The organism is Cognatiyoonia sp. IB215182, assembly GCF_033963905.1.
In the GTDB taxonomy this organism is placed as follows: Bacteria; Pseudomonadota; Alphaproteobacteria; order Rhodobacterales; family Rhodobacteraceae; genus Yoonia.
The window spans coordinates 336556-450899 of the sequence record NZ_JAXBMB010000002.1; the positions used below are offsets into that span (position 1 = coordinate 336556).

Annotated in this window: 113 protein-coding genes, 1 tRNA gene, 1 pseudogene and 1 riboswitch (2 of these 116 only partly in view); of the genes and pseudogenes, 47 read left to right on the plus strand and 68 right to left on the minus strand. The window is 58.9% G+C overall.

What is annotated here, in order from left to right; genetic code table 11:
- From SLH47_RS05380 to SLH47_RS05395, 4 genes are all read left to right on the plus strand, one after another.
- A protein-coding gene (locus SLH47_RS05380; RefSeq protein WP_320238352.1) for a hypothetical protein crosses the window boundary here: on the plus strand, positions 1-565 show its 3' portion. Its footprint begins 11 nt before the window's first position; 565 of the gene's 576 nt are visible here — the last part of the coding sequence; the start codon falls outside the window, past its left edge; the stop codon is at positions 563-565.
- Positions 562-951: an MAPEG family protein gene (locus SLH47_RS05385; protein ID WP_320238353.1), complete on the plus strand. Its 390-nt coding sequence runs from the start codon at positions 562-564 to the stop codon at positions 949-951. The genes SLH47_RS05380 and SLH47_RS05385 overlap by 4 nt, the downstream gene beginning before the upstream one ends.
- Before the next feature lie 63 nt (positions 952-1014).
- Positions 1015-2403 (plus strand): dihydrolipoyl dehydrogenase, encoded by a 1389-nt coding sequence (lpdA, locus tag SLH47_RS05390; protein WP_320238354.1) that lies wholly within the window; start codon positions 1015-1017, stop codon positions 2401-2403.
- A 278-nt stretch (positions 2404-2681) separates the two neighbouring features.
- Positions 2682-3533 carry a TerB family tellurite resistance protein gene (locus SLH47_RS05395; protein ID WP_320238355.1) on the plus strand — a complete coding sequence of 284 codons (852 nt, stop codon included), beginning with the start codon at positions 2682-2684 and terminating at the stop codon, positions 3531-3533.
- Here SLH47_RS05395 and SLH47_RS05400 read toward each other — a convergent pair.
- Both SLH47_RS05400 and SLH47_RS05405 read right to left on the minus strand, forming a co-directional pair.
- The gene (locus tag SLH47_RS05400; RefSeq protein ID WP_320238356.1) at positions 3514-4164 is read right to left on the minus strand and encodes a GntR family transcriptional regulator; all 651 of its coding nucleotides are present in this window, start codon (positions 4162-4164) and stop codon (positions 3514-3516) included. The two genes, SLH47_RS05395 and SLH47_RS05400, sit on opposite strands and share 20 nt — an antisense overlap.
- Before the next feature lie 31 nt (positions 4165-4195).
- A complete protein-coding gene (locus SLH47_RS05405; protein WP_320238357.1) occupies positions 4196-4885 on the minus strand; it encodes a SprT family zinc-dependent metalloprotease in 690 nt (229 codons plus the stop codon).
- A 111-nt stretch (positions 4886-4996) separates the two neighbouring features.
- Between SLH47_RS05405 and SLH47_RS05410 the strand changes: the two genes are divergently transcribed.
- From SLH47_RS05410 to SLH47_RS05425, 4 genes are all read left to right on the plus strand, one after another.
- Positions 4997-5323 carry a TIGR02300 family protein gene (locus tag SLH47_RS05410; RefSeq protein WP_320238358.1) on the plus strand — a complete coding sequence of 109 codons (327 nt, stop codon included), beginning with the start codon at positions 4997-4999 and terminating at the stop codon, positions 5321-5323.
- Between the two features lie 83 nt (positions 5324-5406).
- A tRNA-Ala gene (locus SLH47_RS05415) sits at positions 5407-5482 on the plus strand.
- A 1103-nt stretch (positions 5483-6585) separates the two neighbouring features.
- On the plus strand, positions 6586-7362 hold the full coding sequence (locus SLH47_RS05420; protein ID WP_320238359.1) for a FecR domain-containing protein: 777 nt from the start codon (positions 6586-6588) through the stop codon (positions 7360-7362).
- 8 nt (positions 7363-7370) lie between these two features.
- Positions 7371-10109 carry an EAL domain-containing protein gene (locus tag SLH47_RS05425; protein WP_320238360.1) on the plus strand — a complete coding sequence of 913 codons (2739 nt, stop codon included), beginning with the start codon at positions 7371-7373 and terminating at the stop codon, positions 10107-10109.
- 102 nt (positions 10110-10211) lie between these two features.
- Here the strand turns inward: SLH47_RS05425 and SLH47_RS05430 are convergent, their stop codons facing one another.
- Positions 10212-12305 carry a tetratricopeptide repeat-containing sulfotransferase family protein gene (locus SLH47_RS05430; RefSeq protein WP_320238361.1) on the minus strand — a complete coding sequence of 698 codons (2094 nt, stop codon included), beginning with the start codon at positions 12303-12305 and terminating at the stop codon, positions 10212-10214.
- 205 nt (positions 12306-12510) lie between these two features.
- Positions 12511-12777 (minus strand): hypothetical protein, encoded by a 267-nt coding sequence (locus SLH47_RS05435; protein ID WP_320238362.1) that lies wholly within the window; start codon positions 12775-12777, stop codon positions 12511-12513.
- On the opposite strand from SLH47_RS05435, the gene SLH47_RS05440 reads away from it, so the two are divergent.
- Entirely contained in the window at positions 12776-16516 is a 3741-nt protein-coding gene (locus SLH47_RS05440; RefSeq protein WP_320238363.1) for a hypothetical protein, read from the plus strand. The two genes, SLH47_RS05435 and SLH47_RS05440, sit on opposite strands and share 2 nt — an antisense overlap.
- A 953-nt stretch (positions 16517-17469) precedes the next feature.
- Here the strand turns inward: SLH47_RS05440 and SLH47_RS05445 are convergent.
- From SLH47_RS05445 to SLH47_RS05520, 16 genes are all read right to left on the minus strand, one after another.
- A complete protein-coding gene (locus SLH47_RS05445) occupies positions 17470-19272 on the minus strand; it encodes an ABC transporter ATP-binding protein (RefSeq protein WP_320238364.1) in 1803 nt (600 codons plus the stop codon).
- Positions 19269-20087 (minus strand): ABC transporter permease, encoded by an 819-nt coding sequence (locus SLH47_RS05450; protein ID WP_320238365.1) that lies wholly within the window; start codon positions 20085-20087, stop codon positions 19269-19271. Before SLH47_RS05450 ends, SLH47_RS05445 begins: the two co-directional genes overlap by 4 nt.
- Positions 20087-21028, minus strand: coding sequence for an ABC transporter permease (locus SLH47_RS05455; RefSeq protein WP_320238366.1), 942 nt, complete (start codon positions 21026-21028; stop codon positions 20087-20089). Before SLH47_RS05455 ends, SLH47_RS05450 begins: the two co-directional genes overlap by 1 nt.
- Before the next feature lie 58 nt (positions 21029-21086).
- Entirely contained in the window at positions 21087-22631 is a 1545-nt protein-coding gene (locus SLH47_RS05460) for an ABC transporter substrate-binding protein (protein ID WP_320238367.1), read from the minus strand.
- Between the two features lie 83 nt (positions 22632-22714).
- Positions 22715-24364, minus strand: coding sequence for an amidase (locus tag SLH47_RS05465; RefSeq protein WP_320238368.1), 1650 nt, complete (start codon positions 24362-24364; stop codon positions 22715-22717).
- Between the two features lie 85 nt (positions 24365-24449).
- Positions 24450-25238: a DUF1028 domain-containing protein gene (locus tag SLH47_RS05470; RefSeq protein WP_320238369.1), complete on the minus strand. Its 789-nt coding sequence runs from the start codon at positions 25236-25238 to the stop codon at positions 24450-24452.
- Between the two features lies 1 nt (position 25239).
- On the minus strand, positions 25240-27039 hold the full coding sequence (locus tag SLH47_RS05475; protein WP_320238370.1) for a gamma-glutamyltransferase family protein: 1800 nt from the start codon (positions 27037-27039) through the stop codon (positions 25240-25242).
- Between the two features lie 9 nt (positions 27040-27048).
- Entirely contained in the window at positions 27049-27924 is an 876-nt protein-coding gene (locus tag SLH47_RS05480) for an ABC transporter permease (protein WP_320238371.1), read from the minus strand.
- On the minus strand, positions 27921-28865 hold the full coding sequence (locus SLH47_RS05485) for an ABC transporter permease (protein WP_320238372.1): 945 nt from the start codon (positions 28863-28865) through the stop codon (positions 27921-27923). The genes SLH47_RS05480 and SLH47_RS05485 overlap by 4 nt, the downstream gene beginning before the upstream one ends.
- Before the next feature lie 60 nt (positions 28866-28925).
- Positions 28926-30434: an ABC transporter substrate-binding protein gene (locus SLH47_RS05490; protein ID WP_320238373.1), complete on the minus strand. Its 1509-nt coding sequence runs from the start codon at positions 30432-30434 to the stop codon at positions 28926-28928.
- A gap of 22 nt (positions 30435-30456) precedes the next feature.
- Entirely contained in the window at positions 30457-31557 is a 1101-nt protein-coding gene (locus SLH47_RS05495; RefSeq protein ID WP_320238374.1) for an oligopeptide/dipeptide ABC transporter ATP-binding protein, read from the minus strand.
- On the minus strand, positions 31554-32546 hold the full coding sequence (locus tag SLH47_RS05500; RefSeq protein ID WP_320238375.1) for an ABC transporter ATP-binding protein: 993 nt from the start codon (positions 32544-32546) through the stop codon (positions 31554-31556). Before SLH47_RS05500 ends, SLH47_RS05495 begins: the two co-directional genes overlap by 4 nt.
- Positions 32543-33244, minus strand: a complete 702-nt coding sequence (locus SLH47_RS05505) for a FadR/GntR family transcriptional regulator (protein WP_320238376.1) — start codon at positions 33242-33244, stop codon at positions 32543-32545. Before SLH47_RS05505 ends, SLH47_RS05500 begins: the two co-directional genes overlap by 4 nt.
- Before the next feature lie 152 nt (positions 33245-33396).
- Positions 33397-34716, minus strand: coding sequence for a TRAP transporter large permease subunit (locus tag SLH47_RS05510; RefSeq protein WP_320238377.1), 1320 nt, complete (start codon positions 34714-34716; stop codon positions 33397-33399).
- Positions 34717-34720: 4 nt separating this feature from the next.
- Entirely contained in the window at positions 34721-35230 is a 510-nt protein-coding gene (locus SLH47_RS05515; protein ID WP_320238378.1) for a TRAP transporter small permease subunit, read from the minus strand.
- Between the two features lie 74 nt (positions 35231-35304).
- Positions 35305-36387: a TRAP transporter substrate-binding protein DctP gene (locus SLH47_RS05520; protein ID WP_320238379.1), complete on the minus strand. Its 1083-nt coding sequence runs from the start codon at positions 36385-36387 to the stop codon at positions 35305-35307.
- Positions 36388-36610: 223 nt separating this feature from the next.
- On the opposite strand from SLH47_RS05520, the gene SLH47_RS05525 reads away from it, so the two are divergent.
- From SLH47_RS05525 to SLH47_RS05535, 3 genes and pseudogenes are all read left to right on the plus strand, one after another.
- Positions 36611-37495 carry a polysaccharide deacetylase family protein gene (locus tag SLH47_RS05525; protein WP_320238380.1) on the plus strand — a complete coding sequence of 295 codons (885 nt, stop codon included), beginning with the start codon at positions 36611-36613 and terminating at the stop codon, positions 37493-37495.
- 99 nt (positions 37496-37594) lie between these two features.
- Positions 37595-38104, plus strand: a pseudogene (locus SLH47_RS05530) (IS5/IS1182 family transposase); the annotation flags it as partial.
- Positions 38105-38504: 400 nt separating this feature from the next.
- Positions 38505-38786, plus strand: a complete 282-nt coding sequence (locus tag SLH47_RS05535) for a hypothetical protein (protein ID WP_320238381.1) — start codon at positions 38505-38507, stop codon at positions 38784-38786.
- A gap of 421 nt (positions 38787-39207) precedes the next feature.
- Here SLH47_RS05535 and SLH47_RS05540 read toward each other — a convergent pair whose 3' ends face one another.
- Complete coding sequence (locus SLH47_RS05540; protein ID WP_320238382.1) at positions 39208-40113, minus strand: LysR family transcriptional regulator; 906 nt, start codon at positions 40111-40113, stop codon at positions 39208-39210.
- Between the two features lie 399 nt (positions 40114-40512).
- On the opposite strand from SLH47_RS05540, the gene SLH47_RS05545 reads away from it, so the two are divergent.
- From SLH47_RS05545 to SLH47_RS05590, 10 genes are all read left to right on the plus strand, one after another.
- The gene (locus SLH47_RS05545) at positions 40513-40884 is read left to right on the plus strand and encodes a YciI family protein (RefSeq protein ID WP_320238383.1); all 372 of its coding nucleotides are present in this window, start codon (positions 40513-40515) and stop codon (positions 40882-40884) included.
- Positions 40885-40887: 3 nt separating this feature from the next.
- Positions 40888-42123, plus strand: coding sequence for an RNA polymerase sigma factor (locus tag SLH47_RS05550; RefSeq protein WP_320238384.1), 1236 nt, complete (start codon positions 40888-40890; stop codon positions 42121-42123).
- Positions 42124-42192: 69 nt separating this feature from the next.
- Positions 42193-42579, plus strand: coding sequence for a VOC family protein (locus SLH47_RS05555; RefSeq protein ID WP_320238386.1), 387 nt, complete (start codon positions 42193-42195; stop codon positions 42577-42579).
- Positions 42580-42606: 27 nt separating this feature from the next.
- Positions 42607-43005 (plus strand): MAPEG family protein, encoded by a 399-nt coding sequence (locus tag SLH47_RS05560; protein WP_320238388.1) that lies wholly within the window; start codon positions 42607-42609, stop codon positions 43003-43005.
- The gene (locus SLH47_RS05565) at positions 43005-43349 is read left to right on the plus strand and encodes a TfoX/Sxy family protein (RefSeq protein WP_320238389.1); all 345 of its coding nucleotides are present in this window, start codon (positions 43005-43007) and stop codon (positions 43347-43349) included. Before SLH47_RS05560 ends, SLH47_RS05565 begins: the two co-directional genes overlap by 1 nt.
- Positions 43350-43360: 11 nt before the next feature.
- Positions 43361-44038, plus strand: a complete 678-nt coding sequence (locus SLH47_RS05570; RefSeq protein ID WP_320238390.1) for a TIGR02453 family protein — start codon at positions 43361-43363, stop codon at positions 44036-44038.
- 42 nt (positions 44039-44080) lie between these two features.
- A riboswitch (TPP riboswitch) is annotated at positions 44081-44169 on the plus strand.
- 35 nt (positions 44170-44204) lie between these two features.
- On the plus strand, positions 44205-44990 hold the full coding sequence (gene thiM / locus SLH47_RS05575; RefSeq protein WP_320238392.1) for a hydroxyethylthiazole kinase: 786 nt from the start codon (positions 44205-44207) through the stop codon (positions 44988-44990).
- Positions 44981-45619 (plus strand): thiamine phosphate synthase, encoded by a 639-nt coding sequence (thiE, locus tag SLH47_RS05580; protein WP_320238393.1) that lies wholly within the window; start codon positions 44981-44983, stop codon positions 45617-45619. The genes thiM and thiE overlap by 10 nt, the downstream gene beginning before the upstream one ends.
- The gene (gene thiD / locus SLH47_RS05585; RefSeq protein WP_320238395.1) at positions 45616-46431 is read left to right on the plus strand and encodes a bifunctional hydroxymethylpyrimidine kinase/phosphomethylpyrimidine kinase; all 816 of its coding nucleotides are present in this window, start codon (positions 45616-45618) and stop codon (positions 46429-46431) included. Before thiE ends, thiD begins: the two co-directional genes overlap by 4 nt.
- A complete protein-coding gene (locus SLH47_RS05590; RefSeq protein ID WP_320238397.1) occupies positions 46424-47188 on the plus strand; it encodes a 3-oxoacyl-ACP reductase in 765 nt (254 codons plus the stop codon). Before thiD ends, SLH47_RS05590 begins: the two co-directional genes overlap by 8 nt.
- 6 nt (positions 47189-47194) lie before the next feature.
- On the opposite strand, the gene SLH47_RS05595 is transcribed toward SLH47_RS05590, so the two are convergent.
- The 3 genes from SLH47_RS05595 to SLH47_RS05605 form a co-directional block, all read right to left on the minus strand.
- Positions 47195-47578 carry a PAS domain-containing protein gene (locus SLH47_RS05595; protein WP_320238399.1) on the minus strand — a complete coding sequence of 128 codons (384 nt, stop codon included), beginning with the start codon at positions 47576-47578 and terminating at the stop codon, positions 47195-47197.
- A 15-nt stretch (positions 47579-47593) separates the two neighbouring features.
- Positions 47594-48007 carry a helix-turn-helix transcriptional regulator gene (locus SLH47_RS05600; protein ID WP_320238401.1) on the minus strand — a complete coding sequence of 138 codons (414 nt, stop codon included), beginning with the start codon at positions 48005-48007 and terminating at the stop codon, positions 47594-47596.
- A 270-nt stretch (positions 48008-48277) separates the two neighbouring features.
- The gene (locus SLH47_RS05605) at positions 48278-48460 is read right to left on the minus strand and encodes a hypothetical protein (RefSeq protein WP_320238402.1); all 183 of its coding nucleotides are present in this window, start codon (positions 48458-48460) and stop codon (positions 48278-48280) included.
- A 15-nt stretch (positions 48461-48475) separates the two neighbouring features.
- On the opposite strand from SLH47_RS05605, the gene SLH47_RS05610 reads away from it, so the two are divergent.
- The 3 genes from SLH47_RS05610 to SLH47_RS05620 all read left to right on the plus strand — a co-directional run bounded on the left by SLH47_RS05610 (position 48476) and on the right by SLH47_RS05620 (position 52043).
- Positions 48476-49999, plus strand: coding sequence for a serine/threonine-protein kinase (locus SLH47_RS05610; RefSeq protein WP_320238403.1), 1524 nt, complete (start codon positions 48476-48478; stop codon positions 49997-49999).
- A gap of 204 nt (positions 50000-50203) precedes the next feature.
- Entirely contained in the window at positions 50204-50617 is a 414-nt protein-coding gene (locus tag SLH47_RS05615; protein ID WP_320238404.1) for a BLUF domain-containing protein, read from the plus strand.
- Positions 50618-50693: 76 nt separating this feature from the next.
- On the plus strand, positions 50694-52043 hold the full coding sequence (locus tag SLH47_RS05620) for an AarF/ABC1/UbiB kinase family protein (protein WP_320238405.1): 1350 nt from the start codon (positions 50694-50696) through the stop codon (positions 52041-52043).
- Here SLH47_RS05620 and SLH47_RS05625 read toward each other — a convergent pair.
- The 4 genes from SLH47_RS05625 to SLH47_RS05640 form a co-directional block, all read right to left on the minus strand.
- Complete coding sequence (locus SLH47_RS05625) at positions 52040-52825, minus strand: carnitinyl-CoA dehydratase (protein ID WP_320238406.1); 786 nt, start codon at positions 52823-52825, stop codon at positions 52040-52042. The genes SLH47_RS05620 and SLH47_RS05625 overlap by 4 nt on opposite strands.
- The gene (locus tag SLH47_RS05630) at positions 52818-54857 is read right to left on the minus strand and encodes an acetate--CoA ligase family protein (RefSeq protein ID WP_320238407.1); all 2040 of its coding nucleotides are present in this window, start codon (positions 54855-54857) and stop codon (positions 52818-52820) included. Before SLH47_RS05630 ends, SLH47_RS05625 begins: the two co-directional genes overlap by 8 nt.
- Complete coding sequence (locus SLH47_RS05635) at positions 54858-56018, minus strand: acyl-CoA dehydrogenase family protein (RefSeq protein ID WP_320238408.1); 1161 nt, start codon at positions 56016-56018, stop codon at positions 54858-54860.
- Between the two features lie 62 nt (positions 56019-56080).
- Complete coding sequence (locus SLH47_RS05640) at positions 56081-57226, minus strand: alpha-D-ribose 1-methylphosphonate 5-triphosphate diphosphatase (protein WP_320238409.1); 1146 nt, start codon at positions 57224-57226, stop codon at positions 56081-56083.
- A 34-nt stretch (positions 57227-57260) separates the two neighbouring features.
- Between SLH47_RS05640 and SLH47_RS05645 the strand changes: the two genes are divergently transcribed.
- On the plus strand, positions 57261-57938 hold the full coding sequence (locus SLH47_RS05645; protein WP_320238410.1) for a DUF1045 domain-containing protein: 678 nt from the start codon (positions 57261-57263) through the stop codon (positions 57936-57938).
- On the opposite strand, the gene phnN is transcribed toward SLH47_RS05645, so the two are convergent.
- From phnN to SLH47_RS05670, 5 genes are read right to left on the minus strand one after another with little or no spacing between them, the layout of a single operon-like run.
- A complete protein-coding gene (gene phnN, locus SLH47_RS05650) occupies positions 57920-58462 on the minus strand; it encodes a phosphonate metabolism protein/1,5-bisphosphokinase (PRPP-forming) PhnN (RefSeq protein WP_320238412.1) in 543 nt (180 codons plus the stop codon). The genes SLH47_RS05645 and phnN overlap by 19 nt on opposite strands.
- Positions 58459-59142 carry a phosphonate C-P lyase system protein PhnL gene (gene phnL / locus SLH47_RS05655; protein ID WP_320238414.1) on the minus strand — a complete coding sequence of 228 codons (684 nt, stop codon included), beginning with the start codon at positions 59140-59142 and terminating at the stop codon, positions 58459-58461. The genes phnN and phnL overlap by 4 nt, the downstream gene beginning before the upstream one ends.
- Before the next feature lie 4 nt (positions 59143-59146).
- A complete protein-coding gene (gene phnK, locus SLH47_RS05660; protein ID WP_320238416.1) occupies positions 59147-59917 on the minus strand; it encodes a phosphonate C-P lyase system protein PhnK in 771 nt (256 codons plus the stop codon).
- Positions 59914-60252 carry an NIPSNAP family protein gene (locus tag SLH47_RS05665; RefSeq protein ID WP_320238418.1) on the minus strand — a complete coding sequence of 113 codons (339 nt, stop codon included), beginning with the start codon at positions 60250-60252 and terminating at the stop codon, positions 59914-59916. Before SLH47_RS05665 ends, phnK begins: the two co-directional genes overlap by 4 nt.
- Entirely contained in the window at positions 60249-61118 is an 870-nt protein-coding gene (locus SLH47_RS05670) for an alpha-D-ribose 1-methylphosphonate 5-phosphate C-P-lyase PhnJ (RefSeq protein ID WP_320238420.1), read from the minus strand. The genes SLH47_RS05665 and SLH47_RS05670 overlap by 4 nt, the downstream gene beginning before the upstream one ends.
- A 50-nt stretch (positions 61119-61168) precedes the next feature.
- Here SLH47_RS05670 and SLH47_RS05675 point away from each other — a divergent pair, with 50 nt between their 5' ends.
- Entirely contained in the window at positions 61169-61504 is a 336-nt protein-coding gene (locus SLH47_RS05675) for a hypothetical protein (protein WP_320238422.1), read from the plus strand.
- 8 nt (positions 61505-61512) lie between these two features.
- Here the strand turns inward: SLH47_RS05675 and SLH47_RS05680 are convergent, their stop codons facing one another.
- The 3 genes from SLH47_RS05680 to phnG are packed head-to-tail and all read right to left on the minus strand — an operon-like array spanning position 61513 to position 63607.
- Positions 61513-62595: a carbon-phosphorus lyase complex subunit PhnI gene (locus SLH47_RS05680; protein WP_320238560.1), complete on the minus strand. Its 1083-nt coding sequence runs from the start codon at positions 62593-62595 to the stop codon at positions 61513-61515.
- Positions 62595-63155: a phosphonate C-P lyase system protein PhnH gene (gene phnH, locus SLH47_RS05685; RefSeq protein WP_320238424.1), complete on the minus strand. Its 561-nt coding sequence runs from the start codon at positions 63153-63155 to the stop codon at positions 62595-62597. The genes SLH47_RS05680 and phnH overlap by 1 nt, the downstream gene beginning before the upstream one ends.
- On the minus strand, positions 63155-63607 hold the full coding sequence (gene phnG / locus SLH47_RS05690; protein WP_320238425.1) for a phosphonate C-P lyase system protein PhnG: 453 nt from the start codon (positions 63605-63607) through the stop codon (positions 63155-63157). Before phnG ends, phnH begins: the two co-directional genes overlap by 1 nt.
- 105 nt (positions 63608-63712) lie before the next feature.
- Here phnG and phnF point away from each other — a divergent pair, with 105 nt between their 5' ends.
- The gene (gene phnF, locus SLH47_RS05695; RefSeq protein WP_320238427.1) at positions 63713-64423 is read left to right on the plus strand and encodes a phosphonate metabolism transcriptional regulator PhnF; all 711 of its coding nucleotides are present in this window, start codon (positions 63713-63715) and stop codon (positions 64421-64423) included.
- Between the two features lie 74 nt (positions 64424-64497).
- Entirely contained in the window at positions 64498-65685 is a 1188-nt protein-coding gene (locus tag SLH47_RS05700; protein WP_320238428.1) for an alpha-D-ribose 1-methylphosphonate 5-triphosphate diphosphatase, read from the plus strand.
- Here the strand turns inward: SLH47_RS05700 and SLH47_RS05705 are convergent, their stop codons facing one another.
- From SLH47_RS05705 to phnC, 5 genes are all read right to left on the minus strand, one after another.
- Complete coding sequence (locus SLH47_RS05705; RefSeq protein WP_320238429.1) at positions 65686-66300, minus strand: chloramphenicol acetyltransferase; 615 nt, start codon at positions 66298-66300, stop codon at positions 65686-65688.
- Complete coding sequence (phnE, locus tag SLH47_RS05710) at positions 66301-67611, minus strand: phosphonate ABC transporter, permease protein PhnE (RefSeq protein ID WP_413785623.1); 1311 nt, start codon at positions 67609-67611, stop codon at positions 66301-66303.
- A 2-nt stretch (positions 67612-67613) separates the two neighbouring features.
- Positions 67614-68486: a phosphonate ABC transporter, permease protein PhnE gene (gene phnE, locus SLH47_RS05715; protein ID WP_320238430.1), complete on the minus strand. Its 873-nt coding sequence runs from the start codon at positions 68484-68486 to the stop codon at positions 67614-67616.
- 73 nt (positions 68487-68559) lie between these two features.
- Positions 68560-69465 carry a phosphonate ABC transporter substrate-binding protein gene (gene phnD, locus SLH47_RS05720; RefSeq protein WP_320238432.1) on the minus strand — a complete coding sequence of 302 codons (906 nt, stop codon included), beginning with the start codon at positions 69463-69465 and terminating at the stop codon, positions 68560-68562.
- Positions 69466-69525: 60 nt separating this feature from the next.
- Positions 69526-70347, minus strand: coding sequence for a phosphonate ABC transporter ATP-binding protein (phnC, locus tag SLH47_RS05725; RefSeq protein WP_320238434.1), 822 nt, complete (start codon positions 70345-70347; stop codon positions 69526-69528).
- 170 nt (positions 70348-70517) lie between these two features.
- Here phnC and SLH47_RS05730 point away from each other — a divergent pair, with 170 nt between their 5' ends.
- A complete protein-coding gene (locus tag SLH47_RS05730; RefSeq protein WP_320238436.1) occupies positions 70518-70730 on the plus strand; it encodes a hypothetical protein in 213 nt (70 codons plus the stop codon).
- A gap of 21 nt (positions 70731-70751) precedes the next feature.
- On the opposite strand, the gene bhcR is transcribed toward SLH47_RS05730, so the two are convergent.
- Positions 70752-71570, minus strand: coding sequence for an HTH-type transcriptional regulator BhcR (bhcR, locus tag SLH47_RS05735; protein ID WP_320238438.1), 819 nt, complete (start codon positions 71568-71570; stop codon positions 70752-70754).
- A 165-nt stretch (positions 71571-71735) separates the two neighbouring features.
- On the opposite strand from bhcR, the gene bhcA reads away from it, so the two are divergent.
- From bhcA to bhcD, 4 genes are all read left to right on the plus strand, one after another.
- Positions 71736-72926, plus strand: a complete 1191-nt coding sequence (gene bhcA / locus SLH47_RS05740) for an L-aspartate--glyoxylate aminotransferase BhcA (RefSeq protein WP_320238440.1) — start codon at positions 71736-71738, stop codon at positions 72924-72926.
- Positions 72926-73897 (plus strand): beta-hydroxyaspartate dehydratase BhcB, encoded by a 972-nt coding sequence (gene bhcB / locus SLH47_RS05745; protein ID WP_320238441.1) that lies wholly within the window; start codon positions 72926-72928, stop codon positions 73895-73897. The genes bhcA and bhcB overlap by 1 nt, the downstream gene beginning before the upstream one ends.
- Before the next feature lie 12 nt (positions 73898-73909).
- Positions 73910-75073 (plus strand): 3-hydroxy-D-aspartate aldolase BhcC, encoded by a 1164-nt coding sequence (gene bhcC / locus SLH47_RS05750; protein WP_320238442.1) that lies wholly within the window; start codon positions 73910-73912, stop codon positions 75071-75073.
- Positions 75074-75175: 102 nt separating this feature from the next.
- The gene (gene bhcD, locus SLH47_RS05755; RefSeq protein ID WP_320238443.1) at positions 75176-76141 is read left to right on the plus strand and encodes an iminosuccinate reductase BhcD; all 966 of its coding nucleotides are present in this window, start codon (positions 75176-75178) and stop codon (positions 76139-76141) included.
- Positions 76142-76176: 35 nt separating this feature from the next.
- On the opposite strand, the gene SLH47_RS05760 is transcribed toward bhcD, so the two are convergent.
- The 3 genes from SLH47_RS05760 to puuE are packed head-to-tail and all read right to left on the minus strand — an operon-like array spanning position 76177 to position 79402.
- Complete coding sequence (locus tag SLH47_RS05760) at positions 76177-77508, minus strand: nucleobase:cation symporter-2 family protein (RefSeq protein ID WP_320238444.1); 1332 nt, start codon at positions 77506-77508, stop codon at positions 76177-76179.
- Between the two features lie 26 nt (positions 77509-77534).
- A complete protein-coding gene (locus tag SLH47_RS05765) occupies positions 77535-78005 on the minus strand; it encodes an ureidoglycolate lyase (protein WP_320238445.1) in 471 nt (156 codons plus the stop codon).
- Complete coding sequence (puuE, locus tag SLH47_RS05770) at positions 78002-79402, minus strand: allantoinase PuuE (RefSeq protein ID WP_413785626.1); 1401 nt, start codon at positions 79400-79402, stop codon at positions 78002-78004. The genes SLH47_RS05765 and puuE overlap by 4 nt, the downstream gene beginning before the upstream one ends.
- A gap of 94 nt (positions 79403-79496) precedes the next feature.
- On the opposite strand from puuE, the gene SLH47_RS05775 reads away from it, so the two are divergent.
- Positions 79497-80717, plus strand: a complete 1221-nt coding sequence (locus SLH47_RS05775; protein ID WP_320238446.1) for a urate hydroxylase PuuD — start codon at positions 79497-79499, stop codon at positions 80715-80717.
- Between the two features lie 18 nt (positions 80718-80735).
- Here SLH47_RS05775 and SLH47_RS05780 read toward each other — a convergent pair whose 3' ends face one another.
- From SLH47_RS05780 to SLH47_RS05790, 3 genes are read right to left on the minus strand one after another with little or no spacing between them, the layout of a single operon-like run.
- Entirely contained in the window at positions 80736-81716 is a 981-nt protein-coding gene (locus SLH47_RS05780) for a hypothetical protein (protein ID WP_320238447.1), read from the minus strand.
- Positions 81717-81760: 44 nt separating this feature from the next.
- Positions 81761-82813 (minus strand): sn-glycerol-3-phosphate ABC transporter ATP-binding protein UgpC, encoded by a 1053-nt coding sequence (locus SLH47_RS05785; RefSeq protein WP_320238449.1) that lies wholly within the window; start codon positions 82811-82813, stop codon positions 81761-81763.
- On the minus strand, positions 82810-83859 hold the full coding sequence (locus SLH47_RS05790; RefSeq protein ID WP_320238450.1) for a substrate-binding domain-containing protein: 1050 nt from the start codon (positions 83857-83859) through the stop codon (positions 82810-82812). Before SLH47_RS05790 ends, SLH47_RS05785 begins: the two co-directional genes overlap by 4 nt.
- A 142-nt stretch (positions 83860-84001) precedes the next feature.
- Between SLH47_RS05790 and SLH47_RS05795 the strand changes: the two genes are divergently transcribed.
- The 4 genes from SLH47_RS05795 to malG all read left to right on the plus strand — a co-directional run bounded on the left by SLH47_RS05795 (position 84002) and on the right by malG (position 89387).
- Positions 84002-85621 carry an alpha-glucosidase gene (locus SLH47_RS05795; protein ID WP_320238452.1) on the plus strand — a complete coding sequence of 540 codons (1620 nt, stop codon included), beginning with the start codon at positions 84002-84004 and terminating at the stop codon, positions 85619-85621.
- Between the two features lie 25 nt (positions 85622-85646).
- A complete protein-coding gene (gene malE, locus SLH47_RS05800; RefSeq protein WP_320238453.1) occupies positions 85647-86804 on the plus strand; it encodes a maltose/maltodextrin ABC transporter substrate-binding protein MalE in 1158 nt (385 codons plus the stop codon).
- 106 nt (positions 86805-86910) lie between these two features.
- Positions 86911-88434: a maltose ABC transporter permease MalF gene (malF, locus tag SLH47_RS05805; protein WP_320238454.1), complete on the plus strand. Its 1524-nt coding sequence runs from the start codon at positions 86911-86913 to the stop codon at positions 88432-88434.
- A gap of 62 nt (positions 88435-88496) precedes the next feature.
- A complete protein-coding gene (gene malG / locus SLH47_RS05810) occupies positions 88497-89387 on the plus strand; it encodes a maltose ABC transporter permease MalG (RefSeq protein WP_320238455.1) in 891 nt (296 codons plus the stop codon).
- A gap of 10 nt (positions 89388-89397) precedes the next feature.
- Here malG and SLH47_RS05815 read toward each other — a convergent pair whose 3' ends face one another.
- The 4 genes from SLH47_RS05815 to rpe form a co-directional block, all read right to left on the minus strand.
- Complete coding sequence (locus SLH47_RS05815) at positions 89398-90327, minus strand: ATP-binding protein (protein ID WP_320238456.1); 930 nt, start codon at positions 90325-90327, stop codon at positions 89398-89400.
- Complete coding sequence (locus SLH47_RS05820; protein WP_320238457.1) at positions 90312-91001, minus strand: response regulator transcription factor; 690 nt, start codon at positions 90999-91001, stop codon at positions 90312-90314. The genes SLH47_RS05815 and SLH47_RS05820 overlap by 16 nt, the downstream gene beginning before the upstream one ends.
- Complete coding sequence (locus SLH47_RS05825) at positions 90998-92410, minus strand: DUF4173 domain-containing protein (RefSeq protein ID WP_320238458.1); 1413 nt, start codon at positions 92408-92410, stop codon at positions 90998-91000. The genes SLH47_RS05820 and SLH47_RS05825 overlap by 4 nt, the downstream gene beginning before the upstream one ends.
- Positions 92411-92501: 91 nt before the next feature.
- A complete protein-coding gene (gene rpe / locus SLH47_RS05830) occupies positions 92502-93182 on the minus strand; it encodes a ribulose-phosphate 3-epimerase (protein ID WP_320238459.1) in 681 nt (226 codons plus the stop codon).
- A gap of 154 nt (positions 93183-93336) precedes the next feature.
- On the opposite strand from rpe, the gene SLH47_RS05835 reads away from it, so the two are divergent.
- From SLH47_RS05835 to SLH47_RS05845, 3 genes are all read left to right on the plus strand, one after another.
- Positions 93337-94170: an AraC family transcriptional regulator gene (locus SLH47_RS05835; RefSeq protein WP_320238460.1), complete on the plus strand. Its 834-nt coding sequence runs from the start codon at positions 93337-93339 to the stop codon at positions 94168-94170.
- 75 nt (positions 94171-94245) lie between these two features.
- The gene (deoC, locus tag SLH47_RS05840) at positions 94246-95241 is read left to right on the plus strand and encodes a deoxyribose-phosphate aldolase (protein ID WP_320238462.1); all 996 of its coding nucleotides are present in this window, start codon (positions 94246-94248) and stop codon (positions 95239-95241) included.
- A gap of 124 nt (positions 95242-95365) precedes the next feature.
- Positions 95366-97681 (plus strand): aldehyde dehydrogenase family protein, encoded by a 2316-nt coding sequence (locus SLH47_RS05845; RefSeq protein ID WP_320238463.1) that lies wholly within the window; start codon positions 95366-95368, stop codon positions 97679-97681.
- Positions 97682-97781: 100 nt separating this feature from the next.
- Here SLH47_RS05845 and SLH47_RS05850 read toward each other — a convergent pair whose 3' ends face one another.
- From SLH47_RS05850 to SLH47_RS05900, 11 genes are all read right to left on the minus strand, one after another.
- A complete protein-coding gene (locus tag SLH47_RS05850; protein WP_320238464.1) occupies positions 97782-98453 on the minus strand; it encodes a DUF1523 family protein in 672 nt (223 codons plus the stop codon).
- Positions 98454-98464: 11 nt separating this feature from the next.
- Positions 98465-98740 carry a hypothetical protein gene (locus SLH47_RS05855; RefSeq protein ID WP_320238465.1) on the minus strand — a complete coding sequence of 92 codons (276 nt, stop codon included), beginning with the start codon at positions 98738-98740 and terminating at the stop codon, positions 98465-98467.
- On the minus strand, positions 98741-100093 hold the full coding sequence (locus SLH47_RS05860) for a DUF6638 family protein (RefSeq protein WP_320238466.1): 1353 nt from the start codon (positions 100091-100093) through the stop codon (positions 98741-98743).
- A 9-nt stretch (positions 100094-100102) separates the two neighbouring features.
- Entirely contained in the window at positions 100103-100969 is an 867-nt protein-coding gene (locus SLH47_RS05865) for a hypothetical protein (RefSeq protein WP_320238467.1), read from the minus strand.
- Entirely contained in the window at positions 100963-101304 is a 342-nt protein-coding gene (locus SLH47_RS05870; protein WP_320238470.1) for a hypothetical protein, read from the minus strand. The genes SLH47_RS05865 and SLH47_RS05870 overlap by 7 nt, the downstream gene beginning before the upstream one ends.
- A 25-nt stretch (positions 101305-101329) precedes the next feature.
- Complete coding sequence (locus SLH47_RS05875) at positions 101330-103270, minus strand: ATP-binding protein (RefSeq protein WP_320238471.1); 1941 nt, start codon at positions 103268-103270, stop codon at positions 101330-101332.
- Positions 103271-103339: 69 nt separating this feature from the next.
- Complete coding sequence (locus tag SLH47_RS05880) at positions 103340-104458, minus strand: hypothetical protein (RefSeq protein ID WP_320238473.1); 1119 nt, start codon at positions 104456-104458, stop codon at positions 103340-103342.
- Positions 104455-104838: a hypothetical protein gene (locus tag SLH47_RS05885; RefSeq protein WP_320238475.1), complete on the minus strand. Its 384-nt coding sequence runs from the start codon at positions 104836-104838 to the stop codon at positions 104455-104457. The genes SLH47_RS05880 and SLH47_RS05885 overlap by 4 nt, the downstream gene beginning before the upstream one ends.
- Positions 104839-104938: 100 nt before the next feature.
- Positions 104939-105145 carry a hypothetical protein gene (locus SLH47_RS05890; protein ID WP_320238477.1) on the minus strand — a complete coding sequence of 69 codons (207 nt, stop codon included), beginning with the start codon at positions 105143-105145 and terminating at the stop codon, positions 104939-104941.
- On the minus strand, positions 105142-106221 hold the full coding sequence (locus SLH47_RS05895; RefSeq protein ID WP_320238478.1) for a hypothetical protein: 1080 nt from the start codon (positions 106219-106221) through the stop codon (positions 105142-105144). Before SLH47_RS05895 ends, SLH47_RS05890 begins: the two co-directional genes overlap by 4 nt.
- A 130-nt stretch (positions 106222-106351) precedes the next feature.
- Positions 106352-107140 carry a L,D-transpeptidase gene (locus SLH47_RS05900; protein ID WP_320238480.1) on the minus strand — a complete coding sequence of 263 codons (789 nt, stop codon included), beginning with the start codon at positions 107138-107140 and terminating at the stop codon, positions 106352-106354.
- Between the two features lie 252 nt (positions 107141-107392).
- Here SLH47_RS05900 and SLH47_RS05905 point away from each other — a divergent pair, with 252 nt between their 5' ends.
- Complete coding sequence (locus tag SLH47_RS05905; RefSeq protein ID WP_320238481.1) at positions 107393-108232, plus strand: hypothetical protein; 840 nt, start codon at positions 107393-107395, stop codon at positions 108230-108232.
- A gap of 150 nt (positions 108233-108382) precedes the next feature.
- Here the strand turns inward: SLH47_RS05905 and SLH47_RS05910 are convergent, their stop codons facing one another.
- The 5 genes from SLH47_RS05910 to def (SLH47_RS05930) form a co-directional block, all read right to left on the minus strand.
- Positions 108383-109588 carry an aminopeptidase P family protein gene (locus tag SLH47_RS05910; RefSeq protein ID WP_320238482.1) on the minus strand — a complete coding sequence of 402 codons (1206 nt, stop codon included), beginning with the start codon at positions 109586-109588 and terminating at the stop codon, positions 108383-108385.
- A gap of 126 nt (positions 109589-109714) precedes the next feature.
- Complete coding sequence (fmt, locus tag SLH47_RS05915) at positions 109715-110614, minus strand: methionyl-tRNA formyltransferase (RefSeq protein WP_320238483.1); 900 nt, start codon at positions 110612-110614, stop codon at positions 109715-109717.
- 88 nt (positions 110615-110702) lie between these two features.
- Positions 110703-111203: a peptide deformylase gene (gene def, locus SLH47_RS05920; RefSeq protein ID WP_320238484.1), complete on the minus strand. Its 501-nt coding sequence runs from the start codon at positions 111201-111203 to the stop codon at positions 110703-110705.
- Positions 111200-111661, minus strand: a complete 462-nt coding sequence (gene def, locus SLH47_RS05925) for a peptide deformylase (protein WP_320238486.1) — start codon at positions 111659-111661, stop codon at positions 111200-111202. Before def (SLH47_RS05925) ends, def (SLH47_RS05920) begins: the two co-directional genes overlap by 4 nt.
- On the minus strand, positions 111661-112182 hold the full coding sequence (def, locus tag SLH47_RS05930) for a peptide deformylase (RefSeq protein ID WP_320238487.1): 522 nt from the start codon (positions 112180-112182) through the stop codon (positions 111661-111663). The genes def (SLH47_RS05925) and def (SLH47_RS05930) overlap by 1 nt, the downstream gene beginning before the upstream one ends.
- Before the next feature lie 113 nt (positions 112183-112295).
- Here def (SLH47_RS05930) and SLH47_RS05935 point away from each other — a divergent pair, with 113 nt between their 5' ends.
- From SLH47_RS05935 to SLH47_RS05950, 4 genes are all read left to right on the plus strand, one after another.
- Positions 112296-112703 (plus strand): hypothetical protein, encoded by a 408-nt coding sequence (locus tag SLH47_RS05935; RefSeq protein ID WP_320238488.1) that lies wholly within the window; start codon positions 112296-112298, stop codon positions 112701-112703.
- Complete coding sequence (locus SLH47_RS05940) at positions 112700-112915, plus strand: helix-turn-helix transcriptional regulator (protein ID WP_320238489.1); 216 nt, start codon at positions 112700-112702, stop codon at positions 112913-112915. Before SLH47_RS05935 ends, SLH47_RS05940 begins: the two co-directional genes overlap by 4 nt.
- Positions 112902-113744, plus strand: coding sequence for a GNAT family N-acetyltransferase (locus SLH47_RS05945; protein WP_320238490.1), 843 nt, complete (start codon positions 112902-112904; stop codon positions 113742-113744). The genes SLH47_RS05940 and SLH47_RS05945 overlap by 14 nt, the downstream gene beginning before the upstream one ends.
- 75 nt (positions 113745-113819) lie before the next feature.
- A protein-coding gene (locus SLH47_RS05950) for a MalY/PatB family protein (RefSeq protein ID WP_320238492.1) crosses the window boundary here: on the plus strand, positions 113820-114344 show its beginning. It continues 645 nt past the right edge of the window; 525 of the gene's 1170 nt are visible here — the first part of the coding sequence; its start codon is at positions 113820-113822; its stop codon lies off the right edge, out of view.

Here is a 114344-nt window from a genome sequence, read left to right on the forward strand (position 1 = left end):
CGAGTTCACCGAGCAAGACGTAGCTGCCTTGGAGCACAACAACAGATTGTTTTGGGACAAGTTGAATAATGAGTCTGACTTGGGAATGGTGCTGTCAGCTGGTGCTTATTTTGAGAACCTTCTTTCGCGATGCACTAAGCGGTACTTCCTTGCAGGCGACGTTTCAAAAGGGGTAATGGGAGCGGGAGGACCTCTTGGCAGCTTCTCCGCTCTATTAGACTGCAACTACTTGCTTAGAATAATTGATGCGGATCAACGAACTGCACTGAAAAAACTTGCCAAGATACGCAATGTCTTTGCTCATGAGCTTCAGTCAAGTTTCGACGAAACATCAATGGCTGATCGTGTAGATGACTATGCGGCAAGCTACGTCGCCCCCGAGATAATCAAGGATATGGGTGAAAGTAAGAAAAGTGCTGGGGAGAAGTTCAGCTTTACCAGTTTCGTCATCAGCATGGACCTTAGTCACCGAGAGATCGATGTATGGATGCATACCTTGGGTTATAGCGACCTAATTCCACCTCATCTGGATGACGAGATTCGCAGATCGGAAAGTTCGTCATGACCCCAGAGCTGACCGTCCTCGCCCTTGCCGCAATCCTGCAGGCTGTCCAATTCACGCTCTATTCCATCGCGGCCAACCTGCAGGTCGGACCCAAAAAGGCGATGAGCCCGCGGGATCAGAAAATAGACCTGACCGGTGGCGCAGGTCGCCTCCAGCGCGCGATGAACAACCATTTCGAAGGGCTGATCCTCCTCACCATCGCCGTCGTTGTGATCACGCTCGGCGACAAGGGGACCGGGTTCAGCGCCGCGTGTGCGTGGACCTATCTTGGTGCCCGCATCCTTTATGTCCCCGCCTACTATTTCGGCCTCTCCCCCTGGCGGACGCTGATTTGGATGGTGGGGTTTCTCTCAACCTTGCTGATGATACTCTCAGCCCTGATATGACACTTTGTACGTACAGCATCCCAACAGGTTCTGTACGCGTTCTGCATGACTAAAGGAGACCCCATGTCCAGCTATGATGTCATCGTAATCGGTGCCGGCCCCGGCGGCTATGTCTGCGCCATTCGTTGCGCCCAATTGGGGATGAAAGTCGCCTGTGTCGAGGGCCGCGCAACGCTGGGCGGGACCTGTCTGAACGTGGGTTGCATCCCGTCGAAAGCGATGCTGCATGCGACGCATCTCTTGCACGAGGCCGAGCATAATTTCGCGACCATGGGCCTAAAGGGCAAAGCGCCTTCGGTCGATTGGAAACAGATGCTCGCCTATAAGGAACAGACCATCGGCCAGAATACCGGCGGCATCGAATTTCTATTTAAAAAGAACAAGATCGACTGGATCAAGGGCTGGGCCTCGATCCCCGCGGCGGGCAAGGTGCAGGTGGGCGACGACGTGCATGAAGCCAAGCATATCGTGATCGCGTCGGGGTCAGAGGCATCGTCTTTGCCTGGCGTCGAGGTCGATGAAAAGACGGTTGTCACGTCAACTGGTGCTTTGGAGCTGACCAAGATCCCAAAGAAGTTGGTGGTGATCGGCGCAGGTGTGATTGGGCTGGAACTGGGCTCGGTCTATGCTCGTTTGGGGGCAGAGGTCCAAGTTATTGAATTTCTTGACCATATCACGCCTGGCATGGATGCCGAAATCGCCCGTCAGTTTCAGAAGATGCTCACCAAGCAGGGTCTGAAGTTCACCTTGGGCGCTGCCGTGCAAGGCGTGTCTGTCAAAGGTGGCAAGGCGACGGTCGACTACAAGCTGCGCAAGGATGACAGCGATCACCAGATGACGGCAGATACCGTGCTCGTCGCGACAGGGCGCAAGCCTTATACCGATGGGCTGGGTCTCGACGCGCTGGGGGTGGAGATGTCGGACCGCGGACAGATCAAGACGGATGAACGATTTGCCACGAATATCCATGGTATCTACGCCATCGGCGACGCGATTGCGGGACCGATGCTGGCCCATAAGGCCGAGGATGAAGGCATGGCCGTTGCCGAAGGCATCGCCGGGCAGCACCCCCATGTGAATTACGGCGTGATCCCCGGTGTCATCTACACCCATCCCGAGGTCGCCAATGTGGGTGAGACCGAAGAAAGCCTGAAAGAACAAGGGCGTGCCTACAAGGTCGGCAAGTTCCCGTTCCTTGGCAATGCACGTGCAAAGGCCAACTTCTCCGGCGATGGCTTTGTCAAAATCCTCGCCGATGCGACCACTGACCGGGTGCTGGGTGCGCATATTATCGGCCCTATGGCCGGTGACCTGATCCACGAGATCTGCGTGGCCATGGAGTTTGGCGCTGCAGCCGAGGACCTCGCCCGGACGTGTCATGCGCATCCCACCTATTCCGAGGCCGTGCGCGAAGCTGCTTTGGCTTGCGGCGATGGGGCCATTCACGTCTGACCCAAAAGGACGATCTAATGATCATCGGAGGGCCCGCATATTGATGGCCCTCCGGGCAAATAGCTCCGCATTCTATCGATTTGGAGCCATCGCCACGTCTTCAAAGATTAACGCGTTAACAAATACTTAAGATTTTCAGCCAAGAAACTGTTGCCAAATTGCTACCAATTCACTGTCCACGCGGAAATTGCCGCAGACAAGGTCCCAGTCAAACACAAGTGCGCCACAATTCTAGGGTTGTTTCGGCGCGATACCGAGTACTCCGATCCGAGAAGCCCATGAGAGCGCGCATTCTATTAACGTTGTTTCTGGCCCTGATCTCCTACCCAGCGCATGCGTTCACGAATGATACCGGGTATTTTGACGGCCTAGAGTTCGTGGCCGACACAACGATTCCCGGCCCGGACATCAACGCGATGTCGCTTTGTTATGTAACGCGCGACCTCAAGATACTTGGCCTGACGCTGACCAGCGACATCACGGGCTATGCTTTGGCAGACGATGGGTGTGTGTCCGAACCTTTGCGCCCTTTCAGCGAAGAACAGATGATTACGGCACAATCGCTTGAGCTGATTCCGGCCGATATTCCAGCGCAAGCGCGCAACGATCTGACACGCAATCTGAAGAATTATGGACTGTGGGCTGCAATTGGCCTCGCACTGATCGCGGTGATCATTCGCCGCATCAAGTCGCTTCTGGGTTATGATCTGCGTGGGCCGCTGCGCGCCAAGGCATCAAGCCGGATTCTGACGACCATGTGTTACGCAGGCAGTGCTGCAGGCGTGATGGCGTCAAATGATATCGCGATTGTGGCGCAGGCCGCACGCCGTCTGACCCGCCGCAATTATCAGCCCCAAGACATCATCCGCATCGCCGATCATCTTGATCCGGGACTTGATGCTCAGGATTACATCGATTTTGGTCGTGGACTGCGGGACCGCGAAAAGGACATCATGATGCAGGGTGTGCTTTATGTTGCGATGGCCAACGGGCGGATGCTGCCCGGGCAATACGCCTTCTCAACCGAGTTGGCCCATGGTTTGGGCATGCCAGCCGAAGACTTTCGCCGCGTCATGAAGAACGCAATGATCGACCTCGACAGGTTCCCGCCTACCCCTTCAACATCCTGAGGCCTTGCGTCGCATCAGTGCGCACCGCAAGACGCAGGCCCGGCTCGTCGCCTGCTTTCAGCGCGCTGATGATCAGCTTGTGGTGATAAGGCGGCTCCGTCCGATTTAACCGACCGTAGAGCGCGCGCATGGTGGGACCCAATTGCAACCAGACCGTCTCGGCAATGGCAAGCATAGCCGGTGCCTGGGCTCGCAGATAGAGCGTGCGGTGGAATTCGAGATTCATCCGGATATAGCCCGTGGCGTCATGGCGCGCGATCATCTGGCTGACGCCCTGATTGGTCGCTTCAAGTCGCTCGATCAGGGCAAAGTGCGCCCGTGGCAAGGCGCGTGAGGCGAGCTCCGGTTCGAGCAGGGCGCGCAAACTGGCCAATTCCTCAATCCTGTCGTTTGACAAGGTCGGCGCCGAGACGCGACCGGACGATGAAAGAAACAGCGCCCCTTCCGCCACAAGCCGCCGCACGGCTTCACGCGCAGGCGTCATTGACACATCGTAAGTCTCGCCAATCCCGCGGAGCGTAAGTGCCTCACCCGGTGCAATCTCGCCATGCAGGATACGCGTTCGCAAGGCGCGATAGACCCGCTCATGCGCAGCTGTGGTCGGGTCTATCGGACGTGGCTGGATCATCATGTGGCAATTGTGATCACAAATCGGAGGGTGGTCAATTATCGAAGCGGAAGCGATGCAATTGGTCGCCATTGTTGCGCAGCCACTGACGCGCACGTTGGTAGTCGGGATAAAGCGCCCCGACGACATCCCAATATGCCGGCGAGTGGTTCATCTCAACGAGATGCGCGACCTCGTGGGCCGCCACGTAGTCAAGCACATCCGGTGGTGCCATAATCAGGCGCCAGGAATACATCAACGTGCCGTTGCTGGAACACGAGCCCCAACGCGACCTCGTATCGCGCAGTGTCAACCGCGTGTAATGACGACCGACCTTGGCCGCATACCGGTCCGAAGCCGTCGCCAACGCGTCACGCGCTAAATGGCGTAGCTGCGCCTTGATGCGCACTGCAGCCGTCGCCTGATCCGGCACACAGATCTCGGACGTCGTAATCTGAACGCGCTTTGTAGTGCCCACCACAATCGGCAGCATCTGTCCCCGCACCATCAGCTCTGCGCCGACTGCGACGGGTGCCGGCTGCGCAACATCATCCAGATGCGCGCGCAACCACGCCTCTTTCGCTTTCAGAAAGGCGATCCCCTCGCGTTCGGCAGTAAAGCGCGGCAAGGTCAGCGTCACCCGCCCATCGAGCCGCGAAATACGTAACGACAAGCGCCGTGCGCGGGTCGATTTCCGCAGATTCACCTCAATCGGGGGGTTGCCTTCAAGCGTGTGACGGCCCATATCCAGCTACTCATATTTCCATGTGCCAAAGGCTTTGACACAGCCCCCTGCTTATGGCAGTTGGCACCGATCACCCGCAAGGGTCCGTGCAAGATTTCGAAGGGACAGCCCATGCCAAAGGAAGAATGGGGTACAAAACGTCTTTGCCCTGAAACCGGCAAGCGCTTTTACGACCTGAACGCCACCCCGATCATCAGCCCCTATACCGGCAACGAGGTCACAATCGACACCTCAAAAACCCGTACCATGGTGGCGGATGCCGAGGACGCGCAAAGCAAGAAAATGAAAGAGGTCGCCGAAGAGGACGATCTGGTTCTCGATGACGATGATGACGGCGACGATGTCGATCTGGGCGATGATGTGCTCGAAGATGATGATGACGACGATACCGTCTCGCTTGACGAGTTGGCCGATGTGGCCACAGGTGACGACGAGTAATTGAAAGGTTCGGGCGCGATTTACTCTTGATCTCGCCCGGCCCGCTGCATAGACAGCACCTCGCAACGGATGTTGCACCGGATGGGGCCTTAGCTCAGTTGGGAGAGCGCTTGCATGGCATGCAAGAGGTCAGGGGTTCGACTCCCCTAGGCTCCACCATATCTTTTAAAATCAATGACTTAGGTATGCAGAAGTCTGGTGTGTCAAAAATGGTGGAACACAACGGATGAAGATTGCATTCTCCGTAAACCCTTCACGACATGGGATTTTCTACTTTCGGTATTCCTTAGCCGAACGGGCGGCGCTCAGCTGCGACAGCTTTGATTGCCTTACGCGCATCAGCATCTTCCGGCCGCACGCCTTGATACCGCACGCTGGATCGATCGGCACCCAGAACTGAACACACCTGCCGCTGGCTCATTTGATGCGCTTCGCACAGAAGCGCCGCTGCTCGCCGCCCGAACACCAGTTTTGACAGCACGACGGCCTAATTTGCCGGATGATGTTTTTCGCAAACCGAGCCAGCTATGGCGCAAAGAACCGCGCAGCAGACCGAGCGGTGCGCGAAGACGGGACCACACTATCGCGGGCTCTCAACCATCGCCCCCAGCAAACGAGAACCGCTATTTAGCGGTCGACGCCTTCGTGCGCCATGCCCGTGGCGGAACGGTCAAAAGCACCGTTGAGCGGCCAAAGATGACCATGGTTCAGAAAGACGCAGGGTCGACGTTGCCCTTCTCATACTGTGCTCGGACTACACTGTCCGCGATCATCGTCGCTCGATAACGTACGACTGGATCATGAAGCGCGCGTCAGGCGATTTAGTCGTTCACGCAGGATACGTCTGCAGCCCCACGTTAGCTTTGTCGACTATCACAACCTCCTTACCTGATCGGCAGCAGAGTACGCATAGCGAGGTGAATGTCGGCCGCTCCGCGCCAACAGATGTTTGACAGGTCGGTGTGTGGCGCACGTGCGCGTTCTAGGGTGGTCAAGACGGTTCAAAAAATGAAAGCAACATATGTCGCAATGCAACGATTGACTATGCGTAGCCGCCATTCACCAAGAGTGAAAGGTGGTGCAGCAATCACGCGTAGCTCATGGATATGACCAGCATTCGTGGCCTTGTGCGAATGACAACCCTGGAACCGACCAGCCAGAACAAGTCGGGTGCGATCGCCCTATGTTTCGTCAATCCTGTTGAAAAAATCTTAAGGACTGTGCCGCAGTTTACGCCCGTCAGGAGTAAGGGGTATAAAATGATGTTGAGAGCTTTATTTTCGGTGGTTTTTGTCATCGCCAGCGCTGTAGCCGCGCTGGCGCAAGACTGGACGCTTGAGCGGGCGTCGGGTGATGTTTTGGTCTCAATAGACGGGCAGACATGGAACCCGGCCAGCGCTGGCGCGGTGCTTCAAAGCGGAAGTTGGATCAGGACCGGACAGCGGAGCAGGGTCATCCTGGCACGCGGAACAGACCGGATTATCTACCGCGCCAACACTTTGGCTGCGGTTTCCACGTCAATGCCAACTGGTCAGAAGACCCGTGTTACACAGCAGCGTGGCTCTATCTTTGTGTCGGTCGAAACGCGGCAACAGGCGCATACGAGCGTCGTGACCCCGCATCTGGCAGCTGTGGTGAAAGGCACGGTCTTTGAGGTGACGACTGATCGTGACGCTTCGACAGTCCGTGTCGATCAGGGAAGGGTTGAAGTACGCGACGATAGCGGCAGAGCAGATGTTTCTCGCGGGCGGCAGGCAACGTCTTCAGGTGAATCTCTGGCCGTTTCCGAGGCGCAGGTGACCAGCCAAATCCCTGGAATGCCAAATACCTTCGGGCTTGAGCTACGGCCAGTCAATGCGACACGGAACGGGAATGCCCCCCCATCCGCGCCAGGTCAATCAAATGGCAACGGAATTGGAAATGGCCGAGGAAACAGCAATGGCAATGGCGGCGGCAATGGGAACGGCAACGGCAATGGCAATGGCAATGGTGGCGGCAATGGCAATGGTGGCGGCAACGGCAATGGGAACAGGGGTTAACCTCTCAAATGCCCTTTCTCCGCAGCGTCTGCATCGCCATCCTGATCGTGGCGACGACGTTCGCGGCCGAGCGGAACGGATTCTTATCTCATCTCAACGCGAGTCTTGAAGACGTCCGTTCCGCCAATGCAGTGCGCGATGCCAGCGGGCAGTTTGTCTTTGTCGCAATTGATGCAAAAAGCCTGCAAAGCGTCGGCGCATGGCCTTGGTCGCGGCAGGTGTATGCCGACATTCTTGATCAGCTGACCGACTCAGGGGCGCTTGATGTCTTTTTTGATATCGATTTTGCGTTTCCGGCAGATGCCGCCGGAGATCGCGCTTTCGCCGAGGCGCTCGAAAAATCCGGCAATGCCTATCTCGCCGTCTTCCAGCAACCAGAGAGTGTGGACGGTGCGGGGTTGCAGACAAACAGGCCGCAGCCACTCTTCGCCACGCAGGGCTGGCCGGTTTTGGCCAATGTCTTCAGTGATCAAAGGGGCCTGGTGCGCTTCTACCCCTTCGGTCGACAGATAGAGGGCCAGTTCCTGCCGTCAGCGGCTGCCTTGTTGTCTGGCCGTTTCTCACAAAGCGAGGAAACCTTCCGTATCAATTTCGCGATCCGGCCAGATACCGTGCCGACATACTCTGCAAGCGATGTGGCTGCAGGGCTGGTTCCGGGCGCGGTGTTCGAGGGGCGCTCCGTCATCATCGGTGCCTCGGCCATCGAGCTTGGCGACCTTTTCGCAGTTCCCGTACACGGCATCGTCCCGGGTGCGCTGGTTCACACTCTGGCAGCTGAAACCATTGCGGGCGGCATCATACCTGTTGAGTTGCGCGCAACATGGGTATTTGTCTCGCTCTTCGGCGTGCTCCTGCTGCTACAGACCAGCCCGCTTCAAAATCCGCGGCGGACGCTGACCGCAGCAGGCGGCACTCTGATTGCAACCGAGGCTGGCGCCTTTGCCATGTTCCTGCACGGATCCATTGTCGTGCCAACGGCCGCCTTCTATCCGGCGCTGGCGGTCCATGCGGGCTGGTACGTCATACGGCAATTGACCCGTGATTACTGGATCATCCGGCGCCAGCGGCGGGAGGTTGAGAGCACGACGGGACTCCTGCAGCAAGTTTTTGCGGACAGTTCAGATGCCATTGTTGTGCTGGAGGCCTCGGGCGCGACGCGCATATGCAGTCAGTCTGCGGTGCGGCTCTTTGGCCTTGATCCAGAGGGCAATATCACCCTTCCCGATGAGTTATGGCGCGAAATCAATGCGGTGCGTGACGGCGAATGGCAGCGATCATTACAGTCGCGCTTCGTAAACTGCGCTGGCCACCGGCGCCATCTGGAATACACACTGACCCCTTCGCAAACGGTTGAAATCGACGGCGGCGAGGAACGATCTACACAGATCATCACGCTGTCCGCGCGCGACGTCACCACAATCAAGGAACAGGAACGGCGTATCGCCCAATTGTCCAACTTCGATGAATTGACCGGCGCGATGCGGCGAAATCGCTTTCTTGGATCGGTCGAACGGCGCCTGAAGACAAGAGACGCTCTCGCAATCTTTGTCTTCAACCTCAGCCAGTTCAAAGCGATCAATGTCGTCCTCGGTCGGGATGTCGGGGATGAAGTGCTGCGCCACGTCGTCAAGCGTATCGATGAAGCGGAGCTGGATGTGACTGACGTCGCACGCCTCGGCGGCGACACCTTTGCCTGCTGCGCAATCGGGCCGATGGATCATGCACAGACATTAGAACGAGCCAGAAAAATCGTCGCAACAATCTCAACCACCTATGATTTGGAAACGGCCAAGGCCCAAGTCGGCGCACGGATCGGCTTTGTGACGATCCGACCTGAAGAGGCACTCTCACCCGCCGACGCATTGTCCCGCGCTGAAGAGGCGCTTGACCAGTCCAGAAGTTTGAAAGACGGAAAACCGCAGCACTATGATCCCGTCCAGTCCAAACGGCAGTTCCGGTTCCGCCAGATCGAGCGGTCGTTGAGTGGAGCCTTGGATCGGGGCGAATTCCAGGTCTGGTACCAACCGCAACATCGGATCAGCGACGGGCAATTAATCGGCTCGGAAGCGCTGGTGCGCTGGAACACGACGTCCATGGGCCGCGTCTCACCCGACGAGTTTATTCAGATTGCGGAATCCACGGGTTTCATACGCGATGTCGGTCGTTTCGTCCTGGAACAAGCGGTCGAGGATGCATTGGCCATGCCGCAAGAGTTGAGCGTCGCCGTAAACGTCTCGGGCGCACAGCTGATGGGCGGCGACGTCTGCGATGACGTAAGACGCGTCCTGCGAGAAAAGCGGTTCCCGGCATCCAGATTGTGCCTCGAACTCACCGAGTCGGTCTTGCTTGATGGCTCCCCCGACCTGGAAGAAACGATGCGCGACATCCAATTTCTTGGGGTCGGCTGGGCGCTTGACGATTTCGGGACGGGCTATTCGTCGATGGCCTACCTCACGCAATTGCCCTTGGAGAAGATCAAGCTCGACAAGTCGTTTGTGATGTCTCTTGGCCAAAGTCGCGCCGCAGAGCCCATCGTTTCCGCGGTGCACGATCTGTGCAAGAGGCTGGGCATGAAGTTGCTCTGCGAGGGTGTCGAAACCGAAGCACAGCTTGCCTTTTTGCAGGCAAATGGATGCGACGAAGTGCAGGGATACCTTTTCGGCAAGCCCATGTGCCTGACTGATTTCCAACGCTATGTGTTGGCGCATACAAAGGAAAAGGAAGCTGCGCGGGTGGTGGGCCAGTAGTCGAGGTCCATGGTGCAGATTGATCGCGGCTACTCGATCGAGGTAGCGCTTAGGCTGCTACAGCCTACGCCACGGGGCAATGTGTTAAATGCAAGGCCGTTCTCAGAGTACGCCGCCGAGTTCCAAGGTTCTCTTAAGAGGTTGAAGTTGGTTTTCGTATCTACGCCACTTTTCCAGTGAAGAGGAATAAAGAGGCTGCCGGACCTGCGTGATGCTCGCCGTTTTCACGCGGCGTTTGGATTTGTAGAACTCAAGGCAGGCAGGCTCGAACGCTAGACCAACGTAGTCCAATAGTCTTCGTGTATTGGCCTCAAAATCATGGACCAGGTCTTCATATTGGACCGTGAGAAAAGCGTCGCCCGGCAGTGTGGACGACCAATGAACCATCAAACGGCGGTAATCAACGTAGTATCGACCCAGTTCGACAAGGTCGTAACTGTTTAACTGGCTGCGTTCAAAAAGCCTTGTGTAGCATGACAGGCAGGTATCCATGGGATTGCGCGCGACATGGACGATCTTGGCGTTTGGCATAAGTGCGTGAATAATGCCCAGCATTTTGAAGTTTGCGGGCATTTTGTCAGTGACGCGAGGCGCTTCACTGCCCAATTCGTCCAAACGGTTGACATATTTGGAGATCAGGGTCTGAAAGTCGCGCGGGGTGAGCGCCTGCAGGTTTTTGGGGAACGGCGTACGATCGCGCGCATTAACATCGAACAGCGTCTGGAGATCATTGAGTTCACCTGCGCCGAAAACTTGCGAGTGGCTCGCAAGTATCGTCTCTGTCAAAGTGGTGCCGGACCGCGGCATACCCAACACAAAGATCGGCTTCGCTGATGAATTGGCGCTGCGTCGCAGGTGCTGAACGAAATCAGGATCGAAGGTCTCAATGATATCCCGGGTGACCTCTTCATGCTGATCAGCGTCGTATGAGATGAGGGTGCGTTTCTTCTGCGCACCGATATCATAGGCCTGAAACGCGGCCTCGTAGTCACCAACCGCATCATAGCAATCGCCCAACGCAAAATAATAGCTGGCCGCCTTTTGTGCCGAGAATGCAGGTGCGTCCTTCTCCAGCGCGCGCAGCGCCGCGAAATGTGGGTCATCGGGTGACTTGGGTTTCTTCAGAGACGTAAGCGCTATCCGCGGGGACAGATCGTCTTGCCCCTTTGCAAGTGCTTGTGCGAACCAGTCTTCGGCAGTTTTCAGTTCGCCCGCCTCCATCGCGGCATGACCTTTGGCCAACAACGCCGGACCAAAGGCCTGATCCAATGCGAGTGCGGCATCGAAAAACTCGGCAGCTTTCTCGACCTCTCCCAGATTTGTAAGTGTGGCGCCAACCTGCTGGGCCACCAGTTTCTCATTGGCGTTGAGGCGGTATGCGTCTTCGGCGACCCGCAATGCGAGATCATGCCGGTTCTTCTCCGTCATGACTTGGCTCAGACCGACCATTGCCAAAACATGCGCCGGATCACCCTTTAACACAGTTCGGAACCGAAGCTCGGCCTGGTCGAGTTCATTTTGCATCAGGTGAAGGCGTGCTTGAGATCGATTGGCTTCAGGATTGTCGGGAGCCACGGCGAGCAATGCGTTCAACTCGTCTTGCGCACGGACGAAATCATCTTTCTCCAGCAAGACGGTGATCAGATTGTTCCGTGCTTCAAAGTGTCTGGGCCGAAGCGTCAAGACATGATCATAGTATCCAACAGCCTTTTCCAGATCCCCCTCGTCTCGGGCAATCGTGCCAAGGTTGTTCAGAGATGCCAGGTGATTGGGGGCAGTCGCCAAGGCTGACTCATGCAGCCGCTTCGCGTCATCGATCTTGCCAAGATCGTACTTTGCCAAAGCCAGGTTCGCCACAAGCACCGCGCTTACCGGTGGTGCTTGCACCGCCCTGTCGCCAACCGCCTCTGCCTTGGTGGGTAGGCCGGAACTCCGATAGACCTCAACAGTATTTGCCGCAAACAACTGGTTATGAGGAGCGTGGCGGAGCGAGGCCTCAAGGCAAGCATATGCGTCATCGACGGCACCCAGTTTGTGCAGGCCAAGCCCCTTCAAATGAAGCGCTGCAGCGTTGTCCGACTTCGCTTCCAAGACGCGGTCGCAAAGATAGAGACTGGCTTTCACCTCTCCGGCTTCAAAGTGCTTTGCGGCCATGTCCAACGCACGTTCAATAGACAAAGTCTGTTCATTTGACATTGTTTGAAGCCTGTCATGCATATGCGCGCCGGAGCAGTCTTGTAGATCGTGAACGGCTTCAGGTCCAGATGAGGCCAACGCCCCCTTCGCAAGACACTTGACGTTTGGTCATCCTTCGATCGCGCATTGGTTTGGTGGCTGATATTGCATTTTGATCGATCCACGTTCGATCTATGCATTGACTAAACAATTGTTTTTTATGGCATTAACCTCTTGCCCCAAAGAGCACGAAAGCACCCAAGCGATACATGCAAACTTTCTTTGCAAGGCACGACTTTTTCCTTTTTTTGCCTAAATTAGCCACTACCCGTCGCCTCCGCCGGTGTGCGTTGCCACCGAGCGCCACAGCAAAAAAGATAAGAAATAGGTCGGTAATGTCTCCTGATTTGCGCGTCGGCGGACGCATGACGAAGTATAAAGGGCAGGTTGCGAGCATCGCGCCGTCGATGCTGTTTGCGGCAATGTCGGTCATGGCTTTGTCTCCAGCTGTTGCAACGGCAGAGACGATCAGCACAGCACGAACAACGGAGTTCGTGACCGCGGATGACGTTGATCACACGATCACATCCACCGGATCTGTCGCTGTCGACCCAACCGCCGAAACCGGTGTCGTGAAGATCGACATCGCAGACTACACTGCGGCGCTCACGAACGATGGCGTGATCAGCGGGGTCAATGGCAATGGCACGCGCCAAGCGGGCATCGAAGCGACCGGCAACCTCAGCGGTACCATAGACAATGCGGGCCAGATTGATTTATCCGCAAACCCGGTCGCCGGCGATACGACGCGGGTCGAGGGTATCTCCGTCGATGGCGAAGTCAGCGGAACCGTAGATCACTCAGGCGTCTTGAACGTCACTGCCAATGGATCGAATGGTGGTGATCCAACGGGGAACCGTTTATTCGTGAACGGCATCCAGACTGGCGATGTTTCAGGCACCCTGAACAGTTCCGGAACAATCACTCTGACATCAACGTCGACATCGAACGTTGGCGGGACCGGGATCGAGACCGAGGTGCTTTCGGGGACCTTCACTTCAACCGGCGACATCACAATTGTAACGACATCCACGGGCACCGGGAGTTCCGCAGGCGCAGACGGCAATGGGATTCAGATCAACAATGGGCTGAGCGGCGTATTCGAGAACCACGGGAATATCTCGATTACCTCAATCGCGGTTGGCGGGGACGTAAATGCTCAAGATGGTATCGAACAAACCGGCGACGTCACCGGATCGCTGCTGAACACCGGCAATATCTCCATGTTGGCCAGAAACAACGGCACCTCCGTAGGGAGTGCCGATGGCGTCGAACTCGGTGATATTCATGGGTCGGTCCGAAATGATGGTATGATAGACGTGGAGGTCGAAGCCAGCCGGGCGACCGTTGATCTCTTTGACGTTGGGACGATCGAAACAGACGGTGCGTTTGTGAACAACGGTGCGCTGATCGGTTTGGCAACCGCGATTGGGACGGCTGGAACCACCGCCGGACAGGCGTCAATCGACGGAATTGAAACCAGGGATGTACTTGGAAGCTTTGCGAACACCGGGGATATCAGTGTTGAGGCCGTTGGAATATCTGCGGCAACTGCTGACGGCCTTGATCTTGACACCGTTGCCGGCACTGCAACAAACACGGGCGCGATCAGTGCAATCGCCAGCAGCTCGGACCGTGCTGCCGAAGCGTCTGGCATGAATATCGAAGAAGTTGGCGCAACTGGAACCGTTCAAAACGATGGAACAATCACAGTTGAAGCCTCTGCCGTAAGTCGCTCAGCAACGGCGACGGGTATCGTGGTGAACACCCTAGACGGTCGGCTGACAAATAACGGGACGATCACCGCCACCGGCATCGATACGTTCGGTACACGCACTGACGGTTACGCCAGAGCCTTTGGCTTCGACATCAATACGCTCGCAGCAGGCAGCCAATTGACGAGCAACGGCAGCCTCGTTCTGACAACCATCTCAGACAGCGCCACAAGCGACCGGGTTCGCGGGTATAACATTTCAAACCTTGAAGACGGCGCGAGCCTTCAAAACTCTGGTTCGATTTCCCTGAACGGCATTGGCAACGAGATCGATGCGAGTGGCTTCTACATCAATACCGTGTCTGGAACGCTCAACAATGATGCGGCGATTTCCGCAGTCCTGGATGCAGACGACGGTTTGGAGTTCAATGGTTTCGACATAGTCAGGCTTGGCACAACCGGAGTGCTGATCAACAGCGGGTCGATCTCTGCAGAACTCAGTGCTGACGGATCAACCAGTATTCGAGGCAGCGGATTTTCGATCAACACGATGCAGGGCACTGTTCAGAACAGTGGAGACATTAACTTAGCAGTCGCAGCGGCGTCATCTGCGTCAACTGGCTACTTGGCAGGCTTCAGACTCTCTAGGTTTGGTGCGGACTCAAGTCTGACAAATGCGGGCGACATTACTCTGACGGCGAATGCAAGCGGCTTCAGCTACGCGACTGCAACGGGCATCGACCTTCAAATTGAACTTGCGGGAACTCTGAACAACAGCGGGACCATCACCGTTGTCGCTGACTCAAGCGATGGCGCCGTTGCAAGAGCGTTGAGCGCTTTCGATATCACTGCAATCTCGTCTGATATCACCAATACAGGTAACCTTTTGGCCACGGCGAGCGGCGGGTCTTCCGCAGCAGCGATTGGGGTCGAGATGTTCAGCATTACGTCTGCCTACACCGGCACTTTTGAGAATACGGGCAACATTCAGGCACGCGTTTCCGGCGATAGCTCAGGTCAAGCGACCGGTATGTACATGTCTGCCTTAGATGGAATTGTGTCCAATTCTGGTGACATTACCGCCATTGCCGACTCCAATTTCGAGTTTGCAGAAGCGTCAGGCGTTAGAATTGGACGTACTGGCGCTGCTTCCGAGTTGACCATATCCGGCGATATCATCGCGGTTGCTAATGGGTCTACATCAGCCGAAGCAACCGGCATATACATTGGCACACATGAAGGCACATTGTCGGTGAGCGGGGACATTTCTGCGACAGGCAACGGCACCAACTACGCCATCAATCTGGATGGCGGATCAGGAACGCTCAACATCGTGTCCTCTTCGGCAATCGACGGGATCATCCGTGTGGGCGATCATGATGTGAACCTCAGCCACACGGGGGAAAGCGCGGTTTATGTGTTCGAAGATGAGGATGCGGCAACCGGCGCTTTTGATACGACTGCTGCATCGCCCGAATTTGTCTGGGCTATCGATGGTGCTGGCACGAATGCGCCCGTCTACGCGGCAGTCAACGGGTCAGATTTTGTTTCAAGTGGCACGAGTACAGCGGTTTATGGCGCGTACATGTCCGAGCTGATGGGTGGTATTGATACGACAATCGATGCGGCGACCCGCAATCGTTCAGCGTTTGACACCGGCTTCGACAAAGTCGCAGGGTCCGCCTTTGTGCGTGCTGACGTCACCGAGGAGTCCGATCGCTCAAGCGACGACAGCGCCAAGCTGGCCGGGCTCACTGGAGGATATGCCGGACGTACAAATTCAGGTCACAGCTTCTCCATTGGGGCCAGCCTGCTGGATCTCGACGGGCAGAGCGGCAACACCGACCTTGAAGCGTCAGGCATCCTTATCAGCGGGACATATGGCCTTGCATTCAACAACGCTTCTCTGACTTTCGGTCTGGGCATAGGCCGAATGGACCACTCCGACACCAGAAGCATCGCGGGCAGTCAGGACGCATTGGCTGAGTATACCAGCACCGTCGCAGTCGCGGCGCTGGACTTTGAGACAGATCTGGCGGCCGTTACAGCGGTAGATGTCAACCTCATTGGCGGGCTGCTAGCCGGCATACAAGACAGCGAAGGCTACACTGAGACAGGATCGCTTGCGAATGCGACCGTTCCCGACCGCACCAATGAATTTGCAGAAGCATCCATCGGACTCAAGCTGACGGAGACCATTTGGGGTGGGTTAGGTTGGGCGTCTTTAGAGGCCGTGCACTCAGAGGTGTTTGACACGGACGGTTTTGATGTATCCGTTTTTGGCACATCCGTCTCAACTGGTCAGGCTGACGGCACCTCTTCGACCAATGCCAAACTGGCGGTTGGCTTCGAAAGGTCATTCGGCGCACGTGGGACATTCACCTTCCAAGCATCTGCAAGCTCTGGGCAAGAGGCCACACGCCGGACTTTGGCAGGCGCCTACAAGTTCGCGTTCTAGGTTCGAGGATTGGTGAGAGTTGTGGCGTTTATCTCTGCACGGGAAAACCAACTGAAGCCGATGCAGTCAGGCCAAAATGCTACTCGTCTAACCCAAAAGCCACCGTCAAGATCGAAATGACTACACGGTTATCCGCGTTTGGTTTCTCGGGCGTGGCGGCATCGAAGGCACGGTTCGGTATCGAGCGAAATTGCTGCCGACGAAGGGCCGCTTTGGCGACGATAACCGTATCGCAGCAGAGCCTGTGTTGCGCCGCATCAGACGAGAGCTGCTCAACGGCACATTTGGGCTGGAGGTGACGAGGCTTGAACCCGCAATGAGTTAAATGCTGTGCCAGATCTGCGGTCTGTCATCATCGAAATCTAGCTTGCTTTGATCGAGTATTATGGCACGGATATGCATTCTCAGAGGCCTGCAAACTAGGCAGGCAATGCCAGTAATATGCCTGTGTTTGGAGAAACGGCCAATTCCTGATCGGCAAAATGACAAGGCCACATAGAGCAGGCACAAAATGTGTCAGGCCAACCTGTCCGCTTGGCTCGGAAGCATTCAAGCCATCATGAAAACTCCTTCCGGAGGCACGAGCTGGATGGATGCCGCAAGAATCGTCTATTTGTGTGGAGACGCAAATAAGGACAAAGGATCAATGAGAATACGACCAACAAACCACGATGACATCGCCGATGTTGAGAGCAAGAATCTGATTTTACGGAACTTTTCTCCAGGGACATACGTCCTGACATAACGAGCCTTGAAGATTGGGCGACAGAATTTCCAGTTTGCCGAGGTCACAAATGGAATCTTTGACGGCAGCACCCTCACTGTCCGCACAAACAACTCATTGACCACGGATATGCCATGGTCGAACTTGCCGTCCTGCACTAGCGGTCGCCATCTTCCCATGGATCTGCAGCAAGAATTCCACCCTCTTACTCTGACCAATGGGCCATGTTTCAATTCCGAAGAACCAGATGACCTGCCTCAAAAGTTTCGTATACAGAGGGCGTCGGTGCATGGTCGCGTAGGTGCATCGGTGATGGGATCGGTTTAAAGCGCAATTCACTTTCAAGCTGCGGCGTTGCCGGGTCTGCGATCGGAACGGCCCGCAAAAGTGACTTGGTATAATCATGCTGCGGGTTTTCAAAGATCGCTGCGCGCGGGCCGATTTCCACGATCCGGCCAAGATACATCACGGCCACCTGATGGCTGACCCGTTCGACCACGGCCATATCGTGGCTGATAAACAGGAATGACAGACCCAGATCGGCCTGCAGCTCCATCATCAGGTTGAGCACCTGTGCCTGAACCGAAACATCGAGGGCCGAGACGGCTTCATCCGCGACGATCAATTGGGGTGAGACTGACAAAGCGCGCGCGATGGCGATACGCTGGCGTTGGCCGCCTGACAATTCATGCGGAAACCGCTGCATGAAATCGCGCGGCAGGCCGACCCGGTCAAAAAGGCCTGCCACACGGTCTTCTACGTCGGATCCGGTGGCAATTCCGAAATTCTTCAAGGGTTCGGCGACCTGAGCGGCCAGCCGCATATAGGGGTTGAGCGACGCAAACGGGTCCTGAAAGATCATTTGCATGTTACGCCGCATCCGTCGAAGATCACGCGGCCCGGCAGCCAGCACATCCGTGCGGTCAAGCAGGACCGATCCTGATGTGGGTTCAACCAGCCGCAGGATCGACCGTCCGCAGGTCGACTTGCCACAACCCGATTCCCCGACCAAGGAAAGCGTTTGTCCCTTGTTAAGTGTGAATGACACGTCCTCGACCGCGTGGATATTGGCCACGTGACGAAGAAAGACGCCGCTACGGACCGGGAAATAGGTCGTAAGTCTTTGTACCTCCAGCAGTGGTTCGATTTTTTGCTCAGGCGCTTGCGGCGTTTGTTCGGCGACCTCGCCAAAGGCTCGCAACGGCTCTGGCGCGGACTTACCCCGCATTTCGCCCAGACGCGGCACGGCGGCCAGAAGCGCCCTGGTATAGTCTGCCTGCGGGTCTGCAAAAATCTCGGCTACAGGACCCTGTTCGACCACATTGCCTCGGTACATCACCACAACCCGATCAGCGATCTGCGCAACAACCGCCATATCGTGGGTGATGAACAGAACGGCCATACCCCGTTCGCGCTTCAGCCGATTGATCAGGGCCAGAATTTCCGCCTGAATGGTGACGTCCAGTGCCGTCGTCGGTTCATCGGCGATCAGCAGGCGGGGTTCGCAGGCCATCGCGATGGCGATAGCCACGCGCTGCCGCATGCCACCCGAAAGCTCATGTGGATATTGTCGCAGCCGCCGCTCTGGTTCGGGGATCCGCACGTCCTTTAGAAGTTCCAGCGCTTTGGCGCGGGCGGCTGAGGTGCTCAAATTGCGATGAGCTTTCAACCCATCGGTCAGTTGCCGTTCAATGGTAAAGACGGGGCTGAGCGATGTCATCGGCTCCTGGAAGATCATGCCGATTTCATCGCCCCGAATGTCACGCATCTTGTCCGGTGATACTTGGGCGAGGTCCACAGGGCCATCTGCGCGCTGCAGCATGAGGCGCCCGCCCGCAATCGTTCCACCACCGAATTCGACCAGCCGCATCAGCGATAGCGATGTGACCGATTTGCCGGACCCACTTTCACCAACAACGCAGACGGTTTCGCCGGGATTGACCGTCAAGCTCACATCCTGCACCGCGGTCACCGCGTCGGGGCCTTCGCCGAACGTCACCCGCAGGTTCTGGATTTCGACAAGGGCATTCATGCGCGGGTCCTTGGGTCAAGCACATCGCGCAGCGTATCGCCGAACATGTTCAGGCCCAGCACGGTGATCGCCACCGCCACACCCGGCACAAGCGCTGTCCATGGGGCCACATCCAGATAGTCGCGGCTGGCCTGGATCATCAGGCCCCAGCTTGCATTGGGCGGCTGTGTCCCAAGACCAAGAAACGACAAGCCTGCCTCCGCCAGGATTGCAAAGGCTAGACTGATCGTGCCTTGCACGATGATCGCTGGCATGATGTTCGGCAGGATATGGCGCAGGATGATCCAGAAATCGGTCGTACCTGCCGCCCGCGCACCTTCGACATATGGCATCTGGGCCACGCGCAGCGCCTCGCCCCGGATGATCCGGGCGAGGTAAGGCGTAAAGGCCACGCCAATGGCGATGATCGTATTGGTGATATTCGGCCCCAGCACCGCGCTGATGGTCAACGCCAAAAGGAGCGCGGGAAAGCTAAGGAGCGTATCGACAAGCCGCATCAACACATTGTCGAGCGTCCCGCCGTAATAGCCTGAAATGATCCCCAATGGCAGACCGATCACGATGCTCATCAGCACGGCAGCCCCTGCGATCATCACGGAGGTCTGCGCCCCCAGCACGACACGGAAAAACAGATCACGGCCCAACTGATCGGTGCCGAAAGGATGTGTCCAGGTCGGCCCCGAAAGACGAGCGCGGATATCCATGCGGGTCGCCATCTCCTCGGCGACGAAAACAGGCGCAAGCAGGGCGATCAGCAGCATCGTGACGACGATACCCCCCCCGATCACCCCCTTGGTGGACAGAAAGCGCCGCATCAGGTGGCCCGCAGCCGCGGGTCGATCACCATGTAGATCAGATCGACAATCAAGTTGGTCAGCATCACGACCGCTGCGATGACGAAGACGGTGCTTTGGATCAGGGGGATGTCGCGGTTCAGCAGCGCCTGGTAGGTCAGCCAGCCCATGCCGGTGAAATTAAAAAGGCTCTCAATCACGATGATGGAACCAAAAAGATACCCCACCTGCAGCCCGGCCACGGTAACCACTGGCCCAATCGCGTTGCGTAGCCCATAGCCCCAGATCACCGAGCGCTCGGGCAGTCCCTTTGCGCGGGCCACGCGGATGAAGTCCTGCTGGAGGATGCTCACCATCGTCGCCCGTGTCATCCGGGTGAGATGCGCCATCAGGCCAAGACCAAGGGCCAGAGACGGCAGGAAAGCGTGCCGCAAGGCCCCAAAGAAATCCTCCGCCGGATGCACGAAACCGCTCGACGGCAGCCAGCCCAAAACGCTCGCAAAAAGCAGGATCAGCATGATCCCCCAGAAGAAGTCAGGCAGGCTGACCCCCACAAGAGCCGAGGCGCTGGCCGCATTGTCCTGCCAGCGGTCGCGGTGGATCGCAGCCCAGACCCCAAGCGGGATCGCCGCCGACAGCGCGATGGCCATCGACATGACCACGATCAGCGCACTTGCCACGACTTTATCAGCGATCAGCGGGCCGATCGGTTCCTTGAAGACAAGTGACGTCCCCCAATCCCCCGTCAGTAATCCGCCGATCCAGCGCGCGTATTGCACGAAGAGCGGATCATTCAGGCCGAGACTTTCCCGCAACCCGGCCAGAGCTTCGGGGTTTGACTGGGTGCCCATGATCATCATCGCCACATCGCCGGGCAGGATGTTCGTGACCGCGAATGTGATGATCGAGATCAGGAGCAGCGTCAGAAAGACCGACAATAGGCGATTGACGAGGAAAAGCATGGTTGATCCAGTGCAGCGCAAGGGCGGCCCGGCCAATCTGGCCGGACCCGTTAAGAGATCAGGTCGACAGCCAGACCTTGTGGAAGTCCAGGTTTGACCCGTTAGGATGTACGACTGTATCCAGCCCGCCGACATTCTGCTGCGCGCCGATGGTGCCGTTGCGGAACCACAGGATGATGTCATGGGTCTCATTATAGACGCGCTGCTGCACGGCCTTGTAAATCTCTGCCCGTTCTGCCGGATCAACGGTCACCCGGGCCTCTTCGGTCAGCCGGTCAATCTCCGGGTCCGAGATATTGCGATAGTTGAAGGCACCGGTCGTATTCCAGAGCGAGTAGTAGAGAAAATCAGGCTCCCACAATGTGAAGAAATTCATCATTGTCATCTGATAATCGCGATCGACCCAACATTGTGACAGCCAGTCCGCCCAGGTCAGCTGTTCGATGCTGAGGTTGACCCCCGCCATGCGGAACCATTCGACAAGAATCTGTGCGCTTTCGATGTGATAGGGGTAGTTCGTCGTGGCTTTGAACACGATATCAAGGCTGCCCTCTGGATACCCGGCCTCGGCGAGCAGCGCCTTTGCCGCCTCGATATCCTGGCCTCGTTGGACGAGGTCCGCATTATAGCTCGCTGATGTCGGATAGCTGGGCGACGCCGTGGTCGCACCCTGACCCCAAAGCGCACCTTCCAGCAGGATTTCCTTGTCGATGATCAAGTCAAAGGCCTGCCGCACCCGTGCGTCCTGAAACGGTTCGAAATCGTGGTTCAGGTTCACGAAGTCCCAATTGAGCGGGAACCATTTGACCACCTGAATATCGCCCACCTCCTCAATCTCCGTCATCCGGTCGGCAGGGATGTCGTTGATCATGTGCAATTCGCCTGTGCGCAACCCGGTCAAACGCACAGTCGGTTCGGGGATTTCGCGTGCGATGATCCGGTCAAGGTAAGCGGGGCCGTCCCAGTAATCATCAAACCGCTCAAGCTCGACCTCGTTCCCGAATTCACGGCGGACAAACCGAAAAGGACCTGCGCCAATCGGCGTCTCGCCCTGCACATCGCCTGACCCTTCGGGCATGACAACTCCTGCGCCGTTCTCTGCGAGACGCGACAGGAAGGGTGCATTGACCTGATTGAGCGTGATCACAACCGTCAGCGGATCGGGGGTTTCGATGCTTTCAACGGCATTGAACACCTCGAAATTCACCGCACCGGTTTCAGGGTTAGCGCATCGCTCAAACGAATACTTCACGTCGGCCGAAGTCATCTCTGCCCCGTTATGGAACATCACACCGGGCCGCAGGCGGAACGTGTAAACCAACCCGTCATCGCTTTGCTCAAAGCTTTCCGCCAGCATTGGAATGACATTCAGGTTTTCATCCACCGTAACGATGGAATTATGCACATTCTGCAATACGCGCCCCGTCGAAGCTGTGCCGGTCTGGTGCATATCCAGGTTCTGCGTCGTCTCGGAATGCCCCCAGATCAGGGTGCCCCCGGTCACGGGTTCGGTTTGGGCCGTGGCCATCATCGGGGCGGCACCTGTGAACAATGTCGTACCGAACAGGGCAGTCGAATGGCCAAGGAAACTTCTGCGTTTCATCTTCTCTTCTCTCCATGTTGTGGACGCGTGACGCGCCTCGGTTCTTGTCATTGGCCCGCTTTCTCGCGGGTCTTTTGCGAATTTCAGGACGGGAAAGTGGGCCGTCTGTCCGCGACCCCCATTTCCCGTTCAAGGGCCTGCCCAAGGTTCAACAGCGGCCCTTCATCAAAAAGCTGCCCCCAAAGCGAAATGCCGTGCGGGACGGTGAATGTCTTTTCGCCTTCCGTCTCTCCGGTGGTCAGCTTGCCCGTGCCGAGCGAGGCCATGGTGCGGCTCGCAAGATCCTCAAACCCCGCGCGCAGATGCAGGCAGGGATGGCCGGTGAAATTGGAGGCGACGAGCATTGGCCCGGTCGAGAACGGACCGATCAGCGCATCGACCCCCGACATCAGGTCACTCATCGCTTGCAGGACGCGTGTGCGCAAGCGGTCAGCCTGTACAAGATCAACGGCTGAGATGAACCGCGCCTTTCGGAATGTGTTCGGCCAGGCGCCGTCATCCTGCCAGCGCAGCGTGTCGTCGATATCCTCTAGGGTCAGGTGTTCAAAGGCGGCTGCCGCCTCGGCATAGACGACCGTCATCAGGGACCCGTAAGGTAGGTCCTCGATGGCGACCTCCTTCACCGTGATCCCCAGTGCCTTTGCGGCCTTCAGCGCATCGTGATCGACTTGCGTCGCGCCTTCCTCAAACGCTTCGGGCAGATAGCCCAGCGTCATGCCGTCGATCCCGGCACTGGCGTGGTAGTGAAACGGTGCCTCAATGGCGCCGGGATCGGCCACATCACCGCCCTTCATCGCCGCGAGGACAAGTGCCGTATCTTCCACATAGCGGCAGATCGGTCCAACCTTATCGAGAGACCAGCAGAGTGCCATGGCGCCCGCGCGGCTAACCCTGCCAAAGGTCGGGCGCAGGCCCGTCGTTCCACAACGATGCGATGGGGAGGTGATTGATCCCAGCGTCTCGGTCCCGATGGAAAAGCCGCATAAACCCGCGGCCGTGGCCGAGGCTGAGCCGGCAGAGGAACCGCTCGACCCCTCGTTCAGGTTCCACGGGTTCCGTGTCCAGCCATCATACCACAGGTCATTATAGGCCAGTGCGCCGACGCTGGTTTTCCCGATCAATACGGCACCTGCAGCGCGCAAGGCCCGTGTCACAGCGGCGTCCTGATCCGGCACCCGGTCGCGATAAGGTTCGGCGCCCCACCCAGTGACGATATTCTTCGTATCAAACAGGTCTTTGAGGCCGTAAGGGATGCCATGTAACGGGCCTAGCCAGACACCCGCCGCCAACAAGCTGTCCATCGCGGTTGCCTCGGCGCGGGCGAGGTCGGCGGTGACGGTCGCGAAGCACTCCAGCTTGGGATTAAGCACTGCGATCCGGTCAAGATAGAGTTCCGTCAGTGCGATGGACGTGATCTGTCCGGTCCGCACCCAATGGGACAATTGGGTCAGCGGGGCGAATGCGATATCCTCCGCATCGCCTGGCAGTACCTCCGTGACCTCGGACAAAACCAGCGCATCGCGACCATGCGGCATGGTAAAGCCCGGCAGACGCGGGTCAAACCTGCAGGCCATCGGTGTCGTATTGTCAAAGGTCAGCGCACGTCTGGCGGCCGCAAGATCCCGCTGGCCATCAAGATTGTCCAGCATCTGCGACCGCTCTTTCACCGTGTAGGCGACGCCAAGCAGCCTTTCAGCGCCCGCAATGTCCGCTTCGGTAATTCTGTTTGTCATTGTTACCCCACAGGTATTGAAGGGCCACTTTTGCCCAATGTCACGTCTTGGACCGCCGTCACCCCTAAGACGGTCGATCGAATGGTCACTTTTTCAGCGCTACCGATGGGTTTTGTCCCTGCTCGCCCAGTTCTGTGGCAAAGGATCGGCTCACACGGCCTTCGGCCTTGCGCCGGGCCTCTTCCGCGGCGATGGCGGCGTCGATACTTGTTCTGTCGGTCAGGCCTGAAAAATCCGCTTTTGTCGGCATGATCTCGGCCACGTGCAAAAACCGCTCCCCGGCGACGTCCAGAAGCCTGCGCAACTCTGCCAGCGGATCGGGATGGTCGTCAGCGCGCAGGTCGATCCATGGGTAATCTTCGGTCCTGTGGATACGGAGTGCTGCGGACTGCGTGCCGCGTTTGTCGCCACCTGCGGCCGCCCCGGCCTCCATGGCGGTCAGCAACCGCTCGGGCAGGGGTTCGTCCATGGCGGCCTGATAGGCGGCAAGGGTTTGTTCGACGACCTGTGGTCCGGCCAGCATATTGCCCGCGACGGACACCCCCTGAGCGGCAGTATGACCCGCCCAGTCGACGCACTCGGCACCCGTATGAGCCGCTATCTGACCATTTGCATCGATCATATGCACCTGGCGCTGCAAACGCCCGCCGTCGCGGGTGATCATGTCGGTAAGGACTTGCTCTGGCGCCTCACCCTTCGCCAGCCGATCAGCACCTTCAACACCCAGCATCGGGTTGATGAATGCCTGCGTTGCCACCGCTCCTTTGCCTCCTCGAATATGCGGAACCAGCGCGCCGACAGCGAAAAAACGACTGGCGACTGCGATGCCCAGATGGTCTGTCTCAGGATCACGTGCGACGATGGAATAGGTCATCCTATCGCCCCACCGCGTAAGCTTGCATCAGCCTTGGCGTGGCGGCGGCCCGCATTAGTCCAGAGGGGTCCCGCGCTGCGGCGGTCAGGCGGCCGACGGTCCATGGTTCTGCCACCTCCACGCCATGCCCGCGGGCGCGCAGATCGGTGATGACCGCGTCGCCAAAGGCAGGCTCGACCATCAGATGCCCGGGCTGTGCTGCGCGGGGGTAGAACGAGCTTTGGAAATGCGCGGTGTGGAAGAGCGGTGCATCAATCCCGGCCTGCAGGTTCATCCCACCATGCACCAACCGCAGGAACAGGATCAGTTGCCATTGATCCTGCTGATCCCCACCCGGCGTGCCAAAGGTCAACGCTTGCCCGTCCGGACCGCGTGCCATGGATGGTGACAGCGTGGTACGCGGGCGCCGACCGGGCGCGAGCGATGTCGGCAAGCCTTCGGTCAGCCAGAACATCTGTGCGCGGGAGTTCAGCGGCATCCCAAGCCCCGGCACAACGGGCGAGGATTGTAGCCAACCACCCGAAGGCGTGGCCGAGATCATGTTTCCCCACCGGTCGATCACGTCGATATGGACGGTATCGCCGCGCTTTTCGGTCAGATGCGCCATTGTCGGCTCTCCAGCACCCGCACCGGGCGTATCGACTATGTCCTGTGAGGCGCGCGCGACAGCCGCACTGGCCCAATCCTCAAAACCCGCAATCCATCCGGGCTGCTGTTCCAAGGATGCGGTGTCGCCAATCAGCTTTTGCCGCGTGGCCGCGTAATCCCGGCTGAGCAGGGTATCAAGCGGGATATCCGTATGGTCGGGATCGCCGTAGTAGGCCTCGCGGTCCGCGAAGGCGAGCTTCATCGCCTCGGTCACCTGATGGACGAAGTCTTCACCCGTCAGGTCTGCCTGACCAATCCCGGTATTCTCAAGCAACCGAAGCGTCTGCAGCATCACCGGGCCTTGCGTCCAGACACCGGCCTTCCACACTGTCCATCCGTCATAGTCGACAGAAACGGGTGCTTCATAACTCGGCTGCCAATCGGCCATGTCCTGCCCGGTCATCACGCCCTCGCGACGCCCGCCTGCGGCGTCCATCACACAGGCCTCGCGCAGCCATCCGTCAATGGCTTCGGCCAAGAAACCTTCGTAGAAGGCGCGCCGTGCCGCCTCGATCTGGGCTTCGCGACCTGATGCGGCCTCAGCCTCTGTCAGGATACGGTCATAGCTGTCGGCAAGTGCTGGGTTCTTAAACAGGCTTTCAGGCTCTGGCGCGGCACCACCCGGTAGCCATGTCGCATAAGATGTCGGCCATTCGTCGCTAAAGAAGTCGGCGAGACTTTTGATGGTTGCCGACACACGCGGCAGCGTCGGATGTCCGTGCCGCGCATAATGGATCGCCGGTTCGAGGATATCGCGCAGGGGCAACCGCCCGTGGTCGCGCAGCATCAGCATCCAGGCACCAAAGGCGCCGGGGATCACAGTGGCAAGCAGCCCTGACCCCGGCACCAGATCGAGCCCTTCATCCTTGTAATGCGCAATCGTCGCACCCGCTGGTGCGGTCCCCTGACCGCAAACGACATGCGGTGTATCCTCGCCCGCCAGATGGATCAGCGCGGGCATGTCGCCCAATGGGCCGCAAAGATGCGGCTCCACCACTTGCAGGACAAAGCCCATCGCCGCCCCTGCATCAATCGCGGTGCCGCCCTTTTCAAGGATCGCCATACCCACGGCTGACGCAATCCAGTGGGTCGAAGTGGCAACGCCAAACGTGCCAAGGATTTCGGGCCGTGTGGTGAACTGGGATGTCTGCATTGGTCGCCCTTACGTGTCACGGGGGTCGAGCGCGTCGCGCAGCCCGTCACCCAAAAGATTGAAGCCCAGCACCACGAGGAAAATCGCGATGCCGGGCCAGAACGCCATCCATGGCGCCTGTTCCATAAACGCCTTGGCCGTGTTCAGCATTGCCCCCCAGGATGGCGCCGGGGGCTGCTGGCCAAGGCCAAGGAAAGACAGGGAGGCTTCAGCAATGATCGCCGCCGCCACTGTCAGCGTCGCCTGCACCAAAAGCGGCGGTGTGATGTTGGGCAGGACGTAGCGCCAGATGATGGCCCCATGCCCCAGACCCACCGCGCGGGCGCTTTCGATGTAATCCTCGGTCAGCACGTTCAGCGTCTGTCCACGCGCGATGCGGATAAAGATGGGCACCGCCGACAGGCCAATGGCAATCATTGCGTTGGTCAGCGATGGCCCCAAAAACGCCGCCAGTGCGATGGCGAGGATGAGGAAAGGCGCGGCGAGCAGGGCCTCGGTCACGCGACCGATGATCGCGTCAGACCAGCCCTTGGCATAGCCCGCCAACACGCCAAGGGGAATACCGATAGCCATCGCAATGGCGACCGAGACGACACCGGCCAAAAGCGAGGCCCGCGCGCCCCAGATCATCCGGCTAAGGATATCACGCCCAATTTCGTCGGTCCCCAGCCAATGTGCGGTCGAGGGTGGTTTTCGGACAGCACCCCAATCGGTCTCCGCCGGGCCGGAGATCGGCAGAACCGGCGCAAGCAGCGCCACCATGACAAAGAACCCCACAATCACCACGCCCGCCATCGCGGCTACATTACGCCGCAGCTTTGCCCAGACACGGTTGCGGCGGGGCGGCAGCGCCTCAGCGGGCGTGGCGAGATCAATCGTGGTCATGGCGCCCCGATCCGCGGGTTCAGGACGCGGTAAAGCGCGTCTGCCAGGATATTCATCAGGATGAACGTAATCGCCGTGCAAAGGACGATCCCCTGAACAACCGCGTAATCCCGGTTGAAGACGGCATCGACAACCAGCTTGCCAAAGCCGGGGATGGTGAAAATCTGCTCGGTCAGCACTGCGCCAGCCAGCAATTCACCAAACAGCAGTGTGATAACCGTCACCACCGGCACTAGCGCATTTTTCAGCGCATGGCGCAGCACCACGACCTTTTCGCGGAGGCCCTTGGCGCGGGCGGTGCGGACATAATCCGATTGCAGCACGCTCAGCATTGCCGAGCGCGTATGCCGCATCAGCGTCGCGGCGATGGCCGTTCCCAGCACAAAGGCGGGCATCAGCATGGTGCGGATGGATTGCAGCGGATCATCGCTAAAGGGCCGATAGCCGGATGCGGGCAACCAGCCAAGGTTCACCGACACAAGCAGGATCATCATGATCCCCAGCCAGAAATTCGGCACTGACAGCCCTGACAGGGCGATGACATTCGCCACCCAATCGATCCAGGTGCCTTTGTAATAGGCCGAGATCACGCCCGCCGGGATGCCGATGACCATCGCAAAGACCAGCGCCATCACAGCCAATTGCAAGGTCACCGGCAGCTTTTCCCCGATCAGTTCCAGAACCGGCTGCTGCGTGCGCAGCGAAATCCCCAAATCGCCCCGCAGCGCGTTACCGATCCATTGGAAATACTGGACATAAAGCGGATCGTTCAGCCGGTATTTCTCGCGCAGATATTCCAGGATCTCGGGGTTCCGGTCCTCCCCTGCCAGCGCGAGAACCGGATCGCCCGGCAACAGCTTTTGCAGGAAAAACACGAAGATCGAGATCAGGATGACCGTCGGGATCGCGACCAAAAGACGGCGTCCGATGAAAAGCAGCATGGGGGCCTCTTAGGGATGAAAGGGCTGGCCCGGCGGTGTGACCCGCCGGGGACAAGGTGCTCACTCGGTCTTGGACACACCGACCAGACGGATCATGCCATCGGGATAGGGGACGTAGCCCGCAACGGCGTCGTCAATCGCCCAGATCCAGGTCTGGTGGTAGAGATAGATGATCGGCATCTCTTCCTGCAGGATGGCGAGGGCCGCGTCATAGCTTTCCTTGCGGGTCGCCACATCGGTCGATGTTCGGGCGGCGTTCAGCAGCGTATCAATTTCGGGATTGCAATAGCCACTGTCATTGATACCGCCTTCACAGGTCATGAACTGGTGGATATTGCCATCCGGATCGACCCGGCCCGACCACCCGATCTGGCTGATCTCGTAGGCGCCTGCTGTCTGTTCAGACAAGAGTGTGGCGAATTCCTTGGCCACGATGCTGATATTGATGCCGGCCTCTGAGGCCATCGCCTGAACGACCTGCACGACCTGCTGCGCCACCGGGTTGGTTGAGACCTGAACCTCAACACTGATCCCTTCTGCACCTGCGTCCGCCAGCAGTGCCTTTGCCGCCTCAACATCGCGGGCGGGCACGGGGAAGTCGCTGTTATACCAGGGCGAGGTCGGTGGATAGGGCTGGTTGCCGGGTGCAAAGACACCTTCGAACACCACCTGGTTCAGCACCTCGCGGTCAATGGCGAGCGACAATGCGCGGCGCACTGTGGCATCCTGACCCATCGGCGTTTCGGATCGGTCTGTGTTTGCGACGTTCACCGTCAGGCCCTGATAGCCCAGTGAAACAGCCTGTTCGAGTAACAGGCCATCATCCGCCTGAACCGAGGCAACATCCGTCGCTGCCAGCCGTTCGATCATGTCCACGTCGCCCGCCCGCAGATTGGCCAGGCGTACAGTATCGTCCGTGATCGGCAGATAGGTCACCGTGTCGAAATTGATCTCGTCCGCGCGCCAGTAATCTTCGAACTTGGTCAGCACGATCCGGTCCTGCTGAACCCGCTCGGTAAAGCTGAAGGGCCCTGCGCAAACCGGAGCGTTCCCGAACCCGATCCCCATTTCCTCTGCCGCTTTCGGCGACAGCATCATACCAGAACGGTCCGCGAATTGCGCCAGGAGCGTCGCATCGGGGTTCGCCAGCATGATCTCGATCGTATATTCATCCACCACATTGGTGCCACTGATCGATGCCACTTCGGACTTGCGGCGGCTTTCATCCAGGGTTTTTGACCGATTGATGTTGTAGGCGACGGCTTCGGCATTGAAGGGCTCGCCATCATGAAAAGTCACGCCCTCGCGCAGGGTCATCGTCAGGGTCATGCCGTCGCTGGACCATTCCCATCCGGTTGCCAGCATCGGGATGATTTCAAGGTCGGGCGTGATATCCACGAGTTTGTCACACATCGCCGCATAGACGATCCGGCCCACGAATGTGCGGGACTGATCGGGGTCAAGGATATCGGGATCTTCGGCCAGGCCGATCCTGAAATCCTGCGCCAAGGCCAGCGAGGTGGTGAACATCAGCGCAGCTGTGGTTGAAAGAAGGTATTTGGTTTGCATCTGTCTTACTCCCGTGTTGGTCTTATTGTGGTGTCGTTGCAGCGGTTGGTCCGCCATCGGCCCGCGCCCTTGCGGCGCGGCAAAGTTCCATGCGGGCGGCGGCTTTGGCGCTGCGGCCCGTTTCAGCGTCTTCAAGCCCCTTGAGGTGCAGTGTGTCGGCGTGGTGGCACGCGACCGCTCCGCCACCTGACCGCGGAGACAGTACCGGACGTGTCGCCCGACAAATTTCAGTCGCGTGCGGACAGCGCGGGTGAAACCTGCAACCAGAGGGCAGATCAATCGGGTTGGGTGGATCGCCTAGCAACGCGGTATGTGCCCGCCGCGCACCCACTTTCGGAATGAGGATCGCCGCGATCAAAGCGGCTGTGTAGGGGTGCTGTGGCGCGCTGAACAGTGTCTCGACAAGGGCGGTTTCGACAATCTCGCCCAGATACATCACCGCCACCCGGTCCGACATGTGGCGCACAACGGCGAGGTCGTGGGCGATGACGATCAGGGTCAGCCCGAATTCGGCCTTGAGGTCTTCAAGGATATTGAGCACCTGCGCTTGGATCGACACATCCAGCGCGCTGACCGGCTCATCCCCGATTAGCACCTTGGGTCCACTGGCCAAGGCACGTGCAATACCGATCCTTTGACGCTGGCCGCCGGAAAATTCATGTGGGTAACGATCCGCACTATCGCTGGGCAGGCCCACGCGGGCCAGCAGCTGCGTCACCTGCGCCTTGCGCTCTGTGCCGGATCCTAGCCCATGCACCTGCATCGGCTCTTCCAGCAATGCGCCGACGGTCATGCGCGGGTTGAGCGACGAAAACGGGTCTTGAAATATGAATTGCAAGTCGCGGCGCAGGCGTCGCATCTCGGCCTCTGGGATGTCGGCGATGTTACGCCCCGCGTACCGGACGGCGCCCTCCGTCGGTTCGATCAGCCGGACAAGCAGCCGGGCAAGCGTGGATTTCCCGCAACCGGACTCGCCTACGATCGAGAAGGTCTCGCCACGTTGGATTTTCAGATCGACCCCATCCACCGCACGCACGACCGTTGGCGCGCCGAAGAGCGGGCGTCTGGTCACGAATTCCCGCCGAAGTGCAGAGGCCTCGAGGATGATCTCTGGCGCGGTCATGCCGAAATGCGCTCTGCGGGCAACGCCTCAAGCGGGGCGTGCCAGCACCCGACACTATGGCCGGCGGCGACGGTCGTATCCGGCGGCATGTCGGCGCAAACATCGGTCGCAAAAGGGCATCTGGGCGCAAACCGGCATCCGGCTGGCATCCGGGCGGCTTGCGGCACGACGCCGGGGATGGTGACAAGCTGGTCGGTCCGCGCACCATAGGCGGGCATCGAGCTTATCAGGGCAATCGTGTAAGGGTGCTGGGGATCATCAAAGATCGCCGCCGCCGGGCCAATCTCAACAATCCGCCCAGCATACATCACCGCAACTTTGTCGGCCATTTCAGCCACGACACCCAGATCGTGGGTGATCAGGATCATCGCGCTGGCACTTTCGGCCTGAAGTGTCTTCATCAGGTCAAGCACCTGCGCCTGGATCGTGACATCAAGCGCTGTCGTCGGCTCATCTGCCAGGATCAGTGCGGGATCATTGGCCAGCGCCATCGCGATCATCACCCGCTGGCGCATCCCGCCCGACAGATTGTGCGGATAGGCCGCCATCCGCTGCTCTGGTGCGGGGATGCCGACGCGGCGCAGCATGTCGAGCGCACGTTGCCGGGCCTCAGTCGTACTCACGCCCTTGTGCCGTTCGACGGCCTCCGCAATCTGGTCGCCAATCCGCATTGTGGGGTTGAGCGACGACATCGGTTCCTGAAAGATCATCCCGATCCTGTCGCCACGCAAATCCTGCAAAGCGGTGCGTGGAAGCCGCATCAGATCGGCCCCCTGAAAAGCTGTCGTCCCGCCGGTGATCCGAAGGGGCGGGGTGGACAACAAACCCATCAATGCGAGCGCCGTCAGGCTTTTCCCGCAGCCGGACTCTCCGACGATGCAGAGGGTCTCACCCGCGTTCAGCGTGAACGATACATCCTCGACCAGATCCCGCTCTGCGCCGTCAATGCGGATCGACAGGCCGCGCACATCAAGAAGCGGCGCATTCATGGCAGCACCTCAAGAGATTTCTTGAGGTTCGCGATCAGCGTCTCAAGATGCTCGGTCATCGCCGCCCGCGCGGCATGACTATCGCGGGCATCGATGGCGGCGATGATCCTGTCGTGTTGGGCGGTGTATATTTCGCGCGTTTCAGGCGTGCGGGCGCGTTGGCGGCTATGTTGAAAATCCTCGCGGGCGCGAATGGCTTCAAGCACGTCAAAGGCGGTGGACAGGATCGGATTGTCGGCAATCCGCGCGATCATCCGGTGCATCGCACCGTCCCAAAGCTCTGATGCGTCTGAGTCAGCAGCCTCAGAAAGCCGCACCGCAAGGTGGCGCAAACGCTCAACATCCTCAACCGTAGCACGGCGGGCGCAAAGGGCGGCCAGTTGCGGCTCAATCCCCAGGCGCGCCTCCATCACCGCCAGCGCATCCACTTCATCCACAATGTTCGCCGCGATCTGAGACGCGGGCTCTGGCGGTTTTCCGGCAAAGGTGCCCTTGCCCTGTTTGCGCCAGATCAGCCCTTCGGCCTCAAGCACCTCCAGCGCGCGGCGCACGGCACGCCTGCTGATCCCAAATTCTTGCGATAACTCCCGTTCCGTTGGCAGGCGCCCATCAGATGGCAAGCTACCGGAGTCGATCAGCTGCCTGATCTGGCGCAGGGTCTGCGTCGTGTTCTCGGTAAAGCTGGTTTCGATATTCATCGCACCCCCGGTTTCGAACCATTTATAAATTGGTTCGCACCAATTATGATTTGGTTCGATTTACGTTAGGTCAAGTAAGATAACGTCAATCACGAGGCAGAGGGGCACCTCGCGCCTACAATTTGATCAAACGCTCTGATGCGGGCGACACATCACCAACCTATGGCTTCCGGCAGCCATGTCGCAATCGCCGGGAAGTTGAACAGCATCACGAGTGCTACCACCTGAATCGCGATGAAAGGCACAACACCCCGATAAATCATGGCCGTCGTGACCTGTGGCGGTGCGGCCCCTTTCAAAAAGAATAGCGCCCAGCCAAAGGGGGGCGTCAGGAACGACGTTTGCAGGTTCAACGCGATCAAGGCAGCCAGCCACACCATGTCAGTTCCAGAGGCTACAAAGAACGGCAGCAGAAGCGGCAGCGCGATATAGCTGATCTCGATCCATTCGAGGAAAAAGCCCAGTACGAACAGAAGCAGCATCAGAAAGATCAGCGCACCGGTTTCGCCGCCGGGCAGCAGGGCCAGTGTGTCCTGCACAATATCCTCACCATTCAACCCCCGGAACGCGACAGAGAAGACCTGTGCCGCGATCAGGATGAAAAAGATCATGGCCGAGATGCGCAGCGCGGATTGCGCGGCACTCCAGATCATCGTGAAGGTCAAACGGCCATAGATCACTGCAATGACGATAGAAAGCACTGCGCCGACCCCCGCGGCCTCGGTCGGCGCCGCGATGCCACCGATGATCGTGCCCAGCACACCTGCAACCAGCAGAAGGGGTGGGGCCAGCGAATAGACCGCCTTGCGCGCCAATGCCCAGCCACGGATTTCAGCACGTTCCGCCTCGGGGATGGGGGGCATCAGATCGGGCCGCAGACGGCCCAGGATCAGGATGAAGCCGATATAAAGCCCCGCCAGCATCAGCCCCGGCATCATCGCAGCGGCAAAAAGTGTGCCGACGCTTTCGCCCATGATATCGGCCAGCAGGATCAGCACCAACGATGGCGGGATGATCTGGCCCAGCGTACCACTTGCGCAAATGGCACCTGCAGCCAAGCCACCATCATAGTTGCGTTTGAGAAGAATGGGCATTGTGAGCATGGTCAACGTCACAACGGTCGCCCCCACAATCCCGGTCGATGCACCCATCAGCACACCAACCACGATCAACGCAACCGCCATCCCTCCATTCATGCGACCGGAAAGGCGCCCGATCACCTCCAGCATGTCCTCGGCCACGCGGGATTTCTCCAGCATCACCCCCATATAGACGAATAGCGGGATGGCGATGAATTCGTATTTCGTGACCACGCCATAGATGCGTGATGGGACGAGGTTGAACAGAAAATCCCCAAAGCCCATCCAGCCAAAGGTGAACCCCGCCACCGCGATGCCGATGCCCACCGGCATGCCGATCAGAAGCGCGCACATGAAGCCAAGGATCATGTAAATGGCAAGCATATCGTCCATCGCGCTACCCTCCGACGCGGCGCAGGGCGGCGGCATGCCGGATCGCATTGGCCACGCATTGCAGCGCAAAAAGACCAAAGGCGACCGGGATCATCGCCTTGACAACGTAACGCGCAGGCAGCCCACCAGGATCGGGCGATCCTTCACGGATCGACCAGGCGCTATCCACAAAGCCCGCCGAATATTTGATGAAGAGGACCGCAATGATGGCGCCGCACAGCATGGAAAACAAATCGAGCGCGTGCTGGGCGCGTTCAGGCAAGCGCTCAAACACCATATCCACACGCACATGTCCCTTTTCCAGCATCAGCACAGTGATCCCAAGAAGCGCGATCGGTGCCATCAGATGCCATTCCAACTCTTGCGCCCAAACCGGGCTGGCCCCGACCACGTAGCGCCCAAAGACGTTGAAAAAGACAAGGGCGATCATGAGGAGCAGAAGGGCAGACGCGAGCGCAGAGGCCGCGCGCGTCATCCGATCGACCGCATCGGCAAAAGCAAGTGCTTTATTCATGGGATTGGTATTCCGGTATTCATACATTTGGGCGACCCGGCCTCGGATCGCCCATGAGTCCTAAGAAGGATCAATCAGGCGTCGCGCAGTTGCGAATGCCAAACCTGTTCCGATGCGGATGCCCAGATGTCATGCTGTTCTTTGAAGGCAAAGTAATTGTCCATCACCTTCTTGAACTGCGGGTCTTCGGCGGCGAGTTCATCGTAAACTGGACCCATCTCGACCTTCAGCGCTGCAATCACGTCATCCGGCAACACGCGCACTTCTGTTCCGCCCGCGCGGAACTCTTCCAGCGCTGCGGCATTATTCGCCTCTGCCCAGCTATGCGAAATCACGTTACATGCCGCCGCCGCGTTCGAGACGATGGCCTGCAACTCATCCCCCAGCGTGTCCCACGCCGCTTTGTTGATCGCAAGCTCTGTCACTGTCGTGGGTTCGTGCCAACCGGTGGTGTAGTAGTATTTGGCCGCCGTGTTCAGCCCCAGGATCTTGTCCTGCGCGGGGCCAACCCATTCGGCGGCATCAATCACGCCACGCTCAAGCGCCGGGAAAATCTCACCACCCGGCAAAAGCTGCACATCAACACCAACGCGCGCATAGCCGCGACCAGCGAGGCCCGGAATGCGCATTTTCAGGCCCTGCATATCCTCGATCGAGTTGATTTCCTTGTTGAACCAGCCGGTCATCTGCACACCGGTCGCCCCAACAGGCATCGCGACGAGGCCCAGCGGTTCATAGGTTTCATTCCACAGGTCGATCCCGTCCCCTATATAGAACCAGGCATTCTGACCTTGGGTCGACATCCCGAACGGGACCGCGCCAAAGAACTGCGCGGCGGGCACTTTACCAGCACCGAAATAGCTGACCCAGCCGTTCATTTCGACGATACCTTGCCGCACCGCATCGAACCCTTCGAAGGCCGGGACCAGCTCCCCCCCGTGATAGACGGTAATATCCAACGCGCCGCCCGACATTGCGCGGACACGATCTGCAAAGTCGGTCAGCGAACCGGGACCGGTTGAATAAAATGGCTGCCCCGGCGGGAAGGCCGTGGTCATTTTCCAACTGATTGTCTGCGCCCGAGCGATAGTTGGCGCGGCCAGCGCGGTGGCACTCGTGCCCACTGCGGCGGTTGTCAGGAACTTGCGACGATCCATACTTTTCTCCTGTTGTCACATTGTCTTTCGTTACCTCAGTGACGTGCTAGGGTCCGTTTGCCGCCGGGCGAGGAATCCGCCTATTTCGACTACCAAAACCGTCTGAAAACCCGCGAATGCCTGCGTGATGAGCGTCTTTTTTGCACGAACGGCGTTTTTTTGCGCGAGACAATCGCGTCATTGATCGCGAAGAAGAACGCGACAAACAAGAGGAGCGACAGCGGTGCCCAACCTGCCCCAGCATGGACGATATGCTTATTCAGCCATCACTGACCGACCCGATTTCGACTGGCCGGATGGGCGTAGATTGGCGGTCTATTTGGGCATGAATTTGGAGTGCTTCGCTTTTGGTGAGGGGCTCGGGGCGGAACTCGCGCCGGGTGGACCACAACCGGATGTGCTGAACTATGGCTGGCGCGATTACGGCAACCGGGTTGGCGCGTGGCGGATGCTGGAGCTGTTCGACCGTCTGTCCGTGCCAGCGACTGTACTCGTGAATTCCGACCTTTATGACCACGCCCCCGGCCTTGTCGAGGCTTTCCGAAACCGGGGTGATGAGATTGCCGGGCATGGGCGCACCAATGCGGAACGGCAGGGCGTCCTGGATGAAGACGCAGAGCGCGCATTGATCGAAGAGGCAACGAAAACTGTCGAACAGCATGAGGGCAAACAACCCAGGGGCTGGCTTGGCCCCTGGATCAGCCAGAGCGCCGTCACACCCGATCTGCTGGAAGAGGCGGGCTATGAATACCTGCTTGACTGGTGTCACGACGATCAGCCGATCTGGATGAATACAAGAGGCGGGCGCATTCTGTCAGTACCCTATCCACAGGAACTCAACGACATTCCCCAGATCGTCGGACGCAAGCGTGAAGGGGCAGAGTTCGGGGACATGATCTGTGACGCTTTTGAAGTCATGCTCGAAGAAAGTGCGCGCCGCCCGCTTGTGATGGGGATCGCGCTACACGGCTATCTTATGGGACACCCACATCGGCTCAAACACTTGGAGCGCGCGCTACGCCATATTCGCGACAATGGCGGTGATCAGATCTGGTGGACGACCGCAGGTGCAATCAATGATCACTACACGCATGTGGTACCCGACTGATCACTCGGCGGCAGAACCCTGATCGAAATGCTCTAGGGTCGGGACCCATTGATCTATGTGTGTTGTCGTGATTCACAAACCCCAAAATGAGCGGTCGATATGTCTGAACTCTTCTCGTTGACGGATGCTCAAATGGCGCGCCTTGAGCCGTTCCTTCCAAAGTCCCATGGTAAGCCTTGATTGGATCACCAACGTGTTCTGAGCGGGATTATCTTCATCAATTGCGATGGTTTACGATAACGCGATACCCATTGACGCATGAATCTCATATGACGCTGTGCAATCGTTGGGAGTGGTAGAGCGAAAAGGGCGTTTTCGCTCGGATGATGGCAGGTTTTGCCGCAGATCACTGCGAAGAGAAGACGGCCATGGTTGACGCTACGTATCTGAAGGCCCACCGGACAGCCGCCAGCACGGGGGCTGGAAAAGAGGGCCTGGACGTGTGATTGGCCGAACGAAAGACGGTACGAAAAGCGTCCCTGCAATCGGCGCAACCGAATCGAGATCATATTCGGCAGATCGAAGGATTAGAGACGCGTGGCGGCACGATGCGATAGGTGCCCAAAGGTCTTCCTCTCGGCTTTCGCGCTCGCCGCCCACGTCATTTACAGGCCATGCGTTCTGAACTTAGTAGAACTGGCTTTAGCAAGAAGCACTCTGGTCTGTTCCCTTTTTGAAACGGCGAGTTTCACAAGGCGCTCTTCTTTGAACCACTCGGACGCATCATCTCTTTCTTATCAAAGGAGGTGATTAACGCAGGTCTACGGTGACACCATCGCGATCGGCTTTTTGGAATGCAGACTGGGCAATGCGATTGAAACAATCTTCACCCGTATTCAAGTTTCCATGAGTTCGTGGCTGCAATTCTTGTTTCGATGAGTAGAACGAATACTTCCTGCTCCATCGGAGGCTCGCAATAACTCCTCTGATATCTGCAGCGCCAAACGCTGTACATTCAACCAAAAGTGGTTCTTTGCACCACATCAAAAAGAAACGAAAGGAAAATACCATGTCCATTAAATCATCCGCTATCGTCGCTGCCGCCGTCGCCATTGCCGCTTCGTTGCCAATCGTGGCATCCGCTCAGCAAGGCGAATTCCAAGGCCCCAGAACCGGTCTGAGCGGCCTTGAACTCAGCGTTGACCGTATCCTTGACGACTACGGGTTTGTCGACGTGGATCCCACCACACTTGATCTTAGCACGCTCGTCGAGATCATTGACGTCGAGAAGAATGATGAAGAACGCGCAGGGTCGACCCGCGGCGGCATCCAGGCAGCTCTCAACCGGTGATTTCAACAGAGCCAATAGCAAAGATGCCCATCGCCCTATTTTGGGCGATGGGCGTATTGTATTATTGAAGGCCACGTGAGCTCCCTCAACTCTCATGTTCCCTGGGTTAGTGACGACCTTATGCACTTCATACAATCAAAGCGTGCGATACAATTGGTCTCATGGCACTTCAGTACGTATCTGCGAAATGCATCTGTTAGTCGGCGCAGCTAACTAATGCATGAAAGACGCCGAACCAAATGAACAGGCTCAGAAACACCGAGTTATTAGTCATTCCTATTTTGGAATTCCTCAAAGCTCAGCTTTCCAGAATAAACCTATTCTAATTAATTGCTGTGAGGCATACTCATGGCTTTATGGACGGTATCGAGCAACGGTCGCCGAAACGGTGGTAAGCGGCATAGCTATTTTTTGGTTGGCCCTACATTTGCTGCGCATGCTCAACCAAGTAGTCAATCAACAGTCGTACCGACGGGATGCTTGAACGTCTGGGCGGAAATACAGCAAAGATTTCAATATTCCCCATACTAAACTCTGGCAGAATCGAGACGACGCCGCCGCCACGCACTTGTTCGTCTCCAAAACGAGCCGGGAGCATCGCAATGCCAGCGCCGGAGGCGATCATGCCGAGCGCGACGGTTGGATCACCCACCGAAATCTGCGGTGGTGTATCAAAAACAAGCTTCGTCGAGTCGCTGTCATCGGACAGAACCCAGTCTCGTGGCACCCCAGGCACATCGATACAGACCCGCGGAAGGTGGACGATTTCCGACAAGTCATCGACCGGATTTGAGCGCGCGAATTCGGTACCGCAGTAAAGGCGCATCGGGGTGGAGACAATCCGCTTCGCGATCAGGTAGGGCTCTTCTGGCCGGCCGAGGCGAAGGACCACGTCGAGGTCTTCGGTCAGTGGATCAGGGCCGGACCCAGCGACCTCAATATGTGCCTTCACTTTTGGAAACTCGGCCGTCAAACGTGCCACAACTGGGCCAAGCAGGTATTGCCCGCTCAAAGCGCTGGCAGCGACGCGAAGTGTACCGCGCGGCTGTTCCGTAACGGCCCTCAGCAATTCATCTGCTTGACTGCCTGCTTGCGTGGCCCTGCGTGCGACGTCGAGAAGTGTTTCGCCAGCAGCGGTCAGACGTAGACCCGTGCTGACCCGATCAAACAGATGTCCACGCGCTCGTTCTTCCAGTCTACTGAGAGCCCGTGAAAGCGTTGCTTTTGAGATGCCAAATTGGCGTTGTGCCGCACTGACGCCACCGGCTTCAGCGATGAGATAAAAATTCCGAAGATCATCGAGACCAATTGCTGACCTCATTGGCATGGTTGTTATCCTCCGGGCTTACGGCGGCACTGAACTGGTGCGTATCGGCGAATGAATGGGCCGTTGGTGAAGACCAAACGACGTAGCGCGACACGGCTTTCCGTTCCCAAAATGAAACACTAGAATCCTGAAGCGCGTTACTTCTGAAACAACCGAAACGCGTCTCCTCTCTCACTCTACGCTGATTTAGTGGCTGAGATGGGCGCAAAAAAGGGGACGCCAGCCAAAAATGGCGAGGAGTTCTATGCTCCTAGCAGAGGACTATGCCAAGTTGATCGGGTCTCAGCATATGAGACCTTGGGCTCAAGCGCAGTACTGATCAAAGCCAAAGCGAAACCATGTCGGATTTGCAACTGCCCGTGCGTCCTTGCAGCATGTAACTGCAGTGCGGAGGATAAGATGATCTATGCAATCACGATTTATGGCGAACCGGGCGTGTTTGAGGCACTGCCTAAGGAACGACAGGACGATGTCATGTCAGGGCACGGCGCATTGCAAGACGCACTCAAGAACCGGGGGGCGTTTGTGTCGATGAAGCTGATGCCGCCCACATCTGCGGTGATGGTAGAACCGGCTAGGAACGACAGTGCTGCACCGCTGATCGTGGACGGACCGTTTGCCGAGACCAAGGAAAACTTTCTGGGCTTCTATGCTGCCGATTTCAAAGACCTTGATGAGGCGCTGGAATACGCGAAAATGATCTCGTCGCCCATCGCGCGGCTTGAGGTGCGGCCTGTTGCCTGGGCGGGGGGTGCATTGTCATCGGACTAGGTCATGTCAGACTGGCTTGACGCCACATTCGCCGAACAACGGCCCCGCGCCATCGCGGCGCTTACGCGGGTGTTTCGCGATATCGATCTGGCCGAAGAGGCCTTTGCCGAGGCTTGCGTAAAAGCCCTGATCGTTTGGGGCACAGATGGCGCGCCACGTGACCCGCTCGCCTGGCTACTGACCACGGCCCGCAATGCAGGCCTTGACCATCTACGCAAATCGCAGCGCCGCGCCGCGATCCTTTCGCGCCATAGTGAAGAGTTTCAGCCCTTGCCTGCAGAAACACCTGACCCGGACGAATTGCGCGACGACGTTCTGCGACTGCTTTTCATCTGCTGCCACCCCGAGCTTGACCGGCAGGATCAGATCGCGGTTGCTTTGCGGGTGATCCTGGGGCTCAGCGTCGCTGAAATCGCGAGCGGCTTTCTCGTCAAGCCCAAGACAATGGAACAGCGCATCACGCGTGCCAAAAGAAAGATCGCGGAAAACCCGGTCGCCTTCGAAACGCCCACCCCGCAAGAGCGTGGCGTGCGGCTCAGCGAAGTCTCTTTGATGATCTATCTGATGTTCAACGAGGGGTGGTCAACTTCGTCCGGGCCGGTTCAGATGAAACTGACATTGTGTGAAGAGGCGATCAGGCTCGCCCGCCTCCTGGTGAGGCTGTTTCCAGCGATGGGCGAACAATCTGCGCTTCTGGCGCTATTGCTGCTGCAGCATGCGCGCCGCCATGCGCGGATTGACGGGGATGGAAAGCTGGTCACGCTCGATGATCAGGACCGCAGCCTTTGGGACCGTTCGAACATCGCCGAGGCGATGGCGCTTCTGCAAAAGGCACAGCGCATCAACCATCGGGGCATCTACATTATCCAGGCCACAATCGCTGCCGCGCATGCAAGTGCGGCAACATCCGAAAAAACCGACTGGGCACTCATCGAGTCTCATTACGCCGCACTTTACGCGTTGCAGCCGACCCCGGTCGTGCGTCTCAACCAGATTGCGGCGCAGGCCAAGCTGCACGGGCCACGTTTTGCAATCAATGCTTTGGAAACGTTGACGGAGGATCTGTCCACTTATCGGTGGTTTCATGCAATGCGGGGCGGTCTGCTACAGGAGATCGGCGATCACCGTGCCGCGATTGCCGCGTTTGAAACGGTCCTAACGCTCACCCCTACCGCGCCTGAACGCGCCGCCGTCACAGACAAAATCGCGATCAGCCAAAACGAACTGGGCCACCTGTAGGGAAGCCGGCTGTACGCGCGTCCTTGGATCAGACCCGCATGTGGCGGGCGCAACCAAGGGAGAGAACCCATGAGTATTCTTGAGATGACAACGCTCGGCAATTCCGGCTGGATCGGCCATTCCGGCCCGGATCAAAAGGAAGCCAAAGCGTTTTATCAGGACGTATTGGGATGGAAGATCAATGACATGCCAATGCAGGACGGGTCGAGCTATTCGGCCGCCGTGATTGGTGAAACCGCGATTGGGGGCTTCTCCCCAATGCCCGAAGAAAAGGGTGCCTGGACGATCTATTTCACTGTCGCAGATGTTGATGCCAGCACTGCCAAGGCAAAGGCCAAAGGGGCAACCATCATCCAGCCGGCAATGGATATGCCCGGTGTCGGGCGCATGGCGACACTGACCGATCCGCATGGCGCGCGGTTTGCGCTGATCACTTACGAAAGCATGGCGTCGTAAGGCACTTCACCGGAAAGGAGAGATCAGATGGAAAACCTGCCCCATATCACGCTTGCCGTCGTCGCCGTCCTTGTGTTGATGAGCATCCCGATGGCTATTGCGGTTGGCCTGCGCCGGGCCAAGACCGGGATCCTTCTGTTGCATGGTGAGGATGACCATCTGTTGCGACTGATGCGCGCGCATGGGAACTTTGTGGAATATGTCCCCCTTGCGCTCGTGGCTCTTGCGGCGGCTGAGATTGCGGGCGTCGCCCCTTGGCTGGTGCTGGGCTGTGGCGGTGCGTTGATCCTGGCGCGCCTTGTCCATTATTTCGGTCTGCGCAAAGCAGCCGACAGCATGGGCCGTCTGATCGGGGCAGGTTTGACCAACATCACTTTGCTCGTCTTGGGGCTGGCAATCCTGTGGCAGCTTGGCGTGGCATTCTGATGCCGGTTGACGAAGGTCTCAACACTCGTTTGCGCAACGCATTGGCCGCCCATGTCGGGATTTCCGAAAAACAGATGATGGGCGGGCAGTGCTTCTTTTTGAACGGCAACATGCTGTGCGGGGCGCGGCGGCACATTGACGGCGTCGGGCGTTTCATGTTCCGCGTAGGCAAGGCAAATGAAGCATCGGCGCTTCTTGATCCAAGCGCGAACGAGGTCATCCATGGAAGCCGCAAGTTGGGCGGTTTTGTACGTGTGGACGCTGCAGATTGCGATGACACAGCCTTGCAGCGCTGGTTGCAGCTTTGCCTCGCCCACGCGGCCGCCCTTCCCGCAAAAGACTGATCGAGGATGCGATGACGCAATTTGACTGTTTCTCGCCGGACGCTCTGCATTTTTTGAAAGAGTTGAAGGCCAACAATACCAAAGACTGGTTTGCTGCGAACAAGGCACGCTATGAGGCGCAGCTCAAGGCGCCGGGTCTGCAGTTCGCTGATGCGATAGTTGGGGCACTGGCCGAGATGACAGGTCAGGACCACACCAGCAAAGTCTTTCGGATCCACCGCGATGTGCGCTTTTCCAAGGACAAGACACCCTACAATGCCCATTTGCACATGGCATTCACACCCGCTCAACAAACTAGCCAACCGCCGATGTGGTTCTTTGGCCTGTCGCCAGAGAGGCTGACACTTGGATGCGGTGTCTTTCAGTATGACAAGGAGAGTCTGCCGGCATTTCGCGCCGCAATGGGGGGCGGGACGGGTACCAAGCTGATCGCGCTAACCGACGATCTGTGCAAGCAAGGCTTCAGGATCGGCGAACCTGATTTGAAACGCGTGCCTGCGGGCTTTGATAAAGATCACCCAAATGCCGAAGCCCTCCGGCGTAAGGGGTTTGCCACCTGGATCGACAATAGCACGCCCGCCTCGGTTACCGAACGAGGCCTTGTCGGTCGAACAATCGCAGATCTGCGCCAACTGATGCCTGTATTTCACCTAATGTCCGAGATCGCGGCCGCAATGCAGCCAGACTGATCGCACCGCTCTGTTGACACTGCGGGGGCGCCCACTAGTCTCATTCACAGCCAGGGGCGCCGCGAGGCTGAGACGTACCCTTTGAACCTGAACCAGATAATGCTGGCGGAGGGAGGCAGGGTCAGCAGCCATGGCGGCCCCCGTCTTTCCGCTTGAGAGGAAAGACATGACAACACCCAACGCAGCACTCCAATCATTGCGCACGCAAGCACCGCTCGTGCATTGCATCACCAACTACGTCGCAATGAATGTCGCGGCCAATGTCGTCTTGGCAGCGGGCGCGTCGCCCGCAATGTTGCATGCAACCGAAGAAATCGCGGATTTTGTGCCTGTTGCGGGTGCCTTGACGATCAATATCGGGACGTTGTCCGCCCCTTGGGTTGAGGCGATGACAAAGGCGGCGGAAGCGGCGAATGCTTCGGCCAAACCTTGGGTCTTTGACCCCGTCGCCCATTTTGCCACGCCCTATCGTGCACGGGTGGCGCAAGACCTTTTGGACCTGCAGCCCACGATCATTCGCGGCAATGCTTCCGAAATCCTCGCCCTCGCCGGGGAAGGTGCTGCCGGAAAGGGGGCCGATAGCGGTGACAGCGTTCCTGCTGCGAAAGGTGCTGCCATTCATCTTGCGAAAGAACACGGCGCCGTCGTTGCCGTCACTGGCGAAACTGATTTTGTCACTGACGGCACGCGGCACGCGGAGATCAGCGGCGGTGATGCGATGATGCCCAAAGTCACGGCCTTGGGATGCTCACTGACCGCGCTCATCGGTGCCTATGCCGCAATCTGCACCCCGATGGACGCAACCATCGCCGCCCTTACCCACTTTTCCGAGGCGGGTGCGCGCGCAGGGCCGGGCACCAACGGGCCCGGTAGCTTTGCGGTGGCGTTTCTCGATCAACTTGCCGCCATTGCGCCCGGTGATCTGGATGAGGTCCGCGTGACATGGCACTGAACCCCAACGATCTTCGGCTTTATCTGGTGACGGACCCGATCCTTTGCGCCGAACATGGCGTCATTGGAACGGTCGCGGCGGCCGTTGCTGGCGGCGTCACTTTCGTGCAGTTGCGCGACAAGACAGCCAGCACCGCAGATCGGGTTGCGCTGGCCGGGGCGCTCAAAGATGCGCTCGCCGGCACGGGTGTTCCCTTTGTGATCAACGATGACGTCACCGCTGCCAAGGCGGCTGACGTGGACGGCGTCCATGTTGGCCAGGATGATATGGCCGCAGCAGAGGCGCGCGCCATCTTGGGGCCCGGCAAGATCGTCGGGCTGTCCTGCGAAAGCGCCGCCGCTGTCAGCGCCGTTGATCCGCGTATCGTCGATTATCTTGGCATTGGCACGGTCTTTGCGACGGCCACAAAAGCAGATCACAAACCGACAATCGGGATGGACGGCCTTGCCGCGCTGTGTGCGTTGGCGCCTGTTCCAACAGTGGCAATCGGCGGTCTGAAAGCCACACATGCACGCGACGCCCAGATGTCAGGGGCGGATGGGATGGCGGTTGTCTCCGCCATATGTGGCCAGCCCGATCCGGAGAAGGCAGCCAAAGAAATCAACCAAGCCATGGGAGATCTCAGATGATCCGCAACGTCTTGTCCATCGCAGGCTCTGACCCATCAGGCGGGGCGGGCATTCAGGCCGACATCAAGGCAATTTCCGCCAATGGCGCCTATGCAATGACCGCAATCACTGCGCTGACGGCTCAAAACACGCAAGGCGTTTCATGGATTGAATTGGTGCCGCCGGATTTTGTTGCGGCACAGATTGCAGCAGTCTTTGCTGATGTTCGCGTTGATGCGGTCAAGATCGGTATGATCGCAACGTCGGATATCGCCGCGACGGTGGCTGACGCATTGACGAAACATGCGGACAATGTGCCGGTCGTGCTTGACCCGGTCATGATTGCCAAGGGCGGCGCACCTCTTCTGGCCGACGATGCGGTGAAGACGCTGCGGGATCGCTTGTTGCCCTTGGCCACGCTTGTCACCCCGAACCTACCCGAAGCGGCGCATCTGCTGGATGAACCTGTCACAATGACAAGGGACGCGATGGCCCACCACGCCCAAGCGCTCGCTGAGCTTGGGCCGCAAGCGGTGCTGATCAAAGGCGGGCATCTGCCGGGCGATGACAGCCCCGATGTGTTGTACGCGGCGGGTGAAACGCATTGGTTCGAAAGCAAACGCACTGCGACGCAAAATACTCACGGAACCGGATGCAGCCTGTCATCGGCGCTGGCCGCAGAACTGGCAAAGGGTGCCGCGCTGCCTCAGGCTGTCGGCGCCGCGAAGGCCTACATCACCGCGGCGATTGTGGCAGCGGATGATCTGAATGTCGGACAGGGCCACGGCCCCATTCATCACTTCACCAATCTTTGGAACCACGCACATGACTAAATTGCTCGCTTCACAAACTGTTCTCGTCACCGGCGCCGGGCGCGGGCTGGGTGCCGCTATCGCGCGGGCCTTTGTCCGAGAGGGTGCGAAAGTCGTGATCAACTACCGGCACAGCCAGGCGGCTGCCGAAAGCCTGGCAGAGGAGCTGGGTCCGCAAACCGTCGCGATCCAGGCAGATGTAACGAAACCGGATGCAGTCGCGGCGATGATGGATTTGGTCGCGGAGCGGTTCGGACCGGTCACCACACTGGTTCACAATGCGCTCGCAGATTACAGCTTTAATGGCGATGCTCGCGACACGATTGCCACCTTAACGCCAGAGGCCATCCGCGCGCAGCATGACACCGCCGTCCTTGGGGCGCTCAACACTATGCAGGCGGTGCAGCCGATGATGGAAAGCGCAGGCTTTGGCCGGATCATTCATATCGGGACAAATCTGATCCAGAACCCGGTGGTTCCGTATCACGATTATACATCCGCCAAGGCCGGCTTGCTGGCATTGACCCGCACCGCCGCGGCAGAGCTGGGGCCAAAGGGCATCACCGTCAACATGGTCTCTGGCGGATTGCTGCGAACAACTGATGCAAGTGCCGCCACACCAGATGCCGTCTTTGACATGATCGCCGCCAACACACCGTTGCGATCCGTGACAACGCCCGAGGAAGCCGCCGATGCGGTGCTTTTCTTTGCCAGCCCGTGGGCGCGCGCCGTGACGGGGCAGAACCTGATCGTCGATGGGGGATTGGTTTTTGGGTGATATGACCTAGTCGGCCACAGGTGTCTGGATGGCAATGAAGTGGCTGACATTGCCCTGGGAGTCCTTAATCGGGCGCAACGCACATTCGTGCACAAAAGGCGTCTTATCCTTGCGGTAGTTGGTGATGCGCACCGTGCCAGGCACCTGGTTCTCAATCAGAAAGCGAAAGTCTTCGACCGCCTGCGCTTCGGTCATTGGACCCTGCAGGATTGAGAGCGATTTCCCGATCACTTCGCTTGGCTTGTAACCCGTATGCGCCTCAAAAACGTCAGAGACATAGATGACCGGCACCCCTGGTGTTGCCAGACATATCACCGCAGAATGGCCCGCCGCTGCCGCGCGGGTCATATCATCGGCATTCTCCTCCAGGAACCGATCGTAACTCTCCAACACACACCCCGGTACTTACTCACCACCCCTCCCATGGGCCAAGCCTACTGCCTCAATCAGCTGAACGAAACGTAATTTTTCTTCCGCGTCGTCCAGCCCCACAAAAGCCGTGACCAATCGCGCAAGCAGGTCCGCCTCGCTCGCGATTTCAGTCTGAGGCAATGGAGCAATGCTGTTGTCTGGGCAATCTGGCAGAAACGCACTGACATTCACACCGTAATGACCTGCCAGTGCGATCAGATAGTTGAGGCTGCATTTTGAATGCGCGTCTTCATATTTTTGATATTGCTGCGGGCTCACATTGATCACACGCGCGGCCTGGGCCTGGGTCAGCCCCCGTTCAAGCCGAAGCTTGCGCAGTGCCCGCCCCACATACTCATAGGCGTCTTCATCCGCATGCGGTGTCAGATCGCTGACAGCTTCGTTCATGAAATTCGCGTCCTCATTTTCAGCCAATCTCAGCATAACTCTGCGTGAGATGCTACCCGCCCGCATTTTATAGGCGCTTCTCAGCCTGCCCTCAACCTACAGAGGAGACCCTCTTTTAATGATATAATTTCGGCACGGCATCTTATTTTTAAATAACAACATCGCTATTAGCTGCCATAATTCGCACATTATCTTAATTTATAAGAAACTGGTGTTTGTATGAGTATGTCGACGGTCAGTGGTACACCCATGAATAATGATCCTGATTTTTCACAGGCGCTGCCGGTCGGCACCACCCTTCTGTCTGGGCAATAAACCATAGACAGTTACCTTAATCACGGTGGGTTCGGCATCACCTATCTTGCTACCGACAGCCTTGATCGACAGGTCGTCATCAAGGAATGCTTTCCAAGCGCTTTGTGTCGCTGTAGCCACCTGTCCGTTCAGTTCCACTCAAGCACTCATGCGATGGATTTCCAGTCTGTCGTGCATCTCTTTCTGAAAGAGGCGCGCTCGCTTGCCAAACTCGACCATCCCAACATCGTCGGCGTGCACCAGATTTTTGAGGAGCACGGCACTGCCTATATGGCGCTGGATTACGTGCATGGGTCTGATCTCCTCGGCTATATTACCGAACCCGAAAAACATCTTTCGCCGACACAAATCAGGACGTTGCTGGGAAAAGTGTTGGATGCCGTGCGATTCGTTCATGATGCGGGCCTGCTGCATCGCGACATCTCCCCGGACAACATCATTGTGACCAAAACGCTTGAGCCAATCCTGATCGATTTTGGCGCAGCGCGTGAACAGGCGACGCAAGCAAAGCAGGCTTTATCCGCTTTGCCGGTCGTCAAGGACGGATATTCCCCGCAAGAGTTCTATCTGGCAGGTAGTACGCAGGGCTCGTCGAGCGATCTCTATTCTTTGGCCGCCACGTTCTACCACCTGATCGCGGGAGAGACCCCGCCAGACAGCCAGATGCGCGTTACACTGCATGTGACTGAGCAGATTGACCCCTATGTACCACTGGGTCAAAGAACCAAGGATTTTGACGAAACGTTCTGCGCTGCGATTGACCGTGCCCTCGCCATTCTGCCACAGGACCGTTTGCAAAGCGCTGCCGAATGGCAGCGGCTTCTGCAGATCAAACCGTCAAAAAACAAGACCGGTCGTGAACCGGAAGAAGGTGCGGGTCCGTTGCACCAAACGAAATGGGGGCACCCGATCAGATCACAAACGGTTGCGATCAATCGACCGCGACGCGCTTCACATCGGAACAAGGGCCTTCGTCGCCATATTACCGCTTTGTTGACAGGCAGCACCGCAGTTCTTGTGCTGGTCGGTGGCTCCTGTCTGACGCCCGGCGACAACAATGCAGCGACTGCGGGGCCCATGCCGACCACTCGGGTCGCAATTGAGGCGCGGAGTATTGATGCCGCAACGCCAGTGCAACAGGTCGCCAATGCTGAGATTTTCTCCATCCCAGCCGAGATAACGGCGGAAATTACCTCACCACAGCCCAGTGCGCCGACCCTTTCGAAAAGCTGGGCCGAAGGCTTGATTGCACTGAATTGGCGTACAGATTGGTCATTCACAATTGGCCCAGATCCCATTGTGAAGACGGGTACGCCGAGCGTGCCGACCGGTGCGCGGATCATGGCGATCGATGGTGAATCAGTTCAAACGCGGGCCCAGGTCGAAGCTGGTATCGCCGAAACGGCCGGTCGGCCCTACGGGACAATTGCACCCGTCAACGTAACCTCGATCGGCCTCAATGGCGGCGACAAGATGATGACCGAACTTCCCTTCAAGATCATCTACCACACCGCTTTCGACAACGGGCTCGCGTTTGAAACCCGTTTTGTTGACGATGCATGGCTCACCAAGGTGGTCGGTGCGCCGCCCGCCGCAATTGTGCGTTGTGGATCGCTGATCTCGAAGTCGCGGGTGAATACGAACCGGCCCGACGAATATCCATACACATGCGGCTGACAGCATGCCGCCTGAAGAACAGCCTCCGGTGACGACCGATGGCGCACAGGCCGCCAAACTCATCATGCAGCGACAGAAGGTCTGACCTTGGAAAACCTTCCTCGCATCGATAACTTTTGAATCACGACCAAACATGTGGCGTGAGGCGAAAGCGTTCCCCTGCACTCCCCATTTGAACTCGCGGACAGAACTGGAGCACATATCATGAACCTGACCCGCTTGGTCTATTACAGTCAGCGCAACCCGTCGATGAACGTGAATGTGGACGAGTTGTTGGCGGTTTGTCGGCGCAACAACGCGGCCATGAACGTCACCGGCATGTTGCATTACAACGGCACCAACTTCCTGCAAGTGCTCGAAGGCGGGCGCGCCGAAGTTAGCGCCATTTATCACCGCATTGCAGCCGATCCACGTCATGTGAACATCATTCTGATGGCCTGTAATGACGTGCGCGAACGTATCTTCCCCAGCTGGTCGATGGGCCTGCATGAGGGGATGAGCGACGAGACCAAACAGATCTTCCTGCGCTACTTCCCCAGCAACAAAGTGAACCCCGAGGCGATCAGTGTCGACAGTTTGCTGGATTTCCTGCAGGACGTCTCGACCGAGCTCACATAGGCCCGCACCTTTCCGTATTGGGTAGGCGCTGTGAAGTGGGATTGTCGGGTCAGGCAATCCCCCTACCTGCTGCTCTATGGATAGAAACGATCTGTCAGGAAGGGCCGGCGCGACCGCATCGTCGGCGCGCGCCATCTCGGTCCCCGCCAGCCGTGCGGCCAGGCTGACGCAGTTGGGCTCAATGACCGCAAGCGTTGCGGGGTCAATGGCGCTGAACGGTGTGGCGCAGCTAGGTAAGGGTCAGCGGCCCGCGCTGCGTGACCTTTTGCTGACCCCGCGCAATCTGCACAAGATCACCGATCAACTGGCCAAGATGCGCGGCGCGGCCATGAAGGTCGGGCAACTGATCTCGATGGACACAGGCGAGATGCTCCCGCCCGAACTGGCCGAGATCATGGCGCGCCTGCGGGCAGACGCGCATTTCATGCCACCTGCGCAGTTGAAACAGGTCTTGAATGCCGCATGGCCCAAGGGTTGGCTTGGCCAGTTTGCGAAATTCGATGTGCGCCCCATCGCAGCGGCCTCGATCGGGCAGGTGCATCGCGCCCGGCTGAAAGATGGGCGCGACGTCGCCATCAAGGTACAATATCCCGGCATCGCGCAGAGCATCGACAGCGATGTGGCCAATGTGGGTACATTGATCCGCATGTCGGGCCTGTTGCCCAAAGGATTTGACCTTGCGCCCTACATGGCTGAGGCGCGCCAACAACTGCATGAAGAGACTGATTATGAGTTGGAGGGGTCGCATCTGACCCGCTTCGACGCGCTTTTGCGCGATGACCCGCGGTTTCGCCTGCCCGCACTGATCGCAGAATGGACGACGCCGCAGGTCATGGTGATGGGTTTCATCAACAGTGTGCCAATCGAGGATGCGGTGGATCTGCCCCAAGGCCACCGCGACCGCATCGCCCGTGATCTGATTGATCTGATGCTGCAGGAGTTGTTTATCTTTGGCTGGATGCAGACCGACCCGAACTTCGCCAATTACCGCTACGATCCCGCGACGGACAAGATCGTGCTGCTGGATTTCGGGGCAACCCGGCAGATTTCTCCAGCAATTGCAAAGCAATACCGTCGGCTGATCGCAGCCGGGATTGCGGACGACGCTGATGCGCTACTCGCCACCGCGATGGAGATCGGGTTTTTCACCGCTGAGACTGACCCCACCCACAGCGCCCAGATTGTACATATGATGCGGCATGTTTTTCGCGCGTTGCTGGAAAACCCGCTCTACGATTTTGCCGACACAACGCTGTCGCAGCAAATGCAGGCGGAAGGCATGGCGCTCGCCGATGCCGGGTTCATCCCGCCACCCTTGCCCATCGATATCCTGTTTCTGCAGCGCAAGTTCGGGGGCATGTTCCTCCTGGCCAACCGGTTGCGGGCAAAGGTGCCGGTGGCCGAGATGCTACGCAATCTACCTTAGCGGCCCTTCCAGACCGGATCGCGCTTTTCGGCAAAGGCGCGCGCGCCTTCTTGCTGATCCTCTGAGCGGTAGAGAGTCTCAACCGTTTCAAACTGGCTTTTTGTGATGCGGTTGAGCGCATCCTGAAACTTCATATCCTCCGCCTCGCGCACGATTTCCTTGATGGCCGCGTTCACAAGCGGCGGGCCAGAGGCGATGAGCGCGGCCATTTCATGCGCCGTGCTCATCAGGTCGGCGGCGGGCACAACACGGTTGATAAGCCCCCAGCGCGCCGCCTCGTCCGCATCGACCCAGCGCCCGGTCAAGAGCATCTCCATCGCGATGTGGTACGGGATGCGTTTGGGCAATTTGATCGAGGCGGCATCAGCGACTGTGCCAGAGCGGATTTCGGGCAAAGCGAATGTCGCGTGCTCGGCGGCAAGGATAATGTCCGCTGACAATGCCAGTTCCAGCCCGCCGCCACAGCAGATGCCGTTCACCGCGGCGATGACCGGCTTGTTCATGTGTGGCAATTCCTGCAGACCGCCAAAGCCGCCCCGGCCGTAGTCCCCATCGACCGCATCGCCGTCAGCGGCGGCTTTCAGGTCCCAACCGGGGCAAAAGAACTTCTCACCCGCGCCGGTTAGGACCGCCACCCGCAGGTCCGGATTGTCCCGGAAATCAGCGAAGACATCGCCCATGATCCGGCTGGTGGCAAGGTCGATGGCATTCGCCTTGGGCCGGTCCAGCATGACCTCCAACACCTGTCCCAGAACCCGTGTCTTGATTGGGCCGTCAGTCATCACAAACTCCTTTCACAATCAGTGCATCCGCCGCAATCGCGCCGTCCTCTCGACAGATCAGCGGGTTTACCTCAACCTCTTGAGGGCGATGGGCGGTGACATAGGCTTGCACGGCCATCACCGCGTCAATGATCGCCGCGATATCCGCGCCCGGTTTCCCGCGATAGCCCTGCAGGACCGGGAATACCCGCAACTTACCCAGAGCGGATCGTACCATCGGCAGGTCGACCGGCAACAAAAGCGAGACGCGATCGTCCATCAACTCGGTCATAACGCCCCCGGCTGCGAGCGTCAGCACGTAGCCATGCGCCGGGTCGGAAACGACCCCGATCAAGAGTTCCGCCACCGCGCCTGCCACCATTTCCTCGACGAGAAAGCTCGTTACGGGCATGGCGGAGGCAGCTGCCATCACCGCCTCTGGCGTTGCGAGGTCAAGCGCCAACGCGGCGGCTTCGGTTTTATGCGCGAAGCCTTCGCCCTTTAGCACGACAGGATAGCCGACCCGCGCCGCAGCGTCGGTCACTGCGTCCATACTCTCTGCCTTACAAGATCGGGGCACGGTCAGTCCGTAAGTGGCAAGCGCATCCTTCGCCTCAGCCTCGCCCAAGGTCAGGACCTCGGCGGGTGTCTTCGCGGGGAGCAACAGGTCGCCGATTGGTGGCACGGCTTGCCCAATGGCGGCAGCCAAGCTGATGGCTTCAATCGCTTCGGATATCCCGCAAAACGGCAAGATACGACGTGCCACGAGGTCTTGCGCCACATCTTCGGGCATGTTCTCGACGAGGGAACTGAGCAGGGCGATGGGCTTACCCGAGGTTTCCTGCGCCTCTGCCACGGCTGCAATCACGGGCTTCCAGGCTGCTATGGAACAGCGATCCCCGCGTGGGAAATCCAGAACGACAAGACCCAGCGCCATGCGCGCGTCCATCATGGCGCCAAAAGTGGCGGCCATCGCAGACACGTCGCCCCAAATGTAGGTGTAGTAATCCAACGGATTGGCGAGGGCGACCATCGGACCGAGTACGGCCCGCAATGCGGTTGTTTGCGCATCAGACAGCGGAGGATAGGTGACGGGGCTGTCATGGGCGGCGTCAGCCATCAGGCTCGCCTCGCCACCCGAACAGGACATAGAGGCAACATTTGTTGATGGTAGCGGCCCCACGACATGCAACAGTTTCAGCGTCTCAAGAAACCCTGACAGCGTCTCGACCTGCCCAACGCCCAGCCGGGCAAAGAGCGCCTGCGCACCCGCATCACTGCCTGCCAGCGCCGCCGTGTGCGAGACTGTCGCGGCACGGGCTTGCGCAGATCGCCCGACCTTGAGCGCGACAATTGGCTTGCCCATTTCGTGCGCCTGTCTTGCGAGGCTCTCAAACGCGCGCAGATCGCCGATCCCTTCGATATGCAGACCCAGTGCAGTGACGCGCGGGTCGTCCAGAAGGGCCAGACCGACCTCGGCAAATGTCGTCTGCGCCTGATTGCCAACTGTGATGACATAGGAAATCGGCAGCCCACGCCGCTGCATCGTCAGGTTGATCGCGATGTTCGAGGATTGCGTGATGAGAGCGACGCCACTCTCCACCATCACTCCGCCATGCTGGTCCGGCCACATGGCAACCCCATCAAGGTAGTTGAGGAAACCATAGCAATTGGGGCCGACGATCGGCATATCCCCAGCGGCCTCCAGCAAAGCTGCCTGCAGGTCAGCTGCCGCCGCATCCTCTTGCAACGCTTCCTGAAAACCCGACGCAAAGCAGACCGCACCGCCCGCGCCCATCGCGCGCAGGTCGCGGACAACGTCAATAGTCGCATGCCGGTTCACGCCGACATAGACCGCATCCGGCGCGCGCGGCAGATCGGTCAGCTTACGATAGGGTTTCAGACCGGCAATCTCGTCTTTGGTTGGATGCAGGACCCACAGATCGCCCTGAAAACCGATCTTCTGGCATTGGCGCAACACCTCCGCGCCCCAGGTCCCGCCCCCGACCACAAGGATCGAACGCGGGCGCAGCAGCCAGTCAAACCGCCCCATTCAGGCCCCCAAGGGGCGCAGCAATTCGCGGCTGATGATGTGACGCTGGATTTCGGATGTGCCGTCCCAAATGCGTTCCACCCGCGCATCGCGCCAGAACCGCTCAATCGGGAAATCAGCCATTAGCCCCATGCCGCCATAGATCTGCAAGGTGGCATCCGTGACACGCGCCAGCATCTCGGTCGCGTACAGCTTGGCCGAGGCGATTTCGCGGTTTGCAGGAAGCCCCTGATCCAGCCGGTAAGCCGCGGCGAGCGTCAGGAAATCAGCTGCGTCAATCTCGGTGATCATGTCGGCGATCTGAAAACCGACACCCTGGAATTTGCCGATGGGCTGGCCGAATTGCTCGCGCTCGGCGGCATAGCTCAACGCATAGTCAAAGCATCGCCGGGCACGACCCACCGACATCGCGGCGACCGTGATCCGCGTCGCATACAACCATTCGTTCATCACCGCGAAGCCGCCGTCGACCTCACCCAAAACCTGCGCATCTGGCAGACGGCAATCATCGAAAGTCAGAATGCAGTTCTTGTAGCCCTTGTGACTGACAGATGCGTAGCCATCGCGCACTTCAAAACCCGGCGTGCCACGATCTACAAGGAACGTGGTGATCCGCTTCTTGGGACCGCGGGGCGTGTCATCTACACCGGTCGCCACAAAGACGATGAAGAAATCCGCATGTTCTGCCCCGGAAATAAAATGCTTGGAGCCGTTGATCACCCAATCGCCGCCATCCCGCACCGCGCTGCATTTCATGCCGCGCACATCCGAGCCCGCATCAGGCTCGGTCATTGCCAGCGCATCCATCCGCTCCCCCCGGACAGCGGGTACCAAGTACCGCTCTTTCTGCTCACCCTCGCAAGCCATCAGGATGTTCTGCGGGCGGCCGAAGAAATGCGTCAGCGCCATAGAGCCGCGGCCCAATTCACGCTCGACCAGCGCGAAATCCAGATGGCTCAGGCCCGCCCCACCGACGCTCTCGGGAAAGTTGCAGGCGTAGAAGCCTAGTTCGATTGTCTTGCGTTTGATCTCGTCGGCAATTTCGTGCGGGACTTCTCCCGTCCGTTCGACAAGGTCTTCATGCGGGTAAACCTCGTTTTCAACAAATGACCTGACTGTTGTCACGATCATCTCTTGCTCATCGGTCAGGGCGAACTGCATGGGCGCTCATCTTCAGGTCTGCCCGCCGACCCTAAAGCTGATTTTGCAGATTGCAATCCGCGTCAGGCGACCTGCCGACCTGCCGCCCAGACCTGACGAACCGCCGGTACATCATGCAGCATAGAAAAGCGCAGAAGATCCGCGCGTTTGCCGAGTGCGATCACGCCGCGATCTTCAAGATGGACGTAGCGGGCGGCGTTCGCGGTCACCGTAGCCATGCCTTTGGGCCAATTTCCCCACAGCTGCGCAAGATGCGCCGCACCCATCAAAAGCGCCGCCGGCACGTAATCCGATGACAGAATGTCCAGACGATCAATCTGCGCCAAATCCTTGGCCGCGACATTGCCGGAATGGGAGCCGCCGCGCACGAGATTGGGCGCCCCCATGATCGTGGCTATTCCTGCTGCGTGACAGGCCTCTGCCGCTTCGACCGTCGTCGGAAACTCCGCGATTGTCACGCCATGTGCCGCGCTGGTCGCTACATGTTCGGCGGTCGTGTCATCATGGCTCGCCAAAGTCGCGCCGTAGCGCTTGGCCGCTGCTACGGCGCCTGCTTCGTGGGCGGCACCGAGGCGTTCCTGCAACCCGTAAAGGAAGGCGATGTATTCGGCAAAACCGGCCCGGTCGAGATTGTGCTTGCCGCACACATAATCCTCAAACTTCTGGATATCGCGAAACTGGCGCTGGCCGGGTGTGTGATCCATGAGAGAGACGATGCCAACACGGTCTTTGTCACCAAATTCGCCCATTTCGTCCAAAAGCGTCTCGGAACAAATCTCTGCCCGCAGATGGATGTGATGCGAGATTTTCAGCGCGCCCGCATCACGCATCTGCAAAATCTCATCGGCCATCTGGCGGGCATATTTGCCATAGCGCTTGTTGCCATCCGAAATGATAGAGCCAACGCGGATCGCATCGAAAACTGTGGTGATCCCGGTGGCGGCCAGTTCCCGGTCATGGGCCATGATCGCCGCGCGATGGGGCCAGTCGACCTTGGGGCGCGGGGTGATATGACGTTCCAGATTATCGGTGTGCAATTCGATCAGGCCCGGGCAGACATAGTCACCTTTGCAATCCATGGCCGTCTTGGGCACGGAGGTGCCTTGAAAAATCTCGGCAATCTGGCCGTCGCGCAGGACCAGACCGCCCTGAACGACCTCGTCAGGCAGAATAATTTGCGCGTTGGCGATAATGATGTCTTGTGTCATGGATTTGTCATGCAGCCTTGGCAAAAGTCTTTGAATGTTCAAACGTTACGCGATTTTCTACACACCAACTGTCGGCCCTTTCGCCGACTTCTGTGCAAGTTGGCTGGGCTGGGATAGCCGCACTGGCGAGGCTGTGGCGCATCCCACAATCAGCGGTTTCGATGTGGGCACACTGACCGATGTTCCGCGCAAATACGGGTTTCACGGCACGCTGAAAGCACCCTTTCGCCTGGCCAATGGCCAGCGGGTCGAAGATTTGCAGACCGCGCTCGCGGCCTTCGCGGATGCGAACGCGCCTGTCACCGTGCCCGGTATGACCTTGCAGCACCATCATGGCTTTCTGGCTCTGCGTCCTGCGGGTGAGGCGGTCGCGCTGAACGCGCTGGTCGCGCGCATCGTCAGCGATCTGGACCATTTTCGCGCACCAGCCGGGGCGGATGAGCTGGCCCGTCGCCGCAAGGCCGGGCTGACCGAACGGCAGGAACATAACCTGATGACCTGGGGCTATCCTTACGTGATGGCCGACTTTCACTTTCATCTGACATTGTCGGGCCGGTTGGATGACGGCACCGGGGCCGCAGTGTTGGCTCAGTTGGAACCGATGCTGGCGCCTCTGGTCCCGACGCCTTTCGTGATGGATCACATCACCCTTTTGGGACAGGCGGAAGACGACATGTTTCATGAAATCCAACGCTACGCCCTGGCCGGTTGAACTGCGCGCAGGGCCGCGGTGACCGTGTCGTCCAGCGCGCCGCTATTGTCGATCTGATGCACTGGCAGATCGTCGGGCAGCGTGTAGGCGGCCTGCGCCAGACGCCGCGCGATCTCGGCCTCATCCTCGCGCCCTCTGGCGCGCAATCGCGCAGCAAGCACGTCAGGTGACGCTGAAAGAAGGATGATGGTGAAATGCGGGAACCGGGCAGCGGCCTCCTGCAGCACTTTGCGTGAGAGGTTGGCCAGCACATCGCGGCTGGCGTCAAGATCCCGCAAAACGGCCCTTGGGATGCCGTAGCGCAGACCATGGGCGGGCCAGGACAGGACAAAGGCTTCTTCGCGCAGCATCTGGTCAAAGACCGCATCTGTCACGCCGTCGAAATCCTCACCCCCCGCATCCGAAGGGCGGGTGATCACGCGGCGCGCCAGCACCATGTTCGGCATTGTGTCGACCATGGCGCGCATCACGCTGTCCTTGCCCACGCCGGAGGGGCCGACAACAGCGATCAAGCGTCCGGTCATGCGGCCTCTCTCGGCGCAAAACCGGCCACGTCAATCTCCCGATCGCAGACCTGCGCGCGCGCGGCATCATCGTGGAAGATACCAACGATCGCGGCACCCTGCGCCTTGGCCGCGTGGATCATGTCGAGCACGATGGCCCGGTTTGTCGCATCAAGGCTCGCTGTCGGCTCGTCGAGCAAGAGCGCAGGATAGTCATAGGCAAAGCCGCGCGCGATATTGACGCGCTGCTGTTCACCGCCGGAGAAAGTTGTCGGGCTGAGTGACCACAGCCGTTCAGGGATGTTGAGCCGCGCTAGCAACTCCCGCGCCCGGTCAAATGCTACGTCCTGCGCAACGCCGGTCACCAGTAACGGCTCAGCCACAACCTCAAGCGTCGGCACGCGAGGGACCACGCGCAAGAACTGGCTGACATAGCCCAAGACATGGCGGCGCAAATCCAGAATCTCGCGCGGTGCGGCGCTGGCGACGTCCACATCACCGATCAGGATACGACCCGAAGCGGCAAGGTAGTTGCCATAAAGCATCCGCATCAGCGTGGATTTCCCCGCACCCGACGCGCCGACCAGGGCCACGCATTCACCAGGTGCCACCTGCAGCGACGCCCCTTCCATCACCGGAATGACCGCCGCGGCCTGATTGTGCAGCGTGAAGGTTTTTGAGACATTTTCGACGGTAATCATGTCGTTACACCTGCAGAACGGAAGAGACCAAAAGTTGCGTATAGGCATGCTGCGGATCATCAAGCACCTGATCGGTCAGACCCGTTTCCACCACATACCCGTCTTTCATCACCATCAGCCGGTCGGCCAACAGCCGGACCACGGCCAGATCGTGGGTCACGATAATGGCGCTCAGGTTCATCTCGCGCACCAACCCGCGTAGAAGGTCAAGCAGCCGCGCCTGCACGCTGACATCGAGGCCCCCGGTGGGTTCGTCCATAAACACAAGTCGCGGACCGGTCACGAGGTTCCGGGCAATCTGCAAACGCTGCTGCATGCCACCGGAAAACGCGGTCGGGCGATCATCCACGCGGTCCGCACTAATCTCAACCCGGCCCAGCCAATCAACGGCGGCCTCGCGGATATCACCGTAATGGCGCGCACCCACGGCCATCAGCCGCTCACCTACATTGCCACCGGCGCTGACATTCATCCGCAGCCCGTCGCGCGCATGCTGATGGACAAAGGCCCAATCGGTGCGTGAGAGCATGCGCCGCTCAGGCTCGCTCATCGTAACTGTGTCACGTAGCCCGTCGACGCGGGTGTCAAAACAGACAGCGCCACGATCCGGCGTCACATGCCCCGCAAGGCAGTTGAGTAAGGTCGACTTGCCTGACCCGCTCTCGCCAACGATGCCCATGACCTCGCCACCGTAAAGATCAAAGCTGACATCTGCGCAGCCGATGCGCTGCCCATAGAACTTGGCGACGTCCCTGACTTGCAAAAGCGGTGTCATGCGCTGTCTCCAATCCCGTTTGAAAAGTCCGTGGGGGTCAGCACCATCTCCTCGATTCCCAGCACGAAATCACCATGCTCTGCGGACGTGGCCACCTTGATGTCCTTCCATTCCTGATCGGCCATGAAGGCGGCCCAGGCGTCTTTCATTTGTGTTTCGCTGTCCCAAGCCAGCAGATAGACGAACTTGAGCGCCTCATCTGTCTCGCTGGTCCACATCGCCTGAATGCGAAAGCCGTAAGTGCCCATGATCCGCGCTGCGTGATCGCGGAACCGGTCGAGAAATGGGCCGCGGTTATGTGGCGGGACGGTGTAGATGCGAAGCTGATTGATCATGCGGCGCTCTCTTCCTCGACGACGCCGCGCGCGCCCAGGAACCCGGCAGCGCGGCGTTTGGCGCAGTAATCTGTGTCGGAACACATGAACATCCGCCCACCTGCATCGTCGATGATCAGCTCGTCCAGATAGCTGTCGGTCGCCCCACACAGATCGCAGGCCGCATCGGCCTTCGTTGCCTCAAATGGGTAATCATCAAAATCGAGGCTGACGACCTGTGTATAGGGCGGGATCGCATAGATACGCTGCTCGCGCCCTGCGCCGAAAAGCTGGATCGCGGCCATTTCCAGTTTCGGATTGTCGAATTTCGGGATTGGGGACGGGTCCATGACATAGCGCCCCTCGACCTTGACCGGATAGGCGTAAGAGGTCGCGATGGCCCCGTGCTGGCTGATATCTTCGTAAAGCTTCACATGCATCAGTCCGTATTCCTCAAGGCTGTGCATCTTGCGGGTCTCGACCTCAGACGGCTCAAGAAACCGCAAAGGCTCAGGGATCGGCACCTGATAGACAAGGATCTGATCCTCGCGCAGCGCCTCTTCGGGGATGCGGTGACGGGTCTGGATGACGCTGGCCTCCGCCGTCGCCTCGGTCACGGCCACATTGGCGGTCTTTTCAAAGAAACGCCGGATCGAAACGGCGTTGGTCGTGTCATCCGCGCCTTGATCAATCACCTTGAATGTGTCGTCCGGCGTGAGCACGGCGGCGGAGACCTGCACTCCGCCGGTCCCCCAACCATAGGGCATCGGCATCTCTCGGCTCGCAAAGGGTACTTGATAGCCGGGGATGGCGAGGCCTTTCAGGATCGCGCGGCGGATCATCCGCTTGGTCTGTTCATCGAGATACGCGAAATTATAGTCTGTCATAGCATTGCCGCTTTCTTGGCGCAGGTTGGGCGCAGAAGAGGGGGAAGACCGTGTTTGAACCATGTTTGGGAACCGTTAGCATTCTCTACGCCATCGCCTTTGGCGCGGGCGATGCCTGTATCGAAATCGGCACCATGTCGATCCTGACCGCATTCGGGGCGTTCATGGTGCTCGTAGTGATCGCGCAGTATGTCGCGCGCAGGCTTTGGCGCAGTATCACCGGTGGTAGAAACGACCGCCCATCGCGCCGGGTTGGCACGATCTATGATGACGTGGGCGAGATCAATGAGCCGGTCGAAAACAGCCCAAGAAGCACCGTTACGCAACAAAGCGCCAATGACAGCGACAAGTTCAAAGACAGCGCGGTGTGGTCGGCGAAGCGGTAGGACAGCACTCATTCCGCCGCCTCCTGCACACCTTTCGCCTCGCGCCGGAGTTTACGGATCAGTTCTAGCTCGGCCTGGAAATCCACGTAATGCGGCAGTTTGATATGTTCGAGGAACCCGGTCGCCTGGATATTGTCCGCGTGATAGAGGACAAATTCTTCGTCCTGTGCAGGCGCGCCGACATTGTCTTCGCCCAGTTCCTTCCACCGCAAGGCGCGGTCGACCAAAGCCATGGAAATCGCCTTGCGCTCGGTCATGCCGAAGACCAGTCCGTAACCGCGCGTGAATTGCGGGGGTTCGGTTTTTGAGCCTTTGAACTGGTTGACCGTCTCACATTCGGTGAGCGTGATTTCCCCGATCTCGATAGCAAAGCCGAGTTCAGGGATGTCCATTTCGACCGCAACCGTTCCGATGCGCAGCTCCGCCACAAAGGCGTGGTTGCGGGCGTAACCGCGCTGCGTGGAATAGGCCATGCCGAGGATGAACCCCTCATCTCCCCGCGTGAGCGATTGCAGCCGCAGCGAGCGATCGGCGGGCAGTTCCAGCGGCGTGCGGGTTAGATCGGGTGGGGTTTCGTCGCCAACCGGCTCTGATTGGACCAGATCCTCGCGATCCAGAAAGTCCATGATATGCGGCGTATCCTGATCGCGTGCGTCAGCTTGCGGCACGTCGTCGATATCGCCATCCGCCGCGAGTTTGAAGTCCAGCAGGCGGTGCGTGTAGTCAAAGGTCGGCCCCAGAACCTGCCCTCCCGGTGCATCCTTGAACGTGGCCGATATACGGCGGTCGCAGGCCATCTTGTCGGTTTCAACCGGCAGCGAGCCACCAAATCGCGGCAGCGTCGTCCGGTAGGCGCGGATCAGAAAGATCGCCTCGATCAGATCGCCCCGCGCCTGTTTGATAGCCAGAGCGGCCAGATCAGGATCATAAAGCGACCCTTCGGCCATCACCCGGTTGACGGCCAGCGCCAGTTGTTCGCGGATCTGATCCAGCGACAGCTCCGCAATATCCAGATCGCCGCGCCGCTCTTCGGCAAGCCAGGCATGCGCATTGTCAATCGCGGTCTCGCCGCCTTTTACCGCCACATACATCAGGACACCTTTGTCGTGCGGGGCAAGGCCGCGAGGCGGTCCCCGCATGTGAAAATGAAATCAAGACCCACGGGGAAGAGCGTCGCGTTGCGCTGAAAGGCCTGCTGTTCCGGCAGTGACAATTGGGCCTGGTCTTTTATGCCCGGCCCCTCCAGCGTCGCGCCTATTGTGGTCAATGCGTCGGTCTCGACAATGCACGTGACAGAGCGGTCAGGATATTCCGGCGTGCCGATGGCAAACGCGTCGAGGGGCAGCTCATCCCACGCACCCAGCGCAAACATCGCATCCTTTGCGGAGGCAATCGGCGCGCCGGTATGGAACGTGATCCAACCGCGCGCCTCCGGCGTATCCCGGCTGGGCGCGAGATAAAGCGGCGTGTCGGGGTCGCACAGCGTCAAGATCACAACACCTGCGGCGGTCGAGAGCGGCGCAGGTGGCGTTGCCCCGGCGACCGTTGAGATCATGCCGGGCCGGGCCATCGCGTTCATGATCTGCCGGAACGCCGCCGCGGCGGCAATTGGGGCGTTCTGAAATCCGCCTTCGAGCGTTGCTGCCTGCATCAATCCTCTCCCCGTGCCACGGTAAAGAAATCCACTTTTGTCGCTGCCGCCTTGGCCGCGCGCCGTGCCTTTGTGGCGGTCAAGGCCTGCTCCAGCGGGGTCAGCACCGCCCGCCGGATGTCATCCGCGCGGTCTGTCAGCATCAGCGCATCGATCAGCGCCGCTCGCACCGCGTGGTCCTTGTTGCGTCCTTGCACATAGGCATGACCGACCGTGCCGCAGGCGAGTTTCAAAGAACAGCGGGTAACGGTCATCTCACCCAGGTTAAACGCAGCGCCGACCGCGCCAGCGCGCCCACGGACCATGACGCCGCCAATCTCGGGCGGGCGCAAGAAGGTGTAGTCCGGTGCCTCGACACCGCCCCAAAGCCGCGCGAGATCAGCCGCCGGTGCTTTGGCCAAAAGGCTCATCCAGGCTTTGCGGTCGGCATGCGGGTCGGCCATCACATTCATCTAGACACCTTGCAGATTTGTCGAAATAAATATACAACTAGACAACTATTAGCCGAAGCCCTGTCGGCTCACAAGTCCGGCACATGTGAAACTTTCGTGACAAAAATGCCCCGCACTGCGATCTGGACCTCAATTTCCAACACCCTGACGCGCGATATCGCGGAAGGGCGCTATGGCCCTGGAGACAAACTGCCGACTGAGGCGGCGCTCTCCGCGCGGTTTGGGGTGAACCGGCACACGGTGCGGCGGGCGCTCGCAGCGATGGCGCAGGATGGTTTGGTGCATGCGCGGCGGGGTGCGGGGGTTTTCGTCGCGCAGAAACCCACCGAGTACCCGATCGGGCGGCGCGTGCGGTTCCACCAAAACCTTGCCGCAGCCGGGCGCAGCCCCGCGAAAGAGGTGCTGATGTGCGAAACGCGCGCAGCGGATGCCCGCGAGGCAGCGGCGCTGGGCCTTGCTCCCGCGGCACAAGTCCATGTCTACGAAGGGCTTTCTCTGGCCGATAACACGCCGATTGCCGTCTTCCGCAGTGTCTTTCCCGCCGACCGCTTTCCCGGTCTTCTGACCGATCTTGAGGAAACACGATCCGTCACAACGGCGCTGAAACGGCATGGCATTGATGACTATACCCGCGCATCGACCCGGCTGACGGCCAAACAGGCAACCGCCACGCAGGCCTTGCATCTGCGGATCGCTGAGGGCGCGCCCATTCTGCGCAGTATCAGCATCAATGTGGACGAAACGGGCACACCAGTCGAATACGGCCATACCTGGTTTGCCGGGGATCGCGTGACGCTCACCTTGCAAGATGAGTGAATCAAAAGGATTTTTGTCACATCCGCGATACATGGCACTGCAATACACGGCCAACGTGTTATAAGGCCAGATCGATGATTGTCCCCCCATTGGCAGAACTCACACTAACCGGCGCGCGCTGTCTTGTGGATGGCGCGATGCAGGAAGGCATGCTGACCGTCCGCGAGGGATTTATTGATTTTAACTCCGGCGCGCAGCAACTCTCTCTCCCAGGTTACGACATCCTGCCCGGGATCATCGATCTGCATGGGGATGCGTTTGAACATCATATCGCGCCGCGCCCGACCGCCCCTTTTCCGATAGAGCTTGGCCTTGCCGGGACGGACCGCGATGCAGCCGCACATGGCGTAACAACCGCCTGGATGGCGCAAAGCTGGTCATGGGAGGGGGCCGCGCGCGGTCCCGATTTTGCCGAAGCGTTCCTCGCGGCTCACCAAACTCTTAAGCCCCGTTTGCTGACAGACCTGCGGGTGCAGATCCGCTGTGAGACGCATACCGTCGAGACGGAGGAACGGTTGATCAACGCCGTACGCGATTTCGATATCGACTATGTGATCTTCAACAACCACCTCGACGAAGCCATTGAGATCGCGCAAAAGCACCCCGAGAGGATCGGCGCATGGGCCTCGCGCGCCGGGCGCACGTCAGAAGAGCATATGGAGGTCGTGCGCAGAACCAAGGAAAGCGGGCCGCGCGTGCCGCGCTATCTCTGCAATCTGGCGGTGGCTTTCGACAATCTGGGCGTCCGCTATGGCAGCCATGACGATGGCGACGCCAATACGCGCGATTATTACTCGAATATCGGCGCGAAGATTTGTGAGTTTCCCACCCATCGCAGCGCGGCGGCGATTGCGCGGACCTTGGGCGATCCGGTCGTCATGGGCGCGCCGAATGTTGTGCGCGGCCGTTCGCAGGCGGGGAATATCTCGGCTACCATGCTGATCCGCGAAGGTCTATGCGACGCGCTGGTCTCGGACTATCACTACCCCACCCTCGCGCAAGCGGCGCAAGCCTTGGCAGATCAGGGGCTGTTGGGCTTCGCCGACGCCTGGGCGCTGATCTCGACCCGACCTGCGCAGATCATGGGGCTGACTGATCGCGGCACACTGGCCCAAGGCAAGCGGGCTGATCTGGTCATCCGCCACCGCGAAACCCGTCAGATTGAGGCTACGATGGCGGGCGGGCGCTGGTCCTATCTCAGCAACGGTGTCGCGCATCGGCTGTCGCAGGCACCGCGCGCCATGCGCCACGCGGCGGAATAGTCAGGCATATTTCTCCAAAAACGCCTCAGCCGAAAGCGCACGAAAATCGTCAAGCGCTGCACGTAGCCGGTCGTGCGGCCAATCCCACCAGGCGAGCACCATCATCCGTTCGGCAATCTCCGGCGCGAAACGTGTGCGCAAGGGGGCCGCAGGAATACCGGCGACGATCATGTAGGGCGGTACATCCTTGGTGACGATCGCCCCACCTGCGATGACGGCTCCATGGCCAACTGAGACTTCAGGCCTGATCTGCGCGCCATGCCCGATCCAGGTGTCGTGGCCGATGAAGGCGCGGCGCGACCGGCGGTGGGCGAACCAGGCCTCATCATGGGTTGCATCGTCGAAGTAATCGGCCGAGCGGTAGTGAAAATGATGCAGGCTCGCCTTGTCCATGGGGTGGTCGGTTGCGCCGATGCGGACATAGCTCGCGATGTTCGAAAATTTTCCGATCTCAGCATTGGCGATATCCGCGTAGCGGTCGCAATAGGAGTAGTCACCAAGGCGCGAATGCGCGATCCGGCTGCCGCGGCCAACTTCGGTGAACCGGCCAAAATCCGTTTCGGTAATCTCACAATCCGGATGCAGGAACGGCGCATCCTCCGTCAGTCGCGTCACTTAATGCCCGCCTTCATCGCCTTTGATCAGCTTGTTGCGCAACCAGCCAGAGAATGTATCCATCAGCATGACCATGATCACGATCAGGACGATGTAATAGGTCACCTCTTCCCAGTCTTTCTGGGTCACGATGGCCTGCGTGATCAAAAGCCCGATGCCGCCGCCTGTGATCGCCCCGATGATCGTGGCGGATCGTGTGTTGGATTCGAGGAAGTAGAGCACCTGGCTCAGCAGAATGGGCGTCACCTGCGGGATCACGCCAAAGCGGTAGCGTTGCAACGGCTTGGCCCCGGTCGAGGTCACACCTTCGATCTGCTTGCGATCGACGTTCTCGAATGCTTCAGAGAAGATTTTCCCGAATGACCCCGTGTCCGTCACCAGAATGGCGAGCGCCCCGGTCATTGGCCCCGGCCCAAAGGCGCGCGACAAAATGATCGTCCAGATCAACCCATCCACGCCGCGCAAGAAGTCAAACACGCGGCGCACGATGTAGCGGATCGGGCCAAGAGGCGTGAAGTTCTTCGCGGCCAAAAACCCAAGCGGCAGCGCGATGATCGCCGCGCCAAAGGTGCCCAGAAACGCCATCAGGATCGTCTCACCAATCGCCCAAACCACATCGGAATGGCGCCACATATTGTTGCCCCAGAAATCCGACCAGATGGCTCCGGCCTCGCCATCAAAAGCACGGCCCAGCAAGGCACCCGGCCCCATGCCGTGATAAGGGCTGTCGAGCGTGAAAAAGAACAGCTCCCACCCGCCGAAATAGCGGAACACCTCGCTCCGGTTACGGGTGATCGTCAGCCGCCCCGCCTCGGTCGTCACTGCAAGCCGGTTCTTGGACGCATTGATCCATTCCGGCACATCACCTTCGGGCAAGGTAGCGTTTACCCCGTCTGATCCGGGCCGCGCGGTGATCAGACCATAGCCCGGCACATCATACCGGATTTCTTCGGGGCCAAAGGTCACCACATGGCCGTCTTCCAGCTCAATAATCGTGGTTTCGCCCAACGTGACCCATGACGGTGCCTCGCCTTCGAGGTAACGGCCCTTCCGCTCCCCTTCAATCGCGACGCGCACCGATCCGTCGCGATTGTCCCGCGCGACATGTGTTTTGTAGCTGTAGCTGTCCGCGATCAGGATGCGGGCATCTTCGCCGTCCACGCTGCGGATCACTTCCGGCACGTTGAAGGCGAAAAAGACGTAAATCAGATAGGCGACAATCGCCGACAACAGGCCAAAGCCCATCAGTCGCTTGTTACGCAGATGTGTCACGGTTTCGGACATGACCGTATCGATTTTGGTCTGGGCCATGGTCATGCGCTTGGTTTCCCGTGTGTCAGCCGGTCGCGGACACGCGAGGACAGCTGATCGACAATCACAATGGTGACGAAGAGCAGGATGAAGATCGACGCGGCCTCATCAAACTTGCCCATCCCAAAGGTGATCGTGTTGCGCAGGTCGTAGCCAATGCCGCCCGCGCCCACAAAGCCAAGGATCGCAGACGCCCGAATATTGATCTCAAACCGCAAGAGCGCGTAGCTCAGGTAATTGGGTGCCACCTGCGGGATCACGCCCAGCAGCATCCGCTGGCTCCAGTTCGCACCGACTGACTCAAGCCCCTCAATCGGCCCAAGGCTCGCATTCTCGTTGATCTCGGAAAAGAGCTTGCCCAAGGCACCCGCCGTATGCAGCGCAATGGCGATCATCGCGGGGATCGGGCCACCGCCGAGGATAAAGATGAGCACTAGGGCGATCACAATCTCCGGGAAGGCCCGCAGAAAGTCCATGGTCCGGCGCACAACCGGCACAAACCGCGGATACTTGGCCAAGCCGCGCGTCGCAAAGAGCGATAGGAAAATCGCGGCCAGACCCCCGATAAGGGTCGAAACGGCGGCGATGTTGATAGTTTCAATCAATGACGGCGTGTATTGTGCCAGAAAGCCCGGCAATTGCGCGCGGTTTTGCCAAGCCTCAGCGACAACATCGCCCGGAAACTCCAGCACTTTCGGCAGGCCGGGCAGAAAATCCCCGGCGTTCCGCTCTTGCGCGATCAGGAAGCCGCCCACCATCAGAACGATAAAGACCGCCAAGATGATGCCCGACATCAGCCGTTTCTGGCGCGTCATCGCCATATAGGCGGCTTGAATATCCGGGCCGCCTTGTTGGCCTGCTTCGGCAAGTGCCATGAAAGATCTCGTGCTGAATGGAAAAACGCACTGACCCCGCCGGGATCAGTGCCAGATGAAGAAGATCGTCAGATCAGTTGATGACGGATTTCCGTGCAGCGATGATCGATTCGTAGACTTCATGCTCAACAGGCTGGAAGCCGAGGCTTTCACCGGCGGACACGCCGTAAGCGCATTCCTGATCTGTCTCCAGCAGGTTGTCGACGAGTTCTGTCATGGTCACTTTGACCTCATCAGGCAGTGCCTGACGCAGCACGATTGGACCCTCTGGGATCACGTTGGAACGCCAGATTTCAACCAGATCGTTCATGTCCACAAGGCCGGCATCCACCGCGCGGCGCAGCGCGCCAGAGTTGAAGCCGTCTTCCCAGTTACCCTGACCGTCGGCCCAGGTCACGCCGCCATCCACGTCGCCTGCATTCACCGCAACGATGGTCTGCTCATGACCGCCGGTGAATTTCACTTCACCGAAGTAATCGCCGGAGTCCATTGTCGCACCCGTGATCTGCGGGATTTCGATGGAGGGGATCAGGAAGCCGGAAGTGGAGTTCGGGTCACCGAAACCAAAGACCTTGCCCTGCATGTCTTCCAGAGATGTGATGCCGCTGTCCGCGCGCGCAAACCCGATGGAGTGATAACCGATAGAACCGTCGAGGTTTGTTTTGACCAGTACAGGCTCAACCGCGTCAGGGTCTTGGATGTAGATCGCTGCATAGGACGAGGCACCCAGCCAGGCCATATCGATTGTGCCGCCCAAAAGGCCCTGGATCACGCCGTTATAATCAGCAGGTGTAAAGATGTTCACGTCAACACCGCCCAGCGCCTCGGACGCGTAATCGGCCAGACACTGGTTCGCCGTCATCCGGTCCTGCGCGTTCTCACCGCCCAGAACACCGATATTGAATTCGGTGATACCTTGCGCAGACGCAGCCCCTGTCAACGCGGTTGTTGCCAGTGCGGCAGCAATCAGTTTTTTCATTGTCTTCTCTCTCGTTAAGCACCCCGTCCGCCGGGGCGCGGGGTTAAAAAGGAAAAAGGCTCAGGCGCTTTCCGCGACCTGAGCCAGTTTGACGACCTCAGCATTGAGGGCTTCGATTTCGGTGGATGTGGCCGCTTCGGAGAATGTCTCGTCTGCGCCGTAAATGTCGCGCGCCACACCTGTGGTCAGCTGCGCGGGCGTGCCGTCAAAGACGATGCGGCCATCACGCATGCCAATCACGCGGTCACAATAGCGGCGCGCGGTGTCGAGCGTATGCAGGTTCGCGATGACCATCCGCCCGTCTTCTTCATGAATGCGGCGCAGCGCATCCATAACGACCTGTGCATTCATCGGGTCGAGTGAAGCGATGGGCTCATCGGCCAGAATGATCTTCGGGTCCTGCATCAGCGCCCGCGCAATCGCAACGCGCTGCTGTTGCCCGCCTGACAATGCTTCGGCCCGTTTCGGCGCATGTTCAGCGATTCCCAAACGGTCAAGAATCTCAATCGCGGTGTGGATATCTTCGGTCGGATAGAGGTTGAACATCGTCGCCAGCGTGGACCGCCGGTTCAACGTGCCATGCAAAACGTTTGAGACGACGTCCATCCGGGGCACCAGATTGAACTGCTGAAAGATCATCGCGCATTGCGACTGCCAGTTCCGCTTGGCGCTACCGCGCAGTTGCGTTACATCCTGCCCTTCGAACATGATTTCGCCGGACGTGGCATCCGTCAGGCGGTTCAACATCCGCAAAAGCGTTGATTTCCCCGCGCCCGACCGCCCGATGATGCCGATCATCGCGGGTTGCTCAACAGCAATGGACGCAGCATCAACCGCCACGTTTCCGCCAAACGATTTCGTCAACTGATTGATGTGCAGCATATACGTCCCCAATGTCGGAGCGACATGTGACGATGCTGCTTTGCAGATTTGTATCAGAAAAACGAAATTTTTGTAACAGGCGCTTCCCGCCTGTGGATATGTTTTCTCTTTCCAGAACCGTTAACAAAGCTAGGATGACGTTGGGGAATCAACGGGACGGGTGTCTGGGTATGGAAGATTTTCGGCATGCAACGCAGTCAGCATCGCAAGAGGTGCTCAGCATCGAAAAAGGGGGCGCTGTGGCCTTTATCCAGCAGCAATTGCACGACCGATTGCTGCATGAGACGGTCGTCAAGCTGAACCAGGAATACCTGTACGGCACGCCAAATGAACGCGAAGACGCGCGCAAAGCGTTAACGCGTCTGGGGTTTGCCGAGGTTTAACGCCTCAGAAAATCTGCTCGCTTAACGACCATTTCCACCGATTGCGGTGGTCAGCGTCGCGGCGGCTTTCATGACAAATTCTGCAAGGCCAGGGATGCGATCCTCAGTTATCCGGCTTGTTGGGCCAGAGACGGATATGCCAGCAACCGCTTCCCCAAACACATTGTAAACCGGGGCCGCGATGCAGCGCATGCCAAGGTTGCGCTCTTCCCCGTCAATCGCATAGCCCCGCGCCTTGGCGCTATGCAGATCGGCAATCATCGCGTCCGGCTCTGTCAACGTATGGGGCGTGAACCGCTCCAATTTGCTCGCGGCGAGCACCGCGCGCTGTCGTTTGTCATCCATGCGGCTCAGCAACGCCTTGCCTATGCCAGAGGCATGCATTGCCGAGGCTGTGCCGGGCGGAAAAAACGCGCGGATCGTGGCGTGAGTTTCGACCTGACCAAGGAACAGGACCTTGCCATCGCGTTCGATACCAAGATTGGCGGTCTCGCCCGTCGCCTCCATTAAATCGCGCATAATGGGCCGCGCACGTTCCACAAGCGATGTGCGGCGTAGGAACTGTGAGCCAGTCAGAAACGCCGCAGGTCCGATGTTCCAGACCTGAGTTTCGTCATCGAAATCCACAAAACCCCGCGCCTTGAACGTGCTCAGAACCCGATAGACCGTCGCGGGTGATTGGCCCAGTTCCCCGGCAATCTCTGACAGGGTGCCCCCCTGCATCTGGCCAAGCTGCACCAACACCTCAAGCGCGCGGTCCAGCGACTTGATCGTGTTCTGTGCGGCCTTGTCATCCCAGGCTTTGGGCCGGCCACGCCCGCGTTTTGCATCCTCTTCCATCACACAAATATCATTTATGAAAATCACTTTCACAATATGAAAAATTCAAGATGCTGAAAATGCTGAATTTTTAGACGCGCCAGAAAAGTGAAACCCAATTTCAAAAAAATGGATTGCGGGGCCACGCTTTGCCAAAACACGCTCACCGTAATGGAGGAACGGCATATGAGCTTTCAGAATCCCGTCTTTATCCCCGGCCCCACGAACATGCCCGAGGCGATCCGCAAGGCATGTGACATGCCGACAATTGACCACCGCTCACCGCTATTTGGGCAAATCCTGCACCCGGCGCGGGCGGGTGTGCGCGAGATTTTGAAATCGAAAGACGCTGAAATCTTCATCTTCCCCTCAACTGGCACTGGCGGGTGGGAGACCGCGCTGACCAACACGCTGTCCCCCGGCGACACCGTTCTGGCGTGCCGCAATGGCATGTTCAGCCACAAATGGATCGATATGTGCGAGCGTTTTGGCCTGCAGGTGGAGCTGGTCCAAACCGCATGGGGCGAAGGCATCCCGGCAGAGCGCTACGCCGAAATCCTCGCCGCCGACAAGACGCATAAGATCAAGGCAGTGCTCGCCACGCATAACGAAACCGCAACTGGCGTGAAATCCGACATTGCCGCCATCCGCAAGGCGATGAATGCGGCAAACCATCCCGCGCTGTTGTTCGTCGACGGGGTCAGTTCCATCGCCTCCATGGACTTCCGGTTTGACGAATGGGGCGTGGACGTGGCCGTCACCGGCTCCCAGAAAGGGTTCATGTTGCCTGCGGGTCTGGCGATTGTCGGCTTCAGCGCAAAGGCGCTTGACGCAAATCGTACCGCCAAGCTGCCGCGCACCTTCTTTGATATCAACGACATGACCAAGGGCTATGAGGCCAACGCCTATCCCTATACCCCTGCAGTCGGCCTGATGAACGGCCTGGCGCTCGCCACAAAAACACTGCTCGACGAAGGGCTCGACAACGTCTTCGCCCGCCATCACCGGATCGCTTCGGGGGTGCGCGCGGCTGTTGATGCCTGGGGGCTGAAGCTCTGTGCTGCCACGCCAGACCTTTATTCCGACACGGTCAGCGCTATTTTCGTGCCCGAGGGGTTCAACGCTTCAGATATCGTCGCCCATGCCGCCGAGAAATACGGCGTCGCCTTTGGGACAGGTCTGGGCGACGTTGCAGGTAAAGTGTTCCGCATCGGCCATCTGGGCAGCATGACAGATGTCATGGCCCTGTCGGGCATCGCCACGGCCGAGATGTGCATGGTTGATCTTGGTTTGGACATCAAACTTGGTTCCGGTGTCGCAGCCGCGCAGGATTACTACCGCGGCAACACGGCCCAGGCTCTGAAGGATGCAGCATAATGAAAGATATCGGCGATCTCGATCTTCCTACCTATCAGGACATGCTGGACGCGCATGAGCGGATCAAACCACATATCAACCGCACAGAGGTGCTGACCTCAGACTATCTCAACGATCTGACGGGCGCGCAGCTCTTCTTCAAATGCGAGAACTTTCAGGAGCCGGGCGCCTTCAAGGTACGTGGTGCCGCCAATGCCGTCTTCGGCCTCAGCGATGAGCAGGCCGCAAAGGGTGTGGCCACGCATTCCTCTGGCAACCACGCGTCCTGCCTTAGCTATGCGGCCATGCGCCGGGGCATTCCCTGCAACGTGGTGATGCCGCGCACCGCCCCGCAAGCGAAGAAAGACACCGTGCGCCGCTATGGCGGGGTGATCACGGAATGCGAACCCTCAACCACCTCGCGCGAGGAAACCTTCGCCAAGGTGCAGGCCGAAACTGGCGGCGATTTCGTGCATCCCTATAACGATCCCCGCGTCATCGCGGGCCAAGGCACGTGTTCAAAGGAGTTCATGGAGCAGGTCGACGGGCTTGAGATGATGGTCGCCCCCATCGGCGGCGGCGGCATGATTTCGGGTACCTGTCTGACGCTGTCGACGCTGGCACCCGAAGTGCAGATCATCGCATCCGAGCCGGAGCAGGCTGATGACGCTTATCGCAGTTTCAAGGCGGGCTACATCATCGCCGATGATGCGCCCAAGACGATTGCAGACGGGCTGCTCGTGCCGCTCAAGGAACGCACTTGGCATTTCGTATCGAACTATGTGAGTGACATCCTGACCGCGTCCGATGCCGAGATCATCGAAGCGATGAAGATCACGTGGAAACATCTGCGGATCGTGATGGAACCAAGCTGCGCTGTGCCGCTCGCCACGATCCTGAAAAACAAGGAGCGCTTCGCAGGCAAGCGCGTTGGGATCATCGTCACCGGCGGCAATGTGGATTTGGACAAGCTGCCCTGGATGCAGAAGTAAGGGAGAGAGACCATGAATGATATGAGCAACCTCAGAAACCTCGAAGTCGGCTACGACGTCCCCGCCCTGCCCGGCATGGACGAGGCGGATATTCAGACCCCGAGCCTCGTGCTCGATCTGGATGCGCTGGAGCGGAACATCAAGAAGATGGGCGACTATGCCAAGTCCCATGGCATGCGCCACCGGGTGCATGGGAAGATGCATAAGTCCGTGGATGTGGCGTTGCTGCAGGAAAAGCTGGGCGGGTCTGTCGGCGTCTGCTGCCAAAAGGTCAGCGAGGCCGAGGTCTTTGCCCGTGGCGGTATCAAGGATGTGTTGGTTTCCAATCAGGTGCGTGATGCACAGAAGATCGACCGGCTGGCACGTATTCCGAAGCTGGGTGCCCGCGCAATCTGCTGTGTCGATGATATGGATAATATCGCGGACCTGTCAGCGGCGGCTCAGAAGTATGGCACAACTATCGAGTGCCTCGTGGAGATTGACGTGGGCGCGGGCCGCTGTGGTGTGCAATACGGGGCACCGGTTGTGGAACTCGCGAAGGCTATCGACGCGGCGCCAGGCCTGAAATATGCGGGCATCCAGGCCTATCAGGGCGCGATGCAGCATCTGGACTCTTACGAAGAGCGTCAGGGCAAAACCCAGATCGCTATCGATCAGGTACGCGAGACGCTGGAGATGTTGAAGGCCGAAGGGATCGAAAGCGATATCGTCGGCGGCGGTGGCACAGGCTCCTATTACTTCGAAAGCAATTCGGGCGTATTCAACGAGTTGCAGTGCGGGTCCTACGCCTTCATGGACGCCGATTACGGGCGCATTCTGGATAAGGACGGAAACCGGATCGACGAAAACGAATGGGAAAACGCGCTGTTCATCCTGACCAGCGTCATGAGCCACGCCAAGGCCGACAAAGCGATTGTGGATGCGGGGCTCAAGGCGCAATCCGTTGATAGCGGCCTGCCGACGATCTATGGTCGCACGGATGTCGAATACGTCAAATGCTCGGACGAGCATGGTGTGGTGATGGACCCTGAAGGCGCCTTGAAGGTGAACGACAAGTTGAAGCTTGTGCCCGGCCACTGTGACCCGACCTGCAATGTCCACGACTGGTATGTCGGCGTACGGAACGGCAAGGTTGAAACGCTTTGGCCCGTTTCGGCCCGCGGCAAGGCGTACTGAGCCACATCAAATTCCTAAAAATTTGATCCCCGGCAGGTGGACCTGCCGGGCTACGACCATGAGGACCAGCCAACGCCGCTGATCTGCGCATAAGGAATACCCATGATCATTGTCCCCGAAGCGGCGATTGCCGATCTCATTACGCGTGCAGACGCATTCACCGCCGTCGAACAAGTCTTCGCCGCAATGTCATCAGGCGATGCCTATAACTTCCCCGTCATCCGCGAAGCGATCGGCCACGAAGACGCGCTCTACGGCTTCAAAGGCGGCTTTGACGGTAAGGGCATGGCGCTTGGCCTCAAGGCCGGCGGCTACTGGCCGCATAACATGGAACGGCGCGGGCTGATCAACCACCAGTCCACCGTGTTCCTCTTTGACCCCGATACCGGCAAGGTCGCAGCAATGGTCGGTGGCAACCTTCTCACCGCCTTGCGCACTGCTGCTGCCTCATCGGTCTCAATCAAACATCTCGCCCGCAAGGATGCCAAGGTGATGGGCATGATCGGCGCGGGCCATCAGGCGAAGTTCCAACTGCGCGCGGCGCTCGAAACCCACGCATTCGAAAAGGTCATCGGCTGGAACTATCACCCCGAAATGCTGCCAGGCCTTGCTGAAGTGGCTGAGGAAGCAGGCGTGCCGTTTGAGGTGGTAGACCTCGACGGTATGGTTGAAGCCGATGTCGTGATCTCGATCACCTCCGTCTTCTCTCCCATCTTCGGCGCCGCCCACATTAGCCCCGGCACGCATCTGGCCTGCATGGGCACGGACACCATCGGCAAGCAGGAATGCGAAACCGAATTGGTCGCAAAGGCCACGGTTTTCACCGACGAAGTAGCGCAGTCCATTACACTGGGCGAAGCACAGCATGCGGTGAAGGCGGGCCTCAAGACCAAAGACGACATCACCGAGATCGGCGCGGTCATCAACGGCAAGCACCCTGGGCGCACAAGTGATGACGAGATTACCCTTTTTGACGGAACCGGGGTCGGCCTGCAGGATCTGGCAGTCGCGTCCTCCATCGTCGACCTCGCGGTCGAGAAAGGCATGGCGACAGAGGTCGATTTCTAACGAAATGCGCTTAGCAATGCGGGGCGTCCGCGGTCTTAATCCACGTCCTTGGGCAAGATCAGGTTCAGCAAGATAGCCATCATGGCCGTGGGGGCAACTGCGGATGTCGCCAAGACACGGATCGTATCTGGCAGATACTGCACGGCTGTTGGCACCAGGTTCAGACCCAGGCCAAAGGTTAGTGAGACGGCTATGATAATCATGGTGCGGCGCGTCATCTTTTCCTCTGACAGCACGTTCAGACCAGCAGCGGCCACCATACCGAACATCACGATCACACCCCCGCCAAGCACCGGCAGGGGCATTGCCGCGATCACGGCGCCCACCTTTGGGACCATGCCGCATACAATCATGATAATCCCTGCAATCGTGACAACGTGGCGCGACATGATCCCGGTCATGCCCACGATACCAACATTCTGGCTGAAAGAGGTGTTGGGAAGGCTGCCAAACAAGCCAGCCATGGCCGTGCCCAGACCATCTGCATAGGTGGCCCCGGAAATCTCGGCATCCGTCGCCTGACGCCCTGCCCCGGCTTTTGCTGTCGCTGACACGTCCCCGACCGTTTCGACAGCCGAGACGATAGAGACTAGTGTGACGGCGATCACGGCACCCAGATGAAACTCAAACCCGAACGGCAGCGGCTGGATCGTGCTGAGCCAACTCGCCCGCGCAACAGGCGCAAAATCCACCATGCTCAACGCAAAGGCCAGCGCGTAGCCTGCGAGCAACCCGATCAGAATACCGGCATTCGATGCAGGTCCTTTGACGTAAAACTTCATTGCCAGCGTCACGATGACCACGGTCAATGCAACCGACCAGTGCCGAAGCGAGCCAAAGCTTTCGGCCTCCATCTGGGAAACGGACGCGCCCCCGGCGGCATACTTGATCGCGACCGGGATCAAATAAAGACCAATCGCAAGGATGACCAAGCCCGTCACCAAAGGCGGGAAAAGCCAGCGGAGTTTCTTGATGACTGCGCCGAGGCAGAAGTGAACGATACCGCCAATGATACAGGCGGTCAGCGCAACCCCAAGGCCGAGTGTTGCGGCCACGCCTGACAGCACACCGACAAACGCAAAACTGGTCCCCTGCATGATCGGCAGCCGCGACCCGACAGGGCCGATGCCGATGGTTTGAAAGATCGTCGCCACACCGGCAAACAGCATCGCCATCTGGATCAGATAGACCAGATCGGGCGAGCCAAAGGCCAACCCAGCCGCCTGCCCCACGATGATCGCGGGCGTCACGTTCGAGGCGAACATTCCCAACACGTGCTGCAGCCCCAACGGCACCGCCTGCGCAACGGGCGGCATCACATTCGGATCGGAATAGAGTGGGTCGGTCTTCTGGCTGTTCCTGTTCATTTGTCCGCTCTCGCGCCACTCTCCTGTCAGGAAGTCACCCTATAAGGCGTAGCGAAGTGATGCTCTTCCAGATTGGGCCTGTCATCCACGCGGTCAATCACGGCAAAAAGCCCCGGACCGGACAGTGGCGTCAGCACCCCGTGCCACGTTCCCCGATGGAAATTGATGCCCTCACCGGGGGCGGTCACAAACGCCTGCGGGCGCAATGCGGCATCGGCTACGATCACCAGAAACGGATCCATGCTCATCGGGATAAAGGCCTGCGAGCCCAGCGGATGCCGTTCCACCAGATCAAGCCGATAAGGCAACGCGCGCAGCTCTGACCGAAACAGGCTGATCCCCACCTGCCCATCACAATCCACCTTGGCCCGGTCGTGAAACCGCCCGCAGAGACCCGCATTGATCATCTTGTCCGGCGCGCCATCGCAATTGAGCACATCGCCGAATGGTGCAAATGCCTCTACGGTCAACTGGGTGATCTGGATATCGCGGCTCATCGCGGCAGCAAGTCCTTGAGCCGGTGAAAGGCGATGCGTTCGACCTGATGACAGGCCTCAGCAAACTCGGTCGCGCGGTCATTCTGCAGCCGCGCAGCAAACGCCGCCTTGATCGACGCCTTGTCGTGATCGCGCACCGCAATGATAAACGGAAAGCCGAATTTCGCGGTATAAGCCGCATTTTGCGTCGTGAATTCTTCGCGCTCAGCGTCTGTCAGCGCATCAAGGCCCGCACTCGCCTGCTCTGCTGTACTCTCGGCCGTCAGCCGTTTGGCCGCCGCCAATTTGCCCGCCAGGTCCGGATGGGCAGTCAAAACACCCAACCGATCCTCTTCCGTCGCCGACCGAAACGCCCGACACATAGCATTGTGCAGACCCGCGAACGTGTCGTGGGCGGGGCCAAGTTCCAGATCAAAGGCACGTTCCGCGACCCATGGAGAATGCTCAAACATGTGGCCATAAGCCCCCACGAATGTAGTCTTGTCCATCTGCGACGGGCGCGCAAACCGCTCATGCGGATGCACCTTTGCCCAATGATCGGCGATCTGTTCCCGCGTCGCGAACCACACGCCGTCATGCCCCCGAGCGTACTCAATAAATTGCCGCAAAGCCTCTGCCCGTCCGGGTCGCCCGATGAGGCGGCAATGCAGCCCAATCGACATCATCCGCCCGCCCTCGCGGTAAAGCGCATCAAACGAGGCTTTCAGATAATCCAGAAACTGCCCGCCCGCGTTGAAGCCCTGCGGCGTGGCAAACCGCATGTCATTCGCGTCCAACGTATAGGGCACAATCAACTGATCACGCCGACCGACTTCCATCCAATAAGGCAGATCATCGGCGTAGCTATCGGCGACATATGCGAATTGCCCCGTCTCGGCCGCCAGCCGGACCGTGTTCATCGAACAGCGGCCTGTATACCAGCCACGCGGCGGCGCACCCACGACCTCGGCATGCAGGCGAATAGCCTCTGCCATATGCGCCCGCTCCACATCCTCAGGCACATCCTTGTACTCGACCCATTTGAGCCCGTGGCTGGCGATCTCCCACCCTGCCTCTTTCATCGCGGCCACCTGTTCCGGCGAGCGGGCCAAAGCCGTCGCCACCCCGTAAACCGTGACGGGCAGGTCCGTCATCATCCGGTGCAGACGCCAAAACCCCGCGCGGGCGCCATATTCATAGATGCTCTCCATGTTCCAATGGCGCTGGCCGGGCCAGGCGGCGGCCCCCACGATCTCGGACAGAAATGCCTCAGACGCCGCATCGCCATGCAGGACGTTATTCTCGCCACCTTCCTCATAGTTCAGCACGATCTGCACCGCGATCCGCGCGCCACCGGGCCAGCGCGGATCAGGCGGATGTGCCCCATAACCGATCATGTCACGCGGATATCGCTGCACCTTCGCCCCCTGATCCCGTTTGGCCTTGACTGTTACAGGCAATAGACGCCAACACAAGACGGGTGTGAAATCAGCCGGTTGAGGGACATTGCCGATGTATGAAGCAGCGATCTTGTGGGACTGGTTTGCCTTTGCCGTCCGCTGGCTGCATGTGATCACGGCCATCGCCTGGATCGGGTCTTCCTTCTATTTCATCGCATTGGACCTGTCTCTGAACCGCGATATCGACGGCCCGGCGGATGGCGAGGAATGGCAGGTCCATGGCGGCGGGTTCTATCATATCCAAAAATATCTGGTGGCCCCGGCGGCGATGCCCGAACATCTCACCTGGTTCAAATGGGAAAGCTACTGGACCTGGCTCTCCGGTTTCGCCCTGCTTGCAGTAGTCTACTGGGTCGGAGCGGAACTCTACCTGATCGACCCAAACAAGGCTGATCTGGCGATCTGGCAAGGCATCCTGATCTCCGCTGGCTCGCTGGCAATCGGCTGGATCATCTATGACTTTCTTTGCAAATCACCATTGGGCGACCAACCCACCACCCTGATGCTCCTGCTTTTCGTCCTGCTTGTGGCGATGTCCTGGGGCTACAATCAGGTCTTCACAGGGCGGGCAGCACTTCTGCATCTCGGTGCCTTCACGGCAACGATCATGACCGCCAATGTGTTCTTCATCATCATGCCGAACCAGCGGATCGTCGTGGCTGATCTGAAGGCCGGGCGCACGCCGGATGCGAAATACGGAAAAATCGCCAAGCTACGCTCGACCCACAACAACTACCTGACGCTCCCCGTCATCTTCCTGATGCTGTCGAACCACTATCCGCTGGCCTTCGGAACGGAATATGCCTGGATCATCGCGGCCCTCGTCTTCCTCATGGGCGTGACGATCCGGCATTACTTCAACTCCATGCATGCGCGCAAAGGCCGCCCGTCCTGGACCTGGGCCGTCACGGTCCTGCTCTTCATCCTGATCGCGTGGCTCTCAACCCAGCCGGGTCACGACACTTACGAAGAGGCCGAAGCGCGGCCCCTCACGCCTTATGAAGAGCGCTTCGCCTCTGCCACTGGCTTTGACGCCGCCCATGACATTGTCATCGGCCACTGCTCCATGTGCCACGCGCGCGAGCCTGTCTGGAACAACATGCAATGGGCACCCAAAGGCGTGTTCCTCGAAACCGAAAGCGACATCGCCCGCCACGCGCGCCAGATCTACTTACAAGCCGGGGTCAGCCAATCCATGCCACCCGCAAACGCTGTGGACATGTCGGCAGAAGACCGCGCCAAGCTGATCGCGTGGTATCGCGGCGGATCGTAGGGTGGGCCGCGATCCAGCTTACCCATCAAAATCTGCGATGATGCTCCGCGCAAGCGCGTTAGATTGGCCATAGCTGACAATATGTACGTCTAACCCACTTTGCGCGTGCAGCCTTAAAGCGCGCAATAAGCCTGCGGCGATCCAATCCGACCGATTACCGAAGGCACCACCTCCAAGCAAGGTCAGAAACAGACGGCGATTACCGGTCCTTGCCGCGTTCTGGACAGCGGCAAGAAAGGTTGCCTCGTACGCAGCTTCGAGGATCATTTGAGCGAATGGCGACCACAACGCCGCTTCAATTCCCACGTAAGCCACTGGCGTTGCGCTACAATATACTTGGGTCACGAGGCGACCCGCATCGTTGGTTGTAACTTGTGTATCGCGATGGACCCCAACCCGTAGCGCAGCGCGCAGGTTGTCGGCGTCCATTTCCGCGATTAGCGCATTGATCTGATGCAAGCTCTCGAGGGTCGGCAGTGCATAACCATTGCGCATCTCCCACAATCCGGGACCAAGCAACGCGCCAATGTCCGCCAGGCAATCAATCTGCCGCGTGGCCGTCTGCCCGACCCCGCCATCAAATGGCACAAAGTAATTGCGGTAGATCGTTCCCGCCAGACACGCAACCGCGCAAGCGGGTCCCTGTGTGTGATCATGTTCATACCGTGCGACCCCCATCTCGGGTGTCACGCCGGGATCCAACATTTCAAGCAGGTTGAATTGGGAGGCGACCTGGAATGTCGCACCCTCATTCTCGGGCCGCATGTGCAGGTGTTGGACATCTGCGACCACCTCTTGGAGTGTAGTGACCCCCTCAACATCCCCGCTAACCGTGTTGCGCAATTCGAACAGCGACGGAATGCTCAACGTTCCGGCCTCAGCCTGCCAGCCCGTCCTGGATGACGTCAGAGTTGTCCCACTGAGAGAAAGAGTTTCATAAACCTGAGCGGACGTTTCATCAGTAATGCCGGTCAGCTCTTCGAACCATGTCATTGACATAGTTGACGATGATCAGAATATCGAATGAGCTTCAACCCGAGCCTCTAAAAGTCGATCCGCGCGCCGGTTTCCGCTTCGAAGAAGTTCAACTTGCCCGGTGTGATCGAGAAGTCAACTTGGTCGGTGCTGTTCTCATCCATTCGTCCCGGCAGGCGTGCCGTGACCGTCACGCCGTTCAGACCGAAATTCAGATAGCATTCTGCACCCGTATTCTCGATCATCGTTGGTGTGACCCGCAGGTCTGACCCGCCAAGAGAGAGATGCTCCGGGCGAATGCCGACCTGAACCCGGTCGGGTAGACCTTGCGGCGCCGGGAGCGACACATCCCCCAAAATCAATCGGCCATCTGAGACTGTGGCGGGAATGATATTCATCGGCGGCGACCCCATGAAATCCGCCACAAATGTGTTGGCGGGGCGGTCATAGATTTCCTGCGGTGTCCCGATCTGCTGGATGTCGCCGCCTTTCAGCACGACAATCCGGCTGGCCAGTGTCATCGCCTCGATCTGGTCGTGGGTCACGTAGACGATGCTAGCGCCAGTCGTCTTGTGCAAGTTCTTGATTTCGGCCCGCATCTCAACCCGCAGTTTCGCGTCGAGGTTCGAAAGCGGTTCGTCAAACAAAAACAGCTTCGGATCACGAACAAGCGCGCGCCCCATCGCCACGCGCTGGCGTTGGCCACCTGAAAGCTGTGACGGGTTACGGTCTAGCAGATGGTCAATCTGCAACAGCGTCGCCACCTCCATGATCTTGGCGTCCATCTGCGCCTTTGGCACTTTGCGGATCTTCATGCCGAAACCGATATTCTCTCCGACCGTCATTGTTGGGTAGAGCGCATAGCTTTGAAACACCATCGCGATGTCACGGTCCTTGGGCGGTTCCTGCGTGACATCACGCCCCCCGATCATTAGTGACCCGGCGGTGATTTCTTCCAATCCAGCGATGCAATTCAAGAGTGTCGACTTACCGCATCCCGAAGGCCCGACGAGCACAAGAAACTCGCCCTGTGCCATCTCGATGTTGATATCGCGCAGCACCTCGACCGCACCGTAAGATTTGGCAAGACTGCTGGTTTGCAATGCTGATGTATGACTCATGTCGAGTGCCACGGCGTTTCTCCCCCTCTTGGTACCGGACCGGTCGAAGCCCGCACGATCAGTTCTGCCCGCTCGATCCTTTGTTCGGCAGGCGCACCCTTCACATGCGCCACAAGCAGCTCTGCCAGGGGCTCACATGCATCACGCAACGGTGCACGGGTCACGGTCAGGGCCGGTTCAAGGTCACGTGCCTGCGTCAATGGCAAAGCATCGTCATGGCCCATCACCGACACGTCGCCCGGCACGGACAACCCGCGATCCTTCACGGCTCGCATGACGCCCGCCGCGACCAGCGTCGATGCGCAGACAAAAGCCGTGGGCGAAGGCCCGTCCCGACCGGCCAACATTTCAAGCGCATGCGTATAGCCATGTGTCTCGGTCTCTGCATCTGACGCCATGAAGGCCGCAGGCACAGAAAGCCCCTCCGCTTCCATCGCCTTGGAGAAGCCGCGCAACCGGTCGACCGAGAATGCATAGCGGGACTGCCCGTTGATCAGTGCAATCCGCCTGTGACCAAGCGAGGTGAGCAGCCGCACTGCATCGGCAGATACGGCTGCATTGTCGATCCCGAAACAGGCGTAATCGACATCCGGTGCCGTCTGCCCGTGCATCACAAACGGGATACGTTTCTCTTGCAGAAAAGCCACGCGGGGGTCGTCGGGCACCGGCGCATTCAGGATGAAACCATCAAGGATGTCACGCTCCATCAGTTTGCGGTAAGGCAGCACCGGATCATCATCCTGATCCACGGCAAGAACGAGGTCCGTATCCTGCGCCCCAAGTGCAGCGGTCAGTCCCGTGAGCATCTCGAAGAAGGTCTGGTCGGCACTCATATCCGCACGGATCTTAATGATTAGCCCCACCATGCCAGAGCGCCCCGTGACCAGCCGCTGTGCTACGCGGTTTGGCCGGTAGCCAAGCCGCTCTGCCACCTCGCGGACGCGATCAACGGTGTTCTTGTTCACTTCGGGAAAACCATTCAGCGCCCGACTCACCGTCGCAGGTGACAACCCCAGTTCAGCGCCGATTTCCTTGAGCGTTGCCACGCGCGCTCCTCCTCAAAGCGATTACATATCTTCGATCTTGTAATGCAATAAATCGACTATTCATAGCAGAAAACCGAATTTAAAACGATTTGAATATCTGATCCGATTTGTTACCGTACCGGCGAATCAATGGAGAGCACCAATGCGTGAATGGTGGCGTGACGCCGTAATCTATCAGGTCTACCCCCGCTCGTTTCAGGATGATGACGGCGACGGGATCGGCGATCTGAAGGGGATTACCCGCCGCCTGCCTCATATTGCGGCATTGGGAGCGGATTGCATCTGGCTTTCGCCGATCTTCACCTCGCCGCAAAAGGACATGGGCTATGACGTGTCCAACTACACCGATATCGACCCGCTTTTTGGAACACTTGAGGATTTTGATACGCTGATCGCACGTGCTCATGAACTGGGGCTGAAGGTGATCACCGATCAGGTCCTGTCGCACACATCCGATCAGCATCCCTGGTTCAAGGAATCACGGGTAAGCCGCGATAACCCGAAGTCGGATTGGTATGTCTGGGCCGATCCGCTACCTGACGGGTCCCCCCCGACCAACTGGCACAGCCATTTCGGCGGCCCGGCCTGGGAATTCGACCCGCAGCGCGGTCAGTATTACCTGCACAATTTCCTCGCCGCGCAGCCCGATCTGAACTTCCACAATCCCGATGTGGTCGATGCGATCCTTGAGACTTGCAAGTTCTGGCTCGACCGTGGGCTTGACGGCTTCCGCCTCGACACGGTGAATTACTATTTCCACGACGCGCGGTTGCGGTCCAACCCGCCGGCGCAGTCCCGTCCGCAGGTCATGGCGACCGACCTTTATGGGATGCAGGACAACATCTACAATAAGACCCGGCCCGAAAACCTTGGCTTTCTGGAGCGCCTGCGTGCGCTGACCGACCAATATGACGACATCATGATGGTTGGCGAAGTGGGCGAGATGGGGCGCAAATCAATCCAGATCATGGGCGAATACACGGCCGGTAGCAGCCGCCTGCACATGGCCTACAGCTTTGCGATGCTCAGCCCCGATTTCACCGCCGATCATTTCCGCAGTTGCATCGAAGGCTTTCAACAAGGTGCGCCCGATGGCCACCCAAAGTGGTCATTCAGCAACCACGATGTGCCCCGCCACGTCACGCGCTGGGATGAGCATGCGGTCAGCGAAGGGCATATGGCCCGGCTCGCCTGCGCGATGCTGATGTCATTCGAGGGCACGATTGGCATCTACCAAGGCGAAGAACTGGGGCAGACCGAAACCGAGCTGACCTATGACGAACTGACCGACCCGCCAGCCTTGCGGTATTGGCCCGCAATCAAGGGGCGCGATGGTTGCCGGACACCCATGGTCTGGGAACAGGACAAACCGAATGCCGGTTTTTCGACGGGGCGTCCCTGGCTTCCAGTCAAATCGCCGCAAGCCGCACTTGCCGTCGATGGCCAAGAGGCGGCCAATGACAGCACGCTGCATTTCTACAAAAGCGCGATCGCTTTTCGGAAATCACAGCCCGCGCTGACCACTGGCGACACGTCATTCATCAATCTGCCCGAACCCCTGCTGGCGTTTCATCGCAAGTCCGAAGGACAGCAGATCACCTGCGCTTTCAACCTCTCGAAAGACCCGCAGGTCATCACTCTTTCAGGCGAGGCGGCCCTGACCGGCCCGCGTCACGCCAACCTTGACGGGCCGACACTCACGCTACCCGGCAACGGCTTTGCTTACCTGACCCATGACGGGGCGCTCGCCTTGTCAGCCTAAACCAACTCTCTGGGAGGAGACAAAAATGAAAAAGACCCTGACCACTCTGGCGCTGTTGCTCACGACAGCCGCCCCTGCTGCCGCATTGGAAGACGGCAAGATCCTAATCTGGACAGGCAACAGTCGCGACCGCGATGCATTGCTTGAAGCCGTGCAACCCCTTGTTGATGATCTCGGGGTCGAAGTTGCCGTCGAAATCGTGGACCCGGACCTGGCGCAGAAGTTTCAGCAGGCAGCAGCCACGGGCGACGGTCCTGACATTGTGCTGTGGGCGCATGACCGCTTTGGTGAATGGGCCAGCGGCGGTCTGATTGCGCCGGTGCAACCCGCGGCCAGCTGGTCCGACGACATCCTGCCTGCTGCAATGGACGCTGTGCAATTCGACGGCAAGACATGGGGCTATCCGCTCGCCGTCGAAGCGGTGACCCTGATCTACAACAAGGACATCATCGACACCCCGCCGGCATCTTTCGAGGAGATCAAAGATCTCGACGTGTCGGGCCAGAAAATCCTCTGGGACTACAACAACACCTACTTCACGATGCCATTGCTGATGGCAGGTGGCGGATATGCCTTCCAGAAGGTCGATGGTTCCTATGACGGCTCCACCACGGGCGTCAACACCGAAGGCGCGATCGCAGGCGCTGAAGTCCTGAAATCGCTCTTCGACGATGGCGTGATGCCACAGGGCGTTGATTACGGCGTCATGGACGGCGCAATGAATAATGGCGAAGTGGCCATGGTGTTGAACGGCCCATGGTCCTGGGGCGCGTTCAAAGACTCTGAAATCAACATTGGCGTGGCCCCGATCCCCACGGTGAATGGTGAGGTTTCCCCACCCTTCCTTGGCGTACAGGTTCTTGGGCTCAATGCGGCCTCGCCCAATACGGATCTGGCTGTTGAGCTTATCGAAAACTACCTTGCAACTGATGACGGACTTGCAGTCTGGAACGCAAATGGCGCACTGGGTGCACTGGCGGACATGTCGGCAGCTACTGCGCAAGGCGATCCGCTCGTGACTGACATGTTGGCCGTTGCCGCCAATGGCGTGCCGATGCCCTCCAACCCTGAAATGGGTGCGTTCTGGGCCGCGATGGCGCCCGCGCTCACGAACATTACAACGGGTGCCGCTGCGCCTGCCGACGCGCTGAACGACGCCGCGGCGCGCATTCTGGGCGAGTAGTCCCTGTTTCGGGCGGCGGATCCTCCCAACCGCCGCCCCCATCCAAACCAAAGACACTACTCCTGTTTCACCGGGCCGTGGCAGGCATGCACCTTCAAGGACAGCGATGACCGCAATCAACGACATACCCGCAGACGAAGGATTACCGATCCTGCGGCTGGCCCTTGTGGGGATCGTGGCGGTCGCGCTGCTTTTCGAGGCGTTCTTTCTTTATCAGATTGCGCAGCCGATCTATGGGGTGATCCTGCTGGTACTTGCGACCGGCTTTGCGATCATCTTTGGTCTGAACCAGTATTACGGCGCACGGTTCATCTTTCCGGGTGTCGCCGCCGTTCTGATCTTTATCGCCTTCCCGGTCGTCTACACGATCTATATCGGCTTTACGAATTACAGTTCTTCCAATCTGCTGACCTATGAACGCGCGATCGAGGTGCTCACCGCGCGCGGCTCGGTCGACCCCGCAACCGAACAGCCTTTCGCCGTCGCGCGCGACGGTGATCAATACCGGATTTGGCTGCCAGAGGCAGGGCTGTTGTCCGGTCCGGTCGCGCTGGACGGCACCGCCGAGACAAGCCTTTCCCCGGCTGACGCACCAGCAGTGTTGCTCGAACGTCGCGAGGCCATTCAGCTCCGCACCGGTCTCCAGGCGCTGACCCTCATCACGCCCGATGGCGGGATCATCCAGAATGCGGGATTGCGCACCTTCGCCACCGTCACGCCTGACTATGTGCAGACCGGCCCCAATACACTGACCCGCTTTGACGGCGTCAAACTGATTGCAAACCACGATACTGGTTTCTTCGTCGACGGAAACGGCGATCAGGTTCCGCCTGGCTGGCGCGTCGGGTTAGGTCTGGCCAATTTTGAACGCGTGTTCCAGTCCGAAGGCATTCGCGGCCCGATGGTCAGCATCTTCATCTGGACCTTTGTTTTCGCAGCACTTTCAGTCGTACTCACATTTGCAGTCGGGCTGACACTGGCCGTCATCCTGCAATGGCCACATCTGCGGTTCAAGGCAATCTACCGGATCCTGCTGATCCTGCCTTATGCTGTGCCCGCTTTCATCTCGATCCTCGTCTTCAAGGGGCTCTTCAACCAGAACTTTGGCGAGATCAACCTGATCCTCGAGGCTCTGTTCGGCATCCGCCCAAACTGGTTCACCGATGGCAACCTCGCGCGGGCGATGGTGCTCATCGTGAATACCTGGCTCGGCTACCCCTACATGATGCTGCTTGCCATGGGGTTCCTGCAGGCCGTGCCGGAGGATCACAAGAAAGCCGCTGCTCTTGAAGGCGCCGGTGCCATCCGTGTCTTCTTCACGATCACCCTGCCACAGATCATCCCACCCTTCCTGCCCCTCATGATTGCGAGCTTTGCGTTTAATTTCAACAACATGGTGTTGATCTTTCTGCTGACACGCGGGCTGCCCGACATTCCGGGCACCATCATCCCGGCGGGCGAGACAGACATCCTTGCCAGCTTCACCTACCGGCTTGCCTTTGACAATGCGGGCCAGCAATTTGGCCTCGCAGGGGCGATCACCTTGCTGATCTTCCTCGCTGTCGCCGCCATTTCCTATGCCAACTTCGTCGCCATGCGACGCGCCGCCGAAAAACGGGCGGGTCGTTAACGGGACGGCGGGTGGGGCGATGTGGCAAAGCCACGAGCGTCACCCAGCCGGAAAGGACATACATGATCGTCGAACGCCCCAAAGACCTTTTGATCAAAAAGATCCTCGCCCATGGGTTCATGCTGATCTTTCTGACCTTGATCCTGTTTCCCTTCTTCATGGTGCTGTCGATCAGTTTTCGTGAGGGGAACTTCTCCGTCGGCTCCATTATCCCGCAAAACCCAACGCTCGAACATTGGTATCTCGCCTTCGGTTTCGACTACACACGGGCCGACGGCACGATTGTCGAACCACCCTACCCGGTCATGCTCTGGATGTGGAATTCCGTCAAAATCGGTCTGATCGCGGGAATTGGCGTGCTGGCCATCGCGACAATCTCGGCTTATGCGTTCAGCCGGATCAAGATCAAAGGCAAGGGCGCCATGCTTGACGGGCTTTTCCTGATCCAGATGTTCCCGACCACGCTGGCATTGGTCGCCATCTACGCGATCTTCGACGCTCTGGGTGAGGTTCACCCCGTCCTCGGCCTCGATTCCCATGTCGCGCTCATCCTGATCTACCTCTCGGGCGTCACGCTGCATATCTGGACGATCAAGGGCTATTTCGACAGTATCGACACCGCCCTCGACAAAGCCGCCGCGATCGACGGGGCGACGCCTTGGCAAACTTTCCGGTACATTTTCCTGCCGCTCGCCGCCCCAATCATGAGCGTCGTCTTCGTGCTCGCCTTCATCGGCTTCATCAACGACTACCCCATCGCATCCGTCCTGATCCGGTCTGAAGACCAGATGACCCTCGCAGTGGGTTCAAGGCTTTATCTCAACGAGTTCAAATATCTCTGGGGCGACTTCGCCGCCGCCGCGATCCTGTCCGGTCTGCCGATCACCATCGTCTTCCTGATCGCCCAGCGCTACCTGGTCTCAGGATTGAGTGAAGGCGCGGTCAAAGGATAAATGGGTGATTTCACCCGTCAAACAGGATCTCGAATGTTGCGCCCGGACCGTCCATCAGCCTGATTTCCGCGCCCTGTGCCTGCAATATCCGCCGTACAATCGGCAGGCCCATACCTGTGCCGCCGGCCTCGCGCCGTGTAGTGAAGAACGGGTCGAAAATCCTGTCGCGATTGCCCTCGGAAACACCCGGCCCGTCATCGCTTACGATCAACCTGTCCGCGTCCAGTGTAAAAGTCACAGAACTGGCCCCATGCGCACGCGCATTTCCGATCAGATGCGTTGCCACAAGGTCCATCACCTCACGCGGTAAGGGAACCATCCCATCGCGCTGTAAGATCACATCATGCGGCGCCAAAACTTCGGACAGCAGGCAGGAACCGGGTGGCATCGGTTCCTGCGCTTGCGCAAGGGCACGCTGTCCGTCCAACAGCGCCTCCATCCGGGCCACGGCATCGCCGATATTGCCCAGCATCCGGCCTCGGTCCTGATCACTTAGCCCCGGATTATCCAAGAGTTCCGCCGCCCCCCGGATCACCGTCAGCGGCGATTTCAGCTCATGCGTCACGTGATCCGCGTAAGACCGCAGCACCGCTTCGCGTCCTTGCAAGGTCCGGGTCATCCCGATCACGGCCTGCCCAAGCTCAGAAAACTCCCGTGTACCAAAATGCGCGGGCACCTCCGCCGCACCCTCGCTTTTGGCATAGCCTGTGAGGGTCCGGACCGGCGACAAGACCAATCGCCACAAAAGATAGCCCAGCACGACCGTGGCAACAAAAGCCATCCAGCCGATCATCCACGACGTCTCGGCCCAGCCCAGAATGCCGCCTGCTACCCGGAAATAGGCGATCCCGATAATCGGCAGGAAAAACACCGCGGCCAGCGTCCCGCCCAGCACAAGCGCCAGGGGCGGTCGCCATTTGCGGATCACCCGCCGCGACATGCGCCCATCCGGATACCCACACCATGCACCGTCTCAATCGCATCCGCGCAGCCTGCTTTGGCGAGCTTGCCCCGCAAGTTGCGCAGATGGCTGTCCATCGTCCGGTCGCTGACATGCACATTCGTGCCATAGATCGCGTCCACCAATTGCGGGCGCGACATCACGTTGTCGGGGCGGGACATCAGGCGCACGAGCAACTCCATCTCCCGCGATGTCAGGGTGACTGTGGTCTCCTGCACATGGCAAAGATGCCGGTCCGGATCGACGCTGATCATCCCGCGCCGCAGCACCGCTTGCACCGCTTGCGCAGGGGCGGACCGCTTGAGGATCGCGCGTACCCGTGCCACCAGTTCGCGCGGAGAAAAAGGCTTGGGCACGTAATCATCGGCCCCCAATTCAAACCCAACGACCCGGTCCACCTCATCCGCGTGGGCGGTGAGAAACACGATCGGCACGTCCGAGGATTTGCGCAATTCGCGACAGACGGCCAGGCCATCCATCTCTGGCATGCCGATATCCAGTACGATCAGATCAGGTGTCAGGCGCTGCGCCATTTCCAGCGCTTGTTGACCATCAGAGGCCTCTGCCACGGTGAACCCAGCCTGACCAAGCGCGATGCGCACGATGTCGCGGATCTGCCCGTCATCATCGGCCACCAAAATCTGTCCACTCATCGCTGCACCTCGTCTATTGCAGCCAAGCTACGGCGTAGCCTTGCATTGCGAAACCCCCACTCACGCCAATCCTGCGGATGGCTCACCCAGCGCATGCAGCTCAATTGATCATCAGCGGCAATCGCCGCCAAAGCCCCTTCGCTGAGATTGCAGAGATAAAATGCATCCACCTTGCCCACCGCCAGATTGTGGCGCGCGATCAGCCCGTCCACGTTCACCAATGACACGGCATAAAGCGCCAGCATACCCAGCCCCGCAGCACGCGCCACGAACCAGCTCACATGCTGCCCACCAACCATCTGCATGATCATCAAAACAAGGCCCAGCGCCACCAGAACCATCCAGATGAAGGCCGCAAAGCGCAGACGGGTCAGCCCGTAAGCCTCCACATAAAGGTCAAGCCGCAAGATCGAAGACAGCACCAGCAACACGGTCTGCGCAATCCAGATATAGAGCAGAACGCGCAATAGCGGCCTATCACCGACAAAAGGTTGCGACATCAACGCAAAAGCCCCTGCCAGCAAAGCTACGGCTAAAAGTGGATAGGCCCCGCGATGGGCATATTCGGCATAGGTCATCCCCTCGGGCAGGCTCACTCCGCCCCAGAGATAGCTCGCATCCAACAGGCTCTGCACCGCAAAGATCAGGTTGAAAAGGACCAAGGCCCGCGAAACTGATCGGCCATTCACCAGCCCGCTTTGCGGCAGCACCAATTGGCGCGATGGTCGTTGTAGCATCTTTGTCATCGCCGTCAGGCGCAACAATGGCCACGTCGCCAAAGCCGTCAAACACCAGAATACCACGCGGCCAACGCTAGGCGAAAATCCCGTCTCCAACGCGGCCAGTCGCGCCAACCATGTATCAACCACCGGATTGGCTACGGCCATCAATATGATGAAGGCGCCACCTATTGCCACGGGCAGGAGCCAATCCGCGAATACCTGCCACAGCGTGGCTTTCGATGGCGCGGAGACTCTCGCATCCCTGACATCACCAAAGGTCTGGGCGAGGCCCGCGCCAGGCAACCGCGCCATAACCCGTAACAGCGCCGAAGCATCCCACTCCGATGTGATCATACACGCCGAAAAAGCGGCGAGCCCCAATAGGGCGAACCCAACTGACAAGGGTTGGACAAGGTCGACGGATGGTAGCAGGCTGACTAGAAGCAAAGCCCAAGCCACCATCGCGCGACTGCGCGGCACCTCGCACCTGCGCGTCAAATATACGGCCAGGGCCACCGCGAAGACACAAACCACAAATCCAAGACCAGCGGTCACACCCCAAACCAACTGATCGGCGCAGATCAGCAGCGCCAATAACAGCCAAATAGGTGACACACGCCGCGGCGGCGCATCGTCCAGCCACCATCCATCCTTTGCCAATCGCTCCGGCACCCCGCGCACAACCATATCTGTCCCTTTCGATTTATGATTGGGATCAGCTCTATGGTGATGCCGTGCAAAGGCGGCGCTGGAAATGTGCAGTTTTTGTGCAGTCCGCTCAGGCGGTTGCAGCGTCGCGGATCGCCCGGATATTGGCACCATAAGGGGCCGGATCGCTGACCGATCCGCCGTTAAACACCGCCGAACCGGCGACCAGTACATCCGCCCCCGCTGCAGCAACCAAAGGTGCCGTCGTCGGGTCAACGCCGCCATCGATCTCGATATGGATGGGCCGGTCGCCAATCATCGCCCGCAAGGCACGCACCTTCGCGGTCATATCGATGAACTTCTGGCCGCCAAAACCGGGATTCACGGTCATCACACAGATCAGATCAACCATATCAAGCAGTTCGGCCACCGCCTCTGCCGGGGTGCCGGGGTTCAGCGCGACACCGGCCTTGGCGCCGGCCCCGCGAATGGCCTGCAATGTGCGGTGAATATGCGGCCCTGCCTCCACATGCGCGGTGATGATATCGGCCCCTGCCTTGGCAAAAGCATCGACATACGGATCGACCGGCGCGATCATCAGATGCACATCCATCACCGTCTTGATATGCGGCCGGATCGCAGCGCACATCGCCGGGCCGAACGTGATGTTGGGGACGAAATGCCCGTCCATCACGTCCACATGCACCCAATCCGCGCCTTGCGCCTCAATCGCTTCGCATTCAGCGCCGAAATTGGCAAAATCGGCGGCCAGGATCGACGGAGCGATCTTGATAGAGCGGTCAAAGGACATCGACGGCATTCCCTTCTGCATGGATGATGCGCGCCATAGCCTGCCACGCGCCGATTGTCACCCGGGTGCAGTTTATTTGATGTCAATCGCGGATTTATCCGCTGCATTGATGAATTGATTCTGCAATGCAGCATAATCTGTGTTATCCGGCCTCATGACACTCATTTTGCATCACCGCGACATCCTGCAAAACGGCACGCAGATACACCTTGCCCGCGCGACACTGACGCCCGCGCGGCCGAAATCACTGCATGACCACGACTTTTTTGAGCTCGTCTGGGTCCAGAACGGGAAGGTCCGGCACCACCTGCCGGAAGGCGCCGAAACACTGACCGAAGGCGATGTGATCTTCCTGCGCCCCGGCCAGCCGCACGGCTTGCAAGGCCGTGGCGATCATGCGCTTGTTGTCTCGGTTTGTATTCATCCCGACATCATCAAAGGGTTGGGCAAGCGTTACCCACATCTCAAAGGGCGTCTGTTCTGGTCAACCGGTGGACCGGCGAAAGCTTTCCGCAATATGGGGCAGCTTGCTGCGCTCAACCATCAGGCGGGGGTGCTCGAACGCAGCCGCTGTGATGTTTTGGCGGCGGAGGCCTTTCTGCTCCCTCTCTGTTCGGACCTTAGTACCGAACCCCTCACCGACGATATGCCCGCATGGCTGCGCGATGCCTGCCACTCCGCCCACGACATCGCCGTCTTCCAGTCCGGTGCGGCCGGGCTTGTGGCGCAGACCGGCAAGGCCCATGCTCATGTCAGTCGCAGCATGCGCAAGCATCTTGGGTTGACTCCATCCGACTACGTCAATCAGATCCGCATGTCCCACGCTGCGCGCGCGCTGACCACCGACGACGCCCCGGTCAGCGAAATCGCGAGCGATTGCGGCATCCCCAACATGTCCCACTTTCACAAACTGTTCCGCGCCGCGCATGGTCTCACACCATTACAATACCGGCAGAAGTTCCAGCGTCAGGTCGTACAGCCAACGTAGTATTTGACCAAATGGTCAAACCTTGCCAAGAACGCGCCAAAGTGCCACCCTATCGTGGCACCGCAGGAGGCCGCCTTGCAGACCACAGCCACCCCCACGACAACCGCGACGCAACTGCCCCAGGTGCAGCATCAGCGCAACGATGGCACGGCGCTTGACCTCGATTGGGTCATGGCTGCGCAGGCAAATACATCGGCCATCGAACGACGCGCGAAAACGCTGCCCGGCAGGCGCAGCGTGAAGAAAGACTATCAGGCAGCATGGCTTTGCAAGGCGATCAGTCTGATGGACCTCACCACATTGTCGGGCGATGACAGCGAAGGCCGCGTGCGCCGTCTGTGTGCAAAGGCGCGCCAGCCTGTCGCGCAGCCGATCCTTGAGGCGCTGGGGATGACCGGTCTGACCACCGGCGCCGTCTGTGTCTATCACGACATGGTGCCCACCGCCGTTGAGGCACTGACAGGCTCCGGCATCCCTGTCGCCGCCGTCTCAACCGGCTTCCCGGCGGGTCTCTCGCCGTTCCCACTACGGATCGCCGAGATCAAGGAAAGCGTGAAAGCAGGTGCCGAGGAGATCGACATCGTCATCAGCCGACGACACGTCCTGACCGGCAATTGGCAGGAGCTTTATGATGAGATGAAAGAAATGCGCGCGGCTTGCGGTGACGCCCATGTCAAGGCGATCCTCGCCACCGGTGAACTCGGTACCCTGCGCAACGTCGCCCGCGCCTCGCTTGTCTGCATGATGGCCGGGGCCGATTTCATCAAAACCTCCACCGGCAAGGAGCCGGTCAACGCAACCCTGCCCGTGACACTCACGATGATCCGCGCCATCCGCGACTATCAGGATCGCACGGGCATCAAGGTCGGCTACAAACCTGCGGGCGGGATTTCCAAGGCTAAAGACGCGCTGGTCTACCTCGCCATGATCAAGGACGAGTTGGGCGATGCATGGCTGCAACCCGACCTCTTCCGCTTCGGCGCATCGAGCCTCTTGGGCGACATCGAACGACAACTCGAACACCACGTTACCGGCGCCTATTCGGCGTCGTGGCGGCATGCGATTGGCTAGTGCACACTCTTGAACATATGTCCTGCCCGGCGGCACGCCGGGCAGCCCCCGACCGCCCCCCCGGGCGGGGGCTTCACCCCCACCCGCGGTCGGGGACCGTCCTCAGCACTTGGGCCGACAGACAATGACCATCAAAGAAATCTTCCACACCATGGATTACGGCCCCGCCCCCGAAAGCGCGTCCGAGGCGCTGCAATGGATCGCTGACCGTGGCGGCATCGCAGGCCATTATATCAACGGCAAATGGGGCCCGCTGCGCGACGATTTCCCCTCCAACAACCCGGCTACGGGCGAGAAGCTGGCGGGCGTCACCAAAGGCACGGCAGAGGAAATCGACACGGCGGTCGCCGCCGCCCGCAAGGCCCAGCCCGCCTGGGCTAAGTCAGGCCACAAACGCGCCCGCATCCTCTATGCCATCGCCCGGCTGATGCAAAAGCATTCCCGCCTGCTCGCCGTGATGGAAAGCCTCGACAACGGCAAACCCATCCGCGAAAGCCGCGATATCGACGTGCCCCTCGCAATCCGCCACTTCTACCACCACGCCGGTTTCGCCCAGCTGATGCGCACCGAGCTGCCCGACCGTGAACCGCTTGGCGTTTGCGGCCAGATCATCCCGTGGAACTTCCCGCTCCTGATGCTCGCCTGGAAAATCGCGCCCGCGCTCGCCATGGGCAACACGGTCGTCCTGAAACCCGCTGAATATACGTCGCTGACCGCCATGATCTTCGCTGAGATTTGCACCGAGGCAGGCGTCCCCGCCGGCGTCGTCAACACCGTGACGGGCGATGGCGAAACCGGCGCGGCCCTCGTCAACGCCGATGTCGACAAAATCGCCTTCACCGGCTCCACCGAAGTGGGCCGCAAAATCCGCGAGGCGACTGCTGGGAGCGGCAAGGCCCTCTCCCTCGAACTCGGCGGCAAGAGCCCCTACATCGTCTTCGACGATGCGGACATGGATTCAGCCGTCGAAGGCCTCGTCGACGCCATCTGGTTCAACCAGGGCCAGGTCTGTTGCGCCGGATCACGGCTCTTGGTGCACGAAGGCATCGCCGACCGTTTCTACACCAAGCTAAAGGCCCGCATGCAGAACCTCCGCATCGGCGACCCGCTGGACAAATGCATCGACGTGGGCGCCATCGTGGACCCGGTCCAACTCGACCAGATCACCAAGATGGTGGACGCAAACACCGACGGCGAAACCTTCCAGACCACGGCCCCCAAGGGCTGCTTCTACCCCCCAACCCTCATCACCGGCATCGCCCCCGCATCGACCCTGATGCAAGAGGAAATCTTCGGCCCCGTCCTCGCTGCCACAACCTTCCGCACGCCCGCCGAGGCCGTGCAAATCGCTAACAACACGCGCTACGGGCTCGCGGCCTCGGTCTGGTCGGAGAACATCAACCTCGCCCTCGACATCGCCCCCAAACTCGCCTCGGGCATCGTCTGGATCAACGGCACCAACATGATGGACGCCGCCGCTGGATTTGGCGGTGTGCGCGAAAGCGGCTTCGGACGCGAAGGCGGCTGGGAAGGGTTGGCAGGCTATACAAAGCCCAAAGGCACACCTAAAGCGCTGAAGAAGATCGACGCCTACACCACCGAAGACGGCACCCCCGCCCACCCGCTCGACCGCACCGCAAAACTCTATATCGGCGGCAAACAGGCCCGCCCCGACGGCGGCTATTCCAAGCCCGTCTACAGCCCGCGCGGCAAACTGCTGGGCCACGCATCCGTCGCCAACCGGAAGGACCTGCGCAACGCCGTAGAGGCGATGAACGGAGCCAAGTCTTGGTCCAAGACCACAGGGCATCTGCGCGCGCAAATCCTCTACTACATCGCCGAAAACCTGTCAGCGCGGGCCGAAGAACTTGCCAAGCGGATCAAGGACCTGACCGGCAAATCCGGCCAGGATGAGGTCGATCACTGCATCCGCACCTTGTTCACCTTCGCCGCCTGGGCGGACAAATATGACGGACAGGCACATGGTGTTCCGATCCGCGGCGTTGCGCTGGCCATGAAAGAACCTATCGGCAATATGACCGTCTTCTGCGAAGATGGCTGGCCACTTTTGGGCATGATCTCCCCAATGGCCGCCGCCATCGCCATGGGCAACCGGGTCACGCTGATCGCGTCAGACCCGTTCCCGCTCATGGCCGCCGAGCTTTACCAGTTGCTTGAAACCTCGGATGTACCTGGCGGGGTGGTCAACATCCTGACCGGCGATCACGCCGAACTCGCCCCGCACGCCGCCGCACATATGGATATCGACGCAGTCTGGTCTTTCTCCGGTGCCGATATCTCCGCCGTGATCGAAAAGGCCAGCACGGGCAACCTGAAACGGACCTGGGTGAACCACGGCAAGATGATCGAGCCAACCGCGCGCGACATGCTGGCCGCCGCAACCGAGATCAAAAACATCTGGATCCCCTACGGCGAGTAAGATCTCCCCTCTTTTGGCTTAAAATATCCTGGGGGAGGCCCGGAACGGGACGGGGGCAAAGCCCCCACCAAAAATGTCGTCGGCGCAGCCGTCCTTTAGGTCACTTCTTCGACCGCCACGTATCCAGCCATCGCCGCAAGCGCCCGCGCCGTTCGGCCACGCTCGCCTGCACTTCATCAATCTGCTCCCCCGCCGCATCAAGGATCGGATCAACAGACCGTTCGCGGAATTGCCGCCAGGCGGCGCGCACAAACAGGATTGCGGCCATCAGGAAGATGAAGAAGAAGATGTTGAACCACGGGATGATTGTCACATCCGGGTCCGCGACCGTCCGCACCGCCACAGCATTGGGATAGATGCTCGCCCAGCGCACGCGCCAGCCGTAATGCGTGACCACAACCCATTCATCTCCACGGGCAAGATTGGCCGCCTCCGCCTGCAGATCGGCGCTGTCGAACTTGAAGTAAGGCGGATAGATCCAGCCTGTATCTTCGTTCCGATAAACCATCACGCTGTCGCTGTCGCGGCGGACAAATCCGAGCAGGAATGTGTCCTGCTTCTGCGTATTGATCAGACGAAGGTCGCGCGTGGGCTGCTCTGCCGCGCCCGCATCCGCCTGCGCATAGAAGATCCGATTGAACGAACTGAAATCGGTGCGAATGATCTCTGTCGATGTGACCTTCACCACATCATGCTGCGGCAGGATGTAGTGGAAATAGAGACCCAGCCCCACGAAAAACACGATGCGGAAGATCGTTTTGACACGTTGCATATCGAAAACCCTCAATTCGCGTTGATCGTATAGGCGATGGCCGCAATGACAACAGTGGGGATGACATAAACAAGCCCAATCAGCTTGGGCCGAATGGAACTGTCATAGGCTTTCAGCCCTTCCGCGATAAACGCGTCCCGCGCGCCCGGCGCTCCACCTTCGGGATGTTCGGCATCGAACTGGTTCTCCAACCGCTCCTTGCGCACCGACCGCGAAAAAAGCGCGATGGACCAATAAACCACCGTCAGCCCGATAAAGCCAAAGACAACCAGTTTCACAAAACCCATTTAACCTCTCCTCGGCGCGACCGCACCCCACGGGCCCACGCGGGTGATCAGATCAGGCTGCGCCACGGCCCGCGGCTCTTCCATCGCGGCCTCATGACCAAATAGCGCCGCCCGCGTTCCCGCCTTATCGACTTGGTACTCCCGGTCAAGAAAATCAACGACATAGGCCTGTTTTTCCGGCGGCCAGCCTGCATAGGTCCGGTAAAACAGCTCCTTGTGACAGATAAAGAGCTGCCGGAAATCAAGCGGGGTGAGTTCGGCCAAAAGCCGATTCACAAGATCCGCATCCGCATGCGCCTTGGCGCGCAAAGTATAGAAATAGGCCGGATGTTCTGACGTGATCTTGGGCCATGGCCCGTCTTCCTCCGCCCAGCGCAACAGCGCGGCAAGCCCCTGCCATTCCTGCGGCAGGTCCTTCGCATAGTGCCGCCCCAACCGGCGCAAATCCCGCCGCGTGGCCCCCAGCACATCCTCGCCCATCCGTGCCGCAACCGAGGCGACGATAAAATCCATCTTCTGCTGCAGGATCGCCGCCGCGTCCAAGCCGCGCGCCTCAACAATCGGCTCAACCAGGTCATTGAGTTCCAAAAACTTCGCGATGGCAGAGCGGTCTTCCAGATCGAAGGTATAGGCGATAGGCAAATCGCCGATCTCATCCTTGCTGCCCGCCACAATCGCCGCCGGATGCGGCACACCACGGAAAAGATACATGCCGCCGAAATGGTCGGTCCAGAAATTCTCCTGTACGAACTCCGTCTGCCGCAACTGCACCGGGTTGCGCATAACATCCCCGGTTTCTTTCGCCATCCCGATCATCTCGGCAATCAGGACATCGTCAAACCAGGCATCCGGCTCGGTCTTGAACCGGTCAATCATCCCGCCCAATTTTGCCGCAGTCGCGACCGTCCCGCTTGTCGTATCTGCCTCAATCCGCACTTTGCGCAGATCAAAAAGGCGCGCTGGCGTATCGGCCACGTAAACGGAATTCACCAGTTCCCCCGCCACCGCATCCCGCGTGGTCAGCGCGAAAAGCTGTGCGCGATTTTCAGCGATGAACTGTTTCAGGATCCCCCGCGCGGTCGAGAATTTTGCGTTCAGAAGCGGTGCGGTTGCCTGTTCGGTCGTCAGCAGAATGAACTGCCGGTTCACGCCCGCATGGTTCAGATAGAGGTCATCGCCAAACTCATCCCCGATCTCTGGCGAATAACCCGAGACATCAATATGAAACACATCCAGGCCTGTTTCGCGCCCAGAAAGATGTTTCAGCGCACGATTGTAACGTTCGACCAGAACGGGCGAATCCACCCGGATCAGGTTCCCGAACATCAACCCCTTTTCGATCAGAAGGTGCATGTCAATTACCTAACTCGTTGCATCCTTGTCGTTCCAAAGATCCATCTCCAGCATTCGTTCCAATCCTAGCTTCATCTCTCGAACCAATAGGGCGTCCAGTCGGACTCTTTGCGCTTCACTTAGCTTCTCGCTACGTTCCAAGATGTCATCTGCAAGATGTACCACCTCCACAACGCCCGCTGATCGCACCTTCCGTACGCAACGTTTGTGTGTTTCTCGAAACTTAAGTTTTGGCAACGTGCCAATGACGCTCATTGAATGCGAGTATACTTGTTCATCGAGAGATTTTGGCGTTCTTGGGTAATCCGAAAGCTCGGGTCCATAAAACATTGGGATAGTCAGGGGCAAACGGTTCTCTAGCAGATTTCCAGCTTCGTCGACAAAACCGCTAAAATCATCCTCTTCGTGCAAGAAACCCATTGGCTTCATCGCGCTCAGGCGATCGCATGCGCGGACCATCGCCGTAAGTTTGGCATCAATGACATCGGATAGTTGTGTTTGCTCCCGTTGGATCTGCTCGTCTCGGAAAATCTTTCCTTGGGCTTCTAGCAGTTCTGCTTGCTTTGTTTGAGCGTCCGCCATTTTTTCAAATTCAGCGCGCTGCTCACGAAGTTCGGTAGCTTGTAACCAAACCGTCACGATGAGCCAAACAAAGGCTAGACTTCCGGCAAATCCCGCCAGTGTGTCTCCAATTTCGTTGGGCGGGGACTGAACAAGCGTTTCCCACTTTGACGTGCATGGTGGGACCCAACCACAAACCTCGCCTTCAAGCATGGCAAGTGTAAAAACTCCAAAAACAAAAATGGTTAACACAATGCCAATCAGAAAGGGCAGCTCCTTCCATATTGGTCGATCTAAGCGATCGGGTTTTACCATGTCTCCTTCACCCATTTGCGCGGCAACCCAGCCACAGACAGCACCATGATCGGTGCCCAGATCAAGGCCGAGGCCAAACCCAAACGCCCGAAGAACACCACATTCGCAAAGAAGCCAGGCTCCAGCAGCGCGCCCGCGTCCGCCCCCTGCCCAACATAAAGCAGAAAGAACCCCAAGCCCGCCAAACCGAACAGGATGAAGGTCGATAGAAACGCGTTCAGCATCAGTGGCTTCACCCCCTCTGGCAAAACCCGCGCCAGAAGGCGCGGCACCAGAAACCCCAGAAGGCCGAGGCCCAATGCGGGCAGCAGCAGGCTGTCCGAGATCAGGTTCACCGCAAAAGCCTCCGCCGACCCTGCATCATCCCTTGCTCTCCAGATACCGTTTCTTGGCGATCTCCTGACGCCCAAAGTCACGCACCATCGCCTCAATCGCAACCTCGTCCGATTTATCGGCATAGCGGAATTCGCTATCGGCGTAGCGGTTGATCTCCTGGATCACCATCTCCACCGTGATGGGCTGGCGCAATTCCGAGATCATGCCCTTCTTGGTCTCGTAATCCTTGAAGAGGAACAGGTCCGGCTCCTCCATCCATTCATCGGGCAGTTCGAAGTCCATCGCGCGGACTTTCACCGCATCGGTGATGTTCTTGATGGCGCGGCCCGTGAACCGCTCATCCGCTTCCTGAATGCCCTTCAGATAGGTGCCCAGCTTGGCAATCGTATCCAGATCACCCACCTGCCCATGCACCCGCTCAAACACCCGCTGCAGCCCCTCTTCATGCGGCCGTGCATGGCTTTCAAAAGAAGCGGCGACGGCCTTTTTGATCTCCTGCGCGCTGAAAATCTCATGCTCACCGACGGGGATATCGTGGTTCTTGCCCATCAAGAGGTAGAGAATATCGATGTAATCCTCCCGCGTCTGGGGCCCATCGACCAGAAACCGCGCGCCCGCCCGCTGACGCAAGGCATCATCCACATTTTCGGGGTAATTCGAGAACATCCCGAACGTGCAATTCCCCCGGACAACCGTATTGGCGCCCGCAAAGCTCTCCATCAGGACAGCGGTAATCTCCAGCTGTCCCGCCGAAGACTGACGGTCCCCCCGCTTGCCCGCCAACTGGTCGATATCGTCAATCGTCCCGAACCCGATCACATGCGGGTCAAGCACATTGTTAATAAACGCCTTCGCATTCTGGCCCGACTTACCCTGATAGCTGTCGATATTGTCCGTGCTCAGGTTCTGATAGCGAAACGGGTAGCCCGCGATCTGGCAATAATCATTGATCATCCCCGCCATCATCTGGATCAGCGTCGTCTTCCCCGTCCCCGGCTTGCCATCGCCCATGAAGGTGAAGATGAAGCCGCCCAGTTCTGCAAACGGGTTCAGCCGCCGGTCGAAATCGTAAGCCATGAGCATCTTGCTGAGCTTCATCGCCTGATACTTGGCGATATGGTTGCCGACGACCTCATTGGGCTTCTTGAAGGTCATCGTTAGGGTGGACCCCTTTGCCGCGCGCGCAGGCGTAAATCCCTGCACCACAAAATCATCCGCCTCGACCCGCCAGGACGATTGGTTGAAGCTCTCCAACCGACCCGCAGTGGAGGCGCGCAGACTGACCTTCGACATCAACTGCTCGCAATAGGCCAGCATCGTGGCGATCAGCGTCGCCTCGTCCTTGGCAAATTGGCCCAGTTTCTGGTCCAATTCCCAAATCGCGCCATGCAGGGCGAGCGGTGCGTTATCCGTCAGCACCTCATCCACCGCGCCCACCTCGACACTCACTTCGGTCGCTTGCGCGGCCAAAAGAAACGATGAGGCGTTGGCAAAGGTGTAAAGCGCCACCAGCGACTCCGCCGCGAGGTATTCGGTAAACTCCACCGATCGATCCGCCGCCAACCGCCCCTCCAGATTGATGCGCTTCAACTCCGTCAGCGGCGTCTGATCTGAAAACGCATCCGCGACGGTGATGGCAATCGACAAGGCACGCCGCAAAGCATGGGCAACAGAAGCCTGCGCGGGCGAGGTAAGCGGATCATCATCATCGCTTTCCGCAATCCGATCGAGCAGCCGCACACCACCCGACGGCGCAGATGTCCGCGACAACAGCCCCGGCGTGGTCGACCGGAACCGGCGGCGGGTTGCCGCCACATCGGGCGATTTCTCCGGCTGCTCCAAAGACAGCCGCGCCTGCGCCAGCCGGGGCGTATGATCAAGCTGCATCAGCATCTCGGTAGCTGGGCTGTAATGGGCGCGGATATCCTCCTCACGCAGTTCCATCTGATCGCTTGATTGGCTCATATAACCCTCATCATCTTGCCAAAAATACTCCCGCCGGAGGCTCCGGCACCTGCCACAAAAACTGCCGGCTCACCGGTAACTCAACACCCGCCCGCCATCGCTCACCACAAACTTCCGCACCTGCCGAAACCCCGGCGGGTTGCGTTCGGCCAGCGCCTGATAAGGCCGTTCCGGCATGATCAAAGACCGCTCCATCCGGCTCGCCCCCGTCTCGGCCCCGCCGCCCTCAAACGGGTCCAGCGCAAAAATCTGCCGCTCGACCGAACCAAACCAGCCCGATTTCACCTGCTCCACCCGTTCCGAGACCAGCTCTTCCTCCGTCCAGACCAGCGCCCAATCCTCGCCCACCGGCGCATTCGCGGCCTTCAGCACGTCGCGCAAAGGCCCCGATTGCTGCGTGAACGTATAGGAATACATCGGCCCGATATGAAAGCGGCGCAGGCGGACGGGATGCAGATCGTCAAAATCCTCGTCAAAGCCTTTCGCAATCGTTAAGAGCTTCAGATGCGCCAGCGATTGCGCCATCAGATGCGCCTGTGCCTCTGGCCAGCGGCGCTCATCCTTAGGCAGGCCCGTCCGCCCGGTATCCTCCAGATCCATCAGATAGATCGTGGGCAGGTTCACCTGGCTGTCATAAACCGCCCAATGGACCAGAAACCGCCGCCGGTCGCCATGATTTCCCAGCCACACAGCCTGCGGATCATTGCGCGCCCAAAACTGGTCCCCGCGCTGAAGCTCCTCGTAATAGAGCCGCTGCGACAGCGCATATTGCAGCTTCGTGGGGATCTCCTGTTCCGACAGGATCACCCGGACCATCTGATCCTTCAAGTCCCCGGCAGAAGGCATAGGGGCCAGATGCCGCTCTGCCTGCTGCGCATCATTGGCCATCTCCAACAGCTCTTGATAGATCGGAAACCCGCTTTCGCGCCGGTCAAAGGTCAGCTTGCCCGCATGCGCAAACCGGCCCGAGAAATGATATTTGTGCGAAAGTGCGGCAAACGTCCAGTTGAGCCCCACCAGATACCGCGCAAGCGCCTCGATATCCTTCCGCCCAAACCGCCCCTCAGCCTCCATCGTCGCGGCCACCTTGGTCAGGTAGCCCGTGATCTTGGAGAACTTCCCGAAATACCGCCGCGTGACGCGGGTATCTTCCAGCTTCATATGGTCGGCTTGGAGGTCGGCTGTCATCGCCCTTCCTCCCTACCTTGCTTAAAGGCCGCGATGTATTCTGGGAGCTTGGCCGCGAGGAACTTCAGCAAAAACATGAATGCAAAGCCGAAGAAACAGACATGAAACCATAGCGTCGAAAAGCGATGTAAGTAGTATTCAAACCATCCGACAACGACCCATCCATAGCGCTTATCTGCGAGGGCTGTGTCATGTGCCGGGTTATCGCGGAACATCAGTTGAGGAAGGTCATCTTCAATCCGCATATCGAGAACGACACCATTGGAATAGAGTTGCGCAAGAACGCCGAAAGCGAGCATCCCTATCCAGAACAGGTGAACGAAACGATTAGCAAGGACCTGGTCGATCCACCGCTCCATCCGGGTATCTTCCAGCTTCATATGGTCGGCTTGGAGGTCAGTTTGTGTCATGAGTTAACCTGAAAACACCAATTAAAAGATGCTTCCACTGGATAGACCGACAGACGGAAACAATCTGATGTCACGTTAGCCCGCCTGAGCCATCACCCGTTTTCCCCAGACCGGACGTGTCAGCCCCTGCATCACCGCTGACATAGGCAAGGGCAAAAATGCCTGTCGCAATACCTGGCAAGTACCACAAGTAAGATGCCTCAAATAAAACGCACAAAATGATGAGTAGAGCAGCAATAGCCAACAGCAAACCAGCGACTTTGAGGCGACGTTTCATTGCGCGCCATACTGATTGCTATCATGCTTCTCCACGATTTCCTGGAACCGGCGGATAAAGCGTTCGTCCGCTTTCGCCTTCTGCTCCAGGACCTCGCGGGCAAAGACCATGTGGTCTTCATGGGCTTCCAGCATATCCGCCATCCGGGCGTTGGTGGCCGAGCCGATGGCTGCCATGGCCGTCTGCGCCTCCTGATCGGTCTTCACACCAATCTCGTTGATCTGGTGCGCCACATCCTGTTGCTGCGCTGTCTTCAACGACTTTGACAGCGCATCATAAAGCACCACCCGCTGTTTTGTATCCGTCTGCAGCTTGTTGATCAGCACCATCTGCGTCGCCGCCTGGTTCTGCAGTGAGTCGATCCAGGTCTTGCCCTTTTCGATATAGCGCTCCAGCGTCTGGGATTTCGCGAGCTTCACCTGCTCTTGCTGCACCATCTCGTTATATTGCGCGTTCAGCGCGGCAAGCTCGGTCTCCAACTTCGTTCGCGCCGCCGCATCCTGTTCGACGGAAATCTTGCCCTCAAGCTCAATAATCTTGGGATCCATTGCCAGGATATCCGCGCGCACCGTTTCCAATTCGCCCACGGTCACTTCACGCTCTTCCAGCGTCCCGGCGAGGTTCTTTTCCACGCTGTCTTTCTGTTCGTTCAGGATCCCCAACTGCCCTTCCAAGAGCTTCATGATCACGTCGGATTTGCTGATCAGGTCCTGCAGCTTGTCATCGATCGAGGCCGTGCGCATCCGCTCTTGTCGCATCGATTCCGCCTTACCCTTGCTGAAGATGCCGATGAACGTCTCCATCCCGGTTTTTGAGCGCATCTCATCAAAGTCTTTCGAAAAAGCAGATGTCACATCGTCGAGGCCCATGATCAACTCGGCGATATTGGCATTCATCAGCTCAGTATGGGCATGCACATCTTCCAAAGACGCATTCTCGATATCCACAGAAATATCCGTACCCTGCGCCATCTTCTGGCGGGCCGTCTCAATCCGGCTGGTCAATTCCGAGATTTTGCTTTGCGCCTCGGCCACCTGCGCCTGCGATTCCTTAATCTGCGTTTCGAAATTCGCCATAAACTGTCCCTTTATTACTCTGCGATATCAGTGACATAAGCACTGAGGGCGCAAAATTAAACCACAAGGCACATCCTCACGCGCCCATTTCGCGGCAATTGTGGCCTGACAGACATGCAAAGAAAAGCGCTTAGGCCTCGTCAAAAACCGGCGGGCGATCCAGCGCCTCGGCCTCGGGCCCAAGCAATTGTTCGGGGTCGATGATCTTGGGCGGCAATTCGATCCCGCGCTCGTAGTTTTCGGGGTCGACGCGCAGGGATTCATCCCGGTCCCGGATATGGACCTGCATCGGCACCTCGATCTGGTCGTAAAGGTGGATGATGTCCTGGTTGAACATGCGGATACACCCAGCCGAGCCGGAATTTCCGATAGATTCCAGATCGTTGGTGCCATGGATGCGATAGAACGTATCGCGACTGCCGCGATAAAGATAAAGCGCCCGTGACCCAAGCGGGCTACGCAGCCCACCCGGCAACCCGGCGGCAAACGGGCCATATACTTCGGGTTCGGTCCGCAACATATTCTGCGTCGGCGTCCAGCCCGGCCATTTGCGCTTGAGCCTTATCGTCGCCTTCCCCCGGATCGACCGGCCCTGCCGCCCGACCCCCACCGGATAGCGCGTCGTCGTCCCGTCCTCGCGGATGTGATAAAGAAACTTCGCAAACGGGTCGACGTCGAGTGTATTTGGCCCCTGCTCCCCGTTGTAAATCCCCGACATACGACGATTGACGCCTTGGGTGTAGCGGGTCGGAATGCCCGGCAAATTGTACCCCGCATCTGGGAGCGGGCCATAGCCCGGCAGATAATCCGCGCGCGACGACAGATCGAGAATCTCCGTTGGCTCCACACGCGGCGCGCAGGCGGCAGCGCCACTTGCCAGCATCATCGCCCCGAAAGACCTGCGTGTCAGTCCCGTCATATTCCTTGTCATCCCACCCGGATTCATCGCGAATCATCTGGTAACACCTTGACGGCAGAGGGCAAAACACCGCCCCGGCAAGTTTCTGCACTTGCATTACAAAATGTGACAATTGAGAGGGCGGAGAAGCGGAAACGGTTGTCGAGCGGCTTGTGAGACAAGGCGCACGTCGACACACGTTATCGTAGACTGAAGGGGTAGGATACTATGACCGGATTGCAGACGAAGTTGACTCTCGTTGCGTCTGCGCAAATGACTGCTGCTGAACCATTTGGTTTCTTCAAAAAACGCACCGCCATGACGCCATTTCCGTATGATGACCCTATTTGGGACGAGGCCCCGCACTGCTACGGGATCGGTGCGAATGTCCTGTTGGCAGAGCTGGAAAAGGAATGGAGCGATGAAGCCGCTAACTACCTCTTTTTCTCTGCGCTGCTGCATCAAGGGACAACCTATCCTGCAAGCTATCTAGCCATCCCACATTTGCTCCGACTTGCCGAGAATCTGGCAGGCGAACCACGGCGTATGATTGCAAATCTCCTCGGCGGCATAGCCATGGCGGGGCAGCAGCCTGCCCATGCTGACTACTCTGGCGTTTCCTGCACGCCGGACAGTGCATGGTTGGAAACAGAAGTTGGCAAAGCGGCAGCGAAAGAATTCGAAAAGAGCCTGCCGCGGATTGCAGCTCTATCCATCGAATCCTACAGGGAGCATCCGTCACACTACTTTGCGTCTGGTTTGGCCGCCGCCGAAGGCGAGATCGACTTTGCAACGTGGCTCACCATCGGAGAGAATGGTGGGTTCAAGTGTCCGACCTGTTGTGGCGACCATCAATGGTGGTTGCTCGACACAAACATGTGCATCTACAAAAACGACGATGTCTTCGGTCTGGGAGCGAAATGGCTCGAAGACTACGACAGAAGAACGTTTGAGCACGCCAATAGTATCGCCAGACCTCAAGTTGAACTTTCGCAGATTTCAGCTTTACGAGCACAGCTTGGCTCGCTCGATCCCATTACGGATGGTCTTTTCGCCAACTTCCAATCTACAGTTGTTTGCGCCCATTGTGGTTGGGTTGGGCAACACCCTTAGAAACATCAGCATGTTGCCATCTCAGATTCTTCAAGCGTCCATGTGTGTAAAACGCAGCATCAGTCAATTTGGATTCGCTTCAGACATTTCATAAATCGCACGCGCTGACCGAAACCTTCTCTCACAAATCCGCAATCGACGTATCACGAACTACGCCACCACGTTATGCTGCGGCCCATACGGGAACCCTGTGATATTCTCGTTCCCATCCTCCGTGATGAACAGGATATCATGTTCCCGGTACCCGCCCGCGCCCGGCGTGCCTTCCGGAATCGTCAGCATCGGCTCCATCGAGATCACCATGCCCGGTTCGAGGATCGTCTCAATATCCTCGCGCAATTCCAGCCCCGCCTCGCGCCCGTAATTATGCGACAGCACGCCAAATGAATGACCGTATCCGAAGCTGCGATACTGCAGGAGGTCCCTTTCGGCGAAGAAGGCATTGATCTCCGCCGTCACCTCCGCACAAGACGCGCCCGGTTTCAAAAGCGATATGCCCAGTTCATGGGCCGCCACATTCGCCTCCCATATCTTCAGGCTCGCCTCATCCACTGATCCCAGAAACAGCGTCCGCTCAAGCGCCGTGTAATACCCGCTGATCATCGGAAATGTGTTGAGCGACAGGATATCGCCCTCCTCCAACGCCCGTGCCGTCACCGGGTTATGGGCGCCGTCCGTGTTGATGCCGGACTGAAACCAGACCCAGGTGTCACGATATTCGGCCTCAGGAAAGCGTTTGGCGATCTCCATCTCCATCGCGTCACGCCCGGCCATGGCCACGTCAATCTCGCGCGCGCCTGGTTTGATTGCGTCGCGGATGGCCTCGCCGCCCAGATCGGCCACTGCCGCGCCTGCGCGGATCAAATCCCGCTCTGCCTCGGACTTGCGCATGCGCTGCTGCATCGTTTCCGGGGCGAGGTCGATCAGACCGGTAGGATGCAAATGATGCCGCAACGCCTGTGATTGCGCGACGCTCATATGATCCGCCTCATACCCAACCACCCGGCCAATCCCGGCCAACGACCGGACCGCGCGCCAGAAATTGCTGCGTTCCCAATCGGTATAGGTCAGGTTGTCACCGAAAGACCGGCGCGAGGGCTGGCCGCCATCAATGCCTGCGCTGATCGTCACGCAGTCATGCGCAGTCACAACCAGCGCATAAGGCCGCCCGAAGGCGCAATAGAGGAAGCCGGAGTAATAGGCGACATTGTGCATCGAGGTCAGGATCGCCACCGCCACATCGCGGTCCGCCATGATCCGACGCAACCCGGTGAGGCGGGCCTCATATTCCGCCGTCGCGAAGGGCAGCGCCTTCTCACCCTGATGAAAACGAAAATATTGCGGACGATCGGTCATCGCAGACCCTTCTGACACAAGGCCCCGGCGTTCAGGACGGTGAACAAGAGATACGCGAAAACGCCATTTCCGCCGCGCGACGCTAGCCGCAGGTGCGCGCCAAATCAACCAGATCGGGCGATTTCGCTACGTGAGCGTCTCGCCCAGATCGAGCCCCTTCAGCACCTCATCCGCCGCCATTGGCCGCTTGCCCGCCCGTTGCGCGCGCGTGATTTCAACAGCACCGTCACCGCAGGCAATGGTGAATCCGCTCAGCACCGCACCCGGCGCACCGGTGCCCGCAAGAAGGCGAGACCCCAGCAGCTTAACCCGTTCACCGGCAACGTCACACCACGCGCCGGGAAAGGGAGAGAGGCCCCGGATCAACCGATCCACCTCTGCCGCCGGCCGCGCCCAATCCACCCGCGCTTCGGCCTTGTCGATCTTTTCGGCATAGGTCACGCCCTCGTCAGGCTGCGGTTCAGGCACAAGCGCGGGCAATTGATCCAAAGCCCTAGTAATCAGCCGCGCACCCAATGCGGTCAAGCGATCATGCAATTGCCCCGTGGTCTCCTCCGCCCCGATCGCCAAGGCTTCACGCAAAAGGACCGGCCCGGTATCCAACCCCGCCTCCATCTGCATGATACAAACACCTGTCTCAGCATCCCCCGCCATGATCGCCCTGTGGATCGGCGCCGCCCCCCGCCAGCGCGGCAAAAGCGAGGCGTGAATGTTCAAACAGCCCGCCTTGGGTGCATCCAGTACCGCCTGCGGCAGGATCAACCCGTAGGCGACCACCACTGCCACATCCGCGTTCAAAGCCGCAAAGGCCTCCTGCGCTTCCGCCCCTTTCAGCGAAACCGGATGGCGGACCTCCAGCCCCAATTCCTCAGCACGGGTATGCACTGGCGAAGGCCGCTCTTTCTTGCCTCGGCCCGCAGGACGCGGCGGCTGGCAATAGACCGCAGCAATCTCATGCCCCGCTGCCACCAAAGCGTCCAAAACCGGCACCGAAAAATCCGGGGTCCCCATGAATATGACGCGCAAAGGCCCCTCCTTCTCATGTTTCAAAATACCTCCGGTCGCCATTATCGCGCCATTGGTTCAAGCGACAATGGCGATGGCATCCGCGCTCTCAACTCGCACCCAACTTCCGGGCCCTCTTGATCAACATATCCCGCTTCACCCGGCTGAGATGGTCAAAATACATCTTGCCCTGCAAGTGGTCGATCTGGTGCTGCACGGATGTGGCCCAAAGGCCCACGAATTCCTGCCGGTCCCATTGGCCCTGCACGTTCAGAAACCGAACAGTCACCGCGCGCGGGCGCGAAATCTTCGCCCAAACCCCCGGCAGATTGGGCGAGCCTTCCTCATGGTCGCGCATCTGCACAGAGCTGTGCAGGATTTCAGGATTGGCCAGCCGGATCGCCCGGCCCCGCTCCTCCGAGGCATCCACGACCGCAAGCGCGAGGCTCACCCCCAATTGCGGGGCCGCCAAACCAACGCCCGGCATCGTGTCCATCGCAACGATCATCTCGTCCCACAGCGCACGGACCTCCTCGGTGATCGCCTTGACCGGGTCCGCAGGCTTGCGCAGGGCCGGATGCGGCCAGGGCACATAAGGGCGATGGCTCATCTTTCCACCCCGTGATCGGTGATCAGCACGCCGTTCAAGTGGTCCAGTTCATGGCAAAAGCAGATGGCCTGCGGGCCTTCAAACCGCGCCTGCCGCACAGCACCATCAGCATCCTGCCACCGCGCCTCGACCCAAGAAGGGCGTTTGACGTCAAAGGCGCGCTCCGGGATGGACAGACAGGCCTCTGGCCCCGTCACCACGTCCTCGGCCTGCGCCACAACCTCCGGATTAACAAAAGCAATCGGCGTATGCGGCCCGTCTTTCCAGGTCACATCGGTCACAAAAACCCGCGATGACACGCCGACCTGCGGGGCCGCCAACCCGCGTCCGGGTGCGGCATACATCGTCTCGAACATATCCGCGATCAGCGTCGCCAGATCCTCATCGAACTGCGCCACGGGTGCCGCCACCGCCCGCAGAACCGGCTCCCCGATCAAACACACCTCGCGCAAGGCCATCAGCCGCGCGCCATCTCGCGTTTGCGCTTTTGCATCTTGCGGGTGATCATCTGGCGCTTCAGCGGCTTGAGGTAGTCGATGAACAGCTTCCCATCGAGATGATCGATCTCGTGCTGCACGCAGGTCGCCCAAAGCCCGTCAAAGCGTTCGCGCTGTGTCTTGCCGTCGAGATCAAGCCATTCCACATCAACCTCTGCCGGGCGTTCGACATCGGCATATTGCTCGGGGATCGACAGACAGCCCTCTTCATAGACATTGCGTTCGTCCGAGGTCCACACGACCTGCGGGTTCACCAGCACCATCGGCTTTGGCGTCGCCCCCTCGTCCTTTTCGCAATCCATCACGATCAGCCGCGACATCACCGCGACCTGCGGTGCCGCCAGACCGATGCCGGGGGCGTCATACATCGTCTCCAGCATGTCATCGGCAAGCCGCCTGATGTCATCGGTGATCTCGGCAACCGGGTCGGTCACCTTCTTCAAACGCGGATCGGGGTGGATCAGGATGTTACGCAAAGCCATGCAAGGGATTTAGGCCGCAGCACAGAAAATTGCAACGCAGCGCCGATGTAACCTTGACGTTACAAAACACTGCCATTATGTCACCCCAAGGTTACAAATTGAAAGGAGCTTCCATGTCGACCAACCCCGTCAGCCGCGCGCGCCTCTTCGGAAGCGCCGCAATCGTCATCGCCACCCTCTGTGCAATCAGCGCCTCGGTTCTTTCCATCGGACCGTCAGGTCTGACTTGGGCCGCGATCATCGCAACCATCGCAATTGGCTATGCCATTATCTCTGCCGTGATCAGCCTGCTTAACCCCGATGCGGCTGATGCCGCCTGGGACGAACAGAACAGCGCCGTCCATCGCGACAGCCTGATCTTTGGCTTCTGGGCCGTTCTCGCCGTCTTCATCCTCTTTCTGGCGCTCAGCCTGACGGGCCGCATGGATCCTGCGATGGCGTTCTACTGGCTCGGCCCCGTCCTCGGCGCAGTGCCGCCCGCCTATTACGTCGTCGCCGTCCTGCGCGGACGCGCTGAATGAGCGTCAGGCTCATCGTCCATCTGCGCGCCCACCGCACCAAGGCTGGCCTGACCCAGGCCGAGCTTGCCGATGCCGTGGGCGTGTCGCGCAAAACCATCAACACCATCGAAAACGGAGTCTTCACCCCGTCGACGATCCTCGCACTCACCCTCGCGGAAGAGCTTGAATGCAGCGTCCATGATCTGTTTGAATTGCCGGATGAGCAGGACTGAAACCATAGTCAAAGACGCCAACGCGGTCAGCATGCAGGACCTGTGCACCGCGATGGCCAGCGCCTTTTCTGATTACGCCGTCCCGATCAACCTGACGCTCCCTGCTTTCAGCTTCATGATGCAACAGCGCGGCCTCAGTCCGGAGGCATCGCGCATTGCCATTGTTGATGGTGAAGTCGCTGCAATCTGGCTCGTCTCCGTCCGTGATGGCGCCTCGTATCTGATCTCCAGCGGGACCATTCCGGAGTACCGAGGACGCGGGCTGGCCACCGACCTTGCCGAAGCCTCGCTCAGTCACCTGCGCCAAAACGCCGTCGCCACCTTCCAAACTGAAGTCCTTGTCGAAAACACGACAGCCTTCGGCCTCTATGAAAAGCTGGGCATGAAGAAACACCGGGACCTGTCCTGCTATATCATCACCGGCCCCAAACCGTCCGCTGCGACACCCGAAATCAACGAAGTCCCGTGGTCCGAAATCGCCTCAGCGACACAATCACTCCAAGACTGGCCACCTTCTTGGCAAAACAGCGCCCACTCCGTCGCGGCCATTGCCGACGACATCCGCTGTTTCTGCACCCACGACGACACAACACTGACAGGCTATGCAGCACTTGCCCCCGGCAGCGGCAACCTGCACCAGATCGGCGTTCAGCCCGATGCCCGCAGGCAAGGCATCGGCACCGCCCTGATCAACCATGCGCTCACCGTATCAGACGGCCCACTGCGGCTGATCAATGCCGACGCCGCCGATACCGGCTTTGCCGCGTTTGTCCGCTCGTTCCCTCATGAACAGACCCAAGGCCAATTCGAACTCCTGATGCCGCTCTGACGACCCACCCCGATTTTGCACCTTGCACTCCGCCCCGCCTTCCGTAGCCTGCACGCCGACCAGCAGGAGAGCCCCATGTCATTCGATCACGCCCCCGACCGCCGCAACACCCATTGCGTGAAATGGGACGCGATGGAGCAGCTTTTCGGCGTCAGTCCCGATGACGGGCTATCCATGTGGGTCGCGGACATGGAGTTCAAGGCCGCCCCGCCGATCCAAAAAGCCGTGCAGGACATGGTTGATCACGGGGTCTACGGCTATTTCGGGGATGAGAGCAAATACCGCGGGGCAATCCAGTGGTGGATGGCTGAGAGGCACGGCTGGCAGATCGATCCGTCCTGGATCTTCACCACCCACGGCCTCGTCAACGGCACGGCCATGTGCATCGACGCCTACACCAATCCCGGTGACGGCGTCGTCCTCTTCACCCCCGTCTACCACGCTTTCGCCCGCGTGATTGCCGCGGCTGAACGGCAGGTCGTGGAATGCGAGCTTGTCAACAATAACGGGCGGTACGAGATGGATTTCACCGCCTACGACGCGCAGATGACGGGAAATGAGCGGATGGTGATCCTCTGCTCCCCCCACAATCCTGGCGGG

Coding starts and splice junctions, on each gene's coding strand:
- SLH47_RS05610 (WP_320238403.1), top strand. CDS start 48,476: ATGGATTTCCAGTCTGTCGTGCATCTCTTTCTGAAAGAGGCGCGCTCG.
- SLH47_RS05435 (WP_320238362.1), bottom strand. CDS start 12,777: ATGACCGACATTGCCGCAAACAGCATCGACGGCGCGATGCTCGCAACC.
- phnD (WP_320238432.1), bottom strand. CDS start 69,465: ATGAAAAAACTGATTGCTGCCGCACTGGCAACAACCGCGTTGACAGGG.
- phnF (WP_320238427.1), top strand. CDS start 63,713: ATGCCCCGCACTGCGATCTGGACCTCAATTTCCAACACCCTGACGCGC.
- SLH47_RS05500 (WP_320238375.1), bottom strand. CDS start 32,546: ATGAATGCGCCGCTTCTTGATGTGCGCGGCCTGTCGATCCGCATTGAC.
- SLH47_RS05900 (WP_320238480.1), bottom strand. CDS start 107,140: ATGACGGGACTGACACGCAGGTCTTTCGGGGCGATGATGCTGGCAAGT.
- lpdA (WP_320238354.1), top strand. CDS start 1,015: ATGTCCAGCTATGATGTCATCGTAATCGGTGCCGGCCCCGGCGGCTAT.
- SLH47_RS05765 (WP_320238445.1), bottom strand. CDS start 78,005: ATGAGCCGCGATATCCAGATCACCCAGTTGACCGTAGAGGCATTTGCA.
- thiD (WP_320238395.1), top strand. CDS start 45,616: ATGATCCGCAACGTCTTGTCCATCGCAGGCTCTGACCCATCAGGCGGG.
- thiE (WP_320238393.1), top strand. CDS start 44,981: ATGGCACTGAACCCCAACGATCTTCGGCTTTATCTGGTGACGGACCCG.
- SLH47_RS05395 (WP_320238355.1), top strand. CDS start 2,682: ATGAGAGCGCGCATTCTATTAACGTTGTTTCTGGCCCTGATCTCCTAC.
- def (WP_320238484.1), bottom strand. CDS start 111,203: ATGAGCCATCGCCCTTATGTGCCCTGGCCGCATCCGGCCCTGCGCAAG.
- SLH47_RS05670 (WP_320238420.1), bottom strand. CDS start 61,118: ATGACAGACTATAATTTCGCGTATCTCGATGAACAGACCAAGCGGATG.
- SLH47_RS05465 (WP_320238368.1), bottom strand. CDS start 24,364: ATGACAAACAGAATTACCGAAGCGGACATTGCGGGCGCTGAAAGGCTG.
- SLH47_RS05775 (WP_320238446.1), top strand. CDS start 79,497: ATGTATGAAGCAGCGATCTTGTGGGACTGGTTTGCCTTTGCCGTCCGC.
- SLH47_RS05700 (WP_320238428.1), top strand. CDS start 64,498: ATGATTGTCCCCCCATTGGCAGAACTCACACTAACCGGCGCGCGCTGT.
- SLH47_RS05890 (WP_320238477.1), bottom strand. CDS start 105,145: ATGAAACGTCGCCTCAAAGTCGCTGGTTTGCTGTTGGCTATTGCTGCT.
- SLH47_RS05880 (WP_320238473.1), bottom strand. CDS start 104,458: ATGACAGCCGACCTCCAAGCCGACCATATGAAGCTGGAAGATACCCGC.
- SLH47_RS05865 (WP_320238467.1), bottom strand. CDS start 100,969: ATGGTAAAACCCGATCGCTTAGATCGACCAATATGGAAGGAGCTGCCC.
- SLH47_RS05635 (WP_320238408.1), bottom strand. CDS start 56,018: ATGCAGTTCGCCCTGACCGATGAGCAAGAGATGATCGTGACAACAGTC.
- SLH47_RS05550 (WP_320238384.1), top strand. CDS start 40,888: ATGTCAGACTGGCTTGACGCCACATTCGCCGAACAACGGCCCCGCGCC.
- SLH47_RS05510 (WP_320238377.1), bottom strand. CDS start 34,716: ATGGACGATATGCTTGCCATTTACATGATCCTTGGCTTCATGTGCGCG.
- bhcD (WP_320238443.1), top strand. CDS start 75,176: ATGATCATTGTCCCCGAAGCGGCGATTGCCGATCTCATTACGCGTGCA.
- SLH47_RS05555 (WP_320238386.1), top strand. CDS start 42,193: ATGAGTATTCTTGAGATGACAACGCTCGGCAATTCCGGCTGGATCGGC.
- bhcC (WP_320238442.1), top strand. CDS start 73,910: ATGAATGATATGAGCAACCTCAGAAACCTCGAAGTCGGCTACGACGTC.
- SLH47_RS05590 (WP_320238397.1), top strand. CDS start 46,424: ATGACTAAATTGCTCGCTTCACAAACTGTTCTCGTCACCGGCGCCGGG.
- SLH47_RS05910 (WP_320238482.1), bottom strand. CDS start 109,588: ATGACCGATCGTCCGCAATATTTTCGTTTTCATCAGGGTGAGAAGGCG.
- SLH47_RS05490 (WP_320238373.1), bottom strand. CDS start 30,434: ATGCAAACCAAATACCTTCTTTCAACCACAGCTGCGCTGATGTTCACC.
- SLH47_RS05410 (WP_320238358.1), top strand. CDS start 4,997: ATGCCAAAGGAAGAATGGGGTACAAAACGTCTTTGCCCTGAAACCGGC.
- phnG (WP_320238425.1), bottom strand. CDS start 63,607: ATGAATGTGATGGCCGACCCGCATGCCGACCGCAAAGCCTGGATGAGC.
- rpe (WP_320238459.1), bottom strand. CDS start 93,182: ATGTCCTTTGACCGCTCTATCAAGATCGCTCCGTCGATCCTGGCCGCC.
- SLH47_RS05450 (WP_320238365.1), bottom strand. CDS start 20,087: ATGCGGCGCTTTCTGTCCACCAAGGGGGTGATCGGGGGGGGTATCGTC.
- phnL (WP_320238414.1), bottom strand. CDS start 59,142: ATGATTACCGTCGAAAATGTCTCAAAAACCTTCACGCTGCACAATCAG.
- SLH47_RS05760 (WP_320238444.1), bottom strand. CDS start 77,508: ATGAACAGGAACAGCCAGAAGACCGACCCACTCTATTCCGATCCGAAT.
- def (WP_320238486.1), bottom strand. CDS start 111,661: ATGGCCTTGCGCGAGGTGTGTTTGATCGGGGAGCCGGTTCTGCGGGCG.
- SLH47_RS05815 (WP_320238456.1), bottom strand. CDS start 90,327: ATGTCGCGGCGGGTGATCCGCAAATGGCGACCGCCCCTGGCGCTTGTG.
- SLH47_RS05405 (WP_320238357.1), bottom strand. CDS start 4,885: ATGGGCCGTCACACGCTTGAAGGCAACCCCCCGATTGAGGTGAATCTG.
- thiM (WP_320238392.1), top strand. CDS start 44,205: ATGACAACACCCAACGCAGCACTCCAATCATTGCGCACGCAAGCACCG.
- SLH47_RS05895 (WP_320238478.1), bottom strand. CDS start 106,221: ATGGCGAATTTCGAAACGCAGATTAAGGAATCGCAGGCGCAGGTGGCC.
- SLH47_RS05940 (WP_320238489.1), top strand. CDS start 112,700: ATGAGCGTCAGGCTCATCGTCCATCTGCGCGCCCACCGCACCAAGGCT.
- SLH47_RS05680 (WP_320238560.1), bottom strand. CDS start 62,595: ATGTATGTGGCGGTAAAAGGCGGCGAGACCGCGATTGACAATGCGCAT.
- SLH47_RS05860 (WP_320238466.1), bottom strand. CDS start 100,093: ATGCACCTTCTGATCGAAAAGGGGTTGATGTTCGGGAACCTGATCCGG.
- SLH47_RS05825 (WP_320238458.1), bottom strand. CDS start 92,410: ATGGTTGTGCGCGGGGTGCCGGAGCGATTGGCAAAGGATGGATGGTGG.
- SLH47_RS05665 (WP_320238418.1), bottom strand. CDS start 60,252: ATGATCAATCAGCTTCGCATCTACACCGTCCCGCCACATAACCGCGGC.
- bhcB (WP_320238441.1), top strand. CDS start 72,926: ATGAAAGATATCGGCGATCTCGATCTTCCTACCTATCAGGACATGCTG.
- SLH47_RS05430 (WP_320238361.1), bottom strand. CDS start 12,305: ATGTCAAATGAACAGACTTTGTCTATTGAACGTGCGTTGGACATGGCC.
- bhcR (WP_320238438.1), bottom strand. CDS start 71,570: ATGGAAGAGGATGCAAAACGCGGGCGTGGCCGGCCCAAAGCCTGGGAT.
- malG (WP_320238455.1), top strand. CDS start 88,497: ATGATCGTCGAACGCCCCAAAGACCTTTTGATCAAAAAGATCCTCGCC.
- SLH47_RS05445 (WP_320238364.1), bottom strand. CDS start 19,272: ATGAATGCCCTTGTCGAAATCCAGAACCTGCGGGTGACGTTCGGCGAA.
- SLH47_RS05935 (WP_320238488.1), top strand. CDS start 112,296: ATGTCGACCAACCCCGTCAGCCGCGCGCGCCTCTTCGGAAGCGCCGCA.
- SLH47_RS05540 (WP_320238382.1), bottom strand. CDS start 40,113: ATGCCAATGAGGTCAGCAATTGGTCTCGATGATCTTCGGAATTTTTAT.
- SLH47_RS05520 (WP_320238379.1), bottom strand. CDS start 36,387: ATGGATCGTCGCAAGTTCCTGACAACCGCCGCAGTGGGCACGAGTGCC.
- SLH47_RS05780 (WP_320238447.1), bottom strand. CDS start 81,716: ATGTCAATGACATGGTTCGAAGAGCTGACCGGCATTACTGATGAAACG.
- SLH47_RS05485 (WP_320238372.1), bottom strand. CDS start 28,865: ATGCTGCTTTTCATCGGACGCCGTCTTTTGGTCGCGATCCCGACGGTC.
- phnE (WP_320238430.1), bottom strand. CDS start 68,486: ATGGCACTTGCCGAAGCAGGCCAACAAGGCGGCCCGGATATTCAAGCC.
- SLH47_RS05455 (WP_320238366.1), bottom strand. CDS start 21,028: ATGCTTTTCCTCGTCAATCGCCTATTGTCGGTCTTTCTGACGCTGCTC.
- SLH47_RS05385 (WP_320238353.1), top strand. CDS start 562: ATGACCCCAGAGCTGACCGTCCTCGCCCTTGCCGCAATCCTGCAGGCT.
- SLH47_RS05545 (WP_320238383.1), top strand. CDS start 40,513: ATGATCTATGCAATCACGATTTATGGCGAACCGGGCGTGTTTGAGGCA.
- malE (WP_320238453.1), top strand. CDS start 85,647: ATGAAAAAGACCCTGACCACTCTGGCGCTGTTGCTCACGACAGCCGCC.
- SLH47_RS05645 (WP_320238410.1), top strand. CDS start 57,261: ATGTTCAAACGTTACGCGATTTTCTACACACCAACTGTCGGCCCTTTC.
- SLH47_RS05535 (WP_320238381.1), top strand. CDS start 38,505: ATGTCCATTAAATCATCCGCTATCGTCGCTGCCGCCGTCGCCATTGCC.
- bhcA (WP_320238440.1), top strand. CDS start 71,736: ATGAGCTTTCAGAATCCCGTCTTTATCCCCGGCCCCACGAACATGCCC.
- phnC (WP_320238434.1), bottom strand. CDS start 70,347: ATGCTGCACATCAATCAGTTGACGAAATCGTTTGGCGGAAACGTGGCG.
- SLH47_RS05460 (WP_320238367.1), bottom strand. CDS start 22,631: ATGAAACGCAGAAGTTTCCTTGGCCATTCGACTGCCCTGTTCGGTACG.
- SLH47_RS05470 (WP_320238369.1), bottom strand. CDS start 25,238: ATGACCTATTCCATCGTCGCACGTGATCCTGAGACAGACCATCTGGGC.
- SLH47_RS05480 (WP_320238371.1), bottom strand. CDS start 27,924: ATGACCACGATTGATCTCGCCACGCCCGCTGAGGCGCTGCCGCCCCGC.
- SLH47_RS05640 (WP_320238409.1), bottom strand. CDS start 57,226: ATGACACAAGACATCATTATCGCCAACGCGCAAATTATTCTGCCTGAC.
- phnE (WP_413785623.1), bottom strand. CDS start 67,611: ATGGCCCAGACCAAAATCGATACGGTCATGTCCGAAACCGTGACACAT.
- SLH47_RS05570 (WP_320238390.1), top strand. CDS start 43,361: ATGACGCAATTTGACTGTTTCTCGCCGGACGCTCTGCATTTTTTGAAA.
- SLH47_RS05785 (WP_320238449.1), bottom strand. CDS start 82,813: ATGAGTCATACATCAGCATTGCAAACCAGCAGTCTTGCCAAATCTTAC.
- SLH47_RS05615 (WP_320238404.1), top strand. CDS start 50,204: ATGAACCTGACCCGCTTGGTCTATTACAGTCAGCGCAACCCGTCGATG.
- phnK (WP_320238416.1), bottom strand. CDS start 59,917: ATGACACCGCTTTTGCAAGTCAGGGACGTCGCCAAGTTCTATGGGCAG.
- SLH47_RS05495 (WP_320238374.1), bottom strand. CDS start 31,557: ATGACCGCGCCAGAGATCATCCTCGAGGCCTCTGCACTTCGGCGGGAA.
- SLH47_RS05905 (WP_320238481.1), top strand. CDS start 107,393: ATGACTGCTGCTGAACCATTTGGTTTCTTCAAAAAACGCACCGCCATG.
- SLH47_RS05420 (WP_320238359.1), top strand. CDS start 6,586: ATGTTGAGAGCTTTATTTTCGGTGGTTTTTGTCATCGCCAGCGCTGTA.
- malF (WP_320238454.1), top strand. CDS start 86,911: ATGACCGCAATCAACGACATACCCGCAGACGAAGGATTACCGATCCTG.
- SLH47_RS05835 (WP_320238460.1), top strand. CDS start 93,337: ATGACACTCATTTTGCATCACCGCGACATCCTGCAAAACGGCACGCAG.
- phnN (WP_320238412.1), bottom strand. CDS start 58,462: ATGACCGGACGCTTGATCGCTGTTGTCGGCCCCTCCGGCGTGGGCAAG.
- SLH47_RS05600 (WP_320238401.1), bottom strand. CDS start 48,007: ATGAACGAAGCTGTCAGCGATCTGACACCGCATGCGGATGAAGACGCC.
- SLH47_RS05565 (WP_320238389.1), top strand. CDS start 43,005: ATGCCGGTTGACGAAGGTCTCAACACTCGTTTGCGCAACGCATTGGCC.
- SLH47_RS05425 (WP_320238360.1), top strand. CDS start 7,371: ATGCCCTTTCTCCGCAGCGTCTGCATCGCCATCCTGATCGTGGCGACG.
- SLH47_RS05875 (WP_320238471.1), bottom strand. CDS start 103,270: ATGAGCCAATCAAGCGATCAGATGGAACTGCGTGAGGAGGATATCCGC.
- SLH47_RS05400 (WP_320238356.1), bottom strand. CDS start 4,164: ATGATGATCCAGCCACGTCCGATAGACCCGACCACAGCTGCGCATGAG.
- SLH47_RS05515 (WP_320238378.1), bottom strand. CDS start 35,230: ATGAATAAAGCACTTGCTTTTGCCGATGCGGTCGATCGGATGACGCGC.
- SLH47_RS05845 (WP_320238463.1), top strand. CDS start 95,366: ATGACCATCAAAGAAATCTTCCACACCATGGATTACGGCCCCGCCCCC.
- SLH47_RS05855 (WP_320238465.1), bottom strand. CDS start 98,740: ATGGGTTTTGTGAAACTGGTTGTCTTTGGCTTTATCGGGCTGACGGTG.
- SLH47_RS05475 (WP_320238370.1), bottom strand. CDS start 27,039: ATGCAGACATCCCAGTTCACCACACGGCCCGAAATCCTTGGCACGTTT.
- SLH47_RS05850 (WP_320238464.1), bottom strand. CDS start 98,453: ATGCAACGTGTCAAAACGATCTTCCGCATCGTGTTTTTCGTGGGGCTG.
- SLH47_RS05620 (WP_320238405.1), top strand. CDS start 50,694: ATGGATAGAAACGATCTGTCAGGAAGGGCCGGCGCGACCGCATCGTCG.
- SLH47_RS05440 (WP_320238363.1), top strand. CDS start 12,776: ATGGCTTTGTCTCCAGCTGTTGCAACGGCAGAGACGATCAGCACAGCA.
- phnH (WP_320238424.1), bottom strand. CDS start 63,155: ATGCAGGCAGCAACGCTCGAAGGCGGATTTCAGAACGCCCCAATTGCC.
- SLH47_RS05945 (WP_320238490.1), top strand. CDS start 112,902: ATGAGCAGGACTGAAACCATAGTCAAAGACGCCAACGCGGTCAGCATG.
- SLH47_RS05885 (WP_320238475.1), bottom strand. CDS start 104,838: ATGAAGCTGGAAGATACCCGGATGGAGCGGTGGATCGACCAGGTCCTT.
- SLH47_RS05505 (WP_320238376.1), bottom strand. CDS start 33,244: ATGAATATCGAAACCAGCTTTACCGAGAACACGACGCAGACCCTGCGC.
- SLH47_RS05625 (WP_320238406.1), bottom strand. CDS start 52,825: ATGACTGACGGCCCAATCAAGACACGGGTTCTGGGACAGGTGTTGGAG.
- def (WP_320238487.1), bottom strand. CDS start 112,182: ATGGCTTTGCGTAACATCCTGATCCACCCCGATCCGCGTTTGAAGAAG.
- SLH47_RS05820 (WP_320238457.1), bottom strand. CDS start 91,001: ATGAGTGGACAGATTTTGGTGGCCGATGATGACGGGCAGATCCGCGAC.
- SLH47_RS05630 (WP_320238407.1), bottom strand. CDS start 54,857: ATGGGGCGGTTTGACTGGCTGCTGCGCCCGCGTTCGATCCTTGTGGTC.
- SLH47_RS05795 (WP_320238452.1), top strand. CDS start 84,002: ATGCGTGAATGGTGGCGTGACGCCGTAATCTATCAGGTCTACCCCCGC.
- SLH47_RS05730 (WP_320238436.1), top strand. CDS start 70,518: ATGGAAGATTTTCGGCATGCAACGCAGTCAGCATCGCAAGAGGTGCTC.
- SLH47_RS05560 (WP_320238388.1), top strand. CDS start 42,607: ATGGAAAACCTGCCCCATATCACGCTTGCCGTCGTCGCCGTCCTTGTG.